At 64.8% G+C, this 115,343-nt stretch carries 97 protein-coding genes, 1 tRNA gene, 1 pseudogene and 2 riboswitches (1 of these 101 running past the window's edge); of the genes and pseudogenes, 63 read left to right on the top strand and 36 right to left on the bottom strand.

What is annotated here, in order from left to right:
• Positions 1-68, bottom strand: partial view of a response regulator transcription factor gene (locus BSIN_RS22055; RefSeq protein ID WP_059517045.1) — the beginning only. It extends 625 nt beyond the left edge of the window; 68 of the gene's 693 nt are visible here — the first part of the coding sequence; the start codon lies at positions 66-68; its stop codon lies beyond the left edge, outside the window.
• Positions 69-188: 120 nt separating this feature from the next.
• On the opposite strand from BSIN_RS22055, the gene BSIN_RS22050 reads away from it, so the two are divergent.
• Positions 189-419, top strand: coding sequence for a DUF3717 domain-containing protein (locus BSIN_RS22050; protein ID WP_089341991.1), 231 nt, complete (start codon positions 189-191; stop codon positions 417-419).
• 83 nt (positions 420-502) lie between these two features.
• On the opposite strand, the gene BSIN_RS22045 is transcribed toward BSIN_RS22050, so the two are convergent.
• Positions 503-808: a 4a-hydroxytetrahydrobiopterin dehydratase gene (locus BSIN_RS22045; RefSeq protein ID WP_059517897.1), complete on the bottom strand. Its 306-nt coding sequence runs from the start codon at positions 806-808 to the stop codon at positions 503-505.
• Between the two features lie 82 nt (positions 809-890).
• A complete protein-coding gene (gene phhA, locus BSIN_RS22040; protein ID WP_089341990.1) occupies positions 891-1,781 on the bottom strand; it encodes a phenylalanine 4-monooxygenase in 891 nt (296 codons plus the stop codon).
• Positions 1,782-1,930: 149 nt separating this feature from the next.
• Between phhA and BSIN_RS22035 the strand changes: the two genes are divergently transcribed.
• Positions 1,931-2,422 (top strand): Lrp/AsnC family transcriptional regulator, encoded by a 492-nt coding sequence (locus tag BSIN_RS22035; RefSeq protein WP_059517039.1) that lies wholly within the window; start codon positions 1,931-1,933, stop codon positions 2,420-2,422.
• A 180-nt stretch (positions 2,423-2,602) separates the two neighbouring features.
• Here BSIN_RS22035 and BSIN_RS22030 read toward each other — a convergent pair whose 3' ends face one another.
• Both BSIN_RS22030 and BSIN_RS22025 read right to left on the bottom strand, forming a co-directional pair.
• Complete coding sequence (locus BSIN_RS22030; RefSeq protein ID WP_059517037.1) at positions 2,603-3,133, bottom strand: class IV adenylate cyclase; 531 nt, start codon at positions 3,131-3,133, stop codon at positions 2,603-2,605.
• A gap of 267 nt (positions 3,134-3,400) precedes the next feature.
• The gene (locus BSIN_RS22025; RefSeq protein ID WP_059571452.1) at positions 3,401-4,300 is read right to left on the bottom strand and encodes a LysR family transcriptional regulator; all 900 of its coding nucleotides are present in this window, start codon (positions 4,298-4,300) and stop codon (positions 3,401-3,403) included.
• A gap of 148 nt (positions 4,301-4,448) precedes the next feature.
• Here BSIN_RS22025 and BSIN_RS22020 point away from each other — a divergent pair, with 148 nt between their 5' ends.
• The 26 genes from BSIN_RS22020 to BSIN_RS21895 all read left to right on the top strand — a co-directional run bounded on the left by BSIN_RS22020 (position 4,449) and on the right by BSIN_RS21895 (position 33,625).
• A complete protein-coding gene (locus BSIN_RS22020; protein ID WP_089342019.1) occupies positions 4,449-5,972 on the top strand; it encodes a CoA-acylating methylmalonate-semialdehyde dehydrogenase in 1,524 nt (507 codons plus the stop codon).
• 165 nt (positions 5,973-6,137) lie between these two features.
• Positions 6,138-7,829, top strand: a complete 1,692-nt coding sequence (locus tag BSIN_RS22015; protein WP_089341989.1) for a GMC family oxidoreductase — start codon at positions 6,138-6,140, stop codon at positions 7,827-7,829.
• 352 nt (positions 7,830-8,181) lie between these two features.
• The gene (locus BSIN_RS22010) at positions 8,182-8,961 is read left to right on the top strand and encodes an ABC transporter ATP-binding protein (RefSeq protein ID WP_059517031.1); all 780 of its coding nucleotides are present in this window, start codon (positions 8,182-8,184) and stop codon (positions 8,959-8,961) included.
• Positions 8,958-9,713, top strand: coding sequence for an ABC transporter ATP-binding protein (locus BSIN_RS22005; RefSeq protein ID WP_089341988.1), 756 nt, complete (start codon positions 8,958-8,960; stop codon positions 9,711-9,713). The genes BSIN_RS22010 and BSIN_RS22005 overlap by 4 nt, the downstream gene beginning before the upstream one ends.
• Positions 9,714-9,821: 108 nt before the next feature.
• Positions 9,822-11,015, top strand: coding sequence for an ABC transporter substrate-binding protein (locus BSIN_RS22000; protein ID WP_089341987.1), 1,194 nt, complete (start codon positions 9,822-9,824; stop codon positions 11,013-11,015).
• A 46-nt stretch (positions 11,016-11,061) separates the two neighbouring features.
• Entirely contained in the window at positions 11,062-11,946 is an 885-nt protein-coding gene (locus BSIN_RS21995) for a branched-chain amino acid ABC transporter permease (RefSeq protein WP_059571457.1), read from the top strand.
• The gene (locus tag BSIN_RS21990; protein WP_173678734.1) at positions 11,946-12,920 is read left to right on the top strand and encodes a branched-chain amino acid ABC transporter permease; all 975 of its coding nucleotides are present in this window, start codon (positions 11,946-11,948) and stop codon (positions 12,918-12,920) included. Before BSIN_RS21995 ends, BSIN_RS21990 begins: the two co-directional genes overlap by 1 nt.
• A 304-nt stretch (positions 12,921-13,224) precedes the next feature.
• A complete protein-coding gene (locus tag BSIN_RS21985) occupies positions 13,225-14,382 on the top strand; it encodes an ABC transporter substrate-binding protein (RefSeq protein WP_059517023.1) in 1,158 nt (385 codons plus the stop codon).
• 197 nt (positions 14,383-14,579) lie between these two features.
• A complete protein-coding gene (locus BSIN_RS21980) occupies positions 14,580-15,635 on the top strand; it encodes a branched-chain amino acid ABC transporter permease (protein WP_069233567.1) in 1,056 nt (351 codons plus the stop codon).
• A gap of 4 nt (positions 15,636-15,639) precedes the next feature.
• Positions 15,640-17,424: a branched-chain amino acid ABC transporter ATP-binding protein/permease gene (locus BSIN_RS21975; RefSeq protein ID WP_089341985.1), complete on the top strand. Its 1,785-nt coding sequence runs from the start codon at positions 15,640-15,642 to the stop codon at positions 17,422-17,424.
• Complete coding sequence (locus BSIN_RS21970) at positions 17,424-18,179, top strand: ABC transporter ATP-binding protein (RefSeq protein ID WP_089341984.1); 756 nt, start codon at positions 17,424-17,426, stop codon at positions 18,177-18,179. The genes BSIN_RS21975 and BSIN_RS21970 overlap by 1 nt, the downstream gene beginning before the upstream one ends.
• 162 nt (positions 18,180-18,341) lie before the next feature.
• Positions 18,342-20,315, top strand: a complete 1,974-nt coding sequence (mnmG, locus tag BSIN_RS21965; RefSeq protein ID WP_059517011.1) for a tRNA uridine-5-carboxymethylaminomethyl(34) synthesis enzyme MnmG — start codon at positions 18,342-18,344, stop codon at positions 20,313-20,315.
• Positions 20,312-21,004 (top strand): 16S rRNA (guanine(527)-N(7))-methyltransferase RsmG, encoded by a 693-nt coding sequence (gene rsmG, locus BSIN_RS21960; RefSeq protein ID WP_089341983.1) that lies wholly within the window; start codon positions 20,312-20,314, stop codon positions 21,002-21,004. Before mnmG ends, rsmG begins: the two co-directional genes overlap by 4 nt.
• A gap of 54 nt (positions 21,005-21,058) precedes the next feature.
• A complete protein-coding gene (locus BSIN_RS21955; protein ID WP_059517010.1) occupies positions 21,059-21,829 on the top strand; it encodes a ParA family protein in 771 nt (256 codons plus the stop codon).
• Positions 21,830-21,863: 34 nt separating this feature from the next.
• Positions 21,864-22,754, top strand: a complete 891-nt coding sequence (locus BSIN_RS21950) for a ParB/RepB/Spo0J family partition protein (RefSeq protein WP_059517009.1) — start codon at positions 21,864-21,866, stop codon at positions 22,752-22,754.
• 44 nt (positions 22,755-22,798) lie between these two features.
• The gene (locus tag BSIN_RS21945; protein ID WP_173678733.1) at positions 22,799-23,905 is read left to right on the top strand and encodes an SLC13 family permease; all 1,107 of its coding nucleotides are present in this window, start codon (positions 22,799-22,801) and stop codon (positions 23,903-23,905) included.
• A gap of 264 nt (positions 23,906-24,169) precedes the next feature.
• Positions 24,170-24,700, top strand: coding sequence for an ATP synthase subunit I (locus tag BSIN_RS21940; RefSeq protein ID WP_089341981.1), 531 nt, complete (start codon positions 24,170-24,172; stop codon positions 24,698-24,700).
• Between the two features lie 113 nt (positions 24,701-24,813).
• The gene (gene atpB, locus BSIN_RS21935; RefSeq protein ID WP_059517007.1) at positions 24,814-25,665 is read left to right on the top strand and encodes a F0F1 ATP synthase subunit A; all 852 of its coding nucleotides are present in this window, start codon (positions 24,814-24,816) and stop codon (positions 25,663-25,665) included.
• A gap of 82 nt (positions 25,666-25,747) precedes the next feature.
• Positions 25,748-26,017, top strand: a complete 270-nt coding sequence (gene atpE, locus BSIN_RS21930) for a F0F1 ATP synthase subunit C (RefSeq protein WP_012734176.1) — start codon at positions 25,748-25,750, stop codon at positions 26,015-26,017.
• A gap of 127 nt (positions 26,018-26,144) precedes the next feature.
• Positions 26,145-26,615 carry a F0F1 ATP synthase subunit B gene (locus BSIN_RS21925; RefSeq protein ID WP_059517006.1) on the top strand — a complete coding sequence of 157 codons (471 nt, stop codon included), beginning with the start codon at positions 26,145-26,147 and terminating at the stop codon, positions 26,613-26,615.
• Positions 26,616-26,617: 2 nt separating this feature from the next.
• The gene (locus tag BSIN_RS21920) at positions 26,618-27,157 is read left to right on the top strand and encodes a F0F1 ATP synthase subunit delta (RefSeq protein WP_059517004.1); all 540 of its coding nucleotides are present in this window, start codon (positions 26,618-26,620) and stop codon (positions 27,155-27,157) included.
• Between the two features lie 45 nt (positions 27,158-27,202).
• Positions 27,203-28,744 (top strand): F0F1 ATP synthase subunit alpha, encoded by a 1,542-nt coding sequence (atpA, locus tag BSIN_RS21915; RefSeq protein ID WP_089341980.1) that lies wholly within the window; start codon positions 27,203-27,205, stop codon positions 28,742-28,744.
• A gap of 70 nt (positions 28,745-28,814) precedes the next feature.
• Positions 28,815-29,690, top strand: a complete 876-nt coding sequence (atpG, locus tag BSIN_RS21910; protein WP_059517000.1) for a F0F1 ATP synthase subunit gamma — start codon at positions 28,815-28,817, stop codon at positions 29,688-29,690.
• A gap of 73 nt (positions 29,691-29,763) precedes the next feature.
• The gene (gene atpD / locus BSIN_RS21905) at positions 29,764-31,158 is read left to right on the top strand and encodes a F0F1 ATP synthase subunit beta (protein WP_059516998.1); all 1,395 of its coding nucleotides are present in this window, start codon (positions 29,764-29,766) and stop codon (positions 31,156-31,158) included.
• A 153-nt stretch (positions 31,159-31,311) separates the two neighbouring features.
• The gene (locus tag BSIN_RS21900; RefSeq protein WP_059516996.1) at positions 31,312-31,737 is read left to right on the top strand and encodes a F0F1 ATP synthase subunit epsilon; all 426 of its coding nucleotides are present in this window, start codon (positions 31,312-31,314) and stop codon (positions 31,735-31,737) included.
• 154 nt (positions 31,738-31,891) lie between these two features.
• On the top strand, positions 31,892-33,625 hold the full coding sequence (locus BSIN_RS21895) for an AMP-binding protein (protein WP_089341979.1): 1,734 nt from the start codon (positions 31,892-31,894) through the stop codon (positions 33,623-33,625).
• 690 nt (positions 33,626-34,315) lie between these two features.
• Here the strand turns inward: BSIN_RS21895 and BSIN_RS21890 are convergent.
• Positions 34,316-35,101 carry a transporter substrate-binding domain-containing protein gene (locus tag BSIN_RS21890; protein WP_089341978.1) on the bottom strand — a complete coding sequence of 262 codons (786 nt, stop codon included), beginning with the start codon at positions 35,099-35,101 and terminating at the stop codon, positions 34,316-34,318.
• A gap of 166 nt (positions 35,102-35,267) precedes the next feature.
• On the opposite strand from BSIN_RS21890, the gene hemE reads away from it, so the two are divergent.
• Both hemE and BSIN_RS21875 read left to right on the top strand, forming a co-directional pair.
• Complete coding sequence (gene hemE / locus BSIN_RS21885) at positions 35,268-36,359, top strand: uroporphyrinogen decarboxylase (protein ID WP_089341977.1); 1,092 nt, start codon at positions 35,268-35,270, stop codon at positions 36,357-36,359.
• 460 nt (positions 36,360-36,819) lie between these two features.
• Positions 36,820-39,087, top strand: coding sequence for a primosomal protein N' (locus tag BSIN_RS21875; protein ID WP_089342018.1), 2,268 nt, complete (start codon positions 36,820-36,822; stop codon positions 39,085-39,087).
• A 19-nt stretch (positions 39,088-39,106) separates the two neighbouring features.
• Here BSIN_RS21875 and BSIN_RS26060 read toward each other — a convergent pair whose 3' ends face one another.
• Entirely contained in the window at positions 39,107-39,280 is a 174-nt protein-coding gene (locus BSIN_RS26060) for a hypothetical protein (protein ID WP_096030775.1), read from the bottom strand.
• A gap of 279 nt (positions 39,281-39,559) precedes the next feature.
• Between BSIN_RS26060 and putA the strand changes: the two genes are divergently transcribed.
• The 3 genes from putA to BSIN_RS21860 all read left to right on the top strand — a co-directional run bounded on the left by putA (position 39,560) and on the right by BSIN_RS21860 (position 46,323).
• Positions 39,560-43,486 carry a trifunctional transcriptional regulator/proline dehydrogenase/L-glutamate gamma-semialdehyde dehydrogenase gene (gene putA, locus BSIN_RS21870; RefSeq protein WP_089341975.1) on the top strand — a complete coding sequence of 1,309 codons (3,927 nt, stop codon included), beginning with the start codon at positions 39,560-39,562 and terminating at the stop codon, positions 43,484-43,486.
• A gap of 83 nt (positions 43,487-43,569) precedes the next feature.
• Positions 43,570-44,709, top strand: a complete 1,140-nt coding sequence (locus tag BSIN_RS21865; RefSeq protein WP_089341974.1) for a branched-chain amino acid ABC transporter substrate-binding protein — start codon at positions 43,570-43,572, stop codon at positions 44,707-44,709.
• Between the two features lie 324 nt (positions 44,710-45,033).
• Positions 45,034-46,323, top strand: coding sequence for a glycoside hydrolase family protein (locus BSIN_RS21860; protein ID WP_256583931.1), 1,290 nt, complete (start codon positions 45,034-45,036; stop codon positions 46,321-46,323).
• A gap of 387 nt (positions 46,324-46,710) precedes the next feature.
• Here the strand turns inward: BSIN_RS21860 and BSIN_RS21850 are convergent, their stop codons facing one another.
• Together BSIN_RS21850 and cadR are read right to left on the bottom strand one after the other, a co-directional pair.
• Positions 46,711-47,334: a PadR family transcriptional regulator gene (locus BSIN_RS21850; RefSeq protein WP_089341972.1), complete on the bottom strand. Its 624-nt coding sequence runs from the start codon at positions 47,332-47,334 to the stop codon at positions 46,711-46,713.
• A gap of 128 nt (positions 47,335-47,462) precedes the next feature.
• The gene (cadR, locus tag BSIN_RS21845) at positions 47,463-47,894 is read right to left on the bottom strand and encodes a Cd(II)/Pb(II)-responsive transcriptional regulator (protein WP_059516976.1); all 432 of its coding nucleotides are present in this window, start codon (positions 47,892-47,894) and stop codon (positions 47,463-47,465) included.
• Between the two features lie 82 nt (positions 47,895-47,976).
• Here cadR and BSIN_RS21835 point away from each other — a divergent pair, with 82 nt between their 5' ends.
• Together BSIN_RS21835 and BSIN_RS21830 are read left to right on the top strand one after the other, a co-directional pair.
• Complete coding sequence (locus BSIN_RS21835; RefSeq protein WP_143757517.1) at positions 47,977-50,451, top strand: heavy metal translocating P-type ATPase; 2,475 nt, start codon at positions 47,977-47,979, stop codon at positions 50,449-50,451.
• 29 nt (positions 50,452-50,480) lie between these two features.
• Positions 50,481-50,831, top strand: coding sequence for a zinc ribbon domain-containing protein (locus BSIN_RS21830; RefSeq protein ID WP_089341969.1), 351 nt, complete (start codon positions 50,481-50,483; stop codon positions 50,829-50,831).
• Between the two features lie 175 nt (positions 50,832-51,006).
• On the opposite strand, the gene BSIN_RS21825 is transcribed toward BSIN_RS21830, so the two are convergent.
• The gene (locus BSIN_RS21825) at positions 51,007-51,486 is read right to left on the bottom strand and encodes an AraC family transcriptional regulator (RefSeq protein WP_089342016.1); all 480 of its coding nucleotides are present in this window, start codon (positions 51,484-51,486) and stop codon (positions 51,007-51,009) included.
• 679 nt (positions 51,487-52,165) lie between these two features.
• Here BSIN_RS21825 and BSIN_RS21815 point away from each other — a divergent pair.
• On the top strand, positions 52,166-53,629 hold the full coding sequence (locus tag BSIN_RS21815; protein ID WP_089341967.1) for a mechanosensitive ion channel: 1,464 nt from the start codon (positions 52,166-52,168) through the stop codon (positions 53,627-53,629).
• Positions 53,630-54,033: 404 nt separating this feature from the next.
• Here the strand turns inward: BSIN_RS21815 and BSIN_RS21805 are convergent, their stop codons facing one another.
• Entirely contained in the window at positions 54,034-55,128 is a 1,095-nt protein-coding gene (locus BSIN_RS21805) for an acyltransferase family protein (protein ID WP_089341965.1), read from the bottom strand.
• A gap of 318 nt (positions 55,129-55,446) precedes the next feature.
• Here BSIN_RS21805 and eat point away from each other — a divergent pair, with 318 nt between their 5' ends.
• From eat to eutC, 3 genes are all read left to right on the top strand, one after another.
• The gene (gene eat / locus BSIN_RS21800; RefSeq protein WP_059516962.1) at positions 55,447-56,856 is read left to right on the top strand and encodes an ethanolamine permease; all 1,410 of its coding nucleotides are present in this window, start codon (positions 55,447-55,449) and stop codon (positions 56,854-56,856) included.
• Positions 56,857-57,087: 231 nt separating this feature from the next.
• Entirely contained in the window at positions 57,088-58,485 is a 1,398-nt protein-coding gene (locus BSIN_RS21795; protein WP_089341964.1) for an ethanolamine ammonia-lyase subunit EutB, read from the top strand.
• Positions 58,482-59,273 carry an ethanolamine ammonia-lyase subunit EutC gene (gene eutC, locus BSIN_RS21790; RefSeq protein WP_089341963.1) on the top strand — a complete coding sequence of 264 codons (792 nt, stop codon included), beginning with the start codon at positions 58,482-58,484 and terminating at the stop codon, positions 59,271-59,273. Before BSIN_RS21795 ends, eutC begins: the two co-directional genes overlap by 4 nt.
• 66 nt (positions 59,274-59,339) lie before the next feature.
• On the opposite strand, the gene BSIN_RS21785 is transcribed toward eutC, so the two are convergent.
• Complete coding sequence (locus tag BSIN_RS21785; RefSeq protein WP_089341962.1) at positions 59,340-60,230, bottom strand: LysR family transcriptional regulator; 891 nt, start codon at positions 60,228-60,230, stop codon at positions 59,340-59,342.
• A gap of 177 nt (positions 60,231-60,407) precedes the next feature.
• On the opposite strand from BSIN_RS21785, the gene BSIN_RS21780 reads away from it, so the two are divergent.
• Complete coding sequence (locus BSIN_RS21780; RefSeq protein WP_089341961.1) at positions 60,408-62,009, top strand: MFS transporter; 1,602 nt, start codon at positions 60,408-60,410, stop codon at positions 62,007-62,009.
• A gap of 112 nt (positions 62,010-62,121) precedes the next feature.
• Here BSIN_RS21780 and adh read toward each other — a convergent pair whose 3' ends face one another.
• A complete protein-coding gene (gene adh, locus BSIN_RS21775; protein ID WP_089342015.1) occupies positions 62,122-63,642 on the bottom strand; it encodes an aldehyde dehydrogenase in 1,521 nt (506 codons plus the stop codon).
• A 328-nt stretch (positions 63,643-63,970) separates the two neighbouring features.
• On the opposite strand from adh, the gene BSIN_RS21770 reads away from it, so the two are divergent.
• Positions 63,971-64,996, top strand: a complete 1,026-nt coding sequence (locus BSIN_RS21770) for a helix-turn-helix domain-containing protein (protein ID WP_089342014.1) — start codon at positions 63,971-63,973, stop codon at positions 64,994-64,996.
• Positions 64,997-65,163: 167 nt separating this feature from the next.
• Here BSIN_RS21770 and BSIN_RS21765 read toward each other — a convergent pair whose 3' ends face one another.
• Together BSIN_RS21765 and BSIN_RS21760 are read right to left on the bottom strand one after the other, a co-directional pair.
• Entirely contained in the window at positions 65,164-66,333 is a 1,170-nt protein-coding gene (locus BSIN_RS21765) for a glycosyltransferase family protein (RefSeq protein WP_256583930.1), read from the bottom strand.
• Between the two features lie 36 nt (positions 66,334-66,369).
• Positions 66,370-68,073: a thiamine pyrophosphate-binding protein gene (locus BSIN_RS21760; protein ID WP_089341960.1), complete on the bottom strand. Its 1,704-nt coding sequence runs from the start codon at positions 68,071-68,073 to the stop codon at positions 66,370-66,372.
• A 275-nt stretch (positions 68,074-68,348) separates the two neighbouring features.
• Here BSIN_RS21760 and BSIN_RS21755 point away from each other — a divergent pair, with 275 nt between their 5' ends.
• Complete coding sequence (locus BSIN_RS21755; RefSeq protein WP_256583929.1) at positions 68,349-69,467, top strand: hypothetical protein; 1,119 nt, start codon at positions 68,349-68,351, stop codon at positions 69,465-69,467.
• Between the two features lie 54 nt (positions 69,468-69,521).
• Here the strand turns inward: BSIN_RS21755 and BSIN_RS21750 are convergent, their stop codons facing one another.
• From BSIN_RS21750 to BSIN_RS21740, 3 genes are read right to left on the bottom strand one after another with little or no spacing between them, the layout of a single operon-like run.
• Positions 69,522-70,580: a 2,3-butanediol dehydrogenase gene (locus BSIN_RS21750; RefSeq protein ID WP_089341959.1), complete on the bottom strand. Its 1,059-nt coding sequence runs from the start codon at positions 70,578-70,580 to the stop codon at positions 69,522-69,524.
• Positions 70,577-71,929 (bottom strand): MFS transporter, encoded by a 1,353-nt coding sequence (locus BSIN_RS21745; protein ID WP_089341958.1) that lies wholly within the window; start codon positions 71,927-71,929, stop codon positions 70,577-70,579. Before BSIN_RS21745 ends, BSIN_RS21750 begins: the two co-directional genes overlap by 4 nt.
• An 18-nt stretch (positions 71,930-71,947) precedes the next feature.
• Positions 71,948-72,481 carry a 2,4'-dihydroxyacetophenone dioxygenase family protein gene (locus BSIN_RS21740; RefSeq protein ID WP_059571496.1) on the bottom strand — a complete coding sequence of 178 codons (534 nt, stop codon included), beginning with the start codon at positions 72,479-72,481 and terminating at the stop codon, positions 71,948-71,950.
• Between the two features lie 537 nt (positions 72,482-73,018).
• Between BSIN_RS21740 and BSIN_RS21735 the strand changes: the two genes are divergently transcribed.
• The gene (locus tag BSIN_RS21735) at positions 73,019-73,972 is read left to right on the top strand and encodes a helix-turn-helix domain-containing protein (RefSeq protein WP_369828236.1); all 954 of its coding nucleotides are present in this window, start codon (positions 73,019-73,021) and stop codon (positions 73,970-73,972) included.
• Positions 73,973-74,062: 90 nt separating this feature from the next.
• Here the strand turns inward: BSIN_RS21735 and BSIN_RS21730 are convergent, their stop codons facing one another.
• From BSIN_RS21730 to BSIN_RS21695, 8 genes are all read right to left on the bottom strand, one after another.
• On the bottom strand, positions 74,063-75,451 hold the full coding sequence (locus BSIN_RS21730) for an L-serine ammonia-lyase (protein ID WP_089341957.1): 1,389 nt from the start codon (positions 75,449-75,451) through the stop codon (positions 74,063-74,065).
• 32 nt (positions 75,452-75,483) lie between these two features.
• Positions 75,484-76,602 (bottom strand): alginate lyase family protein, encoded by a 1,119-nt coding sequence (locus tag BSIN_RS21725; RefSeq protein WP_089341956.1) that lies wholly within the window; start codon positions 76,600-76,602, stop codon positions 75,484-75,486.
• A 154-nt stretch (positions 76,603-76,756) separates the two neighbouring features.
• Positions 76,757-79,687, bottom strand: a complete 2,931-nt coding sequence (gene gcvP / locus BSIN_RS21720; RefSeq protein WP_069233595.1) for an aminomethyl-transferring glycine dehydrogenase — start codon at positions 79,685-79,687, stop codon at positions 76,757-76,759.
• A gap of 260 nt (positions 79,688-79,947) precedes the next feature.
• Positions 79,948-80,328 carry a glycine cleavage system protein GcvH gene (gene gcvH, locus BSIN_RS21715; RefSeq protein ID WP_059516936.1) on the bottom strand — a complete coding sequence of 127 codons (381 nt, stop codon included), beginning with the start codon at positions 80,326-80,328 and terminating at the stop codon, positions 79,948-79,950.
• 103 nt (positions 80,329-80,431) lie between these two features.
• Positions 80,432-81,550, bottom strand: coding sequence for a glycine cleavage system aminomethyltransferase GcvT (gcvT, locus tag BSIN_RS21710; RefSeq protein ID WP_089341955.1), 1,119 nt, complete (start codon positions 81,548-81,550; stop codon positions 80,432-80,434).
• Positions 81,551-81,651: 101 nt separating this feature from the next.
• Positions 81,652-81,788: riboswitch (glycine riboswitch) on the bottom strand.
• Positions 81,789-81,825: 37 nt separating this feature from the next.
• A riboswitch (glycine riboswitch) is annotated at positions 81,826-81,936 on the bottom strand.
• Positions 81,937-82,134: 198 nt separating this feature from the next.
• Positions 82,135-82,500: a hypothetical protein gene (locus BSIN_RS21705; RefSeq protein ID WP_059517882.1), complete on the bottom strand. Its 366-nt coding sequence runs from the start codon at positions 82,498-82,500 to the stop codon at positions 82,135-82,137.
• A 131-nt stretch (positions 82,501-82,631) separates the two neighbouring features.
• The gene (locus BSIN_RS21700) at positions 82,632-83,684 is read right to left on the bottom strand and encodes an oxidoreductase (RefSeq protein WP_089341954.1); all 1,053 of its coding nucleotides are present in this window, start codon (positions 83,682-83,684) and stop codon (positions 82,632-82,634) included.
• A gap of 189 nt (positions 83,685-83,873) precedes the next feature.
• Positions 83,874-84,581: an SGNH/GDSL hydrolase family protein gene (locus BSIN_RS21695; RefSeq protein ID WP_089341953.1), complete on the bottom strand. Its 708-nt coding sequence runs from the start codon at positions 84,579-84,581 to the stop codon at positions 83,874-83,876.
• A 278-nt stretch (positions 84,582-84,859) separates the two neighbouring features.
• Here BSIN_RS21695 and BSIN_RS21690 point away from each other — a divergent pair, with 278 nt between their 5' ends.
• Positions 84,860-86,950 carry a UvrD-helicase domain-containing protein gene (locus BSIN_RS21690; RefSeq protein ID WP_089341952.1) on the top strand — a complete coding sequence of 697 codons (2,091 nt, stop codon included), beginning with the start codon at positions 84,860-84,862 and terminating at the stop codon, positions 86,948-86,950.
• A gap of 114 nt (positions 86,951-87,064) precedes the next feature.
• On the opposite strand, the gene BSIN_RS21685 is transcribed toward BSIN_RS21690, so the two are convergent.
• On the bottom strand, positions 87,065-87,961 hold the full coding sequence (locus BSIN_RS21685; RefSeq protein ID WP_059516926.1) for a c-type cytochrome: 897 nt from the start codon (positions 87,959-87,961) through the stop codon (positions 87,065-87,067).
• 285 nt (positions 87,962-88,246) lie between these two features.
• Here BSIN_RS21685 and BSIN_RS21680 point away from each other — a divergent pair.
• A tRNA-Arg gene (locus tag BSIN_RS21680) sits at positions 88,247-88,322 on the top strand.
• Positions 88,323-88,337: 15 nt separating this feature from the next.
• Here the strand turns inward: BSIN_RS21680 and BSIN_RS25585 are convergent.
• Complete coding sequence (locus BSIN_RS25585) at positions 88,338-88,601, bottom strand: hypothetical protein (protein WP_143757516.1); 264 nt, start codon at positions 88,599-88,601, stop codon at positions 88,338-88,340.
• A 92-nt stretch (positions 88,602-88,693) separates the two neighbouring features.
• Between BSIN_RS25585 and BSIN_RS21675 the strand changes: the two genes are divergently transcribed.
• The 6 genes from BSIN_RS21675 (at position 88,694) to BSIN_RS21650 (ending at position 95,882) form a co-directional block, all read left to right on the top strand.
• Positions 88,694-89,305 carry a GNAT family N-acetyltransferase gene (locus BSIN_RS21675; protein WP_089341951.1) on the top strand — a complete coding sequence of 204 codons (612 nt, stop codon included), beginning with the start codon at positions 88,694-88,696 and terminating at the stop codon, positions 89,303-89,305.
• A gap of 410 nt (positions 89,306-89,715) precedes the next feature.
• Positions 89,716-91,521 carry a methyl-accepting chemotaxis protein gene (locus BSIN_RS21670; RefSeq protein WP_089341950.1) on the top strand — a complete coding sequence of 602 codons (1,806 nt, stop codon included), beginning with the start codon at positions 89,716-89,718 and terminating at the stop codon, positions 91,519-91,521.
• Between the two features lie 686 nt (positions 91,522-92,207).
• Positions 92,208-92,852: a CsgG/HfaB family protein gene (locus BSIN_RS21665; protein WP_089342011.1), complete on the top strand. Its 645-nt coding sequence runs from the start codon at positions 92,208-92,210 to the stop codon at positions 92,850-92,852.
• Positions 92,853-92,893: 41 nt separating this feature from the next.
• Positions 92,894-93,271 carry a DUF4810 domain-containing protein gene (locus BSIN_RS21660; protein ID WP_089341949.1) on the top strand — a complete coding sequence of 126 codons (378 nt, stop codon included), beginning with the start codon at positions 92,894-92,896 and terminating at the stop codon, positions 93,269-93,271.
• Positions 93,272-93,280: 9 nt separating this feature from the next.
• Positions 93,281-93,967: a DUF799 domain-containing protein gene (locus tag BSIN_RS21655; RefSeq protein WP_089341948.1), complete on the top strand. Its 687-nt coding sequence runs from the start codon at positions 93,281-93,283 to the stop codon at positions 93,965-93,967.
• Positions 93,968-94,196: 229 nt separating this feature from the next.
• Entirely contained in the window at positions 94,197-95,882 is a 1,686-nt protein-coding gene (locus tag BSIN_RS21650) for an acid phosphatase (protein ID WP_089341947.1), read from the top strand.
• Positions 95,883-96,047: 165 nt separating this feature from the next.
• Here BSIN_RS21650 and BSIN_RS21645 read toward each other — a convergent pair whose 3' ends face one another.
• The 5 genes from BSIN_RS21645 to BSIN_RS25890 all read right to left on the bottom strand — a co-directional run bounded on the left by BSIN_RS21645 (position 96,048) and on the right by BSIN_RS25890 (position 100,598).
• Positions 96,048-96,671, bottom strand: a complete 624-nt coding sequence (locus BSIN_RS21645; RefSeq protein WP_089342010.1) for a LysE family translocator — start codon at positions 96,669-96,671, stop codon at positions 96,048-96,050.
• Positions 96,672-97,040: 369 nt separating this feature from the next.
• The gene (fliT, locus tag BSIN_RS21640) at positions 97,041-97,364 is read right to left on the bottom strand and encodes a flagellar protein FliT (RefSeq protein ID WP_089341946.1); all 324 of its coding nucleotides are present in this window, start codon (positions 97,362-97,364) and stop codon (positions 97,041-97,043) included.
• A gap of 13 nt (positions 97,365-97,377) precedes the next feature.
• Positions 97,378-98,907 carry a flagellar filament capping protein FliD gene (fliD, locus tag BSIN_RS21635; protein WP_089341945.1) on the bottom strand — a complete coding sequence of 510 codons (1,530 nt, stop codon included), beginning with the start codon at positions 98,905-98,907 and terminating at the stop codon, positions 97,378-97,380.
• Positions 98,908-99,057: 150 nt separating this feature from the next.
• Positions 99,058-100,227 carry a flagellin gene (locus tag BSIN_RS21630; protein ID WP_089341944.1) on the bottom strand — a complete coding sequence of 390 codons (1,170 nt, stop codon included), beginning with the start codon at positions 100,225-100,227 and terminating at the stop codon, positions 99,058-99,060.
• Positions 100,194-100,598 carry a hypothetical protein gene (locus BSIN_RS25890; protein ID WP_159936038.1) on the bottom strand — a complete coding sequence of 135 codons (405 nt, stop codon included), beginning with the start codon at positions 100,596-100,598 and terminating at the stop codon, positions 100,194-100,196. Before BSIN_RS25890 ends, BSIN_RS21630 begins: the two co-directional genes overlap by 34 nt.
• A 130-nt stretch (positions 100,599-100,728) precedes the next feature.
• Here BSIN_RS25890 and rpsU point away from each other — a divergent pair, with 130 nt between their 5' ends.
• Complete coding sequence (gene rpsU, locus BSIN_RS21620) at positions 100,729-100,941, top strand: 30S ribosomal protein S21 (protein WP_006401410.1); 213 nt, start codon at positions 100,729-100,731, stop codon at positions 100,939-100,941.
• Between the two features lie 169 nt (positions 100,942-101,110).
• Here the strand turns inward: rpsU and BSIN_RS21615 are convergent.
• Positions 101,111-101,700, bottom strand: a pseudogene (locus tag BSIN_RS21615) (DNA-3-methyladenine glycosylase I).
• Positions 101,701-101,859: 159 nt separating this feature from the next.
• On the opposite strand from BSIN_RS21615, the gene BSIN_RS21610 reads away from it, so the two are divergent.
• A complete protein-coding gene (locus tag BSIN_RS21610; protein WP_089341943.1) occupies positions 101,860-102,759 on the top strand; it encodes a glucosamine kinase nucleotide-binding domain-containing protein in 900 nt (299 codons plus the stop codon).
• 87 nt (positions 102,760-102,846) lie between these two features.
• Positions 102,847-103,668 (top strand): Cof-type HAD-IIB family hydrolase, encoded by an 822-nt coding sequence (locus BSIN_RS21605; protein ID WP_089341942.1) that lies wholly within the window; start codon positions 102,847-102,849, stop codon positions 103,666-103,668.
• 198 nt (positions 103,669-103,866) lie between these two features.
• Here the strand turns inward: BSIN_RS21605 and aqpZ are convergent, their stop codons facing one another.
• Positions 103,867-104,565 (bottom strand): aquaporin Z, encoded by a 699-nt coding sequence (aqpZ, locus tag BSIN_RS21600; RefSeq protein WP_059516159.1) that lies wholly within the window; start codon positions 104,563-104,565, stop codon positions 103,867-103,869.
• A 307-nt stretch (positions 104,566-104,872) separates the two neighbouring features.
• Here aqpZ and BSIN_RS21590 point away from each other — a divergent pair, with 307 nt between their 5' ends.
• A complete protein-coding gene (locus BSIN_RS21590) occupies positions 104,873-105,169 on the top strand; it encodes an H-NS histone family protein (RefSeq protein WP_059516305.1) in 297 nt (98 codons plus the stop codon).
• 115 nt (positions 105,170-105,284) lie between these two features.
• On the opposite strand, the gene BSIN_RS21585 is transcribed toward BSIN_RS21590, so the two are convergent.
• Entirely contained in the window at positions 105,285-106,349 is a 1,065-nt protein-coding gene (locus BSIN_RS21585; protein WP_059516161.1) for a glycosyltransferase family 4 protein, read from the bottom strand.
• Positions 106,350-106,929: 580 nt separating this feature from the next.
• Here BSIN_RS21585 and flhD point away from each other — a divergent pair.
• From flhD to BSIN_RS21540, 8 genes are all read left to right on the top strand, one after another.
• A complete protein-coding gene (gene flhD, locus BSIN_RS21575; protein ID WP_256583928.1) occupies positions 106,930-107,250 on the top strand; it encodes a flagellar transcriptional regulator FlhD in 321 nt (106 codons plus the stop codon).
• Positions 107,251-107,339: 89 nt separating this feature from the next.
• Positions 107,340-107,888 carry a flagellar transcriptional regulator FlhC gene (gene flhC / locus BSIN_RS21570; RefSeq protein WP_059516165.1) on the top strand — a complete coding sequence of 183 codons (549 nt, stop codon included), beginning with the start codon at positions 107,340-107,342 and terminating at the stop codon, positions 107,886-107,888.
• A gap of 326 nt (positions 107,889-108,214) precedes the next feature.
• Positions 108,215-109,075: a flagellar motor stator protein MotA gene (gene motA / locus BSIN_RS21565; RefSeq protein ID WP_059516167.1), complete on the top strand. Its 861-nt coding sequence runs from the start codon at positions 108,215-108,217 to the stop codon at positions 109,073-109,075.
• A gap of 15 nt (positions 109,076-109,090) precedes the next feature.
• On the top strand, positions 109,091-110,260 hold the full coding sequence (gene motB / locus BSIN_RS21560) for a flagellar motor protein MotB (RefSeq protein ID WP_089341940.1): 1,170 nt from the start codon (positions 109,091-109,093) through the stop codon (positions 110,258-110,260).
• 17 nt (positions 110,261-110,277) lie between these two features.
• A complete protein-coding gene (locus BSIN_RS21555) occupies positions 110,278-110,658 on the top strand; it encodes a response regulator (RefSeq protein ID WP_089342008.1) in 381 nt (126 codons plus the stop codon).
• 31 nt (positions 110,659-110,689) lie between these two features.
• Complete coding sequence (gene cheA / locus BSIN_RS21550; protein WP_089341939.1) at positions 110,690-113,050, top strand: chemotaxis protein CheA; 2,361 nt, start codon at positions 110,690-110,692, stop codon at positions 113,048-113,050.
• A gap of 42 nt (positions 113,051-113,092) precedes the next feature.
• Positions 113,093-113,623: a chemotaxis protein CheW gene (gene cheW / locus BSIN_RS21545; RefSeq protein ID WP_059516173.1), complete on the top strand. Its 531-nt coding sequence runs from the start codon at positions 113,093-113,095 to the stop codon at positions 113,621-113,623.
• Positions 113,624-113,717: 94 nt separating this feature from the next.
• The coding region (locus tag BSIN_RS21540; protein ID WP_143757515.1) for a methyl-accepting chemotaxis protein at positions 113,718-115,343 on the top strand (1,626 nt) is incomplete at its 3' end.

The raw sequence follows: 115,343 nt of genomic DNA, 5'->3' as shown, positions 1-115,343 counted from the left end.
GCTTGTTCGAGGCTGCTTTGGATGCCACGTGCGATGGGGCGGTCGTCTTCAATCAGAAGGAGTCGCATGAGATTCGCTCAAGTACAATAGGTTGGCGGTTCAGGCACGCAAGGCAGCACGACGCCATTTCCACGAAAAACGTCGCATGCGGGCCGGTAAGCGGAGCCGCCAGCAACGAATCCTCGATCATGTCCGATATTTCGATTCACGAACTCGAAGCCGCGATCAATTTCTGGCGTATCCGCTCGCCGTCGAGCGGCGACGAACTCGAACTCTGCAAAGAGGCCAGCGCGCTTTCCAAACCGTATGCGCTGTTGATTGTACAGCGCCAAAGTGCACTGCGACTGGAGGGATTGGACCCTAAAGCGCGCAGTGCTTGGGAATCTTACGTTCACCTTAAAAACAGTTTGGAAAGCTGAAGGCTTTCGCTTTATTCAGCATAGAAAACGCGGGTTGAAAGCGTTACGTTGACGAACCAGTTTTCGAAACTCTATTCGGATTATTACGCAGTCTTTGCGTGCCGGCCCGCTTCCTCGATGAAATGCGCGAGTTTGATGTCGCGCTCGGTGAGGCCGTGCGCGTCGTGCGTCGACAGCGTGATATCGACCTGGTTGTAGACGTTGAACCATTCGGGATGATGGTCCATTTCCTGCGCCTTGATTGCCACGCGCGTCATGAAGCCGAATGCCTCGTTGAAATCGGCGAAGCGGAAGCTGCGCTGAATCGCATCGCGGCCGGGAACGGCCACCCAATGAGGCAGGTTTTCCAGTTGCGTCTTGCGTTCTTCCGATGTCAGCTTGTGAACCATTTTTCTTACCTCGTCCGGTGGCGGCGCAGCCGCGCGCGGTCGCGCGACGGGCGCCGTACCGGCCATTCTTTCATATTTGCGCTCAAACGTCCGGGTCCGTGGCCCAACCTTGTCCCGTACCGCGCGTAATGACGCGGTCACTGTCGAGTATCGCGCCCGCCGGATGCTCAGGTGCGCCGGCGAGCCGGGCGGCAAGATCGGGCGCGTTCACGTCGGCAAGCGCGAACAGCTGAGCGAAGTCGTCGATCACGAAGTATGTCTTTTGGAACGTGTCGATTCGGTAACGGGTTCGCATCACGCGCTCCAGATCGAAGCCGAGCCGGTTCGGCGCGGCGCTCTCCAGGCTGTAGTGCGTCTCGCCGCTGCTCGACACGATGCCTGCGCCGTAGATCCGCAAGCTGCGGTCGCCCGCGTGACGGATCAGGCCGAACTCGACCGTATACCAGTAAAGGCGGGCAAGCAGCGTAAGTGCGAAGGGATCGTCGGCGGCTGCGAGCGCGGTGCGACCGTATGCATGCATGTAGTCGGCGAACACCGGATCGATGAGAAGCGGGACGTGGCCGAATAGATCATGAAAGCAGTCCGGTTCTTGCAGATAGTCGAGCTGGTCGGCACGGCGCATCCACCAGGTCACCGGAAAGCGGCGGTTTGCGAGGTGCTCGAAGAACACGCGGTCCGGCACGAGGCCCGGCACCGCGACGATCTGCCAGCCGGTCGCGGGCTTCAGCGCGCGGTTGACGTCGACGAACAGCGGCACCCGGTCGGCGGGCAAATTGGTGCGCGCGAGGCCGCTGACGAAGGCATCGCACGCGCGATCGCGAAGGAGCGCGACCTGACGCGCGTAGAGTTGCCGCCATACCGCGTGATCGGCTTGGCCGTAGCGGCCGAACGGCTGGTCGATCGTGAAATCCGCGCGGGTTTCGAGACCCGCGTCGAACTGTTCCTTGAGCTTCGCGGTGACGGCGGTGGACATGATGGGCGCTGACCTTGCATCGGTTCATTCGGTTTCGATAGGTGCAAGTGTAGAGCGGCCTATGCGCGGATTGGGCGCAAAATTTTTGAATTCACGATATTCAATGCAATAATCGCGCATTGAATCATAAATTCTCGCGGAGAATTTTCATGGTGGATCTCGATCATTTCGATTTGGCGTTGCTCGCCGTATTGCAGCGTTTCGGCCGGGCGACGCATCAGCAGCTCGGCGAGGAAGTACCGCTGTCGCCGTCGCAGATCGGGCGGCGGTTGCAGCGGCTGGAGGCGACGGGCGTGATCGACGGCTATCGGGTCGTGTTGCGGCCCGAAAAGCTCGGGCTCGGCGTCACCGCGTTCACGAGCCTGAAGCTCAAACATCACGGCGACTCGATCATCGAGCAGTTTCAGCAGCAGATCGACGTGTTGCCCGAAGTGCTCGAGTGCCATGCGGTGGTGGGCGACGCCGATTATCTGTTACGGATCGTCGCGCCGGATCTGAATGCGCTGTCGTCGTTCGTCATGAAAAAGCTGATGCGGGTGCCGGGCGTTGACAGCGTGCGTTCGAACATCGTATTGACGACGTTCAAGCGCAACGGGCCGCTGCCGCTCAGTCATCTGGAATCGGGCGCGCCGGCGGCGTGACGCGAAGCGGCCACGCCGGCGCGATATGCGATGCGCGGCGGCATGGCTGAGCATGTGCTGCTTTTCGCGATGCATTCGCTGCGCGGCGCGCGCCGGCGCGAGTTGTCGTTCCTCCGCTACGCTGCCGCGGGTGGCGGCCGGCGGCCTGCCGCGCATGGCGGAGCCGCTCGCGATAACGCATTACGCAGGTGTTTTGGTTTGTGCGTTGAGCAGATCGACATAAGCAAGCGCGACGAGATCGTCGCTCGGCACGCCGAGCTTTTCGAACACCGTGTGCGCTTCCGCGTGGCCGCCTTCCTCGTCGTCGTCGGGCGCGAGCACGACTTCGAGTTCGACGAAATCGCCGAGGCCGTCGACGCGATCGAGATGAATCCGCGTGCGGCCCGCCAAATAGACGTGCCGCTCTTTCGTCACGATGCCGCGCGTGGTCAGCGCGGTTGCGAGCAGCGAGTGCATCGCATCCGGGTTGGTTACCGGGCTGCGTGTGTAGTACGACGCCTTCGGGCCGTCCTGATCGTCGCGCTGGTAGAAGATCAGTTCGGCGGGTGTGCCGTCTTCGAAGCGGCGCAGCTTCAGGCGGCCGCGCGGGACGTCATAGAAGAAATCCTGTTGACGGTAGAAAAGCGGTGCGTCGGTCGCGAGTGCGGCGGCGCGTTCGCGGATCTGCTCGAATTCGCGCGCGCGGGCTTTGATCTCGATGTTGCGGGCCATGCGTGTCTCCTTCTGGGAAAGGCATTTGCGGGTCCGGACGAACCATCCAGAACCCTCATTCTATCGGCGGGCAGCGGCGCGAGCGCGAAAGCGATCACAAGCGCGTCGTGCGCCCGTGTGCAGCCGCCCGGCGGATATCCGGCCGCAGCACATTTGCAGGGGGCTGCCGAGGTGGCTCGTCTCTTCAGGCCCTCGTGTCGCGCCGTTTGACGGGATGCGTTGCCGACGCGTCGCGCAACGGCGCCGCGCCATTGGCGCGAACTGGCGTTAAACCGCCCACTGTTCGTCGACAAGCCGCAACGCGGCCGCAATTGCCGGCTCGTCGCATCGTTCGGCAAGCGCGACGAACGTCAGCTCGGCCGGCACCGATACGTGCTCGACGATCGCCAATGCATGCGCGTGCGCTTCGCGCAACGCAACCGAATCGCGCGCGAGCGACAGCCCTACGCCCGATTTGACGAGATCGAGCATCGACGTTTCTTGATCGACTTCAGCCACTTTGACGGGCTGCACGCCCGCGTCGGCGAAGCGGCGCGAGAGCAGCCGATGATGCGCCGACGCCGGGGGCGTCCAGATCCACGGTAGCGCGGCAAGCTCGCGCCACGAGCGCGTGCGCTGCACGCGTTCCTTCCAACCGGCGGGCGCAAGCACGCGGTAACGGAATTGCGTGAGTGTCAGCGTATGGAAGCGTCCGGCTTCGCGCGGATCGTCCTCGTCAGGCCGGCCAATGTAGTAGCCGACGTCGAGTTCGCGGGCGCGGACCTGATCGAGCACCCAGCCGGACATGCCGTGCCGCAACGCGGTTTCGATCTGCGGATAGGCTTCGACGAGCCGTTTCAGAAAGCCGCCGAGCCGCAGGAATTCGGGGTCGAGAATCGAGCCGATCCGCAACCGGCCGCGCACCTCGTGCTTGAGCGCGGAGGCGGCGCGCGCAACGTCGGCGGCGGCGTCGAGCGCGCGCTCCGCGTGCGGCAGCAGTGCTTGGCCATCGCGCGTGAGCACAAGCCCGCGCGATGTCCGCTCGAACAGCGTGATGCCGAGCGCATCCTGCAGATTCTTGATTTGCAGGCTGACGGCGGGCTGCGTCAGGTGCAGCCGGGCGGCGGCACGTGTCAGATTGCCTTCGCGCGCAACCGCGACGAAGGCGCGAAGCAGTATCAGATCCATCGAGCAATATTAGCGCGGCTTATATTGCATTTGAGGATAACTCATTGGATCGGGAGCGGCCGCCGCAGGTACGCTTCGTCTTCGAAGCACGCGCTTGCGTGCAGGGCGCAAGCCGAGCAAACGGAACGAACGGAGAACGGAGGAAGGCATGACAATCAGCCCCGCGAACGACGCGCGCGTGCGCGCATTGGCGCATTTCATCGGCGGCCGCGCTGTGGAAGGCGCGAGCGATCGCTATAGCGACGTGTTCAACCCGGCCCTTGGCGTGGTGACGGCCCGCACGCCGCTCGCGAGCACGGCCGAAGTGGACGCGGCCGTCGCCGCCGCGCACGCCGCATTCGCCGCCTGGAGCGAGACGTCGCCGCTCAAGCGCGCACGCGTGATGTTCAAGTTCAAGGAGCTGCTCGAGCGTCATCACGACGAGCTTGCCGAGCTGATCAGCCGCGAGCACGGCAAGGTTTTCTCGGACGCGCACGGCGAAGTGATGCGCGGCATCGAGGTGGTCGAATTCGCTTGCGGGATGCCGAATCTGCTGAAAACCGATTTCACCGACCAGATCGGCGGCGGGATCGACAACTGGAACCTGCGTCAGCCGCTTGGCGTCGTTGCCGGCATCACGCCGTTCAATTTTCCGATGATGGTGCCGTGCTGGATGTTCCCGATCGCGATCGCATGCGGCAACACGTTCGTGCTCAAACCGTCGGAGCGGGACCCGTCGGCGTCGGTGCGGCTCGCCGAGCTGTTGAAGGAGGCGGGGCTGCCCGACGGGGTGTTCAACGTCGTGCATGGCGACAAGACGGCCGTTGACGCGCTGATCGCGCATCCGGATGTCGTTGCGTTGTCGTTTGTCGGATCGACGCCGATTGCAGAGTACATCCACGCGGAAGCTTCCCGGCGCGGCAAGCGCGTGCAGGCGCTTGGCGGTGCGAAGAATCATCTCGTCGTGATGCCGGATGCGGACCTCGAGCAGGCGGTCGATGCGCTCGTCGGTGCCGCGTATGGATCGGCGGGCGAGCGCTGCATGGCGATTTCGGTCGCGGTGGCGGTGGGCGGCGTGGCCGATGCGCTCGTCGCCAAGCTTGCCGAGCGCGCGAAGGCGCTGAAGATCGGCAACGGCATGGACGCGGGTGTCGAAATGGGCCCGCTCGTGACGGCCGCGCATCGTGCGAAGGTGGCCGCATACATCGATGCGGGCGTGGCCGAGGGCGCAACGCTGGTGGTGGACGGGCGAGGGCATGTCGTCGATGGTTACGAGGGCGGCTTTTTCCTCGGCGGTACGTTGTTCGATCACGTCAAGACCGACATGTCGATCTATCGCGAGGAAATCTTCGGACCGGTGCTCGCGGTCGTGCGGGTGCCGGATTTCGCGAGCGCGGTGGCGCTGATCAACGCGCACGAGTTCGCGAACGGCGTGTCGTGCTTCACGTCCGACGGCGGCGTCGCGCGCGCGTTCGCGCGGCAGATCCAGGTCGGTATGGTCGGTATCAACGTGCCGATTCCGGTGCCGATGGCCTGGCATTCGTTTGGCGGCTGGAAGCGCTCGCTGTTCGGCGATCACCACGCTTACGGCGAAGAGGGCGTGCGTTTCTACACGCGCTACAAGAGCGTGATGCAGCGTTGGCCGGATAGCATCGCGAAGGGAGCGGAATTCACGATGCCCGTGGCGAAGTGACGCCGAAGCGATTTGCGCGATGCCGCGCGGCCTCCGTTCGGGCGCCGCGCGGTCTATGCTTGAGTGGCACGTGCCGTCGCGCGCCACGCGATACGGAGGCGGCGGTTCGCGCGAGCCCGCCGCAGCGAAAATCAGACCGGAAACCGGGATCGAGGAGACACGACGATGGTGGCAGAACGCACGCCCGAGGGCGAATTCGATTACGTGATCGTCGGTGCGGGCACCGCGGGCTGCGTGCTCGCGAGCCGGCTCAGCGAGGAGCGCGACGTGTCGGTGCTGCTGATCGAGGCGGGCGGCAACGACGATTACCGATGGATTCACATTCCAGTCGGCTATTTGTACTGCATCGGCAATCCGCGCACCGACTGGCGCTACAAGACCGAGCCCGAAGCGGGATTGAACGGCCGCGCGCTGTCGTATCCGCGCGGGCGCGTGCTCGGCGGCTCGTCGTCGATCAACGGGATGATCTACATGCGCGGCCAGCGCGGCGACTACGACGACTGGGCGCGCGTGACGGGCGATGACGGGTGGTCGTGGAACGCGGTGCTGCCGATCTTCAAGCGCAGCGAAGATCATCACGCAGGCGCGAGCGACGCGCACGGCGCGGGCGGTCCGTGGCGCGTCGAAAAACAGCGGTTGCGCTGGGAGATTCTCGAGGCGTTTTCGCAAGCGGCGCAGCAGACCGGCATCTCGGCGACCGACGATTTCAATCGCGGCGACAATGCCGGCGTCGGTTATTTCGAAGTCAACCAGAAGCGCGGCGTGCGCTGGAATGCATCGAAGGCGTTTCTGCGCCCGGCACTTGCGCGGCCGAATCTCACCGTAGTAACGGGCGCGCAGGCCGAGCGGCTCGTGTTCGACGCACGGCGCTGTGTGGGCGTCCAATACCGCCGCGACGACGGTTCGCGCTGTGTCGCGCGCGCGCGTGCGGAAGTGCTGCTTGCGTCGGGCGCGGTCAATTCGCCGCAGTTGCTCGAGCTTTCCGGCATCGGCGACGGTGAGCGGCTGCGCGCGCTCGGCATCGAAGTTGCGCACGCGTTACGCGGCGTCGGCGAGAATCTTCAGGATCACTTGCAATTACGCATGGCGTTTCGCGTGCGCGGGGTGCGCACGCTGAACACGCTCGCCGCGCATTGGTGGGGCAAGCTGATGATCGGCGCGCAATATGCGTTGACGAAAAGCGGGCCGATGTCGATGGCGCCGTCGCAATTGGGCGCGTTCGCGAAATCGGACCCGCACGACCCGGCGCTCACGCGGCCCGATCTCGAGTATCACGTGCAGCCGTTGTCGCTCGAGCGCTTTGGTGAGCCGCTGCATCGCTTCAATGCGTTCACCGCGTCGGTCTGCCATCTGCGGCCGACTTCGCGCGGCAGCGTTCACGCGGTATCGCCGGATCCGGCCCGCGCGCCGGCAATCGCACCGAATTATTTGTCGACCGATCATGACCGCCGCGTTGCCGCGAATGCGCTGCGGCTGACGCGCAGGATCGCGGCCGCGCCTGCGCTCGCGCGGTATGCGCCCGAGGAAATCTTGCCGGGTGCGCATTATCAGAGTGAAGAGCAACTGATCGAAGCGGCCGGCGCGATCGGCACGACGATTTTTCATCCGGTGGGCACATGCCGGATGGGCCGCGCCGACGATCCGGACGCCGTCGTCGACAGCCGCTTGCGCGTGCGGGGCGTGACGGGGCTGCGCGTCGTCGATGCATCGGTGATGCCGGTAATCACGTCGGGCAACACGAATTCGCCGACGCTGATGATCGCGGAGCGCGCAAGCGACATGATCCGCGCGGATCGCCGCGGCGTGACACAGCGCGATGACGCGGCGACATGGCCCGAAACCGCGACGCCGATTTGAAAACGGCGTGATCCGCCATTGAAATCCTCGGTCAATAAAAAATCGTCAATAAAATGCAATAAAAAATCGGCTGAGGGTTAACCCAAAAGCACGGGGACGCATTCGGTAAAACGCACGCGGCGCGTGGCTGGGCAGGCATTGACGATTGCCGCACCCTATAAGTGCAAATCCCAATGAATGCACTGCACCAACGGCGCGACAATGACACGCATTCCGAATCCGCGGCTTGCTTCGAGGAGACCAGTCTCGATGCGACACATCAAGCTCGGGGGCAGACTCATACCCGCTGAACGCTTCGTGGCCGTTTGAGCGATATCGCCCGGCGCTTCGCCTCAATTCGCAGGAAGGGAACATGATTCTCGGCGACACGATTCTCGAAACGCGGGAACTCACGAAGGAATTCAAAGGCTTCGTTGCCGTCAACGGCGTGAACCTGCGCGTGCGGCGAGGCTCGATCCATGCGCTGATCGGACCGAACGGCGCGGGCAAGACCACGTGTTTCAATCTCCTGACCAAATTCCTGAAGCCCACCGCGGGCCAAATCGTCTACAACGGCATCGACATCACCGACGAGCGTCCCGCGCAGATCGCGCGGCGCGGCGTGATCCGCTCGTTTCAGATTTCCGCGGTGTTTCCGCATCTAAGCGCGCTGCAGAACGTGCGGATCGGCCTGCAGCGCTCGCTCGGCACGGCATTCTGTTTCTGGCGCAGCGAGCGCTCGCTGAGGCAACTCGATGATCGTGCGATGGATCTGCTCACGCAGGTTGGCCTGTCCGATTTCGCGCATGTGCCGACGGTCGAGCTTGCGTATGGCCGCAAGCGCGCGCTCGAAATCGCGACGACGCTCGCGATGGAGCCCGAACTGATGCTGCTCGACGAGCCGACGCAGGGGATGGGACACGAAGATGTCGATCGCGTGACGGCGCTCATCAAGAAGGTCGCGAGCGGCCGCACGATTCTGATGGTCGAGCACAACATGAACGTGATCGCGGGCATCTCCGATACGATCACGGTCCTGCAGCGCGGCGAGGTGCTGGCCGAAGGCACGTATGCGGAGGTATCGAAAAATCCGCTCGTGGTCGAGGCGTATATGGGCAGTACCGACGCGGCGCTGGCGGGAGCGCACGCATGAATCACAGCGAACGGGAAGAGCGGGCGCTGAAGAGCGCCGAAGGCGGCGCGCCTGCGCTCGACATCGCAGGGCTCGAAGCGTGGTATGGCGAATCGCACATTCTGCATGGCGTCGATCTGACGGTGCGCCGCGGCGAGGTCGTCACGCTGCTTGGCCGTAACGGCGCCGGGCGCACAACGACGCTGCGCGCGATCATGGGCTTGACCGGCAGGCGCAGCGGTTCGATCAAGGTCGCGGGCCACGAGACGATCGGATTGCCGACGCACAAGATCGCGCATCACGGTGTCGGTTATTGCCCGGAGGAGCGCGGCATCTTCTCGAGCCTGTCGTGCGAAGAGAATCTGCTGCTGCCGCCTGTCGTCGGCGCGCGTGCGCATGCGATGGCTGTCGACGATATCTATCGGATGTTTCCGAATCTTGCGGCGCGGCGTGCGAGCCAGGGCACGCGGCTGTCGGGCGGCGAGCAGCAGATGCTCGCGATTGCGCGCATCTTGCGCACGGGCGCGAACCTGCTGCTGCTTGACGAAATTTCCGAGGGGCTTGCGCCCGTCATCGTGCAGACGCTCGCCGCGATGATCGTCACCCTGAAGGCGCGCGGCTACACGATCGTGATGGTCGAGCAGAACTTCCGCTTTGCGGCGCCGCTCGCCGACCGCTTTTACGTGATGGAGCATGGGCGCATCGTCGAGCATTTCGGCGCAGCCGAACTTGACGGCAAGATGCCCGCGCTGCACGATCTGCTCGGCATTTAGCGATGGTTCGTATCAAGACGGCCCCGGTGCGGCGCTTGCCGGCCGCGCGGGCGGCCCCGATGTGCGACGCTGGAACTCGATAAAGACAATACCGATCAGGAGACTTGAATGAAATTCAAAACCCTTGCTTACGCGTGTCTAATCACCGCCGCGTGGTTGGCGCAAGCCGCGCATGCCGCGGATACCGTGAAGATCGGCTTCATCACCGATATGTCGGGCCTGTACGCCGATATCGACGGCCAGGGCGGCCTGGAGGCGATCAAGATGGCGGTGGCCGATTTCGGCGGCAAGGTCAACGGCAAGCCAATCGAGCTTGTCTATGCCGATCACCAGAACAAGGCCGACATCGCGGCGTCGAAGGCGCGCGAATGGATCGATCGAGGCGGCGTCGACATGATCGTCGGCGGCACGAACTCGGCGACCGCGTTGTCGACGAACCAGGTTGCGGCGGAAAAGAAGAAGGTCTACATCAATATCGGCGCGGGCGCGGATACGCTGACGAACGAGCAGTGCACGCCCTACACGATCCACTATGCATACGACACGATGGCGCTCGCCAAGGGCACGGGCTCGACTGTCACGAAGCGCGGCGGCAAGACGTGGTTTTTCCTGACCGCGGATTACGCATTCGGCAAATCGCTCGAGAAGAATACGAGTGATGTCGTCAAAGCGAACGGCGGCCAGGTGCTGGGCGAAGTGCGCCATCCGCTGTCCGCGTCGGATTTTTCGTCGTTCCTGTTGCAGGCGCAGGGCTCGAAGGCGCAGATTCTCGGTCTGGCGAACGCGGGCGGCGACACGGTCAACTCGATCAAGGCGGCCAAGGAGTTCGGCATCACGAAGACGATGAAGCTCGCGGCGCTGCTCGTCTTCATTGATGACATTCACAGCCTCGGCCTCGATACGACGCAAGGTCTCGTACTCACCGATAGCTGGTACTGGAATCGCGATCAGGCGTCGCGGCAGTGGGCGCAGCGTTACTTCGCAAAAATGAAGAAGATGCCGTCGAGCCTGCAGGCGGCGGATTATTCGGCGGTGACGACGTATCTGAAGGCCGTGCAGGCAGCGGGTTCGACCGATTCGGACAAGGTGATGGTGCAGCTTCGCAAGGCGAAGATCGACGATTTTTACGCGAAAGGCTACGTTCGCGCGGACGGCAGTATGATTCACGACATGTATTTGATGGAGGTGAAGAAGCCGTCCGAATCGAAAGAACCTTGGGATTACTACAAGATCCTCGCGACGATTCCGGGCGAGCAGGCGTTCGCGACGAAGCAGGAGACGCGTTGCGCGTTATGGAAATAGACCGTTTCGGCTTGCGGCCACTGATTTCTGACTGACGGCAGACTCGATGAATATCTTCGGTATTCCGGCGTCGGCGATGCTGAGCCAATTGCTGCTCGGGCTCGTCAACGGCTCGTTCTACGCGATCCTGAGTCTTGGGCTCGCCGTGATTTTCGGGCTTCTGAACGTGATCAACTTCGCGCACGGCGCGCTGTTCATGCTGGGCGCGATGCTCGCGTGGATGGGGCTCGCGTATCTCGGCCTGCCGTACTGGGCGATGCTCGTGCTCGCGCCCGCAATCGTCGGTCTGTTTGGAATCCTGATCGAGCGCTCGATGCTGCGCTGGCTTTATCGGCTCGATCATCTGTATGGTTTGCTGCTGACGTTTGGGCTCACGCTCGTCGTCGAAGGCGTATTCCGCTCGGTCTACGGCTCGTCCGGTCAGCCTTATGACGTGCCCGAGCTGCTTTCGGGCGCGACGGATCTCGGCTTCATGTTCCTGCCGAATTATCGGGCGTGGGTGGTCGCGGCATCGCTCGCGGTATGCATCGCAACCTGGTTCGTGATCGAGAAGACGCGGCTTGGCGCGTACCTGCGCGCGGGCACCGAAAACCCCAAGCTTGTCGAGGCGTTCGGCGTCAATGTGCCGTTGATGATCACGCTGACTTACGGCTTCGGCGTCGCGCTTGCCGCATTCGCGGGCGTGCTCGCCGCGCCGGTGATCCAGGTCTCGCCGCTGATGGGGCAGCCCATGATCATCACCGTGTTCGCAGTGGTCGTGATCGGCGGCATGGGCTCGATCCTGGGCTCGATTGTCACGGGCCTGATGCTCGGCGTGATCGAAGGGTTGACGAGGGTGTTTTATCCGGAGGCGTCGGCGACGGTTGTGTTCGTGATTATGGCGATTGTGCTGCTGATCCGGCCGGCGGGCTTGTTCGGCAAGGAAAGATGATGCAGAAAAATGCGCTCTACGGACTGTTGTTGGCCGGTCTCGTCGTCGCCCCGCTGATCGGTGCCTATCCGGTGTTCGTGATGAAGGTGTTGTGCTTCGCGCTGTTCGCCGCGGCCTTCAATCTGCTGATCGGATATACGGGCCTGCTGTCGTTCGGCCATGCAATGTTTCTCGCGACGGCGGGCTATATGACGGGTTATGCGATGCAGTCGCTTCATGCGACGCCCGAACTCGGCGTGCTCGCGGGCATGGCTGCCGCGACGCTGCTCGGCGTGGTGGTGGGCCTGTTCGCGATCAGGCGGCAAGGGATCTATTTCGCGATGATCACGCTCGCGTTCGCGCAGATGGTGTACTTCATCTATCTGCAGGCTCCGTTCACGCATGGTGAAGACGGCCTGCAGGGCGTGCCGCGCGGCCGGCTCTTCGGGCTTGTCGATCTGTCGTCGGATTTGACGCTGTACTACGCCGTGCTCGCCGTCGTCGCGTGCGCCTGTGCGTTCATCGTGCGCATCGTCCATTCGCCGTTCGGACAAGTGCTCGTTGCGATCAAGGAAAACGAGCCGCGCGCGATTTCGCTTGGCTACGACACCGATCGCTTCAAGCTGCTCGCATTTATCTTATCGGCTGCGCTTGCCGGGCTCGCAGGGGCACTGAAGGTCGTCGTGCTGGGTTTCGAAACGCTTGGCGACGCGTATTGGACGATGTCCGGTCTCGTGGTGCTGATGACACTCGTCGGCGGCATGGGCACGCTGTTCGGCCCGCTCGTGGGCGCGGCGCTGATCGTCGCGCTCGAGGATCGTCTTGGCGACATCGGCGGGTGGCTCGCGTCAGTCACGGGCATCAACTGGTTCCATTCGCTCGGCGAATCCGCGACGATTGTCACGGGCCTCATTTTCATCGCCTGCGTGCTCGCATTCAGGCGCGGGATCGTCGGTGAGGCGATCGTGCGGATACGGCCGCTGCGCTCGTCTTGAAGGGAATCGTGCAGCGCATGAAAATATTTCGGATTCCGATGCAATGGGCAGTGCGAATGCCCATTGGAGCAGGCTTTGGCATGCCCTATTTTCGTGCGGCGATGCACCATAGGGGTAAATGCTAGGTTGTCGCATCCAGCGCGCTTGCTTTAATCTTCGTCTCAGTTCTGATGCACCGCGAAACGAATTTGCAGGTGGAGAACGAGGAGACATTCGAGGCATAGACTGCCCGACCCGAAGCGCTGTTGGATTCCGTCCAACAGCGCTTTTTTATTGCGCGTTTCGCAGCGTAACGGAGACCGTTATGAGAATGAATCGCTGGATGCAGATCGCGCTCGCAATCGGCTGCATCGCGGGCGTCACGTTGGTGCAAGCGCAAGTGAAGATCGGCGTCACGGTGTCGGCAACGGGCGCTGCCGCGTCGCTCGGCATTCCTGAGAAGAATACGGTCGCGTTGTTGCCGAAAGAGATCGGCGGCAAGCGCGTCGAATATATCGTGCTCGACGACGCATCCGATACGAATCGCGCGGTGCAGAATGCGCGCAAACTGATCGACGAGGAGCACGTCGATGCGATTGTCGGCTCGACGATTACGCCGAATTCGCTCGCGATGATCGATGTCGTCGCGCAGGGCAAGACGCCGATGATTTCGCTTGCCGCCAGCGCGCAAATCATCGCGCCAATGGATGCGAAGCGCGCATGGGTTTTCAAGACGCCGCAAAACGACCGGTTGATGGCCGATGCGCTCGCGAACTACATGGCTAAGCATGGTGTGAAGACAGTGGGCTTCATCGGTTTCGCGGATGCTTACGGCGATGGCTGGTCGAGCGTGTTCAGCGCGGCCGCGGCGGCAAATGGAATCCGGATTGTCGCGAACGAACGCTATAACCGCACCGATACCTCGGTAACGGGGCAGGTGCTGAAGACACTCGCCGTCCATCCCGACGCCGTGCTGATCGCCGGCGCAGGCACGCCGGCCGCGCTGCCCGCGAAGACGCTGAAAGAGCGCGGCTATCCGGGCAGGATCTATCAGACGCATGGCGTTGCGAACAACGATTTTCTCCGCGTTTGCGGCAAGGATTGCGACGCGCAGCTGCTGCCGGCAGGCCCGGTGCTCGTCGCCGATCAGTTGCCTGATTCGAACCCGGCGAAGCGGCCTGCGCTTGCGTACAAGGCTGCATACGAGCGCGCATACGGAGCGGCTGCCGTGTCGACCTTCGGCGGCCACGTTTGGGACGCGGGCCTGATGCTGGAGCGGGCGATTCCTGATGCGCTGAAGAACGCGCAACCGGGCACGCAGGCATTTCGCGATGCGCTGCGCGCGGCACTCGAAGATATTCGGAATCTGCCGGTATCGCACGGCGTGATCAATACGACACCCGCCGATCACAACGGCTTGGATACGCGCGCCCGTGTGATCGTCCAGATTGTCGGCGACAAATGGAAGTTGCAGGCGGATTGACCGTCGCCGGCATTGCCTGTGGCTCGGATGGGCTGGGCCGCGCTGCTCGCCGATTGCGCGGGCCGGTGCGATCAGCACAGGCACCGGCAAATACGACGCAGTGCGCTGAGAACAGTTTCATGTGAATGGATGAGCCGGCGGCCGTGCGTCTGTCGGGTGGCGGTTTTCGTCGACGCAGGTTCAACCGGAGAAGCCAGATGGATTTCTCTATCGCGGCGATTCTTGCGCAGGACGGCATCACAACCGGCGCAGTCTATGCACTGCTGTCGCTTGCGCTCGTACTCGTTTTTTCCGTGACGCGCGTGATCTTCATTCCACAGGGCGAATTCGTCACCTATGGCGCGCTGACACTTGCGGCGTTGCAGGCGCAGAAGTTTCCGGCAACCTGTTGGCTGCTGCTCGTCGCGGGGGCTGCCTGCTTTTTGCTCGAAGCGGGCGGGCTGATTCGTTATCGCGCGCGCCGCCGTCGACTCGGCCGCACGCTGACGGCGCTCGCAGGCCGCTACGTGCTGCTGCCGCTCGCGATCTACGTGTTGACGGCGAGCGTCGCGTCGCAGCAGCTGCCGATGCCGGCCCAGATCGCGCTCACGCTCGCGATCGTCGTGCCGCTCGGGCCGTTCGTCTACCGGCTCGTCTATCAGCCGATTGCCGAAGAAACGACGCTGCTGTTGCTGATCGTGTCGGTGGCCGTGCATTTCGTGATGGTCGGGCTCGGACTCGTGATGTTCGGCGCCGAGGGCTCGCGCACGACGCCATTCTCCGATGCCGCATTCGCATTGGGTCATGCATCGGTTTCGATGCAAAGTCTTTGGGTGATCGGCGCCGCGCTGGCGTTGATCGCCGCGCTCTATCTGTATTTTGAGCGCACGCTGTTCGGCAAGGCGTTGCGCGCGACGGCGCTCAACCGTGTCGGCGCGCGTCTCGTCGGCATGGGTGCGGCCCAAGCCGGGCGACGGGCGTTCACGTTCGCCGCGGCGCTCGGTGCGTTGTCGGGCGTGCTTGTCGGACCGTTGACGACGATTTATTACGATTCGGGTTTTCTGATCGGCTTGAAAGGCTTTGTGGGCGCGATCGTTGGCGGGCTCGTCAACTATCCGCTGGCGGCAGCCGGCGCGCTGCTCGTCGGCGTGCTCGAGGCGTATTCGTCGTTCTGGGCGAGCGCGTATAAGGAAGTCATCGTTTTCACGTTGATCGTGCCGGTGCTGCTGTGGCGAAGTTTGAGCGGCACGCAGGCGGAAGACGGCGGAGCATGATGCGATGAAGCCGATCTTGCGTAATCGCGCATTCTGGCTGTTTCTCGCCGTGCTGATCGCGCTGCCTGTTCTGCCGGGCGTCGCGCGCGTTCCCGAATACTGGATCACGCTGTCGAACTATATTGGGCTCTATGCGCTCGTTGCGATCGGACTCGTGCTGCTGACCGGTGTCGGCGCAATGACGAGCTTCGGGCAGGCGGCATTCGTCGGCATCGGTGCGTATGCGACCGCGTATCTGACGACGCGGTGGGGCATGTCGCCGTGGTTTGGTCTGGCTGTCGGCGTCGTGTTGACGGCGCTCGTCGCGTTTGTGCTCGGCGTCGTTACGATGCGGCTGTCCGGCCATTTTCTGCCGCTCGGAACGATTGCTTGGGGGCTCGCACTGTTTTTTCTGTTCGGCAATCTCGGCTGGCTCGGCAAATACGATGGCATCAACGGCATTCCGTCACTCACGCTGTTCGGCTGGCCGCTCGATACGGGCCGCAGCTTTTATTACGTGATTTGGAGTGCCGTGCTTGCGGCAATCGTGTCGGTCCGCAATCTGTTGAACAGCCGGCCCGGCAGGGCGATCCGCGCATTGCCGGGCAGTGGCGTGATGGCCGGGGCGATGGGCGTGAACGTCGGGTGGATGAGGGTTGCGATCTTTGTCTATGCGGCGGTGCTGGCATCGATTTCGGGCTTTTTGTATGCGCATCTGCAGCGTGCGGTTAATCCGACGCCATTCGGTTTGAATCACGGAATCGAGTATCTCTTCATGGCGGTGGTGGGCGGCATTGCGCATGTGTGGGGGGCGGTGCTGGGCGCGGCAATCGTCACGGTGTTGCAGGACGCTTTGCAGACGCTGCTGCCAAGGTTGCTCGGTGTAGAAGGCAACTTTGAAATCATCGTGTTCGGCGTATTGATGGTGGTGCTGCTGCAATACGCGCGGCAGGGTGTTTGGCCGTTCGTCGCGCGCCTTTTGCCGCGCGGGCCAGCCGGGCGAGCGCCGGATCACGGGCCGCCGTTGCCGAGGCGGAACTTGCCGCGACCTGGCGAGACGCTGCTCGTCGTCGACGGCGCACGCAAGCAGTTCGATGGGCTTGTCGTCGTCAACGACGTGAGCTTCGAGGTGCGTGCGTCGCAGATTGTCGGTTTGATCGGCCCGAACGGGGCGGGCAAATCGACGACGTTTAATCTTGTGACGGGCGTGATGCGGCCGACGGGCGGTGCGATTTCGTTTTGCGGTGAGCGGATTGACGGGTTGGTTTCTCGTGAAATCGTTCGCCGGGGTATAGGCCGTACCTTCCAGCACGTCAAACTGCTGCCCGGTATGACCGTGCTGGACAACGTTGCGCTCGGCGCACATGTGCGAGGCTCGGCCGGAATCTGGCGCAGCATTGTCGGATTGAACGCGAACGAAGAGGCGCAACTGATGGCCGAGGCGGCGGCGCAGATTCGGCGGGTAGGGCTCGGTTCGCATTTGTATGATGAAGCGGGCAGCTTGGCGCTGGGCCAACAGCGGATTCTGGAAATCGCTCGCGCGCTATGCAGCGATCCGATGCTGCTATTGCTCGACGAACCGGCCGCCGGGCTGCGATATCAGGAGAAGCAGCAGTTGGCTGAACTATTGCGGATGCTGAAAAAAGAAGGCGTGAGCGTGCTGCTTGTCGAACACGATATGGATTTCGTGATGAATCTGGCTGATCGGCTGGTCGTCATGGATTTCGGCACCCGGATTGCTGAAGGGCTGCCGCAAGAGGTCCGTCACGATCCTGCGGTACAGGAGGCTTATCTCGGCGGAGTGACGTGATGGCGCAAGCATGCCCGTTCGTGCTCGAGGTGCGGGATTTATCGGCATCGTATCGCAAGGTCGAGGTGGTTCGCCGGGTGTCGATCGACGTAGGCGCTGGGCAAATCGTCGCCGTGATTGGTCCGAACGGTGCCGGTAAATCGACGCTGCTCAATGCAGTGATGGGTATATTGCCGACTTCTGGCCATGCGACTGGCGTGATTCGGTACGGTGGGGACGACGTGAGTGCGTGCTCGGTGGAGGAGCGCGTCGTGCGCGGCATGTGTCTCGTGCCCGAAGGGCGTGAGTTGTTCGGTTTGATGTCAGTTGAAGACAATCTCGTTTTGGGGGCGTATCGACGCAAGTTGGCGGGTGACGCGAATTTTCTCGACCAGCTTGAACCGGTATTTACACTGTTTCCCCGGTTGAAGGAGCGACGCAAGCAGGCGGCGAGTACGTTATCGGGTGGCGAGCGACAGATGCTTGCGATTGGGCGCGCGCTGATGGCAAAGCCAAGCTTGTTGATGCTCGACGAACCGAGTCTTGGCCTTGCCCCGTTGATCGTGAAAGATATGTTCCGGATTATCAGTGCATTGCGCGAGACGGGTGTCGCAACATTGCTGGTCGAGCAGAATGCGCGAGCGGCCCTGCAAATTTCTGATTACGGTTACGTGCTCGAAACCGGTGAGCAGATACTTGAAGGTAGCGCAGTGGAGCTTGTAAACAACCCGCGGGTAGTCCAAACCTATCTCGGACTCGCAAAAAATCCGGCGTAGAGACAAGGCCGCGTATAAAACGGGCCACGTGTTTCACGTGAAACATGGCGTTTTTGCTGTTTAGCCATTTGCATGAGCGTCGGGCCAAAAGCGAACCCGCTATAATTCCGCCCATACATTTCTCTGATAGGTTCGTGCGTCGTTCTGCGCGCGAAGTCCGCAATGCTTTATCCAACTGAATTTGACGTCATCGTCGTCGGCGGTGGCCATGCTGGCACGGAAGCCGCCTTGGCTTCGGCACGCATGGGCGCAAAGACGCTATTGTTGACGCATAACATTGAAACCCTTGGGCAGATGAGCTGCAATCCGTCGATCGGCGGGATTGGTAAAGGACATCTGGTCAAGGAAGTCGATGCGCTGGGTGGTGCGATGGCCGCCGCAACCGACGAAGGTGGTATCCAGTTTCGGATTCTCAATTCTTCGAAAGGGCCGGCGGTTCGTGCCACGCGGGCGCAGGCCGATCGATTGCTATACAAGCAGGCGATTCGTCGGCGCCTCGAAAATCAGCCGAATCTGTGGCTATTTCAGCAGGCGGTTGACGACCTGATGGTCGAAGGGGATCGAGTGGTCGGTGCGGTTACGCAAGTCGGCGTGCGTTTTCGCGCTCGTGCGGTCGTGTTGACGGCAGGTACCTTCCTGGACGGCAAGATTCATGTCGGCCTCAATAATTACACCGGCGGACGCGCGGGCGATCCGGCAGCGGTTTCGCTGTCTGGACGCCTCAAGGAGCTAAAGCTGCCGCAGGGGCGGCTGAAGACCGGGACGCCGCCGCGTATCGATGGCCGCACGATCGATTTTTCGAAGCTCGAAGAACAGCCGGGCGATCTTGATCCGATTCCGGTGTTCTCGTTTCTCGGCCGCGCGGAACAACATCCGCAGCAATTGCCTTGCTGGGTTACCCATACGAACGAACGAACCCACGACATCATTCGTAGTGGTTTGGACCGATCGCCGATGTATACCGGCGTGATTGAAGGTGTGGGCCCGCGGTATTGCCCATCGATCGAGGACAAGATTCACCGCTTTGCGTCAAAAGAATCGCACCAGATTTTTCTCGAACCGGAAGGGTTGACGACGAACGAATTCTATCCAAACGGGATTTCGACCAGTCTGCCGTTCGACGTGCAGTTGGAACTTGTGCACTCCATGCGCGGCTTGGAGCAGGCGCATATCCTGCGCCCCGGTTATGCGATCGAGTATGACTATTTTGATCCGCGTGCGTTGAAGGCATCGCTTGAAACGAAGGCGATTCAAGGGCTATTTTTTGCGGGCCAAATCAATGGCACGACGGGCTACGAAGAGGCTGCGGCGCAGGGATTGCTGGCGGGCGTCAACGCGGGCCGTTACGCTCAGGAGAAAGATGCATGGTGCCCGCGCCGCGATGAGGCTTATCTCGGCGTGCTTGTCGATGACCTGGTAACTCGTGGTGTGTCCGAGCCGTACCGCATGTTCACGAGTCGTGCCGAGTACCGGCTAAGCTTGCGTGAAGACAACGCCGACATGCGACTGACCGAAATCGGACGTGAACTGGGAATTGTCGACGACGTTCGCTGGGATGCATTCAATCGAAAGCGCGATGCTGTTTCACGTGAAACCGAGCGGCTGCGCACGACATGGGTAACGCCGAAGACTTTGCCCGCAGACGAAGCCACCGCACTGCTGGGCAAGCCGATCGAGCACGAATACAGCCTCGCGGAGCTGCTGCGCCGGCCGGGCGTTAGCTACGAAGGCGTTTGTGGATTGCGTGGCGGCGAATGTCGCCCGGCCGAGCCGCTGGCGGACGATAAGATTCTGCTCGAGCAAATCAAGGAGCAAATCGAAATCGGTATCAAATACCAGGGCTATATCGAGCGTCAGGCTGGCGAAATCGAACGCAATGGTGCTCATGAAAATACGCGTCTGCCGGAAGGGATCGACTACGCAGAAGTACGAGGGTTGTCGTTTGAGGCGCGCCAGAAACTAAATCAATTCCGCCCGGAAACGATCGGCCAGGCATCGCGAATCTCGGGTATTACCCCCGCTGCCATTTCTTTGCTGATGGTTCATCTGAAGCGCGGGCTTGGCCGGCGTAAGCTCGCCGAGACCGCTTCGAGCGCTGGCACGACGGCCGATAACACGGCGGCGCAGCAACAATGACGATGCAACATCGTCAGAACCCGAATGCCAGCCGGGAAATACTGGAAGCGCTGCTGTCCAATGGAGCGAATGCGCTAGGCGTTGCATTGAGCGATGAGCAGCGCAATGCGCTGCTCAACTACGTGGAACTGCTTGCGAAGTGGAACGCGGTGTATAACCTGACCGCGATCCGCGACCCGCATCAGATGCTGATTCAGCACATTCTCGATTCATTGTCGATCGTCCCGTATATCGGCGTGCGAGCGGCATCGAGCGTGCTCGATGTTGGCTCCGGCGGCGGCTTGCCGGGAATTGTGCTTGCGATTGCGTTGCCCGAATGGCAGGTGACGTTGAACGATATCGTTCACAAGAAATCCGCATTCCAGACGCAGGCGAAAGCCGAATTAAAGCTCGGCAATCTGTCTGTCGTGACAGGGCGGGTCGAGACGTTGCATCCCGGCAAGGCGATTCCGGGAAAATTCGATGTGATCGTGTCGCGGGCATTCGCGGACTTGGCAGACTTCGTTACACTGGCCCGGCATTTGGTTGCGCCGGGCGGCTCGATCTGGGCGATGAAGGGCGTTCATCCCGAAGATGAGATAAGCCGCTTGCCGGCCGGCGCGCGCGTCAAACAGGTAATTCGTCTGACGGTTCCGTTGCTCGATGCGCAGCGGCATCTAATCGAAGTCGAACTCGACGAAGCAATTTAACCGGCGCGAGAGAGTGCCCGGCTCATTTGAAGAAGAGAAAGGAACACACCAACGATGGCAAAAATCTTCTGCGTGGCGAACCAGAAGGGCGGTGTCGGCAAGACGACGACGACGGTCAATCTCGCCGCGAGCCTCGCGGCGCAGGAGCAGCGCGTGCTGCTGATCGATCTGGATCCGCAGGGCAATGCCACGATGGGAAGCGGTATCGATAAGGCCGAATGCGAGTCGACGGTCTACGAGGTGCTGGTGGACGGTGTCACGGTGGCGGATGCGCGCGTGCGCCCGGAGGCGGTGAAGTACGACGTGTTGCCGGCGAATCGCGAGTTGGCCGGCGCGGAGATCGAGCTTGTCGGAATCGAAAATCGCGAGCGCCAATTGAGAGCCGCGCTCGAGAAAGTCGCTAACGACTACGATTTCGTTTTGATTGATTGCCCGCCGGCGCTATCGCTGCTGACTCTGAACGGCTTATGCGCGGCGCACGGCGTGGTGATCCCGATGCAGTGTGAATATTTTGCGCTAGAGGGGCTGTCTGACCTCGTCAATACGATCAAGCAGGTGCACGCGAATCTGAATCGCGATCTGAAGGTGATCGGCTTGCTCCGCGTGATGTTCGATCCGCGCATCACTTTGCAACAGCAGGTTTCCGATCAATTGAAGGCGCATTTTGGCGACAAGGTGTTCGATGCTGTGATTCCACGCAATGTCCGCCTTGCCGAAGCGCCCAGTTATGGGCTCCCTGGCGTGGTGTTCGATCGCGCGTCGCGTGGCGCACAGGCATATATCCAGTTCGGCGCCGAAATGATTGAGCGGGTGCGGGCGCTTTGAACGGGTCCCTGGACGAGAATCGAGGTAACGGAACATGAATGCGGTAGCAAAGAAAAAAGGTCTGGGGCGAGGCCTTGAAGCATTGCTTGGCGGCAGTGCCGATATCACCGAAGCGGTGAAGATCGAAGGCGCGCCGAGCGTGCTTGCGCTCGGTAAGCTGCAAGCAGGCAAGTACCAGCCGCGGACCCGAATGGACGAAGGGAATTTGCAGGAGTTGGCCGCGAGCATTCGTGCGCAGGGTGTGATGCAGCCGATCCTGGTACGGCCCATTTCATCAGACAAATATGAAATCATCGCCGGAGAACGGCGTTTTCGTGCGGCGCGGCTGGCAGGCCTAGACGAAGTGCCGGTTCTCGTGAAGGACGTGTCCGATCAGGCCGCTGCGGCGATGGCGCTGATCGAGAATATTCAGCGAGAAGATCTGAACCCGCTTGAAGAAGCACAGGGCATTCAACGTTTGCTCGACGAATTTGGTTTCACGCACGAGCAGGCGGCAGAATCGGTGGGGCGTTCGCGCAGTGCGGTGTCGAACCTGCTGCGCTTGCTGAATCTCGCCGCGCCCGTGCAGACGATGCTGTTGGCGGGCGATCTCGACATGGGACACGCGCGCGCGCTGCTGGCTGTCGATGCGGCGACGCAGATCACGCTTGCGCATCAGGTCGTCAACAAGCGGCTGTCGGTGCGCGAGACGGAAAAGCTCGTCGCGCAAGTCACGAAGGCTGAGCCGGCCGTGAAGGCGCGCGCAAAGGACGACGGTGGCCGGGATACGCGGCGTCTCGAAGAGGAGCTGTCGGATCTGCTTGCGTCGAGCGTGAAGATCAAGCTTGGGCGCCGTGGGCGTGGGCAGGTGACGATCGATTTCGGCGATCTCGACGCGCTCGAGGGCATACTCGTGCGGCTGCGCGGCAACGTGGCTGCTGCATAACGATCGACGTGTCGAATCCGGCCAGTAACAGGCGCACGGCGTGTATCGCCGCGCTCGTTGCCTTCATTGCACGCGAACCGGTGCTGTTGATACTCATCGCCGCGGTGATCGTGCTGCAGTTCGTTCATCCGCAATCGGCGAATATGCTCGCCCGGCTCGTCGACTGGCAGACTGTCGCGACGCTTGCCGGGTTGCTGATGCTGACAAAGGCGCTTGAGCTGTCGGGTGTTCTGATGTGGATCGCGCACCGGATCGTGCATCGCGTGCGCTCGGAGCGTGGGCTAGCCGCGTTGCTCGTCGTGTTTGCCGCAGTGTTGTCGAGTTGGCTCACCAATGATGTCGCGCTCTTTGTCGTGATTCCGCTGGTCATGTCGCTGCGTGAGCTGACGCCGCTGCCGTTCAAGCGGCTGGTGATTCATATCGCGCTTGCGGTGAACGCAGGCTCAGTCGCAACACCGCTCGGCAATCCACAAAACCTTTTTCTCTGGCAATTGAGCGGCGTCTCGTTTGGCCGCTTCGTGATCGAACTCGGGCCGCTCGCGGCCGCGCTGATGGTGCTGCTGCTCGTATTGACCGCATGTTCGTTCAAGCGCCGCGCGCTCGATTTATCGAAGGATCGAGCGGTAAGCCTCGTCAATCGTCCGCTGGCGTTTGCCGCAGCTATCGCGTTCGCTGGCTTCGTGTCGTTGGCCGACAGCCACCATGCGCTTGCCGGTTTGATTGCCGTCGCCGTGATGCTGCTGTTCGTATGTCGCGATGCGGTATTCAAGATCGACTGGCTGTTGTTGATGATCTTCGTGCTGATGTTCATTGTGCTGCGCGGCGCGGCGGCGCTGCCCGCCGTTCATCGGACCATCGAGAGCATCGGCCTCGATTCGCCGCTGCGCGTATATGCCGCTGGCGCGTTGCTATCGCAAGGTATCAGCAATGTGCCGGCGGCGATCGTGCTATCCGAATTCACGCATGATTGGCGTGCATTGGCGTTCGGCGTGAGTGTCGGCGGATTCGGTATCGCGATCGGCTCGCTTGCGAATCTGATCGCGGTCCGGCTGTCGCGTGCGCCACGCATGTGGTTGCCGTTTCATCTCGTGAGCATTCCATTCGGTCTTGTGAGCGCTGCGTTGGGGGCGCTCGTGCTGCGTTATGTCTGAGCTTGCAAAACGTGGCGGCAAGATCGGCGCGGGCCGTTTGACCTGCGTGCCCGAACCTGAAAGTCCCGCCGCACGGCAAGTTGCGGCATCACACGAGATCGCGGAAGTTACCGCATCATGAAGCGCTGTTTCACGCGGTTTTTGTCGCGTCTAAAGTCTTGAATCGCCTGCAACTATCGCTTACAATCGCCCGGATTTGTTAGTAAGGCACCCCTGAAAGTTAGCGGAAAGCTTTCGGGCGACGACGACTTAGCGGAGTTTGCGATGGCGAGTCAGGCGCCGGATCAAAGGCATGACGATCATCAGCGCGCGCCGCGCACCGCTCCGGCGACTGACGAGCGACGCAAGCTCGACGGTCACGACTGGGATGCCGAGCAGCAAGATAACAATATCGTTCCGCTCACGCGGGCCGAAGCGCAAGCGCTTTTCGGAACCGAAGTGAGCCGGCCATCGCGCGTTACGCCTAGTCGGGTGGTGATCGCGCAAATGGTCCTGTCCCTGGTTGCAACGCTGGCGTGGTGGCTGTTTTCAAAGTCGCCGGGCGCCGCTGCGCAGTCGGCTCTGTTGGGCGGAGCGATCGGCTGGGTGCCGAGTGCGTTGTTCGCAGCACGTTTGAGGCTGGCTGGCGCGGGTTCGGTGATGGGTTGGATGTCCGGCGAAGCGCTCAAGCTCGGCGTGACGATAGCGATGTTCGTTGCGGTTGCGCTCGAATATCCGGGCGTGCATTGGACGGCGCTGCTCGTCACGTATTTCGTCGTACTGAAAACGTACTGGCTCGCGCTGGCCTGGCGGTAAAGAACAAGCAGTGTGCGAATTTGACTCGTATTCGCGCCGGTGTGTTCCCGTAATGAACTATTGCGGGAACGCGCAAAAAACGATTTTCGACAATTTGGGTGGCATTAACGACTATGGCAGCTAGCGAAGGCACGCGTGCTCCGGATCCGTCCGAGTACATTGCGCACCACTTGCAGAATTTTTCCACCACGCATCAGACGTCGATCTTCGACATTCATGTCTGGAATATCGACACGCTGTTCTGGTCGATCGTCTGTGGCCTCGTGACCATCGTGCTGCTGCGCCTGGCCGCCCGCAAGGCGACTTCCGGCGTGCCGGGCCGCTTTCAATGCTTGATCGAAATGATCGTCGAGATGGTCGAGGACCAGTCGAAGGCGGTCGTTCACGGCAACCGTACCTTCATCGCACCGCTCGCACTGACTGTGTTCGTGTGGGTCTTCCTGATGAACTCCCTCGATTTCCTTCCCGTCGATCTGCCGGGCCGCGTGATCGGCTGGCTGGGTCTGTCGGGCGTGATTTCCCACCATCGCATCGTCCCCACGGCCGACCTGAACGGTACGCTCGGCATTGCGCTCGGCGTGTTTTTCCTGATGCTGTACTACAACATCAAGATCAAGGGCGCGGGCGGCTTCGTGCACGAGCTGCTGTCGGCGCCGTTCGGCGCGCACCCGCTGCTGTGGATTCCGAACCTCGCGCTCAATATCGTCGAATTCGTCGCCAAGACCGTGTCGCTCGGCATGCGGCTGTTCGGCAACATGTACGCAGGTGAGCTGGTGTTCCTGCTGATCGCCCTGCTCGGCAGCATGTGGAGCTTCGGCGGCGACGCAACGTTCCTCGGCTTTATCGGCCACGTGATTGCGGGCAGCGTCTGGGCAATCTTCCACATCCTGATTGTTCTGCTGCAGGCATTCATCTTCATGATGTTGACGCTGGTGTATCTCGGCCAGGCACACGACGCGCACTAAACGGCGCGCTGGGCCAACAAGAAGAGTTTCGTTTTTTGGTTTTTTAAATCTCAGTTCCAAGTCTTTTCACAAAGGAGTGATCATGCAAGCTTTCATCGCCAACATCCAAGGTCTGACCGCTGTCGGTATCGGCATCATCATCGGCCTGGGTGCTATCGGCGCCTGTATCGGTATCGGCCTGATGGGCGGCAAGTACATTGAAGCCTGCGCGCGTCAACCGGAACTCATCAACCCGCTGCAAACGAAGATGTTCCTGCTGGCTGGTCTGATCGACGCTGCATTCCTGATCGGTGTAGGTGTGGCGATGCTGTTCGCGTTCGCGAACCCGCTCCTGTCGAAGCTCGCAGGCTAAGGTTCCTCGGAAATAATGCGCCCGGCACACCGGGCGCGGGCGGAACGGCAGATGGGGCGCTGATCGAATGCAACTCGATGAGCGCCTTACCGTTTCATGTTTTCCGGCAATAGCATAAGGAAACACCGTGAATCTCAACGCAACCCTGTTTGCGCAAATGGTCGTGTTCCTGATCCTCGCGTGGTTCACGATGAAGTTCGTGTGGCCGCCGCTGATCAACGCACTCGACGAACGCGCAAAAAAGATCGCTGACGGCTTGGCCGCTGCGGAAAAGGGCAAGGCGGAACTCGAGGCGGCGCACAAGCGCGTCGACCAGGAACTCGCACAAGCCCGCAACGACGGCCAGCAACGCATTGCTGACGCTGAAAAACGCGCACTCGCTGTCGCCGACGAAATCAAGGCGAACGCGCAGGCCGAAGCCGCGCGGATTGTCGCGCAGGCGAAGGCGGATGCCGAACAGCAAATCGTGAAGGCTCGCGAAGCGCTGCGCAACGAAGTCGCGACACTCGCCGTGAAAGGCGCCGAACAGATCCTGAAGCGCGAAGTCGATCAAACGGCCCACGCCGAACTGCTGAATCAACTGAAAGCCGAGCTCTGATCATGGCCGAACTTGCAACCATCGCCCGCCCTTACGCAGAAGCGCTGTTCCGCGTGGCCGAGGGGGGTGACGTCGCCGCCTGGTCCACGCTCGTGCAAGAGCTGGCTCAGGTTGCGCAATTGCCCGAAGTGTTGTCCGTCGCGTCGAATCCGAAGGTGACGCGCGAGCAGGTTCGCGATTTGTTGCTCGCCGCATCGAAATCGCCGCTCGCGGCGAGCGCGGAAGCCAAGAACTTCGTGCAGATGCTGATCGACAATCATCGGATCGCGCTGCTGCCCGCCATCTCCGAGCAGTTCGACGAACTGAAGAATGCCCGCGAAGGCGCGGCGGACGCGAAGATCGTCAGTGCGTTTGCACTCGAAGGCGCCCAGCTCGGCGAACTCGTCGCGGGCCTCGAGCGCAAGTTCAAGCGCAAGCTCAAAGCCACGGTCGAAGTCGATCCGTCGCTGATCGGCGGCGTGCGCGTGACGGTCGGCGACGAAGTGCTCGACAGCTCGGTCCGCGCGCGGCTCGCCGGCCTGCAGACTGCTTTGACCGCCTGAGTCCGGCGCCCGGCACGCAACAGAATTGAATATCAGGAGCGAATAATGCAACTCAATCCCTCTGAGATCAGCGAGCTGATCAAGAGCCGGATCCAGGGCCTTGAAGCGAGCGCGGACGTTCGCAACCAGGGCACCGTGATCTCCGTGACCGACGGCATCGTGCGCATTCACGGGCTGTCGGACGTGATGCAGGGCGAAATGCTCGAATTCCCGGGCAACACGTTCGGCCTCGCGCTGAACCTCGAGCGCGACTCGGTCGGCGCGGTGATTCTCGGCGAGTACGAGCACATCTCCGAAGGCGACATCGTCAAGACGACCGGCCGCATTCTCGAAGTGCCGGTCGGCCCGGAACTCATCGGCCGCGTGGTCGATGCGCTCGGCAACCCGATCGACGGCAAGGGCCCGCTCAACACGAAGCTGACCGACGCAATCGAAAAGATCGCCCCGGGCGTGATTTGGCGTAAGTCGGTGTCGCAGCCGGTGCAGACCGGGCTGAAGTCGATCGACTCGATGGTGCCGATCGGCCGCGGCCAGCGCGAGCTGATCATCGGCGACCGTCAGTGCGGCAAGACCGCGGTGGCGATCGACACGATCATCAACCAGAAGGGCAAGGATCTCATCTGTATCTACGTTGCGATCGGCCAGAAGGCTTCGTCGATCATGAACGTGGTGCGCAAGCTCGAAGAAACCGGCGCGCTCGAGTACACGATCGTCGTGTCGGCGTCGGCGTCGGATTCGGCGGCGATGCAGTATCTCGCGCCGTATGCGGGCTGCACGATGGGCGAATACTTCCGCGATCGCGGTCAAGACGCGCTGATCATCTATGACGACTTGACCAAGCAAGCGTGGGCGTATCGCCAGATTTCGCTGCTGCTGCGCCGTCCGCCGGGCCGTGAAGCGTATCCGGGCGACGTGTTCTATCTGCACTCGCGTCTGCTCGAACGCGCCGCGCGCGTGTCGGAGGAGTACGTCGAGAAGTTCACGAACGGCGAAGTGAAGGGCAAGAGCGGCTCGCTGACGGCGCTGCCCGTCATCGAAACGCAAGCGGGCGACGTGACCGCGTTCGTGCCGACCAACGTGATCTCGATCACCGACGGCCAGATCTTCCTTGAAACCGACCTGTTCAACGCAGGCATCCGCCCCGCGATCAACGCGGGCGTGTCGGTGTCGCGCGTCGGCGGTGCCGCGCAGACGAAGATCGTGAAGAAGCTGTCGGGCGGTATCCGTACCGACCTCGCGCAGTATCGCGAGCTGGCGGCGTTCGCGCAGTTCGCCTCCGATCTCGACGAAGCGACCCGCAAGCAGCTCGAGCGCGGCCGCCGCGTGACGGAATTGCTCAAGCAGCCGCAGTACCAGCCGCTGCAAGTGTGGGAGCTGGCGGTATCGCTGTTCGCGGCGAACAACGGTTATCTCGACGACCTCGACGTCAAGGACGTGCTGCCGTTCGAGAAGGGTTTGCGCGAATATCTGAAGACGAGCCACGCCGAGCTTATCAAGCGCATCGAAGACACGAAGGACTTGTCGAAGGACGACGAGGGCGCATTGCACGCCGCTCTGAAGAACTTCAAGAAGTCCGGTGCCTATTGATCCGCGAATGACACGATGAGGCGGCGCGGGCCGCATAGCGCCCCGCGCCGCTTCGGTCAAGGAGCAAGCAATGGCTGGAATGAAGGAAATTCGCGGCAAGATCAAGAGCGTGCAAAACACGCGCAAGATCACCAAGGCGATGGAGATGGTGGCGGCGTCGAAGATGCGCCGCGCGCAAGAACGCATGCGCGCGGCCCGTCCGTATGCCGACAAGGTCCGTGCAATCGCCGCGCACATGAGCCGCGCGAACCCGGAGTACCGCCACCCGTTCATGGTGGCGAACGAAGGCGCCGATACCGCGGGCGTCATCCTCGTCACGACCGACAAGGGCCTCTGCGGCGGCTTGAACACGAACGTGCTGCGCGCGGCCGTACAGAAGTTCAAGGAAATCGGCGACAAGGGACATAAGGTCGAGGCGACCGCGATCGGCGGCAAGGGTCTCGGCTTTTTGAACCGCTTCGGCGCGAAGGTGGTTTCGCAGGTCGTGCATCTCGGCGACACGCCGCACCTGGACAAGCTGATCGGCGCTGTCAAGGTTCAGCTCGATCAGTACTCGGAAGGCAAGCTGTCGGCGGTTTATCTCGCATACACGCGCTTCATCAACACGATGAAGCAAGAGGCGGTAATCGAGCAATTGCTGCCGCTGTCGACCGAACATTTCGACGCGAATGACGGCACGCCCGCGACCTCGTGGGATTACATCTACGAACCGGATGCGCAGACGGTGGTCGACGAGCTGCTCGTGCGCTATGTCGAGGCGCTCGTGTATTCCGCGGTGGCGGAAAACATGGCGTCGGAGCAATCGGCGCGGATGGTCGCGATGAAAGCCGCATCGGACAATGCGAAGACGGTGATCAGCGAGCTGCAACTGTCGTACAACAAGAGCCGTCAGGCCGCGATCACGAAGGAATTGTCGGAGATCGTTGGCGGCGCCGCCGCCGTGTAAGCGGCGCGCTCGGGACGCCTCAGGGAACTGCGCCTTTGCGCGAGTAAAGAATCAGGTATTGAAAGGAAAAGCGATGAGTACTGCTGCTTTGGTAGAAGGCAAGATCGTACAGTGCATCGGCGCCGTTATCGACGTGGAATTCCCGCGCGAGAGCATGCCGAAGATCTACGACGCGCTCATTCTCGACGGCTCGGAACTGACGCTCGAAGTCCAGCAGCAGCTGGGTGACGGCGTGGTCCGCACGATCTGTCTGGGTGCCTCCGACGGCCTGCGCCGCGGCGTGACGGTGAAAAATACCGGCAAGCCGATCTCGGTGCCGGTCGGCAAGCCGACCCTCGGGCGCATCATGGACGTGCTCGGCCGTCCGATCGATGAGGCCGGTCCGATCGAGAGCGAACATCTCCGTTCGATCCATCAGAAAGCGCCCGCGTTCGACGAGCTGTCGCCGTCGACCGAACTGCTCGAAACGGGCATCAAGGTTATCGATTTGATCTGCCCGTTCGCGAAGGGCGGCAAGGTCGGCTTGTTCGGCGGTGCAGGCGTGGGCAAGACCGTCAACATGATGGAGCTGATCAACAACATCGCGAAGGAGCACGGCGGTTACTCCGTGTTCGCGGGCGTGGGCGAGCGGACCCGTGAAGGGAACGACTTCTACCATGAAATGAAGGACTCCAACGTTCTCGACAAGGTCGCGCTGGTGTACGGCCAGATGAACGAGCCGCCGGGTAACCGTCTGCGCGTGGCGCTGACGGGCCTGACGATGGCCGAGCATTTCCGCGACGAAGGCCGCGACGTGCTGTTCTTCGTCGACAACATCTACCGTTTCACGCTGGCCGGTACGGAAGTGTCGGCGCTGCTGGGCCGGATGCCGTCCGCGGTGGGCTATCAGCCGACGCTGGCCGAGGAAATGGGCAAGCTGCAAGAGCGCATCACGTCGACGAAGACGGGCTCGATTACGTCGGTGCAGGCCGTGTACGTTCCTGCGGATGACTTGACCGACCCGTCGCCGGCTACGACGTTCGGCCACTTGGACGCAACGGTCGTGCTGTCGCGTGACATCGCGTCGCTCGGTATCTACCCCGCGGTGGACCCGCTCGATTCGACGTCGCGCCAGATCGACCCGAACGTGATCGGCGAAGAGCACTACACGATCACGCGCCGCGTTCAGCAGACGCTGCAGCGCTACAAGGAACTGCGCGACATCATCGCGATTCTGGGCATGGACGAACTGTCGCCGGAAGACAAGCTGTCGGTCGCGCGTGCGCGTAAGATCCAGCGTTTCCTGTCGCAGCCGTTCCACGTCGCGGAAGTGTTCACGGGCTCGCCGGGCAAGTACGTGCCGCTGAAGGAAACGATCCGCGGCTTCAAGATGATCGTCGATGGCGAGTGCGATCATCTGCCGGAGCAGGCGTTCTACATGGTCGGCACGATCGACGAGGCCTTCGAAAAGGCCAAGAAGATCCAGTAAAGGTCGGGTGTAACGCAGCGGGCGCCGATGCGTTCGCGAACGCTATCCTTGGGGTGGCGTGTCGCGCACCGGAGCCCGCGCAGTACGCTCAACCGTGCCTTGCATGGGATCGGGTAAGCGCTTTGGCGCTTGCGCCGATCGACAGGAGTCGATATGGCAACCATCAAAGTAGACGTCGTCAGCGCGGAAGAGCAGATCTTCTCGGGCCAGGCGAAGTTCGTCGCGCTGCCGGGTGAAGCGGGAGAGCTGGGCATTTTGCCGGGCCATACGCCGCTGATCACGCGGATTCGTCCGGGGGCGGTGCGCATCGAGGCTGAAGGCGGCGACGAGGAGTTCGTGTTCGTCGCGGGCGGGATTCTCGAAGTGCAGCCGGGCGCCGTCACGGTGCTCGCCGACACCGCGATCCGCGGCAAGGATCTCGACGCGGCGAAGGCCGAGGAAGCGAGAAAGCGCGCCGAAGAAACGCTGCAGAACGCGAAGTCGGACCTCGACCTTGCGAAGGCGCAGTCGGAACTTGCGACTGCGATGGCGCAGCTCGAAGCGATTCAGCGTCTGGCGAAGATTCGCGCGAAGCACTGACGTTCGCCGTTTTCGCCTAAAAAAGCAGCCTTCGGGCTGCTTTTTTTTCGTCCGTTCGTGCGTTTTTTCCTTGCGGGTAACAATCGATGTCAGAGTAGGGCGGCAGAGCCCAGAATGATTCGTTGCATGCATCGATTACAACCCAGGAGACGCTATGGCCGCATCATCGCGCACGGATGCATTGATCGCACCCGTGAACGGTTTGTCCTATGTCCGCGGTGCGACCGACGTGCCGCTTTCCGAGGCGACGGTCGGGCAATTTCTGCGTGATACCGTCGCGCGTTTTCCCGATCGCCCGGCCGTGGTGTTTCGCGAGCAGAACGTGCGCTGGAGTTGGCGCGAATTTGCGGAAGAAGTCGATGTGCTCGCCGCAGGCTTGGCGATGCTTGGCATCGAGAAAGGCGATCGCGTGGGCATTTGGGCGCCGAATCGTGCTGAATGGCTGCTCACGCAATTCGCGACCGCGCGTCTTGGCGCCGTGCTCGTCAACGTGAACCCCGCCTATCGGCTTACCGAACTCGAATATGCGCTGAACAAGGTCGGCTGCAAGCTGCTGATTGCGGCGGAGCGTTTCAAGTCGTCGGCTTACGTGGAGATGATTGCCCAGATCGCGCCCGAGCTTGCAAGTTGCGCAGGCGGCGCGTTGCACGCGAAGCGGGTGCCGGGGTTGCGTGCGGTCGTCGCGATGGCCGATGTTGCGCCAGCAGGGATGCTGCGCTTTGTCGACGTGCTGGCGAGCGGCCGCACGGCGCGTGAGCGTGCGCAGGTCGATCTCGAGGCGATCGGCGCGACGCTCGATTCGCACGAGCCGATCAATATCCAGTTCACGAGCGGCACGACCGGCAATCCGAAGGGCGCGACGCTCACGCACCACAACATCGTCAATAACGCGATTGCGATCGCGCGGGTGATGCGGCTCACCGAAGCCGACGCAATGTGCATTCCGGTGCCGCTGTATCACTGCTTCGGGATGGTGCTGTCGGTGCTCGCGTGCGTATCGGCAGGGGCGAAGATGGTGTTTCCGGGCGCGGCATTCGACCCGGGGGCGACGCTCGCGGCGGTGTGCGACGAGCGCTGTACCGCGCTGCAGGGTGTGCCGACGATGTTCATCGCCGAGCTCGATCATCCGGAATTTGGCCGCTACGATCTCTCCACGCTGCGCACCGGCATCATGGCGGGCTCGCCGTGTCCGATCGAGACGATGAAGCGCGTGGTCGCGAGCATGCATATGTCGGAGGTCACGATCGCCTACGGGATGACGGAGACGAGCCCCGTGTCGTTCCAGAGCGCGACGACGGACCCGCTGAACAAGCGCACGACGACGGTCGGGCGCATTCAGCCGCATCTCGAGGCGAAGATCGTCGATGCATCGGGCGAGATCGTGCCGGTTGGCGCGACGGGCGAGCTATGCACGCGGGGCTATTCGGTGATGCTGGGTTATTGGGATGACGAAGCAAGGACGCGCGAAGCGATCGTCGACGGCTGGATGCGCACCGGCGATCTCGCGACGTTCGATGAAGCAGGCTATTGCAATATTGTCGGGCGACTGAAAGATATGGTGATTCGCGGCGGCGAGAATATCTATCCGCGCGAGATCGAGGAATTTTTGTTTCGGCATCCGAAGATTCAGAGTGCGCAGGTGTTCGGCGTACCCGACCCGAAATACGGTGAGCAAGTCTGCGCGTGGATCGTGCTGCGCGCGGGCGAGACGATGACCGACGACGAATTGCGCGAATTTTGCCGAGGCCAAATCGCGCACTATAAGGTGCCGCACTATGTGCGCTTCGTCGACGAGTTGCCGATGACGGTGACGGGCAAGGCGCAAAAATTCGTGATGCGCGACCGGATGATCGCCGAACTGGGGCTGAGCGTGGCCAAAACGGCGTGACGCAAGCGGCGGAACACCGCCGCACGCTTTCGATAGACGAAAAAAAGCGGGCTCATGAGCCCGCTAAAAACCACACGCTACGGGGTTAGCGCGAGGAGACCAAAGGTGAAGGGCATCGATGCTCCGGCACCGACGACGACTTCAACAAGGATGCCCCTAAGAAGGGATTCGGTAAAAAACCGACGGGCTCTTTCGTGCTTGATGTCCGCTCACACGCCGCACCGGAGACCGCATCCGTGTTGAAACCGTGAGAGGCATTGTGGGCGAATTACCCTGGGATCGCGGTAACAAAGTGTTTCAGGTTGTAACCCCCGCCGGATAAGGCTTTGCGGGATTTTTTGCTATTTTGAAAGAAGTGTAATCGGTCATTTTTACCTAACTAGAAAAGGGTATTTTCGGGGCTATCCATGCTGCTTTTACGAAGGGCCGGTCTTGCCTGGTAAGGCCGTCAGACCCGTTAAAACATGCATATAAATTACTTTGATAAGATCACACGACAATCTCAGAAAAATTTTGAAACGTGCGCGGGTAACTGCGGCCGCCGGCTGCTCGGGCGCACACGCGCCAAGCAGGCCGGAAAGCGCCGCGAAGATGCTCGCGGCGGAACTGGGCGCGGCTGCCGGCCGCTCTATATCGAGATTGTGCCGGCGGCTCGCGGTGTGCAGATGCGTTGGTTGGCATATCGAATTGTCACTTGAGCCACTTGTCCGTCACTGCCCGAAGCTCGTCTGTCTCTCGTGCGAGATGCAACCATTGATCGACGTATTGCTGGAACACGACGTCGCCGCGCGGCACCAGGTACGCTTTCTCCCCGAACTGGAACGGCTCGTGCGGATGCACCGAGCAGAGCCCCGGATTGAGCTTTTGCTGGAGCAGCGTCTCCGACGCATCGGTCACCATCACGTCGGCGTTACCCGAAAGAATCTGCTTGAAAATCGTGACGTTATCCGGATAAACGGTGATTTGGGCGTGCGTGAAATACTGCTTCGCAAAGCGCTCGTTCGTGCCGCCGGGATTGACGATGACACGCGTGCGCGGCTGATCGATCTGCGCGATCGTCTGATAGCGCTCGACGTCCGCGCAGCGCACGATCGGCGTTTTGCCGTCGACCGCGTATGCGGCCGTGAAAAATGCGCGCTTTTGCCGCTCGAGCGTTGTCGAGATGCCGCCCATCGCGATGTCGCATTTCGCGATGAAGTCGTCCATCAGCGACGGCCACGTGGTTTTCACGAAGACGGCCTTCACGCCGAGCGATTTCGCGAGCGATGCCGCCATGTCGATGTCGATGCCTTCGTATTGGCCGTCTTCGCGGCGGTATGTGTATGGCTTGTAGTCGCCCGTCGTGCAGATGCGCAGCGTGCCGCGTGCGAGCACGTCGTCGAGCCGCGACGCGCCCGCGCCGGCCGGAGGCGTAATTTGCGCGTGGGCTAGGCCGGCCACGCAGGCAAGCGCGAACAGCAATCGATTCTTTTTCATCGTGTCTCCTGACTTCGGGCACGCGGCCCGGACGCCAGATCATAGCGAAGCGGCCGCGGGCGCCCAATCGTCGTCTCCGGTAAACCGGCGCGCCGGGCGGCGAATGCTTAGCGCGGCGCGGGCTCCGGTAAAATGCGTGATTACGTTTCGCTCCGTTGCCCCCACCGTGGCCCAGACTCTCATCAACGACACCTTCCTGCGCGCGCTGTTGCGCGAGCCGACCGACTACACGCCGATCTGGCTGATGCGACAAGCGGGCCGCTATCTGCCCGAGTACAACGCGACTCGCGCGCGGGCCGGCAGCTTTCTCGGCCTCGCAAAGAACCCGGATTACGCGACGGAGGTCACGTTGCAGCCGCTCGAGCGTTATGCACTTGATGCGGCGATTCTGTTCTCGGACATCCTGACGATTCCCGACGCAATGGGCCTTGGTCTCGACTTCGCCGCAGGCGAAGGGCCGAAGTTCGCGCGGCCGGTGCGCACGGAAGCCGACGTCGCGAAGCTCGCGGTGCCGGACATCGGCGCAACGCTCGGCTACGTGACGGACGCGGTGCGCGAGATCCGCCGCGCGTTGACCGACGGCCAGGGCCGCCAGCGCGTGCCGTTGATCGGCTTTTCCGGCAGCCCGTGGACGCTTGCGTGCTATATGGTCGAAGGCGGCGGCTCGGACGATTTCCGCACCGTGAAGACGATGGCGTATGCCCGTCCGGATTTGATGCACCGGATTCTCGAGATCAATGCGCAGGCGGTGGCCGCCTATCTGAACGCGCAGATCGAAGCGGGCGCGCAGGCCGTGATGATCTTCGACACCTGGGGCGGCGCGCTTGCCGATGGCGCCTACCGGCGCTTCTCGCTCGACTATATCCGCCGCGTCGTCGCCGGCCTCAAGCGCGAACACGACGGCATGCGCGTGCCGGCCATCGCGTTCACGAAGGGCGGAGGCTTGTGGCTCGAGGATATCGCGTCGACGGGCGTTGACGCGGTTGGGCTCGACTGGACGGTCGATCTCGGCCGCGCGCGCGAGCGGGTGGCGGGCCGCGTCGCGCTGCAAGGCAATCTCGATCCGACGATTCTATTCGCGCCGCCGCAGACGATTCGTGCCGAGGCGCGCGCGGTGCTCGACAGTTACGGCAACCATCCAGGGCATGTGTTCAATCTGGGGCACGGGATTTCGCAATTCACGCCGCCTGAGCATGTCGCGGAGCTTGTCGACGAAGTGCATCGCCATAGCCGCGCGATGCGCGGCGCGGCGGCGTGACCGGAAACATTGGAGGTTGCGCAATGCCGCAAATCGACGTGCGGCGGGCGGGGGCGCGGGCGTCGAAACAGGGCGCAAGCGTCCGTCGGAAGGGCCTCTTACCATTGTCAAGACTTGACTTATACACATTTTCGACGTTGCAGCGCGGAAGATAGAGGCGTCGGTAAATATGTCGTGCTATGGCAGCTGCAATCGGATAGCAGCCTTATCGGACAAGGCTGAGCGACTGGGCCGAGCGATTCGGCCAACGTGGCGGATGACCGGTCGCAGCGCCTAACCACGGTCTTGGCGGACAAGTTCTCAACAAAGTTATCCACAGATTCGGCGGCCCTGCCGCGATTCTTAATGAGAATCCAAAACTTAGCGTCGAAAGTGATGTTTTACTTTAACTTGGCGGACGACATGGGTGCCGGGCCTGTCGAATCCGCCGGGCCGACGCTGCGTGGCCGGTGCGGCGCCGATGGCTGACGCGTTCGTGCGCGTCGCGCTCGATCACCCGCTGCCGACGCTGTTCGATTACCGCTACCGTAGCGCTATTCCGCCTGTGCCCGGCATGCTGGTGCAGGTGCCGTTCGGCAAGCGGCAAGCGGTCGGGCTGATCTGCGAAGTAACCGCTCACAGCGACGTTCCCGCCGATCGCTTGAAGACGATCGAGGCCGTATGCGCGGAGCTGCCGCCGCTTTCGTCGTCATGGCTCGATCTGGCGGCGTTCGCCGCCGATTACTACCAGCGCGGGCTCGGCGAAGTTGCGCTGCCGGCGTTGCCGCAGGCGCTACGCGATGTGTCGCGCTGGGGGCGCCTGCTTGCGCCCGAGCGGCGCTATCGTCTCATCGACGCCGGGCGCGCGGCGCTGCCCGATGTGTTGCCGGCACGCGCGGCCGCGCTGCGCCGGCTTGCGGCGGCGCTTGCCGGCGCGCCGTCGCTATCGCTTGCCGACGTGCGCGCGCTGCACCCGAAAGCTGCCGCGGCGCTGGACGATTGGCAATCGCGAGGCTGGGTGGCATGCGACGAGATCGCGGCCGCGGATGCCGGTGCGCATCCTGTGGATAACTGGATGCCGGAGAGTCGCGCGCCGGCGGTTGCACGGTCGCCCCAACTGACCGATCAGCAGACCGAAGCGGTCGACGCGATTGCGTCGGCCGCCGGTTTTGCGCCGTTCCTGCTGCATGGCGTGACGGGCAGCGGCAAGACCGAGGTTTATCTGCGCGCGCTCGCGGCGCTGTTCGATCGGCAGCCTGGCGCCCAGGCGCTCGTGCTCGTACCCGAAATCAACCTGACTCCGCAATTCGAAGTGACGTTTCGCGCGCGGTTCGCGGCGTCGTTGCCGCCCGATGCGATCGTCACGCTCCACAGCGGTCTCGCCGAAGGCGAGCGTGCGCGGCATTGGCTTGCCGCGCACACGGGCCGTGCGCGAATCGTGCTCGGCACGCGCCTCGCGGTGCTCGCATCACTGCCGGCGCTTGCGATGATCGTCGTCGACGAGGAGCACGAGCCCGCGTACAAGCAGCAGGAGGGGCTGCGTTACTCGGCGCGCGATCTCGCCGTGTGGCGCGCAAAGCAGCTTGCGATTCCGGTCGTGCTGGGCTCGGCGACGCCGTCGCTCGAAAGCTGGTGGCAGGCCGACCAGGGGCGCTACAGGCGCCTCACGCTGTCAAGGCGGGCGGTCGCGGACGCCGCGTTGCCCACGGTGACGCTCATCGATCTCGAGCAGGAACGGCGGCGGGGCCGCGCGTCGATGGGCGGCTTGTCGGGGCCGCTGGTCGCGGCCCTGAAGGCGCGGCTCGAGCGCGGCGAGCAGAGCCTCGTGTTCCTGAACCGGCGCGGCTATGCGCCGGCGCTGGCCTGCGACGCGTGCGGCTGGGTCGCGGGTTGTCCGCGTTGCAGCGCATACGTCGTCATGCACAAACCCGAGCGTGCGGTGCGTTGCCATCATTGCGGCTGGGAGGCGCGGATTCCGCATGCGTGCCCCGAATGCGGGAATGTCGATATCGCGCCGCTCGGGCGCGGCACGCAGCGCGTCGAGGAAACGCTCGCGCTCGCGGTGCCGGGCGCGCGCATCCTGCGCATCGACGCCGACAGCACGCGCCGCAAGGGCAGCGCCCAGGCGTTGTTTTCCGATGTACACGCAGGCGAGGTCGATATCCTTATCGGCACGCAGATGATCGCGAAGGGGCACGACTTCCAGCGCGTATCGCTCGTCGGGGTCCTGAATGCGGATACCGCGCTGTTTTCGCACGACTTCCGGGCGAGCGAGCGGTTGTTCGCGCAGCTCATGCAGGTGAGCGGCCGCGCGGGGCGTGCCGGATTGCCGGGCGAAGTGCTGATCCAGACGCGCTATCCGCGTCATGCGCTTTATCACGCGCTGGCGCGGCACGATTACGTCGGCTTCGCGAACGCCACGCTCGGTGAACGGCGCGATGCGCATCTGCCGCCGTTCGTCTACCAGGCGCTGCTGCGCGCCGAAGCGCGCACGCTCGAGGCGGCGCTCGGGTTTCTGCGGCAGGCGGCCGACGCATTTGCGCCGTTGCCGGGAGCGGATCGCGTGACGGTCTACGACGCGGTTCCGATGACGATCGTCAAGGTGGCGAACGTTCACCGGGCGCAGTTGCTGGTCGAGAGTGCGTCTCGCGCGGCGCTTCAGCGCGCATTGCACGCGTGGCAGCCGCGATTGCGCGAACTGAAGGGGGTGTTGCGTTGGACTGTCGAGGTTGACCCGCTCGATATCTGACGGCGCGGCCTGCGCCGGCTTATTCGTGGGCCTGGCGCAGCCCGGCGTGCCAAGTGGTTTTCTGCTTGCTGCTGCCAGTCTCGCGCGGATCGCCCAATGCCTGGAAGAACACGGCCGACGCGCGACGTATGAATATGGCTGCGCACGCCACCCAGGCGGCGAGCACGATGCTGATCACGATCCATTCACCCATCTTTTTCTCCTTCGCGTCCCAAGGCTGCGGGCGCGCAACTGCGATATCACGCCAGTTTGCCGGGAAAATCGACCCGTCAAAACTGACAGGATCAGGGAAAATCCCGATGCACGAAACCTAAGCTAACCGTTTGTATCATTTGACAAGTCTTTGATAAATAATGGTTTTTGTTAGGTGCAACCGATCGGGTAATTTGGTTGCACCTTTTTATTGGGTGCCTTAGGATTTTGCGATCTTTAACGTCCTTGACCGGCATCGAGCCGGCGTAGAAAAAAGATCATGGCAAGCACCACTTTGGGCGTCAAAGTCGACGACCTGCTTCGCTCGCGGCTGAAAGACGCGGCATCGCGGCTCGAGCGCACGCCGCACTGGCTGATCAAGCAGGCAATCTTCGCGTATCTCGAGCGGATCGAACACGGCCAACTGCCGCCGGAGCTGTCCGGCCACGCGGGGGGCGCGGATGTGTCCGAGATCCACGCGGAGCATGACGAAGATGGCGCGCCCCACCCGTTCCTCGAATTCGCGCAGAGCGTGCAGCCGCAGTCGGTGTTGCGCGCGGCGATCACGGCCGCATACCGCCGGCCCGAGCCGGAATGCGTGCCGTTCCTGATCGGCGAGGCGCGCTTGCCCGCGAATCTGTCGGCGCAGGTGCAGGCGATGGCCGCGCGCCTTGTCGAAGCGCTGCGCGAGAAGAATTCGGGCGGCGGCGTCGAGGGGCTGATTCACGAGTTTTCGCTGTCGAGCCAGGAAGGCGTCGCGCTGATGTGCCTTGCCGAGGCACTGCTGCGCATTCCGGACCGCGCCACGCGCGACGCGCTGATTCGCGACAAGATTAGCAAGGGCGATTGGCGCTCGCATGTCGGCCATGCGCCGTCGCTGTTCGTCAACGCGGCGACCTGGGGGCTGATGATTACCGGCAAGCTGGTCACGACGAACAGCGAGGCGGGATTGTCGTCGGCGCTCACGCGGCTGATCGGCAGAGGCGGCGAGCCGCTGATCCGCAAGGGCGTCGATATCGCGATGCGGCTGATGGGCGAGCAGTTCGTCACCGGTGAGACGATCTCCGAGGCGCTCGCGAACAGCCGCAAGTACGAGGCGCGCGGCTTTCGCTATTCGTATGACATGCTCGGCGAGGCGGCCACGACCGAGGAGGATGCGCAGCGCTACTACGCGTCGTATGAGCAGGCGATCCACGCGATCGGCAAGGCGGCGGGCGGGCGCGGCATCTATGAAGGGCCGGGCATTTCGATCAAGCTGTCGGCGCTGCATCCGCGCTATTCGCGCATGCAGCAGGAGCGCACGATGAGCGAGCTGCTGCCGCGCGTGCGCTCGCTCGCGCGGCTCGCGCGCCGCTACGATATCGGCCTGAACATTGATGCCGAAGAGGCCGATCGCCTCGAGCTGTCGCTCGATCTGCTCGAGGCGCTGTGCTTCGATCCGGATCTCGCGGGCTGGAACGGCATCGGCTTTGTCGTGCAGGGCTATCAGAAGCGCTGCCCGTTCGTGATCGACTACCTGATCGATCTCGCGCGCCGCAGCCGCCACCGCTTGATGGTACGGCTCGTAAAGGGCGCGTATTGGGATTCGGAGATCAAGCGCGCGCAGGTCGACGGCCTCGAGGGCTATCCGGTCTACACGCGCAAGATCTATACCGACGTGTCGTATCTCGCGTGCGCGAAGCGGCTGCTCGCCGCGCCCGACGCGGTCTATCCGCAGTTCGCGACGCACAATGCGCACACGCTGTCCGCGATCTATCACCTCGCGGGCCAGAATTACTACCCCGGCCAGTACGAATTCCAATGCCTGCACGGCATGGGCGAGCCGCTTTACGAGGAAGTCACGGGCCGCGACAAGCTGAATCGCCCGTGCCGCGTGTACGCGCCCGTCGGCACGCACGAGACGTTGCTTGCGTATCTCGTGCGGCGCCTGCTCGAGAACGGCGCGAACACGTCGTTCGTGAACCGGATCGCCGACAAATTGGTGCCGGTGAAGGAGCTGGTCGCCGATCCGGTCGAAGAGGCCGCGAAAATTCTGCCGCTCGGCGCGCCGCATCCGAAGATCCCGTTGCCGCGCGAGTTGTACGGCGCCGCACGGGTCAATTCGATGGGGCTCGATTTGTCGAACGAGCATCGGCTCGCGTCGCTGTCGTCGGCGCTGCTCGCGAGCGCGCATCATCCGTGGCGTGCGGCGCCGATGCTCGCCGACGAGGCGCTCGCCGACGCGAGCCCGCGCGACGTGCGCAATCCGGCCGATTTGCGCGACGTGGTGGGCACGGTCAGCGATGCAACGCCCGAGCAAGTGAGCGCGGCGCTCGCGCATGCAGTCGCGGCGGCGCCGATCTGGCAGGCAACGCCCGTCGACGCGCGTGCCGATTGTCTGGCGCGCGCGGCCGATCTGCTCGAAGCGCAGATGCACACGCTGATGGGCTTGATCGTGCGCGAAGCCGGCAAGTCGCTGCCGAACGCGATCGCGGAAATTCGCGAGGCGGTCGATTTCCTGCGCTATTACTCGGCGCAGATCCGCGACGAGTTCTCGAACGATACGCATCGCCCGCTTGGCCCCGTGGTGTGTATCAGCCCGTGGAATTTCCCGCTCGCGATCTTCATGGGCCAAGTGGCCGCGGCGCTCGCGGCGGGCAACACGGTGCTCGCCAAGCCGGCCGAGCAGACGCCGCTGATCGCCGCGCAGGCCGTGCGCATTCTGCGCGAAGCCGGCGTGCCGGCGGGTGCGGTGCAACTGCTGCCCGGCGACGGCGAGACGGTCGGCGCGGCGCTCGTTGCGGATTCGCGCACGCGTGCGGTGATGTTCACCGGTTCGACCGAAGTCGCGCGCCTCATCAACAAAACGCTGTCTTCCCGCCTCGATCCGGACGGCAAGCCGATTCCGCTGATTGCCGAAACGGGCGGGCAGAACGCGATGATCGTCGATTCGTCGGCGCTCGCCGAGCAGGTGGTCGCCGATGTGCTGCAATCGTCGTTCGATTCGGCCGGCCAGCGGTGCTCCGCGCTGCGCGTGCTGTGCCTGCAGGACGACGTCGCCGATCGTACGCTCGAGATGCTCAAGGGCGCGATGCGCGAGCTTTCGCTCGGCAATCCGGATCGCTTGTCGGTCGACGTCGGCCCGGTGATCGATGCCGACGCGAAGCGCACGATCGATACGCACATCGCGGCGATGAAGGACAAGGGGCACGCGGTCACGCAACTGTCGATGCCTCAGGCATGCACGCAAGGCACGTTCGTGCCGCCGACGATCATCGAAATCGGCAGCGTCGACGAACTCAAGCGCGAGGTGTTCGGCCCGGTGCTGCATGTCGTGCGCTACCGCCGCAGCCAGCTCGACAAGCTGCTCGAGCAGATCCGCGCAACGGGCTACGGCCTCACGCTCGGCATTCACACGCGGATCGACGAGACCATCGCGCATGTGATCGCGCGCGCGCACGTCGGCAACATCTACGTGAACCGCAACGTGATCGGCGCGGTGGTCGGCGTGCAGCCGTTCGGCGGCGAAGGGCTGTCGGGCACCGGGCCGAAGGCGGGCGGCGCGCTCTATTTGCAGCGCCTGCTCGCGACGCGCCCGGCTGGCTTGCCGAGATCGCTCGAAGCGTCGCTCGTGGCCGATGCTCCGCCCGAAGGCGAGTCGAGCGATAATCCGTGCGCCGCGTTGACTGCGCTGCGCGATTGGCTGCTCGACGAGCGCGAGCCGGCGCTTGCCGCGCGTTGCGACGGCTATCTGTCGCACGTGCTGGCGGGCGCGACCGCGGTGCTCGCCGGCCCGACGGGCGAGCGCAATACGTATACGCTCGGCCCGCGCGGCACCGTGCTGTGCATCGCGGCGACCAAGCGCGGCGCGCTCGCGCAGCTCGCGGCCGTGCTTGCCACCGGCAATCGCGCGTTGTTCGCGGGCGCGGCAGGCGAAGCGCTCGCCGCGTCGCTGCCCGCGCCGTTGAAGGCGTATGTGAGCGTGCGCAAGCAGGCCGACGCGCAGTTCGACGCCGTGCTGTTCGAAGGCGACAGCGACGAGTTGCTCGCGCTGGTGAAGGCGGTTGCGCAACGCCCCGGCCCGATCGTGTCGGTGCAGGGTGTCGCGGCGGGCGCGTTCGACAACGGCGACGAGGATTACGCGCTCGAACGGTTGCTCACCGAGCGCTCGGTCAGCGTGAACACCGCGGCGGCGGGCGGCAACGCGAATTTGATGACGATCGGCTGAGCACGCCCTGCCAATCGCCTCAATAAACGGAAGCGGCAAGGCGAATCCGAAGCCGCTCCATTTACCCTGGTATAGGAGAAACTATGCAACACACGATGAAAAAGCTGGCAGGCGCAACGTTCGTTGCGGTCATGTCGCTGGCGGGGACGGCGCACGCGGATGATGTCAAGATCGGTTTCGCAGCGCCGATGACGGGCGCACAGGCGCATTACGGCAAGGACATGCAGAACGGCATCGTGCTCGCGATCGAGGATTTCAATGCGACGAAGCCCATGATCGGCGGCAAGCCGGTGAAATTCGTGCTCGACACGCAGGACGACCAGGCCGACCCGCGCACCGGCACGACGGTCGCGCAGAAGCTCGTCGACGACGGTATCAAGGGCATGCTCGGCCACTTCAATTCGGGCACGACGATCCCGGCTTCACGCATTTACGCGAACGCGGGCATTCCGCAGATCGCAATGGCGACGGCCCCGGAATATACGCAGCAGGGCTACAAGACGACCTTCCGGATGATGACGTCCGACACGCAGCAGGGCTCGGTGGCGGGCACGTTCGCGGCGAAGGATCTGGGCATGAAGAAGATTGCGATCGTCGACGATCGCACCGCGTATGGCCAGGGCCTTGCCGACCAGTTCGAGAAGGCGGCGAAGGCGGCGGGCGCGACGATCGTCGATCGCGAGTTCACGAATGACAAGGCGGTCGACTTCAAGGCGATTTTGACGAAGCTGAAATCGGTAAAGCCGGACCTCGTCTACTACGGCGGCGCGGATTCCCAAGCAGCGCCGATGGCCAAGCAGATGAAGTCGCTTGGCATCACGGCGCCGCTGATGGGCGGCGAGATGGTCCATACGCCGACCTTCCTGAAGATCGCCGGCGACGCCGCCGAGGGGTCGATCGCCTCGCTCGCCGGCCTGCCGCTCGCCGACATGCCCGGCGGCAAGGCGTATGCGGACAAGTACAAGAAGCGTTTCGGCGAAGACGTGCAGACGTACTCGCCGTATGCGTATGACGGCGCGATGGCGCTGTTCACCGCAATGAAGCAGGCGAACTCGACCGATCCGGCGAAGTATCTGCCGCTGCTTGCGAAGACCGATATGGCAGGCGTCACGTCGACGCACATTGCATATGATGCAAAGGGCGACCTGAAGAACGGCGGCATCACGATCTACAAGGTCGAGAAGGGCGAATGGAAGCCGCTTAAGAGCATCGGCGGCAAGTAAAGCGCGCCGCGCAGCCGTCCCCCACCCCGAAGGCCGGATTCGTTCCGGTTTTTCGGGGTTTTTTATTTGAACGAATTAATACTGCCGAATAGTTAGGAATCGAAAGCAATCCGGCAATGGAAAATGCGGCGCGACGTGGCCGTCGGCCGGCTGGAATTTCTGTAATTGGCGAATATGGAGATGGAATTAGCCGAATTTGAAGGGTGATTGCGCGATTTTGAACACATAAGTAGCAATCTTTTACATGTGCTTACCGATTGCGATGTTTATCTCCGGCTCTGCGCCCATAGAATGAGCGCCTATTTTTTAGATAGGAGTTCAAAGATGGAGCATATCGATGCTCTTGCGCAATCGGATGCGCATGTGCCCATGTCTCGCTGGCGAAAATTCATCGGCATGCTGTTTGTCTCGTGCGTGCTGAGCGCGTGCGGGGGCGAAGACGGCGGATCGACGACGAAGTTTGTCGCCCAGCAAACCGCGCAAGGCGGCGCATCGTCCGGGGCGGCGGCGGGCTCCGCAACGTCGTCGGGCTCGACGACGGGTTCCGCGTCCGGATCTACGCCGGATTCTTCGGGTTCGTCGGGTTCATCGACGTCGTCCGGTTCATCGACGACGACGCCGCCCGCGGGCACGGCGGCCGCATCGATCCTCGCGTCGAGCCTGCCCTTTTTCGGCGTGAACGGCCATTACATGCAAGGCGGCATCTACATGTCGATGCCGCTGAACTCGCAAGCCATGCATGTCACCGATCTCGGCATGCGCTTTTTCCGGCAGGACGTGTACATCCCCGAGCATATCGACCTGCTCGTCGACAAGGTCATGCCCGCGCTGGGCACGAATGTGACGGTGCTGCCGATGATCTCGGCGTACCCCTACGACGATCCGTCGCTCAAGGGCGCGCAGCCGACCGAACAGAGCGCCTATGCGTATGCGTACCGTATTGCGGCTTATGCGGCGAAGCGGCTTGACGGCATTCCGGTGGTCGAGTTCGGCAACGAGTTCGATACCGACTGGCACAATGCGCCGGTGAAGGGCGACGGCCTCAATCCGTCCGATTTCGACAACACGACGTTCCCGATCTGGCGCGGCGCGCTGCGCGGCTCGCTCGACGGCTGGCGCTCGGTCGACACGCAACGCAAGACGATTCTGATGGCGAACGCGTCGACGGGCTGGCTGAATTTCGGCTTCCTCGACGCGCTGATGTCGGGCACGCAGCCTGACGGCTCGACTGGCCATCCGAAGATCTCGCCCGATGCCATCCAATGGCACTGGTATTCGAACGGCGGAGACTTCGAACACGCCTATGCGAAGACGGGCGGTATCTACAATGTGCTCGACCGCTTGAAGAAAACGTACAACCTGCCGATCGTGTTCACGGAAGTCGGCGTCGATCCCGATAACACCGACGAGCAGGCCAACGCCTATATCCAAAAGACGATTCCGCAGCTGGTCGCAGCCAGGTCGCAGTACAACCTGCTTGGCTTTGCTTGGTACGAAATGTACGACAATCCGAACAGCCGCGGCCCGTTCGGCCTGATCACGGGGGACGGCACGACCAAGCAGCGCTATTTGATGCTTCGCTCGACGGTTGCAGCAACCAAGCAGGGGCATTGATCGAATCCGAATCGCGAGCGACGCTCGCTCGCGTGCCCGTGGCGCGATGTCACGGATCTTCATCCTCGACGCCATGAGTTTCTCTTTTGTTTCTCTCATGGCATCCATGACAAACCTTCGGTGGCTGATCCACATGGGTCGGCCGGCGCTCGATTTGCATGGCTGCCCGGCGTGCCGGCGGCGAGCGGCGCGTGTGCCGGAGGATGGCGGGTCCGTGCGGCGCGCCGCCGCGTCGAACGTGCTTGAGCGCGGCCATCGGTAGGCTGAAGGCGGACGGCGCCGCCCGCGCGCTTGGCTCGAAAGATTGCCGTGGCATCGACATTTCGGTGTGGCGAGCCCGAGCGTGCCGCCGGCCAACGGCATCGAACGGCAACGCGGGGCGGGCAGTCACATCGACTCGGCGGGCGGCGCCGTTTGGGAAAGGCGTTCGGCCACTTCGCGTAGCCACGCTTCGCTCCAGGTGAGCGCACCGACCTTCAAATGATCGACGACGCTGCGTACCCAGTTGAGTTCGGTTTCCACGGTGAGCTGCATCAATTCGGTTTCCAGCAGGAACAGACGAGGGATCTGCATTGCCAGCGCCGCATTGCGAATGGCTTCGAGACGCTCGATTTCTTGTTCAAGCGCAGCCGTGCGCGCCTCGAGCTGACGGCGCGCATCGTCGACGGACAGCAGCGGCAGGACCGACAGCGCGACCGGAAACGCTGGAAATTCGCGCGCGGGTTGCGCGAGTTGCTCGCGCAGCCACGTGCGGGCGGTGTCGCGGCCTGCGTCGGTAATGGCATAGACGGTTCGCTCCGGAAAGGCTCCGTCGCGTCCGGTTTCGCTGACGACGACGAGCCCGTCGCGTTCGAGCCGATCGAGCGTCTGATACAGGCTGTTGCGCTGTTTGACGTTGATGACCTCGTCCTTGCCGCGCAGCTTGATCAGTTGTTGGACTCGATATGCATGCATCGGCGCTTCGGTGAGCATGGCCAGAACGGCCAGCGCTAGAGGGGAAAAACGAGGCATAGTATGACTGGTTAACTTATATCTAGTTAATTTATAACTAGATATAAGTTAACGCAATCGAATGGCTGTCGAGCTTGATGACGGCACCGGCGCGCCATGGGCCGCCCGGCGTCGCGCCCGGCGCCGTTTTAGCCGACGTGCGTGCGTTTAGCCGGCGCTTCGGGCGTTTCCATTGTCGAGAGGCCATGGACGATCCCGCAATCCTCGACAGTGTGCTCGCCCTGGCATTGTTCGCGCAGCGCGGTGAGCTGGGCTTTCAGATGCTCCAGCTCGGCCAGGCGCGCATTGACGTGGCCAAGATGTTCGTCGATCAGCACGTTGACCGAATGGCAGCCGTGCGCCGGATCGTCGGTGAAACGCAGCAGCGCGCGAATCTCGTCGTGCGTCATGTCGAGCGCGCGGCAATTGCGGATGAAGCGCAGCCGCTCGACGTGGGTGTCGTTGTAACTGCGGTAGTTCGAATCGGTCCGCTGTGCGCCGGGCATCAGCCCCTCTTTTTCGTAGAAACGAATCGTCTCCGGGGTGCAGCGGGCCGCTTTCGCCAGTTCGCCAATCTTCATTCGAATCTCCCGCAAAAGAGGGTTGACCCTGTAGTGACTTCAAGGTGTTAACTGTACACCGTCAGACACACAGGAGGTTGCCATGACCGAGGCCATCCGCGCAGATGACCGGCCCCATTCGCTTAAACCCGTCGATGACGGCGCTCGTGCGGGCGATCCGCCCAATCAGGCGCCGGCGCGTGCCGGCGCGCACGCGCACCCGGCCGGGCACGACGCAGCGCAACGCGAGCGCCCGGCGCCCGGTCACCGGCACGATGCCCACGAACATGGCCAAGACTGCGCGCACGACCACGACGGCCACGATCATGACCACGATCACGGCCAGGATCACGATCACGCATCCTCCGCCGAAGCCTGCTGCACGCCCGCTCCCGTTGCATTCGCGCCGCTGCCCGGCACGCAACCGGCTACCGCTGGCCGGGTGCGCTCGGCATTCCGGATCATGCAGATGGATTGCCCGACCGAAGAGGCGTTGATCCGCAAGAAGCTGGGTGGGATGTCCGACGTCGCGGACCTCGAATTCAATCTGATGCAGCGCTTGCTGACGGTCGAGCACGCGCCGGGCGCGCAAAGCCGGATCGTCGGTGCAATCCGCTCGCTGGGCATGACGCCCGAGCAGGCGGACGACGCAGCGGGCAATGCCGCCGCTGGCGCCGCGCCGGCGGCGCGCCCGGCGCAATCGTCGCGCCCGTGGTGGCCGCTCGCGGTCGCGGGCGTGGCGGCGATCGCATCGGAGGGCGCCACCTGGTTCGGCTTGCCCGTGTGGGTGGGCGCCGCGCTCGCGCTCGCGGCTGTCGCGGTTTGCGGCCTCGGCACCTACCGCAAGGGCTGGATCGCGCTGAAGAACGGCAACCTGAACATCAATGCGCTGATGAGCATCGCGGTGACCGGCGCGATGGTGATCGGCCAGTGGCCTGAGGCGGCGATGGTGATGGTGCTGTTCACGATTGCCGAGCTGATCGAGGCGAAATCGCTCGACCGTGCGCGCAATGCGATCCAGGGCCTGATGCAGCTCGCGCCCGATACCGCGACGGTGAAGCAGCCCGACGGCACGTGGGTGAGCGTCGATGCCGCGCAGGTCGCACTCGGCGCGATCGTGCGCGTGAAGCCGGGCGAACGCATCGGCCTCGACGGCGAGATCGTCGAAGGACGTTCGAGCGTCAATCAGGCGCCGATCACGGGCGAAAGCTTGCCCGTCGAGAAAAGCCCGGGCGATGCGGTGTACGCGGGCACGATCAACGAATCGGGCTCGTTCGAATACCGCGTGACGGCGGTCGCGAGCAACACGACGCTTGCGCGGATCATTCATGCGGTCGAGCAGGCGCAGGGCTCGAAGGCGCCGACGCAGCGTTTCGTGGACAGCTTTGCGCGCGTCTACACGCCGATCGTGTTCGCGATCGCGCTGCTCGTCGCCGTTGCGCCGCCGCTGCTGCTCGACGGCGCATGGCGCGACTGGATCTACCGCGCGCTCGTGCTGCTCGTGATCGCGTGCCCGTGCGCACTCGTGATCTCGACACCCGTGACGATCGTCTCCGGCCTCGCGGCCGCCGCGCGCCGCGGGATTCTCGTAAAAGGCGGCGTGTATCTGGAGCAGGGCCGCCGGCTCGCGTGGATCGCACTCGACAAGACCGGCACGATCACGCGTGGCAAGCCGGTGATGACCGACTTCGAGATGCGCGCGAACGATGTCGACGAGGCGCGCGTGCGCCGGCTCGCGAAAAGTCTTGCCGCGCGCTCCGACCACCCGGTATCGCAAGCGATTGCCGCGCCGGGCGCGGCCGACCGTGACCAGGAGGGCGCGCCGCTGGCCGACGTTGCCGATTTCGAGGCGATCGCTGGGCGCGGCGTGCGCGGGACGATCGACGGCACGCCTTACTGGCTTGGCAATCACCGGCTGGTCGAAGAACTCGAACGCTGCTCGGCCGCGCTCGAAGCGCGCCTCGACGAACTGGAGCGGCAGGGCAAGACAGTCGTGATGCTGATCGACGGCGCGCGCGTGCTCGGTCTGTTCGCGGTGGCGGACACGGTGAAGGACACGAGCCGTGCGGCCATCGGCGAACTGCACGGGCTCGGCATCAAGACCGCGATGCTGACGGGCGACAACCCACATACCGCCGCGGCCATCGCACAGCAGGTCGGCATCGACGACGCGCGCGGCAACCAGTTGCCGCAGGACAAGCTTGCGGCCGTCGACGAATTGGCGGCGAGCGGCCGCGCGGTCGGCATGGTAGGCGACGGAATCAACGATGCGCCGGCGCTCGCGCGGGCCGACATCGGCTTCGCGATGGGCGCGATGGGCACCGGGACGGCGATCGAGACAGCCGACGTCGCGCTGATGGATGACGATCTGCGCAAGATTCCCGAGTTCGTGCGGCTGTCGCGGGCGACGCATCGCGTGCTCGTGCAGAACATCGCGTTCGCGCTCGCCGTGAAGGCCCTGTTCCTCGGCTTGACGATCGCGGGGATGGGAACGATGTGGATGGCGGTGTTCGCCGACGCGGGCGCGAGTCTCGTCGTCGTTGGCAACGGGCTGCGGCTGTTGCGCCGCGCGAATTAATGCAGCTCGGCTGATTAGCAGGAGGCAATATGGACTGGCTTAAACGAATGATGGGCGGGCACCATGGCCGCGCAGCGGGTGGCAGCCATCACGGCGGTGGCCACGGCGGCTACGGCGGCGGTCACGGCGGCGATGGCTGGGGGCGGCGCGGTCACGATCGCGGGCTGGGCGGTTTCCCGTCGCCGTCGGACCCCGCCGCGCCCGCGCTGAGTGCCGCATGTGGGAAATGCGGGGCGATCAACGGCGCGCAGGCGAAGTTTTGCGCGCAGTGCGGCGCATCGCAGGCGCAGCCTGTGTGCGCAGGCTGCCGAGCGCCGCTCGATGCGGCCGCGCGATATTGCCCGCAATGCGGCGCGGCCGTGGCGGGCGCGCGTGGGTAGACCGATTGGTTCGGGGCACCGGGCGGGGAGGTCGAGCGCATGCGCGCCGCAGATACCAGGCCCGCAAACCTGCGCCGGCCCGCCATTCGACCGCAGCGGGCGTGCCGCTGCGGTTTGTTTTGCCGCGATGAGCCGCTGTGGCGTCTCGCCGGAAGATCCGCCGCTTGCCGCCAACTCATCGCAGCGGTACGTGAATCTCCGTCACCAAATCGGCGGGTTGCGTATCGGCGGGCGAATTCAGATAAAGCTCGAACGGCGGCGCGTCGGCGCTTTCACGGCCCGAGTTCGGCAGCCACGTGCCGTACAGCCAATCGTAAGCCTGTTGGAGATCCGCATACGGCCCCCGATGGACGAGCACGGCGTGCTCGCCGCCCGCGACCGTCGCATGCGTGACGGGCGGCGTCACGTTGATCGACGCCGTCGCCGGGCCAAGCGCGAAGCACGCTTGGGCATGCAACTGCTCGGCGGGCGTCGTGTGGGGATCGTCGTGAAAGATGCCGATGCATTGCGTTTCGGGGCCGAATAGCCCGCGCTCGCCGATCCATGCGGAAAGCGTATCGAATGCGCGGTTGATTTCCGGATACGGGCCGACGTGATCGACGGCCAGCACGTCGATTGCACGGGCTTGGCGAATTTCCACTCGATACTCGGTCATCGGTTGATCTCCTGTCGAAGGCGGGACGATGCGACCGGCGCCGATCGGTTCGCCGGTCTGCGAGGCAGGCGTGCCGGCCGCGCCGCCGGTGCGCGGCCGTTCGTCGATAGCCGGTGATCCGGCACCCGCGATACCGCGACATGCGGGCGGCGTCGGCAAGCCGGCTCGCTCGCAAAGGCGTTGTGGATCGGACGGGCGATGTATCGAGCGCACGGATGCGATTGTGCGCTCGATTGAACCGCATTAGGAAACGGGCTGCGCCAGCGGCGCGTCTTTCCGCTGGCGGTGCGCGTATAAGACCGTCAAACCGTAAAGCCGCGAAGCCGTAAAGCCGCGAAGCCGTAAAGCCGTAAAGCCGCGAAGCCGGCAAAGTCGCAAAACGCCGAACGCCTGCCGATGCCGGCACGCTTTCCTTTGCCGCCATCGCACGCCGTTGCGCGGCGCTCTCCTTCATCTTTCATTTGCGTTCGCATCCGGCCCCATTCGAATTTCACAATTTTTTAGGAATAGGGTCGATTCCGCGTCTAAAGTTTAAGATCGGCGCTCGCTACGCGATTGCAGCGGTCATCGTTGGCCGTGTAAGTTCGGCCTCGCGTGCACGCCGCCTATATTCGGAGTCCGCAGGGTTTATCGTTCGTCAGTGTTTCCAACCGCAGCCCACGCTTTCGGGAGAGAACAAATGGAATCGTCCAGCTTCCTGACGTCGCTACAAAACACCTTGGGCGTCTATCTGCCCAAAATCGCCGGCGCGATCGGCATATTGATCGTAGGTTGGGTCATCGCGGTGCTGGTCCGGGCCGGCGCGCGTAAGCTGCTTGCCGCGCTGAAGGTCGATGCGCGGATCTCGGAGAGCACCGGGCAGGGTGCGCAGGTGGAGCGCATCATCGCGGGCGGGCTTTTCTGGCTCGTGCTGCTCATGACCGCGATCGGCATCTTCAATGCGTTGAATCTTTACGCGGTGTCGAACCCGTTTTCGCAACTGGTCGGCAAGATCGTCAACTATTTGCCGAACCTGCTCGGCGGTGCGGCGCTCACGCTGATCGCGTGGCTCATTGCGTCGCTGTTGCGCAGCGTCGCGGACAAGGCGCTGAAGGCGAGCAAGATCGACAGCAAGCTTTCGCAGACAACCGGCACGCAGCCGATGAGCACGTTTCTCGGCGACGTGCTGTTTTGGCTCGTGATCCTGCTGTTCATTCCGGCGATCCTGGCCGCGTTCGATCTGAACGGGCTGCTCGCGCCCGTGCAGAGCATGATCGACAAGATCCTCGCGATCGTGCCGAACGTGTTCGCGGCGGCCGTGATCGGGTTTGTCGGCTGGCTCGTCGCGAAGGTGCTGCGCGGGCTGGTGACGAATCTGCTGGTCGCGGCGGGCGCGGACAAACTCACGCAAAACGTCGGCAGCGCGACGCCCGTGAAGCTGTCGAGTCTGATCGGCACGGTGGTCTATATCTTCGTGTTCGTGCCGACGCTGATCTCCGCGCTCGACGCGCTGAAGATCGAGGCGATCTCGCGCCCGGCGACCGATCTGCTCGGCCAGTTTCTTGGCGCGGTGCCCGACATCGTCGCGGCCGTCGTGATCGTGCTCGTCACGTTTTATGTTGCGCGCTTCGTCGGCGCGCTCGTGCAGAAGCTGCTCGTCGCGGCGGGCGTCGACGGCCTGCCTGCCGTGCTCGGCATCGAGCGCGTGTTCTCCGGCGTTTTGCAGCCGTCGGTGCTCGCCAGCCGGCTCGTGATTTTCTTCGCGATGCTGTTCGCAACCGTCGAGGCCGCAAACCGGCTCGGTTTTACGCAGGTGCGCGACGTCGTCACGCTGTTCATCGAGTTCGGCGGCCACGTGCTGATGGGCGGCGTGATTCTCGTGATCGGCTTCTGGCTCGCGAGCCTCGCGCGCCGCGTAATCGAGCAGGCGGATCACGATCACAGTGTGCTGCTGTCGCGCATCGCGCAGTTCGCCATTCTTGGCCTGGTCTTCGCGATGGGGCTGCGCGCGATGGGTATTGCGAACGAGATCGTGCAGCTCGCGTTCGGGCTCGTGCTCGGCGCGATTGCGGTGGCGGTGGCGCTGTCGTTCGGTCTGGGCGGCCGTGAAGCGGCGGGCAAGCTGCTCGATCGCTGGTTCAATCAGCGCGGCAGGCAGGAGTGATCAGGCAGGAGTGAGGTAATCTGCAGGCGGCGTGCGCAGTGCGCGCCGCGTTCGTCGGCGGTGGCCAACGGGATAGCGTGCCTGGCTGGCGGCGCGCTCACCTTGAGCGTGTTTGCGCGGACAACCCGCGAGCGCCGGGTGCATCAGCGCTCAGCGCGGCGTTCGCGTCATGCCGTTTGCGAATGCATGCGCTGTTCGCTGCGTCCGTTGCTTGTGGCGGCTCGCCCCGAGCACGCTTTTCGAAAGCGGCGAAACCTGCATCGCCGGCCGCGTTGCACGCGTCGACCGTCGCTTGTCGGGGGCGGCCGAGCAGTGCTCTTTTTCCTGCACGCACCCGGACGGAGCCCGATTGACGGGCAACCCGCGGCGCGCGTTTGCAAGCCCGTCGTTCGTGTGAGTGGAACCTACGCCGCGTCCGCATTGCGGATGCGGCTTTGTGCCGTTGCGGCGGCTTGCGTGCGCGGCAGCGGCGGGAAGCCGATGAAGCGCGCGGTGCCCGAGCGCAGCGCGAGCGCGTAGAGCACCATTGGTGCGACTACGCCCGCAAGCGTGCCGAGCGCGAGATGCACGCCGACGTTCGTGATGCCCAGCTTGACGAGCACGATTCGTGCGCCCGCGGTGGCGAGGATGTGCGCGAGATAGATGGGCATCGACGCGAAGCCGATCCGTTCGAGCCACGACGGCCGGCTCTGCCCGCTGTGCGCGCGGCCGCCGCGCAGCGACGCGCGATAGACGAGCATCAGCACGAGCGCGGTGCCCGCGAGCCCGGCGGGCACGGCCCACACGCTGGTCGAATCGCCGAAGCGATGTGCGAACACCACGGCCGCGCAGAACGCCGCCGCCGCCACGCCGATCGCGGGCAGGTTCGACGTGCGCGCGAGCAGCGCGGGCAGTTTGTCGCCGATCAGCATGCCGAATATGAAGAACGGCAGGTACGTGAGCGTTTTCGCCACGATGTCCGGCTGGGCGAACGGGGCGAGCGCGAGCGAGCCGATCGCGAGCGCGACGAGCAGCGCGCGCACGCCGCCGGATACCGAGCCGCCGCGCGCGCCCAAGCCCGGCACGGCGGCCGCAATCGCCCAGGCAACCAGCATGCAGATGAACAGCGCGTACAGGAACCAGAACTGGCCGAACGGCCGCCAGCCGATGGCGAGCAGATCATGCAGCGTGAACGGGTGGTTCATCCCGTGCGACGACAGCGCGATTTGCACGCCGCCTTGCAGCACCGACCAGACGAGGTACGGATAAACGATCGTGCGCAGCTTCGACGAAAGAAATTCGCCGCCGCTCGCGCGTTGCAGCGATTTCGGCACATGCAGCCCCGACAGCAGGAAGAACAGCGGCATGTGAAACGTGTAGATCGTGTAGTCGGTTGCCGCGAGGAAGTCGCTCAGCCCGGCGGGGACCAGCCCGGCCGAGACGAGGCCGCGCAGCACATGCCCGTAGACGACGAGGATGATGCCCGCGCCCCGAGCGGTATCGAGATAAGAGGCCCGCATGGTCTGAATGGAATAATCGGTGATCGTTGGACGTGATCAGGCCCCAGTGCCGCGGTCGAATCGGACGGGCGCGGCCGATGGGGCTCGACGTTGGCCCACACTGTATGCGCTGGGCCGGCCACGGTCTGTATGGCGGGAGACACAAGCCGGCTGTCGCGGCGCGCGCGGCCGGGCTTGGTGCATGTTTCGTAGGGAAAACGAAAGAATGGACGTTTGCCGATTTTCGATAACACGTCGATTAATGACTCACTAGCATCGATTCTCAGTCGCGGAACGGCCCGTCACGGCAGCCGTTCCGCCGCCTTCGAGGAGAGAGTCATGCAGACGGAATCGAATGGCCGTCCCGGCGCGGACGGCAGCGCGGCCCAACCGGCGCTCAAGCAAACGCTCGGCACCTGGCAGCTGTGGGGCATTGCGGTCGGACTCGTGATCTCCGGCGAATACTTCGGCTGGAGCTACGGCTGGGCGAGCGCGGGCACGCTCGGCTTCGTCGTCACCGCGCTGTTCGTTGCGGCGATGTACACCACGTTCATCTTCAGCTTCACCGAGCTGACGACGTCGATTCCGCACGCGGGCGGCCCGTTCGCCTATGCGCGCCGCGCGTTCGGCCCGGCGGGCGGCTATCTCGCGGGCGCCGCGACGCTCGTCGAGTTCGTGTTCGCGCCGCCCGCGATCGCGCTTGCGATCGGCGCGTATCTGCACGTGCAGTTTCCGGGGCTCGAACCCAAGCATGCGGCGATGGGCGCGTATCTCGTGTTCATGGCGCTCAATATCGTCGGCGTGCAGATCGCGGCGACGTTCGAGCTCATCGTCACGCTGCTCGCGATCTTCGAATTGCTGGTGTTCATGGGCGTCGTGTCGCCGGGCTTCGCGTGGAGCCACTTCACGAAGGGCGGCTGGGCGGGCGCCGATCACTTCAGCATGGGTGCGTTCCACGGCATGTTCGCGGCGATTCCGTTCGCCATCTGGTTCTTTCTCGCGATCGAAGGCGTCGCGATGGCGGCCGAGGAAGCGAAGAATCCGAAGCGCTCGATTCCGATCGCATATGTCGCGGGAATTCTCACGCTCGTCGCGCTGGCGATCGGCGTGATGGTGTTCGCAGGCGGCGCGGGCGACTGGACGAAGCTCGCGAACATCAACGATCCGCTGCCGCAGGCGATGAAGTACATCGTCGGCGCGAACAGCGGCTGGATGCACATGCTCGTATGGCTCGGCCTGTTCGGCCTGGTCGCGTCGTTCCACGGGATCATCCTCGGCTATTCGCGCCAGATCTTCGCGCTGGCCCGCGAAGGCTACCTGCCCGAATGGCTCGCGAAAGTGCATCCGCGCTTCAAGACGCCTTATCGCGCGATTGTCGCGGGCGGCGTGATCGGCATTGCCGCGATCTATAGCGACGAGCTGATTCAGTTCGCCGGCCAGACGCTGACCGCGAACATCGTGACGATGTCGGTATTCGGCGCTATCGTGATGTATATCGTCAGCATGGCCGCGCTGTTCAAGCTGCGCCGCACGCAGCCGCGGATGGCGCGGCCGTTCCGCGCGCCGCTGTATCCGCTGTTTCCGGCATTCGCGCTCGTGGCCGCGGTGGTGTGCCTCGCGACGATGGTGTATTTCAACGCGCTCGTTGCGCTGATCTTTGTCGCGTTCCTCGTGCTTGGCTACGGCTATTTTCTGGCCACCGGCTCGCAGCGCGCGGCCGCACCCATCGACGCATTGTTGGAGGAGTGAATGGGCCGCAGACGGGGCGCGCGACCGGGACACGCGTGGCGCGCAGCGCGTTCGGCGGCAGCGCGCCGGTATGCGCGGCGCGCTTGGGGCATACGCGGCTCGACGGCGGATGGCCGGGCGTGCATGGCCGACGCAACGCGCGCGGAGCCGGGCATTCGTTGAATGGCGATGCCGATGGACGCGCGGCGCACGGCAGGCGCGGCAAGCACGACATAAGGAGGATTCACGCAAATGCGATATACGGAGACGATCGGTTTGCGCACCTACCGCTTCGCGGACCTGAAGACGCTGCTCGCGAAAGCGAGCCCGCTGCGCTCCGGCGACGAGTTGGCGGGCGTCGCGGCCGCGACCGAGGAGGAGCGCGTCGCCGCGAAGATGGCGCTCGCGAACGTGCCGCTCACGGCGTTTATCAACGAGGCGCTGATTCCTTACGAGAACGACGAGGTCACGCGCCTCATCGTCGATACGCATTCGCGCGACGCGTTCGCCGAGATTTCGCATCTGACGGTCGGCGATTTCCGTAACTGGCTGCTGTCGAGCGCGGCCGACGCCACCGCGCTCGAGCGCATCGCGCCGGGACTGACGCCTGAGATGGTCGCGGCGGTGTCGAAGCTGATGCGCAACCAGGATCTGATCGCCGCGGCGAGAAAGCGCCGCGTGGTCACGCGCTTTCGCAACACCGTCGGACTGCCGGGGCGCATGTCGGTGCGGCTGCAGCCGAATCATCCGACCGACGACGTGAAGGGCATTGCCGCGTCGATGCTCGACGGGCTGATGTACGGCTGCGGCGACGCGATGATCGGCATCAATCCGGCCACCGACAGCCTCGCCGCGATCACGAAGCTGCTCGCGATGATCGACGCGTTTCGCGAACGCTACCGCGTGCCGACGCAATCGTGCGTGCTGACGCACGTGACGAACACGATCGCCGCGATCGACAAAGGCGCGCCGGTCGATCTCGTGTTTCAGTCGATCGCGGGCACCGAGCAGGCGAACGCGAGCTTCGGCATCTCGATCGCGCTGCTCGCCGAGGCGCGCGACGCGGCGCGTGCGCTCAAGCGCGGCACGCTCGGCGACAATCTGATGTACTTCGAGACGGGCCAGGGCAGCGCGCTATCGGCGAACGCGCATCACGGCGTCGACCAGCAGACCTGCGAGGTGCGCGCATACGGGCTCGCGCGCGCGTTCGAGCCGTTTCTCGTCAACACGGTGGTCGGCTTCATCGGCCCGGAGTATTTGTACGACGGCAAGCAGATCATCCGCGCGGGGCTCGAGGACCACTTCTGCGGCAAGCTGCTCGGCGTGCCGATGGGCTGCGACATCTGCTACACGAATCACGCGCAGGCCGATCAGGACGACATGGACAATCTGCTGACGCTACTCGGCGCGGCGGGCATCAATTTCATCATGGGGATTCCGGGCGCGGACGACGTGATGCTCAACTATCAGAGCACGTCGTTTCACGATCAGCTGTACGTGCGCGAGGTGCTGGGCCTGCGCCGCGCGCCCGAGTTCGAGGAATGGCTGGAGACGATGGAGATCGTCGATGCGCGCGGCGCGTTGCGCGCTGCGTCGCCGCGCGCGCCGCTGCTGGCCGGCGTGAACGACTGGATGGGGATTGGCGCATGAGCGACGCGGTCGAAAGGAATCCGTGGAGTGAACTGCGCGCGTTCACGAACGCGCGGATTGCGCTCGGCCGCGCGGGCAACAGCTTGCCGACCGCGCCTTTGCTCGCGTTCAACCTGTCGCACGCGCAGGCGCGCGACGCGGTGCATCAGCCGCTCGATGCCGATGCGCTGCGCCGCGAGTTGGACGCAGCCGGTTTCGCGACGCTCGCGGCCGACAGCGCGGCGCCGGATCGCCAGCATTACCTGCGCCGGCCGGACCTCGGCCGCAGGCTGTCCGACGCGAGCCGCGCGGCGCTCGCGCAGGCGGCGGCCGCAAGCGGCGGCGCGGCGCGCCCCGATGTCGTGTTCGTGATCGGCGACGGCCTGTCGGCGTTCGCCGCGGCCAAGCAGGCGCTGCCGCTGTTGAACGCGGTGCGGCCGAAGCTCGACGGCTGGCGGATCGGGCCGGTGGTGGTTGCGCGGCAGGCGCGCGTCGCGCTCGGCGACGAGATCGGCGAACTGCTCGGCGCGCGGCTCGTCGCGATGCTGATCGGCGAGCGGCCGGGGCTGAGTTCGCCGGACAGTCTCGGGGTTTATTTGACGCATGCGCCGAAGGTCGGCTGTCATGACGCGCAGCGCAACTGCATCTCGAACGTGCGGCCCGAAGGGCTGCCGTATGAGGCGGCCGCGCACAAGCTGCACTATCTGCTGACGCACGCGCGGCGGCTCGGGCTGACGGGCGTCGGGCTCAAGGACGACAGCGACGCGTTGCCGCCCGCGGCTCGCGCCGGGCAGTTGACGGTGGAATGATCCTCCGGCGCGGCGCGGCGGACCACCGGATGCGACGCCAGTCGAGTCAATCGAATTTGGCGAACCTCAATCGCCGCGAAACAACCGCTCGCAGATGAAATCGACGAATACCCGCACTTTCGACGACAACTGCCGGCTCGACGGCCACAAAACCGAAAACTGTCCCGGATCGATCGAATACTGGTCGAGCACGGTGGCGAGCTTGCGCTGCTCGAGCGCGTCGTGGGCGAGGAAATCCGGCATGTAGCCGATGCCGAATCCCGCGATCACGGCGGCGCGCAGGGCCTCCATGTTGTTGCATGTCATCGCGGTGCGCAGGTTCGGCGGCTCGCTGCCATCTGGCAGCAGCGCCCAAGGCTGAAGCTTGCCGGTGGTCGGGAAGCGGTAGCGCACGCAGCCGTGCGCGTCCAGATCGTGCAGCGTGCGCGGCGTGCCGGCCTGATCGAGGTACGCGGGCGACGCGCACAGCACGAAGCGGAACGGCCCGAGACGGCGCGACATCAGGCTCGAATCCGTCAGCGTGCCGCTGCGGATCACCGCATCGAAACCGCCGTCGACGACGTCGACGAGACGATCGTTGAAATCGAGATCCAGTTCCACCTCCGGATAGCGGCGCTTGAATTCGGGCAGCACCGGCAGCAGGAACCGGTAGCCGATCACGGGCAGGCTCACGCGCAGCCGGCCGCGCGGCGTCTGCGCACTCTGCGAGACGGCGGCTTGGGCGTCGCGCAGTTCTTCGAGGATACGGTGACAGCGTTCGTGGAAATGCCGCCCTTCGTCGGTCAGCGTGACCTTGCGCGTGGTTCGGTGAAAGAGCCGCACGCCGAGCGTGCGCTCCAGCTTCGCGATCGTCTTGCCGACCGCCGATGCCGAAACGCCGAGCTTGCGGCCCGCCGCGACGAAGCTCAGCGTTTCCGCCGTGCGCACGAACGCGACGATGCCGTTCAAATTGTCCATGCCGCTTCGATCCTTTCAAGTGATGCCAATTGCAGAATTAAATTCCGTAATATCAGGAATTTGATGTCGTTTTTCATCAATTGAATCTGAATTATCGTTCATCGCTCGGCTGGGTAGCGTGTGGCGCGTGCTTGTGCGTCACGGAGACCGGCGTTTTTTTGAAGGATTCGACGAACGATGGATACGGACTCACCTTTTTCTTCCGCGCGGCTCGCGATACTCGCGGCCGTCTGCCTGGCCGCGCTCGCGTTGCCGCTCAGTTTTTCGGGCGGCGCGGTCGCCACGCCCGCGATCGGCCGCGATCTGGATGGCGGCCCGGCTGCGATGAGCTGGATCACGAACGCGTTCATGCTGACCTTCGGCAGCCTGTTGATGGCGGCGGGCGCGCTGGCCGACCAGTTCGGCCGCAAGCGCGTGTTTGCGGCGGGCGTCGGCGGTTTTACCGCGTGCGCGCTCGCGCTGGGCTTTGCGCCGTCGATCGTCGCCGTCGATCTGCTGCGCGCCGCGCAAGGCGTGGCGGCGGCGGCGGCGCTCGCGGGTGGCACGGCCGCGCTCGCGCAGGAATTCGACGGCGCCGCGCGCACCCGTGCGTTCAGTTTGCTCGGCACGACATTCGGCGTCGGGCTCGCGTTCGGCCCGGTGCTCGCCGGCATGCTGATCGAGCGCTTTGGCTGGCGCGCGATCTTCGCGACGGGCGCGGTGCTCGGCGTGCTGTCGCTCGCCTTCGGTGTGCCGCGGATGCGCGAGTCGCGCGATCCCAACGCGCAGCGCCTCGATTGGGCGGGCACGGCGGCATTCACGGCGATGCTGTCGTGCTTCACATTCGGCGTGATCCAATCGCAGGCGAGCGGCTGGTCGAATCCGGTTGTCGCGGGGCTGCTCGCGGGCGCGGCCGGCCTGGCGATCGTTTTTGTCGTGATCGAAACGCGCGTTGCCCGCCCGATGCTCGATCTCACGCTGTTTCGCTATCCGAGCTTCGTCGGCGTGCAGGTGCTGCCGATCGCCACCTGCTATTGCTACATCGTATTGCTCGTCGTGCTGCCGCTGCGTTTCATCGGCGTGGACGGCCTGAGCGAACTCGATACCGGCTGGCTGATGCTCGCGATCTCCGCGCCGATGCTCGTCGTGCCGACGCTCGCCGCGACGCTCACGCGCTGGATGTCGGCAGGCGTGATCTCGGGGATCGGGCTGTTGATCGCGGCAGCCGGGCTGCATTGGCTGAACCGCGCGCTTGAAAGCGCGGCGCCCGGCGGCGCGGCCGCCCCGCTTGGGCTGATCGCGCCGATGCTGACGATCGGCGTCGGCGCGGGGATGCCGTGGGGGCTGATGGACGGCTTGTCGGTGAGCGTGGTGCCGAAGGCGCGCGCGGGCATGGCGACGGGGATTTTCAGCACCATGCGGGTGGCGGGCGAAGGGATCGCGCTTGCGCTCGTCAACGCGCTGCTGGCGGCGCTCGTTCAGGCCCGGTTGCATGCGGGTGCGGCGTCGTCCGCCGCACCCGACGTCGTGCACGAGGCGGCCGCGCGGCTTGCGGCGGGCGATGTGGCGCACGCCGCGGCGCTCGTGCCGGGCGTCGCGCATACGGCGCTGCGGCAAGACTACGCGGCCGCGTTCGGCAGCGTGCTTGACGGGCTGACGGTGGTGACGGCGCTGTGCGCGCTGGCGTCATTTGCATTTTTGAGCCGCACGCACGCGCACGGCGAAGCGCCGGACCAGACGCCGATCGACGCGCCGGCGCAGCGCATGCAACGGCCCGCGTTCGATCGCGAGTGCGGCTGAGCGATCGGCGTGCCGCGCCCGGCGGCACGCACCGCTCGCCGCCCGGCAGCCCGGCCGCCAGCCGCCGCCGCGTTGTAAGCAGTCCCGCGTGCGGCGGCCTTGCCGTGCCGCGTCAGAAGAATCCGAGCGGCTTGTCGCTATAGCTGACGAGCAAATTCTTCGTCTGCTGATAATGATCGAGCATCATCTTGTGCGTTTCGCGGCCGATCCCCGATTGCTTGTAGCCGCCGAACGCCGCGTGCGCCGGATACGCGTGATAGCAGTTCGTCCACACGCGGCCAGCCTCGATGCCGCGGCCGATCCGGTATGCGCGGTTGCCGTCGCGCGTCCATACGCCGGCGCCCAGGCCATACAGCGTGTCGTTCGCGATCTCGAGCGCTTCTTCCTCGTTCTTGAACGTCGTGACCGCGAGCACCGGCCCGAAGATCTCCTCCTGGAAGATGCGCATCTTGTTGTGGCCGCGGAACACGGTCGGTTTCACGTAATAGCCTTGCGCGAGTTCGCCCGCGAGCACGTTGCGCTCGCCGCCGGTCAGGCATTGCGCGCCTTCGCTGCGGCCGATATCGATGTACGACAGGATCTTGTCGAGCTGCTCGGCCGACGCCTGCGCGCCGATCATCGTCCGCGAGTCGAGCGGATGGCCCTGACGGATCGATTCGACGCGCTTCAACGCGCGCTCCATGAAGCGCTCGTAAATGCTTTCCTCGACAAGCGCGCGCGACGGGCACGTGCACACTTCGCCCTGGTTCAGCGCGAACATCGCGAAGCCTTCCAGCGCCTTGTCGAAGTAACTGTCGTCGCGGTCCATCACGTCGGCGAAGAACAGGTTCGGGCTCTTGCCGCCCAGCTCGAGCGTGACGGGAATCAGGTTTTCGCTCGCATATTGCATGATGAGCCGGCCCGTCGACGTTTCGCCCGTGAACGCGATCTTCGCGATCCGCTTGCTCGATGCGAGCGGCTTGCCCGCCTCCAGGCCGAAGCCGTTGACGATGTTCAGCACGCCCGGCGGCAGCAGATCGCGGATCAGCTCGGCGAACACCAGGATCGACGCAGGCGTCTGCTCGGCGGGCTTCAGCACGACGCAATTGCCGGCCGCGAGCGCGGGCGCGAGCTTCCACGCGGCCATCAGCAGCGGAAAGTTCCACGGGATGATCTGGCCGACCACGCCGAGCGGCTCATGGAAGTGGTACGCGACCATGTCGCCGCCGATGTCGGCGATCGAGCCTTCCTGCGCGCGGATGCAGCTCGCGAAGTAACGGAAATGGTCGATCGCAAGCGGCACGTCGGCCGCGGTCGTTTCGCGCAGCGGCTTGCCGTTGTCGATGGTCTCGGCCACCGCGAGGCGCATGAGGTTCGCCTCCATCCGGTCGGCGATCTTCAGCAGCAGGTTCGCGCGATCGGCGGGCGACGTCGCGGCCCAGCCGGCCTTCGCCGCATGCGCGGCATCGAGCGCCAGTTCGATGTCGGCTTCGCGCGAGCGAGGGATCGCGGTGAACGGCTGGCCGGTGACGGGCGACACGTTGTCGAAATATTCGCCGCCGACCGGGGCGACCCATTCGCCGCCGATGAAATTTCCATATTGCTTGCGGTACGGAAATTCGATCGTCAGATGTTGCATGTCCGCGTGATTCATCGTTGCTCCTCGCATGTCGGTATCGGTGAGGCGCCGCGCGATGCGGCGCTCGCGTTGCGATACGCCAAAATCGTGCCAGCGTGCGCGGCGGCGGTGCAGCCCGGCCGCGCGGCGTGTGCGGCGGCGCGAAGCGGGCGTGCCGGGGGGCGGCGGTGCTGGGCTCAATTGCGCCGTTGTGGAACAGCCGCCCCGCGCGAATTGTTCAGCGGCGGCACAGCGTGGCGCGCAACCGGGCCACGCGGCGGCGCCGCTGCCGTGCCGCGCTTCGGCACGGGAATTGCGTGATCGCATCGATCGTTTCATTTTCGGCAACGCAAAGGGAGGCGCAATGAATCGCGAGCACGCCAGCGCCGAGACGACGGCAGAGGACACGGGACGCAGCGCGGACGGCGACGGCGTTACCGGGCGTGCGGTCGTCAGCGTCGCGCACGACGCCGACGAACAGGCGCGCAATTTGATCGGCTGGCGCCAGGCTTACGACCAGCTCGCGGCGGGCCGCTTTATCGGCACGCTGACCGAACTGCCGCTCGACACGATGAAGCTGTTTCGCGAGACGACGAGCCACACGCTCAGGCAGGCGTGCGAAGTGCGCGGCGACGCGTACTGGTTCGGTATCCCGCTCGCGCGCGACGGCGCGGCGCGCATCGACGCGCAACCGATCGCCGCAGACGCGCTCGCGCTGCGCCCCGGCAACGTCGAATTCGAACTGCTGACGCCCGCGCAATTCTCGATCTACGGGGTGGTCGTGCGCGGCGCGGTGCTGCGCCGCTACGCACGGGAGGTCGAACGTTGCGAGCTTGACGAGCGGCTGCCGCAGCGGGCGGTCGTACCGGTCGGCGCGGCGCGGCTGAGCGAGCTTTGCGCGCTGCTCGCGCAGCGGCTCGACGATGCAGGTTCGATGAGCGCGGCGCACGCGCCGCTGTCCGGTTGCGCGCGCGACGATTTGCAGGCGCAGGTGCTGGCGGCGCTGTTCGATCTGTGCGCATCGCCCGCCGATGGCGGGGCCGGCGTTCACGCGTCGCGGCGGCGCAGGATTGTCGCGGCCGCGCGCGACTATGTGCTCGCGCATCGTTCGCGGCCGGTCGGCGTGCCGGAACTGTGCGAGCAGTTGCACGTGAGCCGGCGCACGCTGCAGTACTGCTTTCAGGATGTGCTCGGGATGGCGCCGGCGATGTATCTGCGCGCGCTGCGCCTGAACGGCGCGCGGCGCGACTTGCGGCGGCGCGCGGCCGAATCGGTGCAGGACGTCGCGGCAGCGTGGGGCTTCTGGCATCTAAGCCAGTTCGCGACCGACTATCGGCGGATGTTCGGCACACGGCCGTCGGAGACGCTGCGCAATGCGCTCGCATGCTGAGCGCGGTGAGCCGCGGGCGGTACGGCGGCGCTTCGGCTGTCTGGCGGGCGTGGGGCGCGACGGCCGTTTTGCCACTGCGGCGGTCATGCGCGCTGTCATGCCGCCGGAGCCGCCGGCGACGCATCCGCCATCGGCCGCCTCGCACGCCTGCGCCGTTCGGCAGACCGTCAATCCCGCGGCCTCGGCCAGGCGAGCGCATCCCAGTCGATGCGCCGATAAGCGGCTTCGAGTTGCGCAAGATCGTCGAGCCTATCGCTGGCGTGACGGCTGCGCAGTGCGTCGGGCAAATCGAGCGTAACCGACGTGCAATGCGGGTAGTCGCGCGCGCGCAAGCCGGGCGGGATGCTTGAAAACAGCGCGAGCGTCGGCACGTCGAACCCGTCGGCGAGATGCACCGCCGCCGTATCCACGCTGAATACGGCGCGCGCATGCTTCACCCAGCCGATGAACTGGCCGGTGTCGGTGCAGTAGCCGCTCACGTCGACGTAGTCCGGATGATCGATCGGCTCGAAGCCGAGCACCGGTAGCCGGTAGATCCGCGCGAGCCGGTCGACGAGCGCGGCGCGCTGCGTGGCAGGGATGCTGCGCAGCGGCGTGCTGGCCCGCGCGCAGAACAGCACATAGCGGCGCCCGCGCCATGCGGGCGGCAGTTCGGGCAGCGCTAGCCCGGTGAGCCAGCGATTGCGCTTGGCGTTGGCCGGAACCGATTCGGGCGGCACGCCGAGGGCCGACAGGAAGAAGTCGATCATCGGCGTCGCGGCGAACGCAGGCCAGTACAGATGATTGCCGAGATCGATCCGCGCGTCGCGTGCGCCCGAGGGCAGCGCGGCGGCGGGCCAGGGCAGCGCGCGCGGCGGCGCGATCACCGATGCGCCGGCCGCGAGCCGGTATAGCGCGTCGACATAGCCGGGCGCGTGCGCAGGCCGGTACAGCACGACGCGCAGATGCGCATGAGCGGCGCGGATGGCCGTGAGCGCGGTGATGCCGACCACCGAGTCGCCGAGCGCGACGCCCATGCCGTTGACCACATGCACGGCCGATATCGCCGCGTAATCGAGCGTGAACGGACGGCTTGCCGCATGCAGCAGGCCGACGCGAGCGGCCGCGCCGGCATGGCCGTGCGGGTGGGCTGCCGGCGCGCATTCGAGATCGTATGGCGCGACGAGCTTGCCGTCGGGCGACAGCAGCGTGCCGGGGTACGCGAGCGCGTCGGCGGGCGACAGCGCGGCGTTGCCGGGCGGTGGCGTGCCGTCGGCGGCCCGATGTGCGGCCGGGTCCGGCAACGACGCAGGTTCGCCGTTCGAACGCGGCGCGGCCCGGGCATTTTTTTTCGTCATGGACGTATGCAGCTGCCGATCAAGCCCGCGTCATGTTCATGCGCGACGCGCGCGCAACCCCTGCGCACGGATTTGCGTCAGCGTAGCGGCCGGCGTGCTCGCTTCCTGCGGCACACGAATGGCGATCAGCGCGGGCAGGCCGCTTGCGAGCGCGCGTTCGAGCGCGGGCGGAAAATCGGCGGTGCGCTCGACCGTCTCGCCGTGCGCGCCAAATGCGCGCGCATACGCGGCGAAATCCGGGTTCGTGAGGCCGGTGCCGTGCACGCGGGCCGGATAATTGCGTTCCTGATGCATGCGGATCGTGCCGAAATGGCCGTTATCGACGACGATCACGACGATCGCGAGCCCGTACTGAACCGCGGTCGCCAGTTCGTTGCCGGCCATCATGAAGCAGCCGTCGCCCGCCAGCGCGACGACCGTGCGTTGCGGATACAGCGATTTCGCCGCCAGCGCGGCCGGCACGCCGTAGCCCATCGCGCCGCTCGTCGGCGCGAGTTGCGAGCGGAAATGCCGATAGTCGAAGTGGCGATGCAGCCATGCGGCGTAATTGCCCGCGCCGTTCGTGACGATCGCGTCGTCCGGCAGCCGTGCGCGCAGTTGCCGGATCACGTCGCCGAGCTGCACGTCGCCCGGCATCGGCCGCGGCGCCTGCCATTCCAGATACGCGCGATGCGCGTCGGCCGCGCTGCCCGCCCAGGCGGGCGACACCGGCGGCTCGAGCGCGGCGAGCGGCGCGGCGATTTCTGGCATGCCCGAGACGATCGGCAAATCGGCTGCATAAACGCGTCCGAGTTCGTCGGCGCCCTGATGCACGTGAATCAGCGTCTGCGCCGGCTTCGGGATGTCGATCAGCGTATAGCCGCCCGTCGTGGCTTCGCCTAGCCGCGGGCCGAGCGCGAGCAGCACGTCGGCTTCGCGGATGCGCGCGGCGAGCGCCGGATTGATGCCGAGGCCGACGTCGCCCGCGTAGTTCGAATGTGCGTTGTCGAACGTGTCCTGGAAGCGGAACGCGCATGCGACGGGAAGCTGCCAGCGCTCGGCAAAGCGGCGCAGATCGTCGCAGGCGGCGTGCGTCCAGCCGCTGCCGCCGACGATCGCGAGCGGCCGCTCGGCGCGCGCGAGCGTATCGCGCAGCGCGCGCATCTGCGCGGCCGAAGGCGACGCGGCAACGCGCTGCGCGGCCGGCGCGGCCGGTTGCGGCGCGCAGGGCGCGGACAGCACGTCCTCCGGCAACGCGAGCACGACCGGGCCGGGGCGCCCGGACACCGCGACATGAAACGCGCGGCTCAGATATTCAGGGATGCGGCGCGCATCGTCGATCTGCGCGACCCACTTCGCGAGCTGGCCGAACATGCGCCGGTAGTCGATTTCCTGGAACGCTTCGCGATCCAGATGCTCGCGCGCGCATTGGCCGACGAACAGAATCATCGGCGTCGAATCCTGGAAAGCGGTGTGCACGCCGATCGACGCATGCGTCGCGCCGGGGCCGCGCGTGACGAAGGCGACGCCGGGCTTGCCGGTGAGCTTGCCGAGCGCCTCGGCCATGTTCGCGGCGGCGGCTTCGTGCCGGCAGACGACGGTCTGGATGCGCTCGGTCTCGTCGGCAAGCGAATCGAGGACGGCGAGAAAGCTTTCGCCGGGCACGCAAAACACGCGCTCGACGTCGTTGGCGAGCAGCGCATCGACGATCAGCCGCGCACCGGTGACGGCACGCGGTTCGAAATCCGGGGAAATCGACATGGACGGCGGACTCCCTTCATGGCGGGACGTACAGCTTACGCCGGTTGCGGCCGAGGCGAGAAGCGCAACGAAAAGCGCGGCGGATTTCGCACCGCCGCGCGCACGTTGCGCCGATGTTCCTTAATATCGACGCCTCGGGCGCCCGGCCGCCCACGCGGGCACGAACGGCAACAAATGGCAACAAACGGCAACAAACGAGATCGGACGCGCGCGGCCGGCGAGCGGATCGGCCGCGTCCAGTAAAACAGCGCCGGCCACGATGACCGAGGGACCAGATGACCAAGAAACGGGCTTATACGAGCGCAAGCGGAAAAGAGATGGTGTCGGCCGAGGCCGTCGCGCGCGAGCGCAAGCTGCGCTACAACGGGGAGCCGACCGGGAAGACCTACTACAGTCTGCACCGGGCGGGACAGCGCAAGGAAGTCGTCCATGTGCTGAAGGGCGCCGGCTATTTCGCATATAAAGGCACGGGGGGCGGCGCGCCCGGCGGCGATGCGCAGGGCGAATCGCTGAATCACGTGCTGTTCAAGGAGGCGCTCGCCACCGTGTCGCACACGCGGCTCGAGCTTTACGTTCCTACGCCGCAGGGGCCGGTGCGCTGGAAGAAACGGGTGCCGGTCCGGATCAAGGCCGCGCGAACCGAGGCGCCGGTGCATCGGCAGGCGGGCGCGCCTTTCGTGGCGGACGTCTACGTCGAGTTCGAGACGGCCGACAGCCTCGGGCTCAAATGGGGCGGCCGGATGTGCGTCGAGATCAAGCATTCGCATGCGGTCGACGCGCAAAAACAGGACGAACTGCGCGCACTCGGCATGCCGGTGATCGAAGTGGACGTCAGCGGCCCGCCATACGCGTATCCGATCGACGACGACGCCACCACCGACGAGCTGGAAAGCCGGCACCGCGCGCGGCTCAAGCAGATGTTCGAGAGCGACAAAGGTTTTCTGAAGGCTGTCGTGTTGAGCAATCCTTCGTCGAACGCGTATCTGAAAAAGCTCGTCGACAGCCAGCGCAACGCGCTTGCCGAGCAGCGGTGGGCGCTGGAGCAGCTCCAGGCCCAGCTCGCCGGGCGCGAAACCGAATTGCAGCAAGCCGCCGACGCGAAAGCCAAGAGCGACGAACGCTTGCTTGACGCGAACGCGACGCTGAGCGAGATGAAGGCGCGGTTGAAGGAAATCTCCGATGCGCAGATGCAGACTGCAGCGAAAAACAACGCGCTGGAGCGGGAACTGGCACGCGCGCGGCGCGAGCGTCTGGCCGCGCGCGCGATCTGCGCATGCCTGATCCTGCTGCTGGCGGGTATCGGTTACTGGCAATTGGCGCCGTCGTCGTCCGCTCAGCCCGAGCCGCCGTCGCGCGCGTCCGGCTCCGTCGCGCAGGAGCCGCGAGGCGGTTAGCGGGCGGCTCACGTCAATGACGGACTGACGCGCGGCGCTCGCGCCCCGCGCTGTCTACCGGTCGAGTCCCGGCGCGACGAGCACCTTGATCTGCTGCTTGTCATGCAGCAACGCTTCGAAGCCGTCGGTGACGGCCCGCGCGAGCGGCACCGTGCGCGTGACGATCGCCGCCGGATCGAGCGCGCCGCGGCGAATCAGATCGAACAGCGCCGGATAGACGTCGCGGTAGCCGACGCTCGTCGTGATCGACAACTCGTCGTTGACTGCGCGGAACGCGTCGAAGCGTGCATCGTGCATCAGGCCGACCATCACCATCCGGCCCCCCTTGCGCAGCACTCGCATCGACGCATCGAGCGTCGCTTGCAAGCCGGCCGCCTCGAAGCTAATCGGCACGCCGAGGCCGCCGGCCGCCGCGCGGATCGTGTCGACGAAGCCCGGATCGCGCGCATCGCACGCGAGCGTTGCGCCCAGCCGCTGCGCGGCCTCGATGCGTTGCGGTGCGACATCGACCGCGGCGACCACCGACGCGCCGTGCGCCTTCGCGAGCATCACGAGCAGCAGACCGATCGGCCCGAGCCCGAAGATCGCGCATGCGTCGCCCGCGCGCAGCCCGCTGCGCCGCAGCGCGTGCAGCGCGACCGCCGCGGGTTCGAGCACGGCCGCCTGTTCGAGCGTGACGTCGTCCGGCAGCTTATGCAGCATGTAAGCGGGCACGGTCGCGTAGTCCGCCATTCCGCCGTCGCCCATCAGGCCGGCGAAGCCCATCGATTCGCACAGGTTGTATGCGCCGCCCGCGCAGTATGCGCAGCGCCGGCAGCGGTATTCCGGCTCCACCGCGACGCGGTCGCCAAGCCGCAGGCCCTCGACCTGCGCGCCGACTTCGGCAACGATGCCGCAGAACTCGTGACCGATCGTGAGCGGCGCGCGGCGGCCGGACACCGGATGCGGCTTATCGGTCGGGATTGCGTGCGGCCCGTCGGCGTACTCATGGACGTCGCTGCCGCAGATTCCGCAGTACACGACGGCGACGCGCACCTCATGCGCGCCGACGGGCGCTGGATCGAGATCGACGACGCGCAGATCGCGCGCGCCGTGCCATTGCAGTGCTTTCAAGACAAACTCCCGAGGTCGTGGTCGCGCGCCGTGGTGCGCGCGCCGGTGGCGCCGAGGCCGGCGCGGCGGCTTAGCACCGCCGGGGCCGTCTCGACGAGCAAGAATGACGCCGCGCAGGCGATGAGCGCGCCGCCCGCCGCGATCCACATCACGACGGGCAGGCCGAAGCGGTCGGCCGCGAAGCCCGCGATCGTCGGCGCGAAGAAGCCGCCGATCAGCTCGCCGATGCCCATGATCAGCCCGAGCGCCGTCGCAACCGAGCGCCGGTCGATCGTCTCGGCGGGGATCGTCGCCATGAACAGCGTGAAACAGCCGAGGCCCGTATAAGTGAGCAGCACGCCGGCGCCGAGCGCCCATGTGGATTGCGCGTACATCATCACGATCGGGCAGAGCGCCGCGATTGCCGCGAACAGCACCATCGCCGGCTTGCGGCCGACGCGATCCGAGATCGCGGGCACCGCGAAGCCCCACAGCACCCAGGCGGCGCCGAGGCAGCTCAGCACGCCGCTCATCTGCTGCGGCGTCAGCCGGCGCGCTTCGACGAGGAAGGTCGGCGCGAACGACACGAGCACGATGAACCATGTGACGAAGCTGCAGCTGATCAGCACGCATAGCAGGATGTTGCGGTGCTTCAGCAGTTGCCAGCGGTTCGCGCGGCCGGCGCCGGGTTCGCGAGCGCCGTCGTCCGCGCCATGCGCGCGGCTGTCCGCATGGCCTTCCGTGGCGGCCGCCGCGCGGGCGTCGCGCGGCGGCCGCTCGCGCACGAACAGCGCGATCAGCGCGGCGATCACGAAGCCTGGCAGGCACGACAGATAGAACGCGGTGCGCCAGCCGTACTCGGTCGCGAAATGGATCGCGACGGGCGGGCCGATGACCGCACCGAGCAGCCCGGCCGCCGAGCCTTGCAGCAGGCCCATGTTGAGGCCGCGCCGATGCGGCGCCGAGCTTTCGATCATCAGCGATTGCGACAGCGGCAGCACCGGCCCTTCGGCGGCGCCCATCAGCGCGCGGAACACGAGCAGCGTCACGAAGCCCCCGACGAGGCCCGACAATGCCGAGCAGAGGGAAAAGATGACCACCGCAACGACCAGGATCGGCTTGCGCGCGCCGCGCGTGTCGGAATACGCGCCCGCCACCGCGCCGGATAGCGACCACATCAGCGCAAGCACCGACGACAACATGCCGAGCTGCGTATGGCTCAAGTGCAATTCGGCGGAGATGAAAGGAAACAGAAACGATAACGCCAGCCGGTCGAAGAATACGAAGCCGAATGCGAGAAACAGGATCGCGAGCAGCAGATTCTCGTAGCTGAGCCAGCGGGCCGTCTTGGCGGCCGGCACGGAATTCATGATGACCCCTGCGCGGCGTTAGCGGAACAGCTTGTCGATCGCCGCGGCCCCCAGGCCGACGCGCTCGTAATGCGCGCGACACATCGCGATATACGAATGCACGTCGAAATAGCCGGTGGCGTTGCCTTCGTCGTCGAGCCAGATGAGCGGCCCCTTGACGATGAAGAACACCTTCATCGGCTGTTCGTGCTCGAACGCGACGAGCGTATGGCCCTCGCCCGGCGATTCGTAGACGAAATCGCCGGCGGTCGCGGTCCAGTCGTGTTCGAGATAGCCCCATTTGCCCGAAATCGTGTACGCGAACACCTCATGCGGGTGATAGTGGCGATTCACCAGGCCCGCGCTGCGCGCGCACAGGATGTCGCACCATTGGTTATGGGTCGGCGAGATCCACAGCGGGCGCGACGATACCGTCTCGGTGAACGGTACGTACAGGCGCGGATCGTCGGCTGCCGCGTCGGCGATATAAGCCTCGGGTTTCGCGTCGGGCATCAGCGCGTTCGCGATCGGCTTCAGGTCGCGCCAGAATTCGGTGTGAGCGGGGGCTACCATGCTTGTCTCCCGGTAATTTTGATCGTGGCTAAAATTTAAGCGTCAGCGGGCGCAACCGCTTGATCGACCGGGACTTTTCTGTTGATCGACAGGGACGGCCGGCCCGGGCCGGCGGGCCTGCGCGCGGGCTTATCGGGCGATGTCGCCGCAGGGCCGGATAAAGGGTCTGCTCACGCCGATTGCAGGCGGTGCACGCGCGTTTTCCCGGCACGCCACCGTGCGCGAAGCGCGGCAACTCGGCTCATGGCCGCGATGAACGGCGCTCAAATGCGAGCGAAAACGCACAGTCTTCGGTTTAAAAGTGCTTTGATGACGGTGGCCGCCATCGCCCACGAAACGGCTTGCGGGATGGAGGGCCAGGCGCCGCGGTATGCCCGCACCCTGCGTCGGCCTCACGCGCGGCCTGCGCGGCGGCGGGCGCAAGCGCATCATCAGCCTGAGCAGGGGCTAGGAGACACGATGAACATGGCTGGCTATCCGGACTATTGCGCGGACTATCGCGCGAATCATGGCGCGGACTATTGCGCGGTCACGCGCATGTCGACAGCGGGCGTGCCGCCCGGCGAGCGGATCGCGTTCTGGGAGGCGTACAACGCCGACGCGCTCGTCGGCCTGCGCTGCTCGTCGCTCAGCGAAACGGGGCTCGATGCGAGCCTCGCGAACTACATGCTCGACGGCATGCGGCTTGCCGACATCTCGGGCAACACGCACCAGATCGAGCGCAGCCCCGCGCTCGTGCGCAGTTGTCCGAAGAATTCGATTTTTGCGTGCCAGGTGGTCGAGGGCCGGGCGTACTTCATTCAGCACGAACGTTGCGAGATCGTCGATGCGGGCGAAACGATCGTCTACGACACGCGCCGGCCGTACATCTTCGGCTTCCCGACCGGGATGCGCCAGTTCCTGATCGATCTGCCCGCCGATGATTTCCGCCTGCGCTTCGGCGTCGATCCGGCGCGGCTGCCGCTCAAGCTTGCCGCGCGCGCGGGCCGCGAGATGCTGCTCGGCCGCACGCTGCGCCACCGGCTCGACGCGTTCGTGCATCAGCCGACGCATGCGGCAACCGCGCCGCTCGTGCTGCATGCCACGGTGCTGCTCGAATCGATGCTGCGCTGCGAGATGCGGGGCTCGGCGGGGTCGACACCGGCGTTATCGTATCTGCTGAGCGCCAAGCAGCTGATCGCCGAGCGGCTCGCCGATCCGGCATTGCGGCCGCAAGCGGTCGCGGATGCGCTTGGGCTGTCGCTGCGCCATTTGAACCGGTTGTTCGCGACCGACGGGCAGTCGCTCGACGAGTACATCTGGAGCAAGCGCGCGTCGCTTGCGCTTGCCGATTTGCTCGATCCGGCGCTACGCGGCGTCGCGATCGGCGAGATTGCCTTCCGGTGGGGATTTTCCAGCCACGCGCATTTCAGCCGCGCGATTCGAGCGCGCTATGGCGCAAGCCCGTCGGCGCTGCGCGCGCAGAAGCGCGACGGCGGCGGCGCGGATTGAGCCGCGCGCCGGGCGGCCGCGCGCAAGAGCCATATGGGGCAACAGCCGGGCCGCGCATGCGCATCCGGCATTGGGCGGGCGATGCGCGCTTCAGCACTCGACGATATTCACCGCCAACCCGCCGCGCGACGTTTCCTTGTACTTCGTTTTCATGTCCGCGCCGGTTTCGCGCATCGTCTTGATGACGGAGTCGAGCGACACATAATGGCTGCCGTCGCCGCGCAACGCCATGCGTGCGGCGTTCACCGCCTTCACCGACGCCATCGCGTTGCGCTCGATGCACGGAATCTGCACCATCCCGCCCACCGGATCGCAGGTGAGCCCGAGATTGTGCTCCATGCCGATCTCGGCGGCGTTCTCGACCTGTTGCGGCGTGCCGCCCAGCACGGCCGCGAGCGCGCCCGCCGCCATCGAGCACGCGACGCCCACTTCGCCTTGGCAACCCACTTCCGCGCCCGAAATCGAGGCGTTCAGCTTGTACAGAATGCCGATCGCCGCGGCTGTCAGCAGGAATTCGATCACGCCTTGATCGTTCGCGCCGGGCGTGAAGCGCGTGTAGTAATGGAGCACGGCGGGAATGATGCCCGCCGCGCCGTTGGTCGGCGCGGTGACGACACGGCCGCCCGCCGCGTTTTCTTCGTTGACGGCGATTGCGTACAAGTTGATCCAGTCGACCATTGACAGCGGGTCGCGCAACGCTTGCTCCGGGTTGCCGGTAAGCGTTCGATAGAGCTGCGGCGCGCGACGCTTGACCTGGAACGGGCCGGGCAGGTTGCCGTCGGCGTCCGGGTTGCCGATGCCGCAACCGCGCGCGACGCACGATTGCATCACATCCCAAATCTTGAGAAGGCCCGCGCGCGTCTCGTCGTCGGAATGCCAGGCGCGCTCGTTTTCCCACATCAGTTGCGCGATCGACTTGCCGGTCGACGCAGTGAGCGCGAGCAACTCGGCGCCGGTGCGAAACGGATGCGCCATCTGCTCGACCGCGCCCAGCACCTTCGTATTGGGCGCGCCGGCGGTGACGACGAAACCGCCGCCGACCGACAGATAGGTGGATTCACGCAGCACCGCGCCGCTCGCGTCGGTCGCGACGAGCTTCATCGCGTTCGGATGCTCGGGCAGCGCCTGCCGGTAGAACGCGATGTGCTCCTTCGGCACGAACGTCACCGCATGCGTGCCGAGCAGCGCGAGCGTTTTCGAGGTACGCACCGTTTCGAGCCGCGCGGCGATCGTCGCCGGATCGACCGTATCGGGGGCGTCGCCCATGAGGCCGAGCATCACGCCGCGATCGGTGCCGTGGCCCTTGCCCGTCGCGCCGAGCGAGCCGTACAGCTCCACCTTGACGCCGGCCGTCGCGGCGAGCAGCCCGTCGCGCTCGAGCGCTTGCGCGAACATCAATGCGGCGCGCATCGGCCCGACCGTATGCGAACTCGACGGGCCGATACCGATTTTGAAAAGATCGAACACGCTGACTGCCATGAGATTTCCTGACTTGCTGAATATTGCGGGGATCACCGCGCCGGCAGTGGCAGGCACGCGGCGAGCCAAGCGGGCGGCATCGGGGAAAGTTGTTGTGCGACGCTTGCATAGCGGCCGTCCAGGCGCGCGGCGAGATGGAACAGCTCGGCGGCGCTCTTCGGCTCCCATTGGCCCGAGTAGCCGGGCAGGCCGGCTTCGCGGCGTTTCGCGTCGAACGGCACCGGCGAATGGACGAATTCCTCGTGCGTTTTCTCGCCGCGCGCATACGGCACGAGCCAATCGAGCGCGGCGGCCAGCGTCGCGCCGTTCGCCGCGCGCTCGCGCAGCCAATTGCGGTTGAAGCGCCGCGCGGCGAGCGCGGCGCTCACGAGCGGCTGCAGATCGTAGAGCGCGTAGTGCAGCGCGTCGCGCTCGACGAAATCGTAGGTCGTGCCGTCCGGCTCGACGTTGTCGCCGAGATGCTCGACGAACAGGCGCTGCGCGGCGTTCATCATCTTGCGGTCGCCGAGCGTGAACGCGGCCAGCGCGATCAGCTTGATCCGGTGGCTCTGCCAATTGTTGCGCCACGTGTGCATCAGCGGACGCTTCTGCGCGTCGATCTGCTGCACGTAGCCGCTGCCGAGCTTGGCGATGAACGCCGCCGCGGCGTTGCGCGTCTTCACCGGCAGCACGCTCGCCGTCATGTCGTATGCGAGGATCAGGCTTTCGAAGCGCGTTTCGTCGATCGGGTTGTAGCTCGGCTGATATGTCGTCACCCACGCGAACAGGAAGCGGTCGACGAGCGCGAGGTAGCGCGCGTCGTTCGTCACGCGCCACGCGAGCGCCGCGTCGCGCATCAGTTCCATGTCCTTCAGCGCGTCGGCGCTTTGATCGTAGATGCCCTCGTGCGGCAGCGTGCCTTCGGTATGCACGCGCGGCATCGCCTTCGGCGGCTCGTTGACGCGCGCGTCCACACTGCGGATCAGCGCCTGCACGCCCGGTTCCGCCTGCGTCGTTTCGCTGCTTTGCATCGCGGGCGCCGCGCAGAAATTCATCGCCGCCCGCGCGGGATGGGCCAGGATCAACGCCGCGTAGGCCACGAGCGCCGGCGCGAACGCGCGAAAGCGCGGCTGCGGCGCGCGCGCGAGGCCCGGATACATCTGACGCACCATGCGGAACTCCTTTGTTGGCTGGATCGCGGTACGAGATGTTAGCCGGACTTGCCGGCGAATGGGGGCGCGCGCCATCCGAAACGGCGGAGGCGAACGGCGCGGCGTCATCGGCAGCATTGCCAAACCGGCGCGGCCGGGCCGCCGCGCCGCCGCATCAGGCGTAATCCGCTACCGGCACGCACGCGCAGAACAGATTGCGATCGCCATACGCGTTGTCCGCCCGGCCGACGGGCGGCCAGTACTTGTTCGCCGACAGCGACGCGACCGGATACGCGGCCTCCTCGCGCGAATACGCGTGCGGCCATTCGTTCGCCGTGACGACGGCGGCCGTGTGCGGCGCGTGGCGCAGTGGGTTGTCCTCGCGGTCCGCGCGGCCTTCCTCGATCGCGCGGATTTCGTTGCGGATCGCGATCATCGCGTCGATGAAGCGGTCGAGTTCCTCTTGCGATTCGGACTCGGTCGGCTCGACCATCAGCGTGCCCGGTACCGGGAAGCTCATCGTCGGCGCGTGAAAGCCGTAATCCATCAGACGCTTCGCGACGTCGTCGACCGTGATGCCGCTCGTCTCCTTGATCGGCCGCAGATCGAGAATGCACTCGTGCGCGACGAGCCCGCCCGGGCCTGAGTACAGCACCGGATAGTGCGGCGCGAGACGCTTCGCGATGTAGTTCGCGTTGAGGATCGCGGTTTCGGTTGCCGCGGTGAGGTTTTGCGCGCCCATCATCGCGATGTACATCCACGAGATCGGCAGGATCGATGCCGAACCGTATGGCGCGGCCGACACCGCGCCGATGCCGGCTTCGTCGCGCGCGTAACCGGTGGAGCGCTGATTCGGCAGGAATTTCGCGAGATGCGGGCCGACCGCAACCGGGCCGACGCCCGGGCCGCCGCCGCCGTGCGGGATGCAGAAGGTCTTGTGCAGGTTCAGGTGCGACACGTCGCCGCCGAACTGGCCGGGCGCGGTCAAGCCGACCATCGCGTTCATGTTCGCGCCGTCGACGTACACCTGGCCGCCGTGCGCATGCACGATCTCGCAGATCTCGCGCACGTTCTGCTCGAACACGCCGTGCGTCGACGGGTACGTGATCATGATGGCCGCGAGATCCCTCGCGTGCTGCTCGGCCTTCGCCTTCAGATCGGCGATGTCGACGTTGCCTTGCGCATCACACGCGACGACGACCACTTTCATCCCCGCCATCTGCGCGGACGCCGGATTCGTGCCGTGCGCGGACGCCGGAATCAGGCACACGTCGCGATGGCCTTCGCCGCGCGATTCGTGATAGGCATGAATGATCAGAAGGCCCGCGTACTCGCCTTGCGAGCCGGCGTTCGGCTGCAGCGACACCGCCGCGTAGCCGGTTGCCGCGACGAGCATCTGTTCGAGCTGGTCGATCATTTCGCGGTAGCCGAGCGTCTGCTCGGCGGGCGCGAACGGATGGATGCGGCCGAACTCGGGCCACGTGACGGGCAGCATCTCCGACGTCGCGTTCAGCTTCATCGTGCACGAGCCGAGCGGGATCATCGAGCGGTCGAGCGCGAGATCCTTGTCCGACAAGCTGCGCAGATAGCGCAGCATTTCCGTCTCGGAATGATGGCGGTTGAATACCGGATGCGTCAGATACGCGCTCGTGCGCTCGAGGCCCGCGGGCAGCGCGGGCACGCCCGGCAACTGCGCGTCGAGCGCGTCGACGTCGGGCGCGGCCGCGCCGCCTGCCGCCTGCGCGAAGATGTCGAGCAGATCGGCCAGATCGGCGCGCGTCGTGGTTTCGTCGACCGATACGCCGACTTGCGTGTCGCTCACGCGGCGCAGGTTGATGCGCCGCGCGTTCGCGAGTTCGTGAATGCGTGCGGTGCGCGCGCCCGTGTCGATCGTCAGCGTGTCGAAGAACGTGTCGTTGACGCTTGCGTAGCCGAGCGTCTTGACGCCCGCCGCGAAGAGCGCCGCGATGCGGTTCACGCGCAGCGCGATCGTCTTCAAGCCGCGCGGGCCGTGATAGACGGCGTACATGCTCGCCATGATCGCGAGCAGCGCCTGCGCGGTGCAGACGTTCGACGTCGCCTTCTCGCGGCGGATGTGCTGCTCGCGCGTTTGCAGCGCGAGGCGCAGCGCGGGCTTGCCCTGCGCGTCGACCGTCACGCCGACGAGGCGCCCCGGCATCTGCCGCTTGAATTCGTCACGCACCGCGAGATACGCGGCGTGCGGGCCGCCGAAGCCCATCGGCACGCCGAAGCGCTGCGAGTTGCCGACCGCGACGTCCGCGCCCCATTCGCCGGGCGGCGTGAGCACGGTAAGCGCGAGCAGATCGGCCGCGGCGATCACATGGCCGCCCGCCGCGTGGATGGCGTCGGCGAGCGCGCGGTAGTCGCGCACGTCGCCGTTTGCGCCCGGATACTGGAGCAGCACGCCGAAGGCGCCTGCGTGCGCGGCGTCGGCGGCGGGGCCCGTCTTCACTTCGATGCCAGCGGGCTTCGCGCGCGTTTTGACCACTTCGAGCGTTTGCGGCAGCACGTCGTCGGCCACGTAGAACACGTTCGATTGGGGTTTGCCGGCGCGTTGCAGCAGCGTCATCGCCTCGGCCGCGGCGGTTGCCTCGTCGAGCAGCGACGCGTTCGAGACGGCCAGGCCCGTCAGATCGATGATCATCTGCTGGAAGTTCAGGAGCGCCTCCAGCCGGCCCTGCGAGATTTCCGGCTGGTACGGGGTGTACGCGGTGTACCACGCCGGATTTTCGAGCACGTTGCGCAGGATGACCGCGGGCGTATGCGTGTCGTAATAGCCTTGGCCGATGTACGAGCGGAACACCTGGTTCTTGTCGGCGAGCGCGCGCAGCGCGGCGAGCGCTTCCGCCTCGCTCTTCGGTTGGGCGAACGGGCCGAGCGGCAACGCGCCGGCGCGGCGGATCGGCGCGGGAATCACCGCGTCGATCAGCGCGGCGCGCGACGCGAAGCCGAGCGCGTCGAGCATGGCTTGCTGGCTGGCGGCGTCAGGGCCGATGTGACGCTCGGCGAACGCGTCGTGCGTTTCGAGTGCGGCAAGCGAGAGGGGCGTGCGGTTCATCAGACGATCCGGGTGTTCGAGCTTCATGACAGTCCTTGTCGGCCAGAGTTAGCGCTTTAGCGCTTAGTCTGGCCCCATGCTTCGCGGTCGGCCAGAGTTGGCGCTTTGGCGTTTAGTCTGGTCCCATGCTTTGGGTCGGCCGGAATTGACGCTTCGCCGCCGCTCCGGCTTCCTGCTTTGCAGCCGGCCGGAGCCGGCGCGCCGGCTTTGGCTCCGGCTCCGGCCGCACGCGGCGCGCTGCCCGTTGCTGCCAAGCCAGCGCGCCACGCGGTCCGTAAATGGTTGGGTCAGCCGACCAATTTCGTGTACGCGGCGGCGTCGAGCAGGCCGTCGGTCGACGCGTCGGCCGACAGCTTGATCTTGAAAAGCCACGCGCCGTAAGCATCGCTGTTCACGGCTTCCGGCGTGTCGACGGCGTCCGCATTGACGGCGACCACCTCGCCCGACACGGGCGAATAGATGTCCGACGCGGCTTTCACCGATTCGACGACGCCAACGGCATCGCCTGCCTTTACCTGCTTGCCGACGGACGGCAACTCGAGAAAGACGATGTCGCCAAGCGTGCTCTGCGCGTGATCGGTGATGCCGATCGTCAGCGTGCCGTCGGCTTCGGTGCGGATCCACTCGTGTTCGTCGGTGTATTTCAGATCGGCCGGGACGTTGCTCATCGGATACTCCTGAATAGAAAGGGTGTGATTCTTTGCTGCGGCGCACCGTGGCGGCGCGCCGGATATCGTTTCGCCGGGCGGTGCGCGGCCCGGCCCGTTGCCGTTACGCGACGAGCACCTTGCCGTTGCGCACGAACGGCAGTTTTACCACGCGTGCGGGAAGTTGCTTGTCGCGGATCTGTACGTGCACGGTGTCGCCAATGGCGACTGCCTTCGGCACGCGCGCGAACGCGATCGACTCCTGCATCGACGGCGAAAACGTGCCGCTCGTGATCTCGCCGTCGCCATGCGGCGTGAGAACCTTTTGATGCGCGCGCAGCACGCCGCCCGCGCGGCCGTTTTCCTTTTGCAAAACGAGGCCGACGAACGCGGCGCGCGAGCCGTTGGCTTCGAGCGCGTCGCGGCCGACGAATGCGCGCGGCGTCGAGAGATCGACGGTCCAGGCGAGGCCCGCGTCGAGCGGCGACACCGTGTCGTCCATATCCTGGCCGTACAGGTTCATGCCGGCCTCCAGGCGCAGCGTGTCGCGCGCGCCGAGTCCGCACGGGCGCACGCCGTTCGCGATCAGCGCGTTCCATAGCGCGTCGACGTGCGCGGCGGGGACGATGATCTCGAACCCGTCCTCGCCCGTGTAGCCGGTGCGCGCGACGGTGAGATCGCCGAACGGCGTGCCCGCAACCTGCGCGGCGTTGAACGGCTTGAGCTCGCTCGTCGCCGCGCGCGCGGCGGGCACCGTGTCCCACACCTTGGCGCGCGCATTCGGCCCCTGAACCGCGACGATCGCGAAATCGCGGCGCGGCGCGATCGTCACGCCGAAGCGTTGCTCGTCGTTGAGCCGGTTGAACCACGCGATGTCCTTGTCGGCGGTGCCGGCGTTGACGACGACGCGGAAGAATTCCTCGGTGAAGTAGTAGACGATCAGATCGTCGATCACGCCGCCCTGCGGGTTCAGCAGGCACGAGTACAGCGCTCGGCCGGGTGTCTTGAGCTTGTCGACGTTGTTGGCGAGCGCATGCTCGAAGAACGCGCGCGCGCGCGCGCCGGTGAAATCGACGACGCACATGTGCGAGACGTCGAACATGCCGGCATCGGTGCGCACGGCGTCGTGCTCGTCGATCTGCGAGCCGTAGTTGACGGGCATATCCCAGCCGCCGAAATCGACCATGCGGGCATTGAGGGCACGGTGCGCGGCGTGAAGCGGAGTGGTTTTGAGAGCGGTCATCGGGATCTCGGGCAGCGTGACCGGGTTAGGCCCGGCCGTGAAAACAAAACGGCAAGTCGGCGATCGCCGGCGCTCGATGCTGCTTGGCGGCCTGCGATCCTGAATGCCCCTCTGTCCTCGATACCTGAGAGATTGCGCAGCGAAATCGCTTCGGCTTGCGCGCGCCCCTTCGGTGGGCAGCCTGTCGGCGCCGCGCGATGCGCGCGCCTGGCTACTGCCGCTCTCCAGAGTGCGAAGACTGCCCGACGCCGTCACGGCTTGCGGCAGGCGGATTCTTCGACGCGGCCGGTCCTTTTGCCTGAGAGTTTGCGGGTGTGCCCCTTCGGCGGCGCGGCAAGCCATCCGATCGACGAACGATGTGCCGCACGCTCTCCCGACGCGTGCGGGCGAATGTACGCGAGCGTGAATGGGTTGTCAATTTGGACAAATCAATGTCGCTTCGCGGCAAGCGGGCTGGCAGTGCGCCATAGGATTTGGATGCAAGATGCAAGATGCAAGATGCAAGATGCAAGATGCAAGATGCAAGATGCAAGATGCAAGATGCACGGCGCGGCACGCGCGAGCGGCGGCCGGCCGCCGGCTGCTTACTCGCCGATCGCGCGCGCGGCGGTGTCGAGTTCCTGGTTCAGCACGCGCTGCTCGTCGCCGGACAAGCCGCCGCCGTGCTGCGCCGCCATGTCCGACGATTCCTGGCGGATCACGTCGAGCCGGCGATGCAGCGCCGCGCCGGTCGGCGGCGGATAGTAGCCGGCGTTCACGCGCGCGTCGATGCGGCGGCTCAGATTGTCGATACGGCCCTGGATCTGCTGCATCCGTTCATATCCGACCACCTGGGGGCTCGGGCGGGGTGCCGGCGCGGGACGCGGTGCTGGCGGCGGCGCGACGACACACGCCGCGAGCGACGAGACGAGGGCGCAGCATGCCGCCGCGCGGATCAACCGATGATGCATTGCATTCTCCTGGGTGTCGACGTGCCGATGCCGGGCAAGCATGACAGGAACGGTCCGGACCCTCGATACGATGACACTCGGTGCGAATTGTTTGTAACGGTTTTTGACATTGGGCGCGGCGGCCCGGGCCGTCAAATCGTTGCGCGGACGAACGGCACGCGCCGGCCTTCGCGTTCGCTGCGCTCGGCTAGCTCGATGACCGTCATCACGTCGACGGCATCTTGCGCGGCGACGGGAACGGGCGCGCCGTCGTGGATCGACGCGGCGAGTGCGCGATAGAACTCCGCGTATTGGCCGTCGAGCGTCGGCACGGGGCGCTCCACCTCGAGTTCGCCGTCGAGCCCGCGCAGCACGCCGGGCGGATTGCCGCCGCCGAACGGCACGTCGTCGGGCGTCAGGCCCGCCTTGAGCTGATCTTCCTGCGTGTCGAGACCGTACTTTTGATAGCCGCCCTGGGTGCCGAGAACGGTGAAGCGCGCGGGCTCGATCGCGGCGAGCGCGCTCGCGTGCAGCACGACCTCTTTGTCCGGATAGCCCAGCAGCAGATGAACGAAATCGGCGGCGTCGCCACCGTCGCGGCGTGTTTTGATCGACGCGCTGACCGTGTCGGGCGCGCCGAACAGCACCAGCGCCTGGTCGATCAGATGCGGGCCGAGGTCGAACAGCAGCCCGCCGCCGCGCGCCGCTTCCTCGCGCCAGCGCGTGCGCACCTGCGGGCGGAAGCGGTCGAAATGCGATTCGAAATAGGTGATGCGGCCAAGCTCACCGCTTTCGAGCAGCTTGCGCAGCGTCAGGAAGTCGCCGTCCCAGCGGCGGTTGTGGAACGGCGCGAACACGCGCTCGCGCGCCATGGCAAGGCGGGCGAGCGCGAGCGCATCGGCGGCCGTCAGCGTGACCGGCTTGTCGACGACCACATGCTTGCCCGCTTCGAGCGCGCGCTTGGCCAAATCGAAGTGGGTGTCGTTCGGCGTCGCGATCACGATGCATTCGACGTCGTCGAGCGCGGCGAGCGCGTCGAAATCCGGCACGACCGCTACGCCGGGATACGCTGCCTGCGCGCGCTGCGGCTGGCCGGTCGCGATCGCCGCGATGTGCGTGCGGCCGCTGTGAGCGATGACGGGCGCGTGAAACGTCGCGCCGGCGAAACCGAAACCCATCAAACCAATCTTGAGCGTTGACGACATGAACCGATCCTGTCTGCTTGCGAAATGAGAGCGCCGCGGCTTGAGCGTCGATCTGAACGCCGGGCGGCAGCGAGCGGCTATTGTGGCATGACAAATAAGGGGCGCAACGGTTGCGCCGGGTTTTGCCGCGACGTTGGCCGGACGATATAGAGGCGGGCCCGGACCCAAGCGTGCCGCACTGCGCGCGCGTCAGCGCTCGAGCCGGCGCCTGAGCGCGACGGCAGCCTGATCGGCCCATCGCGCGCAGGCTTGCGCGCCCGGATGGAAGCCGTCCGATGCGATCGCATCGGGCGCGAGCGGTATTTCGACCGGCAGGAACTCGCACGCGCGCTGCCCGGCGGCCCAGCGGCGCAGTGACGCATTGAGCCGCTTCGCGCGCAAGCCGAGATACCACCTGAGCGGCTGCGGCAGCGCCGGCAGGCGATGCATCGGCGGCACGGCCGACAGCATCACGTGCGACGCGCCGAAACGCGCCGTCAGCAGGGCGACGAGCGCGGCTTGCCGGTCGCGCCAGCGGGCGGGAGAAACACCGGCCGTTACGTCGTTGACGCCGAGCGACGTGACCACTGCGTCGAAACGCGCGGCGGGCTCGGCGGCGAGCCAGTCGAGCGCGTCCTGCGTCGTCGCGCCGGTACGCGCGACGAGCTTCCATTCGACGCGGTAGAACGGCGCGAGCGCGCGCACGAGCTGCCCGGCGAGCGCGTCGGATTGCGTCGCGACGCCGACGCCCGCCGCGGCCGAATCGCCGAGCACGAGCAGACGCAGCGTCGGCCCGTCACCCTCGGCGCCGCTGCGCGGCCCGCCGGCTTCCGCCAGGCGCGGCGTCACGCGCCGCACGTAGCGGCCCTGCGCGAGCAGCAGCGGGCCGAGCGCGGCGGTGGCGAAGTGGTATCCCATGCGGCGTGAGGGGCGAAGTGAGTGAAGGGCGTGCGCGATGATAGCAGTGCGAGTGCTTACTCTGGCGTTGCCGCGCCGGGCGATGGGACGGGATGTGGGGCGCGACGCCCGCCTCTTCGCATCGTCGTGCGCGATCAAACGTCTGCCGCCGCCGTGTTAACATGCGCGTCCCGCGAGCCGTTCTTCGAGCGCGCCCCGCCGCCGTTTCGCGCGCGGCGCGCCGTCGTGCCCGCCGCCATCCGGCTTCGCCGCCGCCAACCGCAACACCATTCGCCATCATGTCCGCAGGCCTGAATCCCGCTCAAAGCGAAGCGGTGCGCTATCTCGACGGTCCCTGCCTCGTGCTCGCCGGCGCGGGCAGCGGCAAGACCCGCGTCATCACGCAGAAGATCGCGCACCTGATCGAGGCGAAAGGCTTCGAGCCGCGCCATATTGCCGCCGTCACGTTCACGAACAAGGCCGCCGCCGAAATGCGCGAGCGCGTGGGCAAATTGCTCGAAGGCAAGACGCTCACCACTCCCGGCAAGGAAGGCCGCAAGGTGCCCGTCAATCAGCTGACGGTCTGCACGTTCCATTCGCTCGGCGTGCAGATCCTGCGCCAGGAGGCAGAGCACGTCGGTCTGAAGCCGCAGTTCTCGATCATGGATTCGGACGATTGCTTCGGCATGATCCAGGAGCAGATCGGCACGACCGACAAGGGTCTGATCCGCAAGATCCAGAACATCATCTCGCTGTGGAAAAACGGCCTCGTCACGCCCGAGCAGGCGCTGGCGATCGCGGCGAACGAGGACGAGCACCAGGCGGCGCTCGTCTACCGCAACTATGTAGCGACGCTGCACGCGTACCAGGCCGTCGACTTCGACGATCTGATCCGCCTGCCGACCGAACTGTTCGCGAATAACGAACCGGTGCGCGAGCGCTGGCAGAACAAGCTGCGCTACCTGCTGATCGACGAGTATCAAGACACCAACGCGTGCCAGTACGAACTGCTGAAACTGCTCGCCGGCCCGCGCGCCGCGTTCACCGCGGTCGGCGACGACGACCAGGCGATCTACGGCTGGCGCGGCGCGACGCTCGAAAACCTCGCGCAGCTCGGCAAGGATTTTCCGAAGCTGCACGTGATCAAGCTCGAGCAGAACTACCGCTCGACCGTGCGAATCCTGAGCGCGGCGAACAACGTGATCGCCAACAACCCGAAACTGTTCGAGAAAAAGCTGTGGTCCGAGCACGGAATGGGCGATTCGATCACCGTCACCCCATGCAATGACGAGGAACATGAGGCCGAGTCGGTCGTGTTTCGCCTGAGCGCGCATAAGTTCGAGCGGCGAACGCAATTTCGGGATTACGCGATCCTGTACCGCGGCAATTTCCAGGCGCGGATCTTCGAGCAGGTGCTGCGGCGCGAGCGCATTCCGTACGTGCTGTCCGGAGGCCAGTCGTTCTTCGACAAGGCCGAGATCAAGGATCTGTGCGCCTACTTGCGCCTGATCGCGAACGCGGACGACGATCCCGCGTTCATCCGCGCCGTCACCACGCCGCGCCGCGGCATCGGCAACACGACGCTCGAGGCGCTCGGCGCGTTCGCGGGGCAGGCGAAGGTGTCGCTGTTCGAGGCGGTTTATATGGGCGGAATCGAGGCGCGGCTGTCCGCGCGGCAAGTCGAGCCGCTCAGGATGTTCTGCGACTTCATCCAACGCCTTGCCGAGCGCGCCGACAAGGAGCCCGCGACCGTCGTGCTCGACGACATGATGGAGGCCATCCACTACGAAGCGTATCTGTACGACACATACGACGAACGGCAGGCGCAGACGAAGTGGCAAAACGTGCTCGAATTTCTCGAATGGCTCAAGCGCAAGGGCACCAAGCCCGACACGCAAGAGGCGCCCGATGGCGACGCCGACGGCTTTCACAACGCGGACGGCCTCGCGGATACCGGCAAGAACCTGCTCGGGCTGATCCAGACGGTCGCGCTGATGTCGATGCTCGAGGGCAAGGAGGAGAATCCGGATGCGGTGCGGCTGTCGACCGTTCACGCGTCGAAGGGGCTGGAGTATCCGCACGTATTTCTGGTCGGCATCGAGGAGGGAATCATGCCGCACCGCGGCGGCACCGAAGACGACGGCCCGATCGACGACGAGCGCATCGCGGAAGAGCGCCGGCTGATGTATGTCGCGATCACGCGCGCGCAACGCAGTCTGCATCTGAACTGGTGCAAGAAGCGCAAGCGCGCGCGGGAAACGATCGTCTGCGAGCCGTCGCGCTTCATCGCCGAAATGAACCTGGACGACGCGCCGCCGCCTTCGCCTGAAGAAGCGCCGATGACGCCGAAAGACCGTCTCGCGAGTTTGAAGGCGTTGTTGCAGAAGTAAGGGCGCGTAAGCGCACAGGCAGGCAACGCCAGCGTTTGGGCCGCGGACAATTGCCCGCGGCCGGACCTTGCCGGACCTTGCCGGGCCGCTCGCGGGCGGCCCGGCGGTAAGCGCCTATTTTACGGCGTTGACCATGTAATCGACGGCGGCCTTCACGTCGGCGTCCGACGCGTTCGACCCGCCTTTCGGCGGCATCGCCCCCTTGCCGTGCAACGCGAAGTTGTAGACGGTGTCCATCGAATCCTTCAGGCGCGGCGCCCAGTCGGCCTTGTTGCCGAATTTCGGCGCGTTCAGCACGCCGTTTGCGTGACACGCCTGGCAAGTCGATTCGTACAGCGCCTGGCCGGCCGACGCCGAGCTTTCGGCGCTCTTGCCGGCGGCAGGCGCGTCGCCTGGCTTCGGTATCGCCGCGATCGCGGCCATCGCCGCGGCGGCTTGCGCATTGGCGGCCGATGCGTCGGACGCGCCCGGCGCAGCCGCCGCGCCCGAGGCCGGCGCCGCGTTCGCGGCAGGCTGAGCCGGCTCGGCGAACTTCGCGCCGCCTTGATTGGCCATATAGACGACCGCGCGAGCGATCTCGTAGTCGCTGTAGTCGTCCGGGTTCGTGCCGCCGCGCGGCGGCATAGCGCCTTTGCCGGTCAACGCGATATGCAGCACTTCGTCGTAGCCGGCGGCGATCCGCGGCGCCCATGCGGCGGCGTCGCCGAACTTCGGCGCGCCGGCCGCCCCGGTGCCGTGACAGGTCACGCATACGGCCTTGTAGACTTCCTCGCCCGTCTTGTAGACGCGCGGCGCGTTCGCATCCTTCACGCTGACCTGCGCGACGGGCGCGATGCGCTTCGCGACGGCGTCGTCGGACAGGCCGTCGGTACCGGCGCCCGTGCGGAACGCGTGATTGGCGTAAGAGGCGAACAGAACGATGATTGCGATCGGAATCGCAAACGAGGCGATGACAACTGCGATGAGTTGCCCGGGGGTCTTGATGGGGGCTTCGTGGGGTGCTTCGCTCATGCTTGCCTCGTCTCCATGAATAAGAATTGTGAGCGGTACGGCAATGAATGGCTGATGCTGTCGGGTGAAGCTCGGACGATTATAGACGGAACGTTTACATAGCGGCGAGCGGGCGAACTGCGCGTGTTTACCCGCACGGTGCCTGCGACCGGCATGCAGATCATGTGAAGGAGGCGGGGCAAGCGCGGTGGCAGGCGTGCAACGGTGGACGGTCTGGCTGAAACAAGGTATTCTCTCGGTCTTGCCAAAGCTGTGGCTTTTTTGGGGCCGCAGCACTTCTCTAAAGCGCCCGTAGCTCAATGGATAGAGTACTGCCCTCCGAAGGCAGGGGTTGCTGGTTCGATCCCAGCCGGGCGCGCCAAGCCTGATCAGATTTTCAGCGGTTCTCTCCCCTTTCGCTTTTTACCGAAGGCAGCGAAACCGCCTCTACGGTTCCATCATCCCGCCATTCGATTCCGCCAATCGTGGTTTCTGCCAAGATTTGATTTCTTGAATGAAACCTTGGGATGCGCGTTTTTCTGAAAAATACGCTGCCTGCCCACCCACGATAATCGACGACTGCGCGCGACAACGGGTCAGACAATCGAAAGCGAATGATCGGTTCGAACGTAACCGGATGCGCCCAAGCCATTCTTTTCATTCGCTTTCAATCATTCTATTGGGCTGTGCCGCCGGAATTCAGCCATTGCAACCATCCCGGCCGCCGTCTGGCTATTCTTGTATCTTTCCGGAATGATTGCGATAGACGGCGTCCGCATTCCGGCCGTTGTCGAATACCCCGCGCACAGCCTGCCCACCTTACGGCTCATCATGCACGACGCCTATCTATTCGAAACGCCGCGGCTTCGCGTCCGCCGCTTGCGCGCTGACGATCTCGGCGCATTGCTGACCGTGTATGGCGACGCCGAGGCGATGCGCTGGGTCGGCGACGGCGTCGCGTTGACCGAAGCGGATTGCGTTCGCTGGCTGGCGGTCACGGAGCGCAACTACGCGCAACGCGGCTATGGCATGTTTGCCGTCGAGTTATTGGCCGATGATACGGTTATCGGCTTTTGCGGCTTGGTTCATCCCGGCGGCCAGGACGACGCCGAATTGAAATATGCGTTCCGGCGTGAGCATTGGGGCCACGGCTATGCGACCGAAGCGGCCGCGAGCACGCTGCGCCACGGCCGCGATGCATTCGGCCTGAGCACGATCATTGCCACGGTCATGCCGCAGAATTCGGCTTCGCTTGGCGTGTTGCGCAAGGCAGGCATGCAGCGTATCGAGGATCGGATCGAAGCCGACGGCAGCGCAACGGCAATGTTCGTTTGGCGTTCGCCGGCTATCGGCAAAGGCCGGTAATGCGACGTTCAGCCGGCGTGCGCACAAAGGCATTCGCCCAAGCCGGGATCGCGCTTTCGTGCATTTGTGATCGAATTGGGCTCGCGGTGGCCGAAGCCGGGCGATTTGCCCCGGCATTTGGTGCGAGGGCGATTCGTGCATTCACATAAAACCCGCCGGCTTTGCATTTCGAATTTGAGCGGCGGCGCGGGTTCGCGCCCGGGCGAGTCGGAATCAATAAAATAATCAAGCAGTTAAAACAGAAATCGAAAACCCGCCCGCCGCCGCGAATCACGCGCGGCCTTCGGCGCGGGCCGTTCTTCCGCCGCCGGCGTCACAAAAGAGTCACGGTCATCTGTCGCGCATGGGTCAAGTCCCCCGGCCCTGCTGCCGTAAACCGTAGGATTCGCACTCTTCCAACGTCGCCTGCCATGCTCTCCTCGATTCGCTCCCGCATTCTTGCCGCGTGCGTTGCCATTGTCGTCGGCGCGCTTGTTGTCAATACTGCGCTCAATTATGCCGTCGCGAGCCGCTACAACCGTGATGCCATTCGCCAGAATCTCAGCGCGGTATTGACCGGGCATCAGACGGGCATTGCCGATTGGGTCGCCTCGAAGACGCAACTGGTGGTGTCGGCCGAAGACGTGGCATTGACGCCCGATCCGGTCCCGGCGCTGAAATTGATTGCCGCCGCGGGCGGTTTCACGAACGTCTACGTCGGCTATGCGGACAAGACCGCGAAGTTCTCCGACGCATCCGGCATTCCCGCCGACTACGATCCGACCAGCCGGCCGTGGTACACGCAGGCCGTGCAGGCGGGCAAGCCGGTCGTGACGCCTCCCTACGTGGACGTCGGAACCGGCAAGCTCGTCGTCGCGTTCGCCGCGCCGATCGTGCGCGACGGCGTGCTCAAGGGCGTCGTGTCCGGCGACGTCGCGATGGACAGCGTGATCGCGAACGTCAAGGCGATCCACCCGACGCCCGGAAGCTTCGGGATGCTCGTCGATCGCGGCGGCCGCATTGTCGCGCATGCGGATTCGAAGCTCACGCTCAAGCCGGTCAACGAGCTGTCGGACGACCTGAGCGTCGAGAGCCTTGCCGCGTCGTCGGCTGACGATGGCGCGGAGCCGGTCGTCGCGCACGTCGCGGGGGCGGCGAAGCTGATGCGCGCGCGCGCCGTGCCGGGCGCGGACTGGCTTGTCGTCGTCGCGCTCGACAGGGCGGATGCAATGGCTGGCATGCATTCGACGCTCTTCACGTCGATCGGCGCGCTGGTGCTGCTCGCCGCCGTCGCGGCGGCGATTGTCGGCGCGGTGACGGGCGTGGCGTTCAAGGGGCTGGCGCGCATTCGCGATGCGATGGAGTCGATCGGCTCCGGCACGGGCGATCTGACGCAGCGGCTGCCCGACGCGGGGCGCGACGAGGTCGCGCAGATCGCGCGCTCGTTCAACGCATTCGTCGGCAAGCTGAACGACGTGATGCGGATGATTCGCGACGCGAGCGAATCGGTGCGGCACGCGGCGAGCGAGATCGCGTCGGGCAATCACGATTTGTCGCGTCGCACGGAATCGGCGGCGGCGAGCCTTGAGGAAACGGCCGCGTCGATCGAGGAGATCACGTCGACGGTCACGCAATCGGCGAGCGCCGCGCGTCAGGCCAACGATATCGCGACGAACGCGGCGTCGGTCGCGTCGCGCGGCGGCACGGTCGTGGCCGATGTCGTGACGACGATGCGCGAGATCGAGGGCGCGTCGGGCAAGATCAGCGACATCATCGGCGTGATCGACGGCATCGCGTTCCAGACCAACATCCTTGCACTGAATGCGGCGGTCGAAGCCGCGCGCGCGGGCGAGGAAGGGCGCGGCTTCGCGGTGGTCGCCGGCGAGGTGCGCACGCTCGCGCAGCGCAGCGCGCAGGCGGCCAAGGAAATCAAGGCGTTGATCGATTCGAGCGTGTCGAGCGTGTCGGCGGGCGCGACGCTCGTGCAACAGGCCGGCCGGACGATGGACGACATCGTGGGCACCGTTTCGAACGTAACGTCGATCATGCGCGACATCTCGAACGCGGCCGACGAGCAGACGCGCGGAATCCAGGAAGTGAATCGCGCGGTCGCACAACTCGACGAGATGGTTCAGCAGAACGCGGCGCTCGTCGAGCAGTCCGCGGCGGCCGCCTCTGCGCTCCAAACCCAGGCGGCGGAACTGGCCGACGCGGTGGGGCGGTTCAAGGTTGCGTGAAGCAGTGCGCGTACCAGCCGCAAGGGTGTCGTGTGCGGAGCGACTTCCGGCACGCGCCTCTGATGTCAGGTTTGGCCGGAACTTCATGTGCGTACCGGCAGGGCAGGACCGGAGCGTGGCGGCGGCCCGACATCGGCAATTTTCTGTTGTCGCGCGGCACCGATTGTCGTTATCGTTGCATCGAATGATAACTATTGCATGTCGCGGGAATAAATTGACAGCAAATAACAACAGACCATGCCTGGATACGTCCGGGTACCGGGGGGCGGCGAACATTGGCGGGCCGGCGCGAAGCGCGGCAGGCCGACCGGTTCGCCGTCATGCGTTTGCGCGCGCTGCCGCGCATGCCCACACGTCCGCCGCGAATCGCGCAACCGCACGATTCGCCCATCCCCTTTCACCGCTTATCTGACGCTTCACTGCGCGTGGTCACGCGTTCGCTTCACGTGAAGCGGGTAGCGGGATGCACGCACGGCCGGTGCCGTCCGTCATGCGAGCCGTCGCATGCGTTGCGCCGGTGTTTTCCACGCGCCGGATAGACCGGCGAATGGACGGCGCCGCGTTGCTTGTCGTCCACGCATGCCGGCAGGCGGCACCCCGCCGGCGGCGTCGCCCGCTCGTTTTTTTGGCTCTTTCCCTGGAGGACTCATCGTTTGAAAACTTCAAAATCCTATGTGACGCTGCTCATGACGGCTGCCGCCGTCGCGCTTTGCGCTTGTGCCACCGAGGAGTCGCGCACGCTCGCCGTGCCCCCGACGCCCAGCGCGCAAAAGCCGTATGCGGGCAAGCCGGTTCAGATCGCGATCGGCAAGTTCGACAACCGCTCCAGCTACATGCGCGGCATCTTCACCGACGGCGTCGATCGCCTCGGCGGCCAGGCCAAGACGATTCTCATCACCAAGCTGCAGCAGAGCCGCCGCTTCAACGTGCTGGATCGCGAAAATCTCGACGAGATCAAGCAGGAAGCGGCCTTTCTGAAGCAGCGCCAGAACGTGAAGGGCGCGCATTACGTCGTGACCGGCGACGTGACCGAGTTCGGCCGCAAGGAAGTCGGCGATCAGCAGCTGTTCGGCATTCTCGGGCGCGGCAAGAGCCAGATCGCTTACGCGAAGGTGAATCTCAACATCGTCGATACGGCCACGTCGGAAGTGGTCCTGTCGAGCCAGGGCGCCGGTGAATACAGCTTGTCGAACCGCGAGATCATCGGCTTTGGCGGCACGGCCGGTTATGACTCGACGCTCAACGGCAAGGTGCTCGATCTCGCGATTCAGGAAGCCGTCGATCATCTGGCCGAACAGGTCGACTCCGGCGCGCTTGCGTCCGGCAAATGAACGGCGCGAGCCGGATCGTTCCATCCATCGACTCATCAACCATGACAACGAAGAAGAAAATTTTTAGCACGGCGGCATGCGTGCCGGTGACGGCCGCTGTTGCGCTGCTGACGGGGTGCGCGGCGAATCAACCGAAGCCGCTTTATCAGTGGGACGGCTATCAGCCGCAAGTCTACGAGTACTTCAAGGGGCAAAAGAGCCCGGAAGAGCAGATCGGCGCGCTCGAGCAGGCGCTGCAAAAGATCCGCGCGAAAGGCAACCGGCCGCCGCCCGGTTTCGAGGCGCATCTGGGCATGCTGTATGCGGGCGTCGGCAAGGAGCAGCAGGCCGCGCAGGCGTTCGAGGCCGAGAAGGAAGCATTTCCCGAATCGGCGGCCTATATGGACTTCCTGCTGAAGAAGAAATCCAAACAACAATAAGGACCCGCGATGCTCAAGTTCATTTCCGCAAGACTGCTGTCGGCCGTGTCCGTGTCCGTGTCCGTGCTCGTGCTGCTCGCTGCATGCGCGGCGCCGGCGCAGCACGTCGATTACACCGCGTTCAAGAAGAGCCAGCCGCGCTCGATCCTGCTGCTGCCGCCGCAAAACGACACGTCGGACGTGAAGGCGACCTATGGCGTGCTGTCGCAAATGACGTTGCCCGTGGCCGAGGCGGGCTATTACGTCGTGCCCGTCGCCGTGATGGAGGAGACCTTCAAGCAGAACGGGCTGACGAATGCGGCCGACATCCAGACGGTGCCGGCCGCGAAGCTGCGCGAGATTTACGGGGCGGACGCGGCGCTATACACGACGGTGACCCAGTACGGTTCGGTCTACACGATTCTCGACAGCACGACGGCCGTCGCGGCATCCGCGAAGCTGGTCGATCTGCATACGGGCGACGTGCTGTGGCAGGGCATCGGCCGGGCAACCGGCAAGGAGTTGGGCGGCAACGTGAACGTCGGCGTGGGCGGGCTGATCGGCGCGCTCGCGCAGGCGGCGATCAAGCAGATCGCGCATACGCTGACCGACGAAGCGGTGGATGTCGCCGGGCTGACGAGCAGCCGCCTGCTGTCGGCCGGCCAGCCGGGCGGGCTGCTGTACGGCCCGCATTCGCCGAAGTACGGGACGGACTGACGCGGCTCGGCGCCGTCGGCGCAGGCCCAACGCGGCCCGGCATTGCAATCGGCCGGCCCGGCCGCGTTGAGCTTGCGGGGCGGCCGCGGACGCCGGCATCGGGCGCCGCTTGCGATTTCATGGGCTTTTGCGCCGGGTTTGCCGAAGGTGACGCGTTATAGTCACGAATGTGTCATTTTTGTGACGATGCACGACCGACCCCGATGACAAACCAGAACAAGGAGCAGCCGTGACCGATCCGCATTCCCCGTCGACCCAGCGTCCCGATCTTTCCGCCGACGATCTTCCGAATGATCCCGAGCGCCGCCGCATACTCGGCGGCATCGCCGCGCTCGGCGCAAGCGTCGCGCTGGGCGGCTGCGAGACGAACGCGCAGGCCGAGCCGCGCTCGACCGAAGATCTGCGGCTCGACGCCGCGCTGCGTCAGCAAGTGCGCAACATTGTCGTGATCTACGCGGAAAATCGCAGCTTCGCCAATCTATTCGGCGATTTTCCGGGAGTACGGCATCCGTTGCGCACCGTGCCGCCGCCGCGTTACATCCAACTCGACCGCGACGGCAAGACGCCGCTGCCTGCGCTGCCCGCGATCTGGGGCGGCCTCGTGCCGCAGGCGCAGGTTGTCGACGGCAAGCGCTACATGATCGGCGAGGGCGACATCACGGGGCTGCCCAACGCGCCGTTCGTGATTCCCGACGCGCAACGCAGGCCGCTGCCGAACGGCGTCATCACGCGCGATTTGTGGCATCGCTTCTATCAGAACCAGATGCAGATCAACGCGGGGCGCAACGACCAGTTCGTCGCTTGGGCGGATTCCGGTGCGCTCGTGATGGGCCATTACCGGAACTCGGCCGACACATTGCGGCTCTGGAGCCTCGCGCGGCAATACACGCTTTGCGACAACTTTTTCATGGCCGCGTTCGGCGGCTCGTGGCTGAACCACATCTTCCTGATTTCCGCGCAAGCGCCGCTTTATCCGGACGTCCACACGAGCCCGGCGAAGCATCTGGTGTCGGTCATCGAAGGGGACGACCCGACGGGCACGCGGCTCAAGCTCGCGGCGGATTCGCCCGCCTCGGCGCTCGATGGCCCGCCGAAGTTCGAGAACGACGGGCTGTTCACGCCGGACGGCTACGCGGTGAACACGATGGCGCCGCCGTATCAGCCGAGCAGCGTGCGGCCGCCCGTGGGCGGCGATCCGGCTTATGCCGATCCGTCCGACCCGCGCGTGCTGCCGCCGCAACGTTACGCGACGATCGGCGACCGATTGTCGGAGAAGGGCGTCGACTGGGCGTGGTATGGCGGCGCATGGCAGTACGCGCTCGAGCATCGCGACACGGGCGCGGTGCCGGATTTCCAGTATCACCATCAGCCGTTCAACTATTTCGTGAACTATGCGCCGGGCACGCAGGCGCGGCGCCGGCATCTGCGCGACGCGGGCTTGGGCGACGATCCGTCGACCAACCGCCTGATCGCCGACATCGATGCCGGCCGCCTGCCCGCCGTTACGTTCTACAAGCCGCAGGGCAATCTGAACATGCATGCGGGCTATGCGGACGTCGAATCGGGCGACCGGCATATTGCGACCGTGATCGACCATATCCGGCGCGGCCCGCAATGGGCGCATACGGTCGTGATCCTGACGGTCGACGAGAACGGCGGATGGTGGGACCCGGTCGCGCCGCCGAAGGGCGACCGCTGGGGGCCGGGTTCGCGGATTCCTGCGCTCGTGATTTCACCGTTCGCCAAACAGGGCTATGTGGACCATACGCTGTACGACACGAACTCGATTTTGCGTTTCATCTCGCGCGTGCACGGGTTGAGGCCGCTCGACGGTGTCGCGTCGCGCACGCGCGCGTTCGTGGCCCGCGGCGAAGTGCCGCCGGGCGATCTCACCGCGGCGCTCGATCTCGGCTGACGCAGAGGCAGCAGTGCGCGGTCGGCGGCGTGCCGCCTTTGCCGAGGCCGCCTTTGCGTTATCGGGCGCGCCGGTTTCAGCCGCCTGAGCAGCGCGCACCGCGCTGCGGGTGCACGCATGTCCCGGCGTGCCGGCATCGCATGCAATGCACGAAATACGGCGGCATCAGTGACTCGACATCCCGAGTGTCAGCGTGCCGGCTCCGATCAGCGCCGCGCCGCCGCCATAGCCGAAGCGGCGTTGCGCGGCGGCGCCCGTCAGCCGCGTTGCCGCAAAGCGCGCGATGCGCGCATAGCAGGCGGCATTGACGGCCGCGAGACAAACGAAGGTCGGCAGCAGCACCGCGCATTGCCGGACGAAAGTCTGGTGCGGCGAAATGAACTGCGGAACGAACGCGACGAAAAATACGATGCTTTTCGGGTTCAGCGCGGTAACGGCCCATGCGGACAGGAACCGCGGCGCGGCGGAGCGGTTTTGCATGCGCACCGTCGTCGCGCCGCTGCGTCGCGCATGCAGAATCGACCGCACGCCGAGGCAGATCAAATAGCCGCCGCCGGCGAGCTTGAGCGCCGTGAACGCGGCGGCCGACATCGCGAGCAGCGCTCCCGCGCCGGCCAGCGAGATCGCCATCGCGGTAGTGTCGCCGGCTGCGACGCCTGCCACCGTGCTCCACGGCGAGCGGTTGCGATTCGCGAGCGAATCGCCGATCACGAGCAGGATCGTCGGACCAGGGATCATCAGCAGGACGATGCTCGCGCCAGCGAACGCGAGCCACGTTGCGACGGACATGGCCGCCTCCGTCATATGCGTAAAATTCCAGTGATCCACAACGGAAAACAGCCGTCAAGCGCGCGTCGGTACGCGGTGCCGCCGTCCGAACGCGGGCCGTGTCCGCGCGTCGCGCGTCATAGTCGCGCGGCTCGAATTCACGCGTTCCCGCCCATTCCGAGCGCCAATGCTCACGCCATACCCGAAACCCAGCGAAGCGCGCGAACCGGTTGCCGATACGACAGATGGCCGCGCAACGGCCGATCGACAAAGCGATCGGAAAGGGCAACGAAAAGAAGGGCGGACAAAAAAACCCGCCTTGCGGCGGGCGGGAGTTGAACGAGCACGCGACGAAACGCGTGATTTATAGTTGTCGGTTCAGGGAAACCGTCAGAATTGCGCAGCCGCCTGATAGGCGCTTGCCGCCCCCAGCCGGTCCATCGCATTCCGGTATTCGACCTGCAGTTCGGCCTGCGCGGCCTTCGCGTTGGCGACGAGCGCCGCATCGATCGCCTGGATCTGGCGCACGAGCGCGAGCGCGGCGGGCGTCTGCTCGCCCGTGATCGACATCAGATGCGGCGAGCGCTCGTCGGCCAGGCGCGCCGCTTCGGACCAATTGGCCAACTGCACCGCTTGATCGATTTCGCGGGTGATCGACAGCACACGCTCGATCAAGGACATCTGGTCCAGAGTCGGCTGATTCGGCTGGTTCATCGCGTCTGCCCCGTTACTTGTTGTTCGCGAGCGCGCCGGCGCTGTTCGTGCCGCCGAACAGTTGCGTCAGATAGTTCGAATTCGAGTTCATCTTCGCCATCAGCGAATTGAGCGCGGTGAATTGCGCGTTGTACTGAGCGGTGAGCAGCGATGCATATCTCGTGAGCTGCGCCTGCTGTTGCCCAAGGCTTTTCAGATCCTGGTTCAGCGCTTTCGTGCGGATATCGAAGATGCCGCCCGTCTGCACCGTGTTTTGGATCGAGTCGTTCAACTGCTTGCCGATACCGTTCGTCGAGTTGAACAGCGCGGCGACTGACGACGGATTGCTTTGCAACGCCGTATTGAGCTTGGCCGTGTCGATCGTCAGCGAGCCGTCCGGCTGCCCCGACGTCGAGCCGTCGGCGAACTTGATGCCGAGCGACGCGAGCGACACGTTCACGCCGTCTGTCTTGACGCTGCCGCCGACGATCCGCGCGAGCGAATTGCTGACCGTATTGAGCGCCGAGTCGCCGAGCAGCGGCCCCGCGCTTTGCATGCCGCTGCTGTCGGTCGACAGCGCCGACAACTTTGCGACGGTCGCGACCACCGTGTTGTACAAATTGACGAAGTTGGTGATTGCGGTGGCTTGCGCGGCCGTGTCGGCCGTCACGTTGAGCGTCTGTGTCGTGCCGACGGCGGTTTGCGACAGATTCAGCGTGACGCCGGTAATCGCGCCCGACACGGTGTTGGTCGAACTCGATGCGGCGATGCCGCCGATCGTGAATTGCGCGTCCTGCGCGGCCGTGCTTTGCTTCCACGCGATGCTGCCGCCCGACTGGATCGTCGACTGGCCGCCCGTGGTGCTCGCCGTCGACGTCACCGCCAGGCTCGACAAGCCGTTGTCGCCGGACAGGTTGCTGACGCCGACGCTGATCGCGTTCGCGGCGCCCGGCGAGTTCGAGCGCAGCACCAGATGCGCGCCGTCCGTGCCGTTGACGATCGTTGCCGTCACGCCCGGATTGTTCTGCGCGGCATTGATCGCGGCGGCCACGCCGGACAGCGTGTTGTTCGTCGAATCGATCGCGATCGACGTCGATTTGCCGCCGACGGTGAGCGACAACGTGCCGGTGCCGAGCTGCTGCGTCGCATTGAATGCGCCGGAAGACAGCGTCTGCGAATCGGCGACCTGGCTCACGTAGATCGAATAGCTGCCCGCGACCGCGCCCGGAGCCGTCGTCGCCGTGAGGCCGTTGCCGGTCGCGCCCGCGACGAATTTTTGCGTCAGCGTGCCATCGCCGAGCGAGCCGATGCCGGCCTGCAGCGCGGAGAGCGCGGCTTGCAACGTGCCGAGCGCGGACAGTTTGGATTGGTCGGCGGCCACTGAAGCCGACAGCGCCGCGGCCTGCCCCGCCGTCTTCGCATTGACGAACGTGGTCACGAGTGTGCCCACGTCCAATTGCGAATTGCCGGTCGCGCCGCTGATGATCGACTGCGCCGCTTGCTGCTGCGCCGATTTGAGCTGTTGCAGCGCTGAGTTTGTTGTGCCGGAGACGGGAGTGGACATCGGATGGCTCCCTTCGCCAAGTCAATACGCTGGCGAAAATCGCGAAATTCGGAAAGGAAAAAAGTGCGGCGGCCACGAGGACTTGCACCGCCGCACAAAGACTGGCCGCCGAACAGCGCGGCCTGTCGTTCGGTACAGGTTACGGCGCGATTACTGCAGCAGCTTCAGCACCTGCTGCGGCAGCGAGTTCGCTTGCGCGAGCACCGAGATGCCGGCTTGTTGCAACACTTGCGCTTTGCTCAGGTTCGCGGTTTCCTGCGCGAAATCCGCGCTTTGGATTTGCGATTGCGCTTGCGACAGGTTCGTCGAGCTGGCCTGCTGCGTCGTCGCGATCGCGGTGAAGCGGTTTTGCGCGGCGCCGAGCGTCGCTTGCAGGTTGTTCACCGCCGCCAGCGCATTGTCGATCGACACCATCGCCTCGTATGCGCCCGTTTGCGTGCTGATGTTCAGGTTCGAGACCGTCGGCGGCTGATTGACCGCGTTGATCTGCGCGACCATTGCCGTCGCCGCCGCTTGCTGCGCCGGGCTCAGCGCGCTCGTTGCGGCGGTGGCGAGCGTCAGCGTCTGAAACGCGGGCGTGGACGGCGTGCCCGTGCCGGCGGTCGTCGCGCCGAAGACGGCGGTGACAGCCGCCGAAGACAGCGCCTGATTGTTCTGGTCGGTGAACGTGAAGCCGCCCTTGCCGTCGGACAGAACGTTGATCTGCGTCGTTTCCTGACCGGTGCTGGTGCCGGGCGTCCAGGCGGCGCCGGCCGAGTCGATCGCGACGCTGATCGTGCCGAGCGTTTGGCCCGATTGAACCATGCCGCCGCCGATCTTCGCGGCCGACATGCTTTGCGACAGATCCACGCTGACCGTCTGGCCGACGTTTGCACCGACCTGGAAGCTGAGCGTGCCCGCCGAGCCGTCGAGGATGTTCTTGCCGTTGTAGTTCGTCTGCGAAGCGATGCGGTTGACTTCGGCGATCTGCACCGCCACTTCCTGCTGCAGCGCAGCCGCATCGCTCGAGCTCAGCGGGCCGTTCGACGCTTGCACCGCGAGTTGGCGGATACGTTGCAGGCTGTTCGTCAGCGAAGCAAGGCCGCTCGATGCCGTTTGCAGGATCGACACGCCGTCGTTCGCGTTCGACACGCCCTGGGACAGGCCGGTGATTTGCGTTTGCATCCGGGTGGCGATTGCGAGCCCGGCGGCATCATCCGCCGCGCTGTTGATGCGCTTGCCCGACGACAGCCGGGTGATCGCTTGCGACAGCGCGCTTTGCGAGCCGTTCAGGTTTTGCTGAGCGATCAGCGAATTGATATTGCTATTGATTCCAAGCATGAAATTCTCCTGATTGAGCCGAAAAGCCCGTCATGTGCCAACATTGGCGAGGGCGGGAGCACTCGTTCTTTGCCGGCCGCCTTGTGCTGGATTTCGGCGCTCGCAAACAAAACTTGAGGGACGCGAACAGATTCGGCCCGATTTTTTACGCATACGATTGCGCGCACCCGCAGAGCCTGCTCGAACGCATTGATATGGCATCCAAACGAAAAAGCAGTAAACCTCTGGCCTGAGCGATGTTTACCTGCTATTATGGCGGGCTGAATTGAGATTTCTGTCACGCCTTTGCCAATTTCGGCACGTCTGCTGACAGTCAAACGTGATGCGGCGGTGCCTGGGATCAACCGGTTGCCGAGCGTTTCGCGGTGCATTTCGCCTCTCTTTTCCGGCCTCCGAGGCCTTTTACCCGCTCGTTTCGCCCGTTCGTGGAAACGCTCGGAAGGCCGGTGCGTGGCGCTTGGCCGCTACGTTTTTGACCGTATCAAGCAAATTAGGAACGACATGACGACGATTCTTTTGAAAGAAAACGAGCCGTTCGAAGTGGCGATTCGCCGCTTCCGCCGCGCGATCGAGAAGAACGGCCTGATCGCCGAGCTGCGTGAGCGCCAGTCCTACGAAAAGCCGACTGCCGTGCGCAAGCGCAAGAAGGCGGCTGCCGTGAAGCGCCTGCACAAGCGTCTGCGCAGCCAAATGCTGCCGAAGAAGCTCCACTAAGGCGTTTTCGGGGCGGTTCCGCTCGCTGCGGCGATGCGTGTTCGATAGAACTCGCATCGCCGTTTTGTTTTGGTGGTCGGGTTGGGCGGCCGGTTATGACAATTCGCTCTCGATGCGGGATTGGGGCGTCGCTGATGCGCGGACTCGCGTTCAATAAAATTCGGACGAATCACTCGGTGGCATGCCGCTTACTGATCTTCTTGCCGAGCGCCGCGCAACGCGCATGACATGGGCAACTCGTTTCGTGATCGTTGACCATGCCGATCGCCTGCATCAGCGCATAGCAGATCGTCGAGCCGACGAATTTGCAGCCGTAACGCTTGAGCGCCTTGCTGAGCGCATCGGAGCGCTCGGTCGACGCAGGCGCGCCGCGATACGACGCCCATGCGTTCTGCACCGGCACGTCGTCGACGAACGACCATAGAAACGCGGCGAGCGAGCCGTGTTCGGCGTGGATCTGCTGAACCGCGCGGGCATTCGCAACCGCCGCCTCGAGCTTCGCACGATGCCTGGATCGAGCACCAGCGTATCGATTTGCTTCGGCGTGAAGCGCGCAACCTTGTCGACATCGAAATCAGCGAATGCGGCGCGATAGCCGGCGCGCTTGTTCAAGATCGTCGACCACGACAAGCCCGCTTGCGCACCTTCCAGAATCAACATTTCGAACAAATACCGGTCGTCGTGCGACGGCACGCCCCACTCGGTATCGTGATAGTGAGCATCCGCTTCGGTTTTTACCCAACAACAGCGTTCGTGCATCGGTTTGTCTCGTCTGCCATCGATTGCGACGCGTCAGCATAACGGAACGGCCTGCTCGCGCAAGCCTGGCCGTTCGGCTGATGGGCGGGGCTGGCCGTTGCGGTTAAGCTTCCGTCTCGATACATCGACGAATCACAGCGGATCTGACTCGAAGCAGCCATGAGTAATGACATTTTTTTGATCGGCATCGACGGTGGCGGAACGGGTACGCGCGCAGTGCTCGCCGACATCCAGGGGCACGAGTTGGCGCGAGGCGTGGGCGGGCCGTCAGGGCTCGCGCTCGGCGTCGACGCCGCATGGCGCTCGATCGAAGCCGCATGCGCCGACGCCCATGCGCGCGCGGGCGCCACATTTGATTGGCGGCGCTGCATACTCGGCTGCGGACTGGCCGGCGTCAATCATCACGACTGGCTGAATGCGTTTCGCGCGAGCGCCCCTCCGGTTGCCGCGCTCGCCGTTGAAAGCGATGCTTACACGACCGTGCTTGGCGCTCACGGCGGCGCGCCAGGCGTGATCGTCGCGCTCGGTACGGGCAGCATCGCCGCGGCGCTCGACGCCGCAGGCGTCTGCCGGATCGCCGGCGGCTACGGATTTCCGTGCGGCGACGAAGCGAGCGGCGCGTGGCTCGGGCTGCGCGCGCTGTCATATGCGCAGCAGGCGCTCGACGGACGCGCGCCACTTGACGCGTTTGCGCAGGCGCTGATCGCGCATACCGGCGCAACCGACCGCGACGCGCTCGTGGTCTGGTCGTGCAACGCGAATCAAACCGAGTATGCGCGGGTGGCGCCCGTCGTGTTCGCACATCGCGATCATCCCGTCGCGGCCGCGCTGATCGAGTTGGCAGGCATCGAGATCGGCAAGATGATCGATGCGCTCGATTCGGATGCGGTACTGCCCGTCGCGTTGTGCGGCGGGCTCGCCAACGCGTTTGCGGGCGTCGTGCCCGAGTCGCACCGTGCGCGGCTCGTCGCGCCGCTTGCCGATTCCACGCGTGGCGCGCTGCGGCTTGCCGCATGGCAAGCGCAGCGGCTCGGCATCACGGCGGCGGGCGGAAAATGAAAGGGCAAGATTTGTGTCTTCGCGGCCCATTTGCCGGCGCGATAGAATGTCCGCCTGCCTCGCGTCCCGCTTCTCCCGAAGTCCGCCATGTATAAAGTCATCGCTACCGATCTCGACGGAACCCTGCTCAACAGCAACCACCAGCTCGATCCATACACGATCGACACCGTGCGCAGGCTTGCGGACGACGGCGTGAATTTCGTGATCGCGACCGGACGCCACTACGCGGACGCTGTCGGGATTCGCGACCTGCTCGGGATTCGGCCGTATCTGATCACGTCGAACGGCGCGCGCGTGCATGCGCCGGACGACACGCGCATTCACGCGCAGGATGTGCCTGCCGAGACGGTGCGGCAACTGGTGCTGCCGGAGCTTGTCGGCTCGCACGGGCGAGTCATCGTTAATTTATTTACTAACGACGGCTGGTTAATCGATCGAGATGCGCCGCATCTGCTGGCATTCCATCAGGATTCCGGATTTCGCTACGATGTCGCCGATTTGCTCGCGCATGACGGCGCCGATATCGCGAAAGTGCTCTACATCGGCGAACCCGACGATTTGGCGGTCATATCGGCGAATCTTGCCTGCCGCTTCGGCGATGAACTGTACGTCACGTATTCGCTGCCCGACTGTCTCGAAGTGATGACGGCGAACGTTTCGAAAGGGCGCGCGCTGCGCGTCGTGCTCGATCGGCTCGGCATCGATCCGGCGAATTGCGTCGCGTTTGGCGACAACATGAACGACATCGATTTACTCGAGACGGCCGGGCATCCTTTTATGATGAATAACGCGAATCCCGATCTCGTCACGCGGCTGCCCGACGTGCCGCGTATCGGCAATAACTTCGATGCGGGCGTCGCACGTCATCTGCGCTCGTTGTTCGCGCTCGAGGATAAGGCGATGTCCTGATTTTCGCCCTGCCGAAGGGCACGGGTGCACAGCGAAGCAGTTCAATGGCAAAGAAAAAGGGCGCCGTCACGGCGCCCTTTTTTCGTCCCGCCGACCGTCTCGCGGTATGTTGGCTGCGACGGGCGGGTGCTCTCCTCTCTGTCGCGTCACCCCGGAGTGGGGCGGCGGCAGGCCGGCTCAAGACCGGCTGCAATAGCGTTAATTGTCGTCGCGGCCCGCGATCAGCGGATACACGACGCCGGCGATGATCGCGCCGACGATCGGAGCCACCCAGAACAGCCACAGCTGGCCGATCGCATCGCCGCCGACAAAAAGCGCCGGCCCCGTCGAGCGCGCCGGATTCACCGACGTGTTGGTGACCGGAATCGAAATCAGGTGGATCAGCGTCAGGCACAGACCGATCGCGATCGGCGCGAAACCCGCCGGCGCGCGCTTGTCGGTGGAACCGAGAATCACGAACAGGAAGAAGCCCGTCAGCACCACTTCGGCAATGAAGGCAGCGGCCAGCGTGTAATGGCCGGGCGAGTGCGCGTCATAGCCGTTCGTCGCGAAGCCGCCCAGTTCGAAGCCGGGCTTGCCGGTTGCGATCAGATACAGCACGAACGCGCCGAGCGTCGCGCCGATCACCTGCGCGATGATGTAGGGCACCAGGTCGCGCGCCGGGAAGCGGCCCGCAACGGTCAAGCCGACGCTCACCGCCGGGTTCAAATGGCAGCCGGATATGTGACCTATCGCAAACGCCATAGTCAGGACCGTCAAGCCGAACGCGAGTGCCACGCCAGTAAAACCGATGCCGAGACTCGGGAACGCGGCGGCCAGCACGGCGCTGCCACAACCGCCGAAAACGAGCCAGAACGTGCCGAACACTTCCGCTGCTAGACGTTGAGGTAATTTCATGGAGTAGGTTCCTGGTCATGGAGAATCGAAAGCGGATTGCAGCCGGAATGAAGAGCTGCATCCACGAATACCGTCCGAATTATAGAAAATTTGGCGAATTGTGAAGGGTCAACGATTGTTAAATGGACATTGATGGGCAATGCTTTTTATTAGAATAGCGCCGCATTGCAACAGTATTTCATTTGCAATTGTTAAATTTATCAGACAAATTATATTTTTAGCGAATTTCGTGGCAATGCCGATTGCAATATAGATTCTTTGTGTCTAGGCTGGAAACGCTAGACAGATCATGAAACAGGGAGTTGAGATGTCTCAATATGCGAAAATCAAGGCGCAGATTGCCGAATTGCAAGCACAGGCGGAAGAGGCGCGTCGCCGAGAGGTCGAGGCTGTGATCGCCGAATTGCAAGAGAAGATCGTTGAATATGGCCTCACGGCGCAAGATTTGGGATTTGCCGAGCGTGCGCGGCGCGGGCGTCCGCCGAAGAAAGGGCCGTTGCCGCCCAAATATCGCGATCCGAAAACCGGCAGTACTTGGAGTGGTCGCGGCAAGCCGCCGCATTGGATCTCTGGAAAAAATCGCGATCGTTTTTTGATCAGCTGATTTCTATATTTAACGAAATGAAAGCCGCATTTGCCAATGCGGCTTTCTTCTATGCGCGCGGCATGCCGCACATATAATTTCCGCCGTGCGGCTGGCAATGGCGGTGCAATGGCGCTCAGCCGGCCGCCACCCGCCGCCATTGCGATTGTTTGGCCGTTTCGCGCAATGTTTCGTAGATGTCGGTATATCGCGCTGCCATGGTGCGCGAGCTAAAACGCATCTCGAATTGTGCGCGAATTGTTTCCCGCGACAATTCGTCGATCCGGTGCAGCGCACCCACTGCGCCTTGCACGTCTTCGACGATGAAACCCGTCACGCCGTCGTCGATCACCTCGGGCACGGAGCCGCGGTTGAACGCGATGACAGGCGCGCCGCACGCCATTGCCTCGATCATCACGAGACCGAACGGCTCCGGCCAGTCGATCGGAAAGAGCAGCGCCTTTGCACCTGACAAAAATGCCGGTTTTTGCGCCTCGCTGATCTCGCCGACGAACTCCACGTGCGCGGAGCCGAGGAGCGGCTCGATCTCGGCCTTGAAATATGCTTCGTCCACCTTGTCGACCTTAGCCGCGATCTTGAGCGGCAGGCCGCTTTGCGCGGCGATCCGGATCGCGGTATCGACGCGCTTTTCCGGGCAGATGCGCCCGAGGAACGCGAGATACTCGGGCTTGCGTTCGGGCTGTGGCGTGAGAAGCGTCGCGGGCAGCCCGTGATAGACGGTGCCCGCCCAGCCGGCCTGCGGCAACGGCTTGCGTTGCGAATTGGAAATCGAGACGACGGGCACGTGCGGGAACGCGTCGAACACGGGTTGCAGTTCCGGCAGATCCAGGCGGCCATGCAGCGTCGTGACGAACGGCGCGTTCATCCGCGAGAGCAGCGGGAACGGCAGGTAATCGAGGTGGAAGTGCAGGACGTCGAACGTATGGGCGACGCGGGCGACCTGCTCGAGCAGCCGTATATGGGGCGCCATCGCGTCGCGAATCGACGGATCGAGCCGCAGCGCGCGCGGCCACGCGGCCTCGAGCCGGGCTGAGGTGACCGAATCGCCGCTTGCGAACAGCGTGACGTCATGGCCCAGTTCGACGAGCGCCTCAGTCAGATAGGACACCACACGTTCTGTCCCTCCGTAGAACTTGGGCGGAACGGCTTCATAGAGCGGGGCGATTTGGGCGATGCGCATGAGCAGACTCCGTGGCGAAGAGGGCAAGGCCGGCCGTGCGTATCCCGAGCCGGCGGACGCTTGCCGCGGGGCAAGCGAGAAGGGGCGGCGAGCGTCGCCGCACCTGTCGTTTCGACCCATTATCGGGATGGATCAGACGGTATCTGAGCGATTTTTCAAACACTTAACCCTTGTTACAGGATGAAATACGCGAAAATCCGCGGAAATCGCCAAACCGGCCGATCAGCATCGAAGAAGTAAAGCGAGAGATAAAAAAAAGCGTTTCGAATGCGAGTGGATTGCGCTAAACGGGACTCGCCGGATTGAAGATCGCACCGCACCGCGGCCGAATCGGAGCGGTTCGGCCGTCGATTCGCGCGTCATGGCCAAAACATGCCGCGTGTCAGAAAAATTCCTACACGGTTTACAGACAAATCCGGCAACGCGCATTCCCCTTCACTGATAGCGGCACACCGGGCAATTGTCCAAAATGCTTGTAAGACTATAAACGGGTCAACCGCCCGTGCGTTTGTGAGTCATCTGGCAAACGTTTTCATAAGCATTACCGATAGGCCAAGCTTTCTTACGGGGAAATCGAATCATGGGTGCGACCAGCGAAATGCTCGCCGAGATCAACGAAGTCAATCTGTCCTACTTACTGCTCGCTCAACGGTTGCTGCGCGAGGACAAAGCGATGGGTATGTTCAGAATGGGGATCTCGGAAGCGCTCGCGGACGTGCTCGGCAATCTGACGCTCGCGCAAACCGTCAAGCTTGCCGCGTCGAATCAGATGCTTTGCCGTTTTCGCTTCGACGACCACACCCTGCTGTCGTCGCTTGCCGATAAAGGCCGCAGTGCCGCCATCGCCCACGCCCATTCGGCGATCCTGATGGCCGGCCAACCCGTCGAAAGCCTGCGCTGAGCGGCCTGGCGTGCGGCGTGCGCACCGGATGCGCGTGCGTGGGCGCGGCCGGCCGCATAGCCGATTCATTGAAATAGCGGAGCGTAACGATGGCTTCCAAGAGCGTGGTGATCGAGGTCAAGGAGATCACCCTGGCGATCGAGCTGATCGAATTGGGCGCGCGGCTGCAGTTACTCGAAGCCGAGACGAGCCTGTCGCGCGATCGGCTCATCAAACTTTACAAAGAGCTGAAGGGCGCATCGCCGCCAAAGGGCATGTTGCCGTTCTCGGCCGATTGGTTCATGACCTGGCAGCCGAACATCCATTCGTCGCTGTTTTACAACATCTACCGATTCATGCGCGAGCACGGGGGCTGCGAATCGATCCACGCGATCGTCAAGGCTTATCGGCTGTATCTCGAACACGTCGGCCTGTCGGGCGACGAGCCGGCGTTGAGCCTGACGCGCGCGTGGACGCTGGTGCGCTTCTTCGATTCGGGGATGTTGCAGACGACGCCATGCACGCGTTGCGGCGGACATTTTGTCGCGCACGCGCATGATCCGCAGCACGGTTACGTGTGCGGCCTGTGTCAGCCGCCGTCGCGCGCGGGCAAGACCCGCAAGGCGGCCCAAGCCGGGCAGGCCGCGATCGCGGCGTAACGCATGGCGCAGGCGGCGCGCCGCCGCAGCGGCGGCGTGGCCGGGCGCGGCGAGAAGGCGGAAGCGTTCGCGCCTAGGCGGGTGCTGTGCGGATGAGGCGGGAGTGCTCGCGCACCGCCGAGCGCCGCGCGGACGCCCGGTTCGGCCGTATCTGCGGGCGGTGTTCACTTTCAGCCGGCGTGCCGGCGCGCAGCGCCGCACGTGTCGACCGGCGCCGCGCAGGCCGGCGTTTGCGGCGCATTCCCACACACGCCAAAGTTTTTGGTTCGACTGCCGTAAACCACTTAACGGCGGCCTCCCGGCTGCTCATTCGTGAGGAACAGGCAGTGCTGATTTTCCTAGGAACTCTCGTGACGGTGTTGTCGGTGTTCGGCGGCTACGCACTGGCGGGCGGACATCTCGGCGCGCTCGTCCAGCCTGTTGAGATCTTGATGATCGGCGGCGCGGGTGTCGGCGCGTTCATTCTCGGCAACGGCTTCAAAACGATCAAGGCAACGCTGCGCGTGCTGCCGTCGCTGTTCAAGGGATCGAAGTACAACAAGGACATCTACATGGAGCTGATGGGGCTCCTGTACGTGTTGCTCGCGAAGGCGCGCAAGGAAGGCACGCTCACGCTGGAGGCGGACATCGACGAGCCGGAGAAGAGCCCGATTTTCACGCAATACCCGAAGATCCTCGCCGACAAGCACATCGTCGAATTCCTCACCGACTATCTGCGCCTGATGGTGGGCGGCAATATGAACGCGTTCGAGATCGAGAGCCTGATGGACGAGGAGATCGACACGCACCACGCGGAAGGCGAAGGCCCCGCGCATGCGCTGATGCGCGTGGGCGATGCGATGCCGGCGTTCGGGATCGTTGCCGCGGTGATGGGCGTCGTGCATACGATGGCGTCGGCCGACAAGCCGCCTGCGGTGCTCGGCGCGATGATCGCGCAGGCGCTGGTCGGCACGTTTCTCGGCATCCTGCTTTCCTATGGCCTGATCGGCCCGTTGTCGAGCCTGGCGGAGCAGCGCGTCGCGGAGTCGACCAAGATGTTCCAGTGCATCAAGGTGACGATCCTCGCGAGCCTGAACGGCTACGCGCCCGCGATCGCGGTGGAATTCGGCCGCAAGGTGCTGTTCTCGACCGAGCGTCCGTCGTTCGCGGAGCTCGAAGAGCATGTGCGCCGCGTGAAGGCGAAATAAGCGCGGAGCCGGGCAATGAGCAAGGGCAAGGATCAGGCGGTTATCGTCAAGCGGGTGAGCCCGCCGAGGAAAGGGCACCACGGCGGCGCCTGGAAGCTCGCATACGCGGATTTCATGACCGCGATGATGGCGTTTTTCCTGCTGATGTGGCTGCTGTCCGCGGCGACGCCGGTGCAGTTGAAAGGCATCGCCGAATACTTCAACACGCCGCTGAAGGCCGCGCTCTTCGGCGGGGACCGCAGTGCCGACGATTCGAGCATCATCAAGGGCGGCGGCCGCGATCTATCGAGCATCGACGCTGGCGCGACGCGCCGCACCGACGGCGCGACGAATCTCGCCGAGCGTATCGTCCGGCGCGATGACGACGAATCGCGCGCGCACGCGCAGGGCTCGCTCGAGCGCCGCGAGCAGGTGCGGCTGCACGATCTGCAAATCAAGCTGATGGCCGCGATCGAGGCGAACCCGACGCTGCGCCAGTTCAAACAGCAGATCCGCATCGATTCGACGCTGATGGGGTTGCGCATCGAGATCGTCGATTCGCAAAAACGGCCGATGTTCGCGATGTCGAGCGATGCGGTCGAACCGTATATGCGCGACATCCTGCGCGAGATCGGCAAGACGCTGAATGACGTGCCGAACCGGATCGTCGTTCAGGGGCATACCGACGCCGTTCCTTATGCGGGCGGCGACAAAGGCTACAGCAATTGGGAGTTGTCCGCCGATCGCGCGAACGCGTCGCGGCGCGAACTCGTCGTGGGCGGCATGGACGAGGCCAAGGTGTTGCGCGTGCTCGGTCTCGCATCGACGCAGAATCTGAACAAGGCCGATCCGCTCGATCCGGAGAATCGCCGGATCAGCATCATCGTGTTGAACCGGCGTTCGGAAGAGGCGCTGATGCGCGACGACACGACAACGACGACGCTATCGTCCGACGCGGCCGGCTCGGCGCGCGTCGCGCAGCAGATCGCAGCGCCGGAGGCGGCGGCGGGCGCATCCGGCATATCGGGCGCGGAGGTGTCCGGCGCGCACGGCGCATCCAGCGGCATGGCGGCGGGCGGCGCGGCAAGCCAGGCGGGCGCGGTCAGCGCGGGCGGCACATCGGCAATCATCCGCGCGTCCGTGGCGGCTCGCTCATCGGGCGCGGCTACTCCATTTGCCGGCGCCGGCAGCGCGCAAAAACCGTGACGCATAGGAGAAGCGACATGATCCGATCCATTCTCGCCATCGACGATTCCGCGACGATGCGCACGCTGCTGCGCGCAACGCTTGGCGATGCGGGATACGACGTGACGGTTGCCGCGGACGGCGACGAAGGCCTCGACGCCGCAGCGCAAGAGACATTCGATCTCGTGCTGACCGATCACTACATGCCGAGCAAGAACGGCCTGGAAGTCATCGCCGCCTTGCGGGCCCGGCGCGCCTACGAAGCGACGCCGATCCTCGTGCTCACGACCGAGAACGGTAATGCGTTCAAGGATGCCGCGCGCGCCGCGGGCGCGACTGGCTGGATCGAAAAACCGCTCGATCCCGATGCGCTGCTCGAGCTGGTGGCGACGCTTGCCGCAGGTCCGAGCCATGCATGACGAACACGACGTTTTTACGCGGTGAAACGGCATGACCCTCGATATCACACAGTTCTATCAGACGTTCTTCGATGAAGCCGACGAGCTGCTCGCACAGATGGAGCAGTTGCTGCTGAATTTGAACGTCGCCGCGCCCGATCCCGAGGATCTGGCCGCGATTTTTCGCGCCGCGCATTCGATCAAGGGCGGTGCCGCGACATTCGGCTTCACGGCGCTCACCGAGACGACGCACATCCTCGAATCGTTACTCGATCGCGCGCGCAACCATGAGCTGACGCTGACCAAGGAGATGGTCGATGCGTTTCTCGAAACGAAGGACGTGCTGTCCGACCAGCTTGCCGACTATCGCGCGAGCGCCGAGCCCGATGCGGCCGCGGCTGCCGCGATCTGCGCGAAGCTGGAGCGGCTGAAGGCGTCGGCGGATGGCGCCGGTGCGGCTCGCGCGCCTACCGGCGCCTCCGAGGCGGCTTCGGCCGCAGGCGGCGCGGCCGCCGCGCCGGCCGCGCGCGCGTTCGATACGCCGGAGCATGTCGTCGAACAGGCAGTCGATGCGGCTCATCCGGCGCCGGGCGCGAATACGGATGCCGATGCCGCAGAGGGTCCGCATTTGAGGATCGTGCTGACGGGCGTCGGAGACAAGGACCAGGCGCTGCTGACCGAGGAGCTTGGCAACCTCGGCCGAATCGCCGGGCGCACGCGCTCGGGTGACGCGCTGACGCTTTGGCTCGAAACCGACGTGCCGTCGGACGACATCGTCGCCGTGTGCTGTTTCGTGATCGACGAAAGCCAGATCGCCATCGGACGCGGCATCGCGCCAGTCGGCGCCGATGCCGAAGCGGCTGCCCGATCCGATGCCGGTGCCGGAACTGATGCCGGTGCCGCCGGGCAGCCGGCATTGCACGCGCATGCAACCGGCTTCGCGCCGACGCCGACGCAGGCATCGACCTCGGCATCGGCAGACTCACCCGCAATGCCGGAACCCGCCGCGGCGCCTGCTGCGCGGCCCGCCGCACAGCTCGCGGCAGCATCGGCGCCGGCCGGCCGTGACGCCACGCCTTCAGCGCCGCAGGTCTCGTCCGAACCGGCTGCCCTCGCATCGAGCCCCCCCTCCGGCGCCGCGCCGGTTTCCACCGCAGCCGCCGTCCATCACGCCGACGACCGCAAGCCGCGCCCCGCCGCCGCAAGCGCGGAAGGCAGCTCGATTCGAGTCGGCGTCGAGAAGGTCGACCAGCTCATCAATCTCGTCGGCGAGCTGGTGATCACGCAGGCGATGCTCGCCGAAATCGCCAGCACGTTCGATCCGACGCTGCACGACCGCCTGTTCAACGGAATGGCGCAGCTCGAGCGCAACGCGCGCGATTTGCAAGAAGCGGTGATGTCGATCCGGATGATGCCGATGGACTACGTGTTCAGCCGCTTCCCGCGGCTTGTCCGCGATCTCGCCGGCAAGCTCGGCAAGCAGGTGGAGCTGGTCACGTTCGGGCAGGCGACCGAACTCGACAAGAGCCTGATCGAGCGGATCATCGATCCGCTCACGCACCTCGTGCGCAACAGCCTCGATCACGGCGTCGAGACGGTCGACAAGCGCCGTGCGGCGGGCAAGGACCCGGTCGGCCAGCTCGTGCTGTCTGCCGCGCATCACGGCGGCAACATCGTGATCGAAGTCAGTGACGACGGCGCGGGGCTCAATCGCGACAGGATTCTCGCGAAGGCGCACAAGCAGGGCATGCAAATCCCCGAGAACATCAGCGACGAGGAGGTGTGGAACCTGATCTTCGCGCCAGGCTTCTCGACGGCCGAAGTCGTGACCGACGTTTCGGGACGCGGCGTCGGCATGGACGTCGTCAAGCGCAATATCCAATCGATGGGCGGGCACGTCGAGATCGCCTCGGTGGCCGGCCGCGGCACGACCACGCGGATCGTGCTGCCGCTCACGCTCGCGATTCTCGACGGAATGTCGGTGAAGGTCGGCAGCGAGATTTTCATTCTGCCGCTGAACTTCGTGATGGAATCGCTGCAGCCTTCCGCCGACGATATTTACACGATCGGCAATGGCGAGCGCGTGGTCCGCGTGCGCGGCGAATATCTGCCGCTCATCGCGCTGCACGAGGTGTTCTCGGTGGCCGACGCGCGCACCGATCCGACGCAGGGCATCGTCACGATCATGCAGACGGAGGGCCGGCGCTTTGCGATGCTGATCGACGAACTGGTCGGTCAGCAGCAGGTGGTCGTCAAGAATCTCGAAACCAACTACCGGAAGGTGTACGGCATTTCCGCCGCGACCATACTCGGCGACGGCAGCGTCGCACTGATCGTCGACGTCGCGGCGCTCAACCGCGAGACCCGCACGACGCACGGCGTGCATCCGGGCGCAGTGCTCGCCGCGTCGTGACCGACGCCAATCATTACGTGATTCATCGACCTGGGGGCTAACGTGTCCGAAGTCCAAACGACTCATCCGGCCGCCGCGAGCGCGGCCGCCAACCGCCGCGACACCGAAGCGGGCGACGCGACGGGACAAGAGTTCCTCGTCTTCACGCTCGGTGACGAGGAATACGGCATCGACATCCTGAAAGTGCAGGAAATCCGCGGCTACGACAGCGTGACGCGGATCGCGAACGCGCCCGATTTCATCAAGGGCGTGATCAATCTGCGCGGAATCATCGTGCCGATCGTCGACATGCGGATCAAGTTCCATCTCGGCCGCGTCGATTACGACCATCAGACGGTCGTGATCATCCTGAACGTTGCGCATCGCGTCGTCGGAATGGTGGTCGACGGCGTGTCCGACGTGCTTACGCTCGCCTCCGAGCAGATCATGCCGGCGCCGGAGTTCGGCGGCGTGCTGACGACGGAATACCTGACGGGCCTCGGCACGGTCGACGGCCGGATGCTGATCCTGATGGATATCGAGAAGCTGATGACGAGCAAGGAGATGGCGCTCATCGAGACGCTCGGCGCGTGAGTCCGCGCAACTGTGCCGGCCGGTTTGCACGGGCGCGAGTGCGCGAGCCGCGCCGGTGCGCGGCGGCCGCAATGGAACTACAAGGGAGCTGACGATGCTGGACAACTGGTCGATCCGCACGACGCTGACGGCGATCGGAACCATGATGGTGCTCGTGGCCGCGCTGGTCGGCGGGCTCGGGCTTTACGCGCTGCGCCAGGCGAGCGGCTCGCTCGATGCGATCGCGCACGGCGATCTGCCGACGATCCATACGCTCGACGAGGCGTCGTCGTATTTGCTGCGCGCGCGGGTGTCGCTCGATCGCTTCAAGGCGCTGACCGAATCGGGCAACGCCGACGAAGCGCAGAAGGTGCTCGCGCGCGCGCAGGAGCTGTACGCGAAATCGGCGCAGCACTGGCAGACGTATCTGGCCGCGTCGAAGGACGGCATCGATCCGGCGCTTACCGACGAGCTTGCCGCACGCTACGCCGCGCTCGTGAAGGATGGCGTCGAGCCCGAATTCGCGGCCGCGCGCGCCGGCGATTTGGCGGCGTACCGCGCGATCGCCGAGACGAAGATCAGCCCGATGTTCGTCGCTTACGGCAACGCGGCGTCGGCCGTGGCGGCCGCCCATGCGAGCCGCGCGGAAAGCCGCTTCGGCGCGACGCAGGCGCGCATTTCGCTGATGACCACGCTGATTGCCGCAGGCATCGCGCTCGCGTTCGCGATCGTGATCGGCACCCGGTTCGCGCTGCGCGGGCTGATCGTCGAGCCGCTCGCTGCCGCGGCCGCGCAGTTCGAGCGCATCGCGACCGGCGATCTCGCGCCGGTCGGGCGCGCGCATGGCACCAACGAAATCGGCCGGCTGTTCGAAGGCATTGGCCGGATGCGGGCGGCAGTTTCGCAAATGGTGACGGCCGTGCATCGCGGCGTGGTGGCGATCGATGCCGGCGCGCACGAAATCGCGAGCGGCAACGCGGATCTGTCGCGGCGCACGGAATCACAGGCGGCATCGCTGCAGGAAACGGCGTCGAGCATGGAACAGTTGACGGGCACGGTGCGCCAGAACGCGGAAAACGCCCGGCAGGCGAGCCAGCTCGCGGTGAATGCGTCCGATATCGCGACGCAAGGCGGCGAGGTCGTCGGTCAGGTCGTGGTGACGATGCAGGATATCGCGGCGAGTTCGACGAAGGTCGCCGATATCATCGGCACGATCGAAGGAATCGCGTTTCAGACCAACATTCTCGCGCTCAACGCGGCTGTCGAGGCGGCGCGCGCGGGCGAGCAGGGGCGCGGCTTCGCGGTGGTCGCGGGCGAGGTGCGCTCGCTCGCGCAGCGCAGTGCGGGCGCGGCGAAGGAGATCAAGCAACTGATTGGCGATTCGGCGATCAAGGTGCAAAGCGGCTCGGCGCTTGTCGAGCGCGCGGGCGCGACGATGGCCGAGATCGTGCAGGCCGTGCGGCGCGTGACCGACATCATGGGCGAGATCAGTGCGGCGTCCGAAGAGCAATCGACGGGCATCGTCCAGGTCACGCGCGCGGTGAGCCAGATGGACGCCGTCACGCAGCAAAATGCGGCGCTCGTCGAACAGGCGGCGGCCGCCGCCGCATCGCTCGAAGAGCAGACGCGGCAATTGAAGCAGGTGGTCGCGGGGTGGCGCATCGACGGCGCGATCGTGTCCGGCTCAACCGGCGCGCTTGGCGAGAACGCCGCGCGGGCGCGCGGAGCGGCAGGCGAGCCG

This window comes from Burkholderia singularis (assembly GCF_900176645.1).
In the GTDB taxonomy this organism is placed as follows: Bacteria; Pseudomonadota; Gammaproteobacteria; order Burkholderiales; family Burkholderiaceae; genus Burkholderia; species Burkholderia singularis.
The sequence above is the reverse complement of the archived record's forward strand: the minus strand, read 5'-3'. Positions and strand labels throughout refer to the sequence as shown.

Excerpts from the sequence above, each read along its gene's own strand:
- BSIN_RS22050 (WP_089341991.1), top strand. The coding sequence starts at position 189 with ATGTCCGATATTTCGATTCACGAACTCGAAGCCGCGATCAATTTCTGG.
- BSIN_RS22045 (WP_059517897.1), bottom strand. The coding sequence starts at position 808 with ATGGTTCACAAGCTGACATCGGAAGAACGCAAGACGCAACTGGAAAAC.
- phhA (WP_089341990.1), bottom strand. The coding sequence starts at position 1,781 with ATGTCCACCGCCGTCACCGCGAAGCTCAAGGAACAGTTCGACGCGGGT.
- BSIN_RS22035 (WP_059517039.1), top strand. The coding sequence starts at position 1,931 with ATGGTGGATCTCGATCATTTCGATTTGGCGTTGCTCGCCGTATTGCAG.
- BSIN_RS22030 (WP_059517037.1), bottom strand. The coding sequence starts at position 3,133 with ATGGCCCGCAACATCGAGATCAAAGCCCGCGCGCGCGAATTCGAGCAG.
- BSIN_RS22025 (WP_059571452.1), bottom strand. The coding sequence starts at position 4,300 with ATGGATCTGATACTGCTTCGCGCCTTCGTCGCGGTTGCGCGCGAAGGC.
- BSIN_RS22020 (WP_089342019.1), top strand. The coding sequence starts at position 4,449 with ATGACAATCAGCCCCGCGAACGACGCGCGCGTGCGCGCATTGGCGCAT.
- BSIN_RS22015 (WP_089341989.1), top strand. The coding sequence starts at position 6,138 with ATGGTGGCAGAACGCACGCCCGAGGGCGAATTCGATTACGTGATCGTC.
- BSIN_RS22010 (WP_059517031.1), top strand. The coding sequence starts at position 8,182 with ATGATTCTCGGCGACACGATTCTCGAAACGCGGGAACTCACGAAGGAA.
- BSIN_RS22005 (WP_089341988.1), top strand. The coding sequence starts at position 8,958 with ATGAATCACAGCGAACGGGAAGAGCGGGCGCTGAAGAGCGCCGAAGGC.
- BSIN_RS22000 (WP_089341987.1), top strand. The coding sequence starts at position 9,822 with ATGAAATTCAAAACCCTTGCTTACGCGTGTCTAATCACCGCCGCGTGG.
- BSIN_RS21995 (WP_059571457.1), top strand. The coding sequence starts at position 11,062 with ATGAATATCTTCGGTATTCCGGCGTCGGCGATGCTGAGCCAATTGCTG.
- BSIN_RS21990 (WP_173678734.1), top strand. The coding sequence starts at position 11,946 with ATGCAGAAAAATGCGCTCTACGGACTGTTGTTGGCCGGTCTCGTCGTC.
- BSIN_RS21985 (WP_059517023.1), top strand. The coding sequence starts at position 13,225 with ATGAGAATGAATCGCTGGATGCAGATCGCGCTCGCAATCGGCTGCATC.
- BSIN_RS21980 (WP_069233567.1), top strand. The coding sequence starts at position 14,580 with ATGGATTTCTCTATCGCGGCGATTCTTGCGCAGGACGGCATCACAACC.
- BSIN_RS21975 (WP_089341985.1), top strand. The coding sequence starts at position 15,640 with ATGAAGCCGATCTTGCGTAATCGCGCATTCTGGCTGTTTCTCGCCGTG.
- BSIN_RS21970 (WP_089341984.1), top strand. The coding sequence starts at position 17,424 with ATGGCGCAAGCATGCCCGTTCGTGCTCGAGGTGCGGGATTTATCGGCA.
- mnmG (WP_059517011.1), top strand. The coding sequence starts at position 18,342 with ATGCTTTATCCAACTGAATTTGACGTCATCGTCGTCGGCGGTGGCCAT.
- rsmG (WP_089341983.1), top strand. The coding sequence starts at position 20,312 with ATGACGATGCAACATCGTCAGAACCCGAATGCCAGCCGGGAAATACTG.
- BSIN_RS21955 (WP_059517010.1), top strand. The coding sequence starts at position 21,059 with ATGGCAAAAATCTTCTGCGTGGCGAACCAGAAGGGCGGTGTCGGCAAG.
- BSIN_RS21950 (WP_059517009.1), top strand. The coding sequence starts at position 21,864 with ATGAATGCGGTAGCAAAGAAAAAAGGTCTGGGGCGAGGCCTTGAAGCA.
- BSIN_RS21940 (WP_089341981.1), top strand. The coding sequence starts at position 24,170 with ATGGCGAGTCAGGCGCCGGATCAAAGGCATGACGATCATCAGCGCGCG.
- atpB (WP_059517007.1), top strand. The coding sequence starts at position 24,814 with ATGGCAGCTAGCGAAGGCACGCGTGCTCCGGATCCGTCCGAGTACATT.
- atpE (WP_012734176.1), top strand. The coding sequence starts at position 25,748 with ATGCAAGCTTTCATCGCCAACATCCAAGGTCTGACCGCTGTCGGTATC.
- BSIN_RS21920 (WP_059517004.1), top strand. The coding sequence starts at position 26,618 with ATGGCCGAACTTGCAACCATCGCCCGCCCTTACGCAGAAGCGCTGTTC.
- atpA (WP_089341980.1), top strand. The coding sequence starts at position 27,203 with ATGCAACTCAATCCCTCTGAGATCAGCGAGCTGATCAAGAGCCGGATC.
- atpG (WP_059517000.1), top strand. The coding sequence starts at position 28,815 with ATGGCTGGAATGAAGGAAATTCGCGGCAAGATCAAGAGCGTGCAAAAC.
- atpD (WP_059516998.1), top strand. The coding sequence starts at position 29,764 with ATGAGTACTGCTGCTTTGGTAGAAGGCAAGATCGTACAGTGCATCGGC.
- BSIN_RS21900 (WP_059516996.1), top strand. The coding sequence starts at position 31,312 with ATGGCAACCATCAAAGTAGACGTCGTCAGCGCGGAAGAGCAGATCTTC.
- BSIN_RS21895 (WP_089341979.1), top strand. The coding sequence starts at position 31,892 with ATGGCCGCATCATCGCGCACGGATGCATTGATCGCACCCGTGAACGGT.
- BSIN_RS21890 (WP_089341978.1), bottom strand. The coding sequence starts at position 35,101 with ATGAAAAAGAATCGATTGCTGTTCGCGCTTGCCTGCGTGGCCGGCCTA.
- BSIN_RS21875 (WP_089342018.1), top strand. The coding sequence starts at position 36,820 with ATGGCTGACGCGTTCGTGCGCGTCGCGCTCGATCACCCGCTGCCGACG.
- BSIN_RS26060 (WP_096030775.1), bottom strand. The coding sequence starts at position 39,280 with ATGGGTGAATGGATCGTGATCAGCATCGTGCTCGCCGCCTGGGTGGCG.
- putA (WP_089341975.1), top strand. The coding sequence starts at position 39,560 with ATGGCAAGCACCACTTTGGGCGTCAAAGTCGACGACCTGCTTCGCTCG.
- BSIN_RS21865 (WP_089341974.1), top strand. The coding sequence starts at position 43,570 with ATGCAACACACGATGAAAAAGCTGGCAGGCGCAACGTTCGTTGCGGTC.
- BSIN_RS21860 (WP_256583931.1), top strand. The coding sequence starts at position 45,034 with ATGGAGCATATCGATGCTCTTGCGCAATCGGATGCGCATGTGCCCATG.
- BSIN_RS21850 (WP_089341972.1), bottom strand. The coding sequence starts at position 47,334 with ATGCCTCGTTTTTCCCCTCTAGCGCTGGCCGTTCTGGCCATGCTCACC.
- cadR (WP_059516976.1), bottom strand. The coding sequence starts at position 47,894 with ATGAAGATTGGCGAACTGGCGAAAGCGGCCCGCTGCACCCCGGAGACG.
- BSIN_RS21835 (WP_143757517.1), top strand. The coding sequence starts at position 47,977 with ATGACCGAGGCCATCCGCGCAGATGACCGGCCCCATTCGCTTAAACCC.
- BSIN_RS21830 (WP_089341969.1), top strand. The coding sequence starts at position 50,481 with ATGGACTGGCTTAAACGAATGATGGGCGGGCACCATGGCCGCGCAGCG.
- BSIN_RS21825 (WP_089342016.1), bottom strand. The coding sequence starts at position 51,486 with ATGACCGAGTATCGAGTGGAAATTCGCCAAGCCCGTGCAATCGACGTG.
- BSIN_RS21815 (WP_089341967.1), top strand. The coding sequence starts at position 52,166 with ATGGAATCGTCCAGCTTCCTGACGTCGCTACAAAACACCTTGGGCGTC.
- BSIN_RS21805 (WP_089341965.1), bottom strand. The coding sequence starts at position 55,128 with ATGCGGGCCTCTTATCTCGATACCGCTCGGGGCGCGGGCATCATCCTC.
- eat (WP_059516962.1), top strand. The coding sequence starts at position 55,447 with ATGCAGACGGAATCGAATGGCCGTCCCGGCGCGGACGGCAGCGCGGCC.
- BSIN_RS21795 (WP_089341964.1), top strand. The coding sequence starts at position 57,088 with ATGCGATATACGGAGACGATCGGTTTGCGCACCTACCGCTTCGCGGAC.
- eutC (WP_089341963.1), top strand. The coding sequence starts at position 58,482 with ATGAGCGACGCGGTCGAAAGGAATCCGTGGAGTGAACTGCGCGCGTTC.
- BSIN_RS21785 (WP_089341962.1), bottom strand. The coding sequence starts at position 60,230 with ATGGACAATTTGAACGGCATCGTCGCGTTCGTGCGCACGGCGGAAACG.
- BSIN_RS21780 (WP_089341961.1), top strand. The coding sequence starts at position 60,408 with ATGGATACGGACTCACCTTTTTCTTCCGCGCGGCTCGCGATACTCGCG.
- adh (WP_089342015.1), bottom strand. The coding sequence starts at position 63,642 with ATGAATCACGCGGACATGCAACATCTGACGATCGAATTTCCGTACCGC.
- BSIN_RS21770 (WP_089342014.1), top strand. The coding sequence starts at position 63,971 with ATGAATCGCGAGCACGCCAGCGCCGAGACGACGGCAGAGGACACGGGA.
- BSIN_RS21765 (WP_256583930.1), bottom strand. The coding sequence starts at position 66,333 with ATGACGAAAAAAAATGCCCGGGCCGCGCCGCGTTCGAACGGCGAACCT.
- BSIN_RS21760 (WP_089341960.1), bottom strand. The coding sequence starts at position 68,073 with ATGTCGATTTCCCCGGATTTCGAACCGCGTGCCGTCACCGGTGCGCGG.
- BSIN_RS21755 (WP_256583929.1), top strand. The coding sequence starts at position 68,349 with ATGACCAAGAAACGGGCTTATACGAGCGCAAGCGGAAAAGAGATGGTG.
- BSIN_RS21745 (WP_089341958.1), bottom strand. The coding sequence starts at position 71,929 with ATGAATTCCGTGCCGGCCGCCAAGACGGCCCGCTGGCTCAGCTACGAG.
- BSIN_RS21740 (WP_059571496.1), bottom strand. The coding sequence starts at position 72,481 with ATGGTAGCCCCCGCTCACACCGAATTCTGGCGCGACCTGAAGCCGATC.
- BSIN_RS21735 (WP_369828236.1), top strand. The coding sequence starts at position 73,019 with ATGTCGACAGCGGGCGTGCCGCCCGGCGAGCGGATCGCGTTCTGGGAG.
- BSIN_RS21730 (WP_089341957.1), bottom strand. The coding sequence starts at position 75,451 with ATGGCAGTCAGCGTGTTCGATCTTTTCAAAATCGGTATCGGCCCGTCG.
- BSIN_RS21725 (WP_089341956.1), bottom strand. The coding sequence starts at position 76,602 with ATGGTGCGTCAGATGTATCCGGGCCTCGCGCGCGCGCCGCAGCCGCGC.
- gcvP (WP_069233595.1), bottom strand. The coding sequence starts at position 79,687 with ATGAAGCTCGAACACCCGGATCGTCTGATGAACCGCACGCCCCTCTCG.
- gcvH (WP_059516936.1), bottom strand. The coding sequence starts at position 80,328 with ATGAGCAACGTCCCGGCCGATCTGAAATACACCGACGAACACGAGTGG.
- gcvT (WP_089341955.1), bottom strand. The coding sequence starts at position 81,550 with ATGACCGCTCTCAAAACCACTCCGCTTCACGCCGCGCACCGTGCCCTC.
- BSIN_RS21705 (WP_059517882.1), bottom strand. The coding sequence starts at position 82,500 with ATGCATCATCGGTTGATCCGCGCGGCGGCATGCTGCGCCCTCGTCTCG.
- BSIN_RS21700 (WP_089341954.1), bottom strand. The coding sequence starts at position 83,684 with ATGTCGTCAACGCTCAAGATTGGTTTGATGGGTTTCGGTTTCGCCGGC.
- BSIN_RS21695 (WP_089341953.1), bottom strand. The coding sequence starts at position 84,581 with ATGGGATACCACTTCGCCACCGCCGCGCTCGGCCCGCTGCTGCTCGCG.
- BSIN_RS21690 (WP_089341952.1), top strand. The coding sequence starts at position 84,860 with ATGTCCGCAGGCCTGAATCCCGCTCAAAGCGAAGCGGTGCGCTATCTC.
- BSIN_RS21685 (WP_059516926.1), bottom strand. The coding sequence starts at position 87,961 with ATGAGCGAAGCACCCCACGAAGCCCCCATCAAGACCCCCGGGCAACTC.
- BSIN_RS25585 (WP_143757516.1), bottom strand. The coding sequence starts at position 88,601 with ATGAAAAGAATGGCTTGGGCGCATCCGGTTACGTTCGAACCGATCATT.
- BSIN_RS21675 (WP_089341951.1), top strand. The coding sequence starts at position 88,694 with ATGATTGCGATAGACGGCGTCCGCATTCCGGCCGTTGTCGAATACCCC.
- BSIN_RS21670 (WP_089341950.1), top strand. The coding sequence starts at position 89,716 with ATGCTCTCCTCGATTCGCTCCCGCATTCTTGCCGCGTGCGTTGCCATT.
- BSIN_RS21665 (WP_089342011.1), top strand. The coding sequence starts at position 92,208 with ATGACGGCTGCCGCCGTCGCGCTTTGCGCTTGTGCCACCGAGGAGTCG.
- BSIN_RS21660 (WP_089341949.1), top strand. The coding sequence starts at position 92,894 with ATGACAACGAAGAAGAAAATTTTTAGCACGGCGGCATGCGTGCCGGTG.
- BSIN_RS21655 (WP_089341948.1), top strand. The coding sequence starts at position 93,281 with ATGCTCAAGTTCATTTCCGCAAGACTGCTGTCGGCCGTGTCCGTGTCC.
- BSIN_RS21645 (WP_089342010.1), bottom strand. The coding sequence starts at position 96,671 with ATGTCCGTCGCAACGTGGCTCGCGTTCGCTGGCGCGAGCATCGTCCTG.
- fliT (WP_089341946.1), bottom strand. The coding sequence starts at position 97,364 with ATGAACCAGCCGAATCAGCCGACTCTGGACCAGATGTCCTTGATCGAG.
- fliD (WP_089341945.1), bottom strand. The coding sequence starts at position 98,907 with ATGTCCACTCCCGTCTCCGGCACAACAAACTCAGCGCTGCAACAGCTC.
- BSIN_RS21630 (WP_089341944.1), bottom strand. The coding sequence starts at position 100,227 with ATGCTTGGAATCAATAGCAATATCAATTCGCTGATCGCTCAGCAAAAC.
- BSIN_RS25890 (WP_159936038.1), bottom strand. The coding sequence starts at position 100,598 with ATGCACCGCGAAACGCTCGGCAACCGGTTGATCCCAGGCACCGCCGCA.
- rpsU (WP_006401410.1), top strand. The coding sequence starts at position 100,729 with ATGACGACGATTCTTTTGAAAGAAAACGAGCCGTTCGAAGTGGCGATT.
- BSIN_RS21610 (WP_089341943.1), top strand. The coding sequence starts at position 101,860 with ATGAGTAATGACATTTTTTTGATCGGCATCGACGGTGGCGGAACGGGT.
- BSIN_RS21605 (WP_089341942.1), top strand. The coding sequence starts at position 102,847 with ATGTATAAAGTCATCGCTACCGATCTCGACGGAACCCTGCTCAACAGC.
- aqpZ (WP_059516159.1), bottom strand. The coding sequence starts at position 104,565 with ATGAAATTACCTCAACGTCTAGCAGCGGAAGTGTTCGGCACGTTCTGG.
- BSIN_RS21590 (WP_059516305.1), top strand. The coding sequence starts at position 104,873 with ATGTCTCAATATGCGAAAATCAAGGCGCAGATTGCCGAATTGCAAGCA.
- BSIN_RS21585 (WP_059516161.1), bottom strand. The coding sequence starts at position 106,349 with ATGCGCATCGCCCAAATCGCCCCGCTCTATGAAGCCGTTCCGCCCAAG.
- flhD (WP_256583928.1), top strand. The coding sequence starts at position 106,930 with ATGGGTGCGACCAGCGAAATGCTCGCCGAGATCAACGAAGTCAATCTG.
- flhC (WP_059516165.1), top strand. The coding sequence starts at position 107,340 with ATGGCTTCCAAGAGCGTGGTGATCGAGGTCAAGGAGATCACCCTGGCG.
- motB (WP_089341940.1), top strand. The coding sequence starts at position 109,091 with ATGAGCAAGGGCAAGGATCAGGCGGTTATCGTCAAGCGGGTGAGCCCG.
- BSIN_RS21555 (WP_089342008.1), top strand. The coding sequence starts at position 110,278 with ATGATCCGATCCATTCTCGCCATCGACGATTCCGCGACGATGCGCACG.
- cheA (WP_089341939.1), top strand. The coding sequence starts at position 110,690 with ATGACCCTCGATATCACACAGTTCTATCAGACGTTCTTCGATGAAGCC.